Origin of the sequence: Serratia sp. CY81684 (assembly GCF_052166595.1) — a bacterium.
GTDB classification, from domain to species: Bacteria; Pseudomonadota; Gammaproteobacteria; order Enterobacterales; family Enterobacteriaceae; genus Serratia; species Serratia nematodiphila.
Genome location: NZ_JBJNOO010000003.1, coordinates 673775 through 789117, shown reverse-complemented (window position 1 = coordinate 789117; position 115343 = coordinate 673775). Strand labels below are relative to the sequence as shown.

The following is a 115343-nucleotide window of genomic DNA, read 5'->3' as shown; positions in this document are numbered from 1 at the left end:
TCACCCCGACTTTATGGATATCCATCGCGTCGGCCAAAACCTGGCCGGAAGTGGGGCTGAGCAAACCGCACATCACCTTCAGCAAGGTGGTCTTGCCCGCGCCGGAGGCGCCCACGACGGCCACGCTTTCGCCGGCCGCAATGCGCATGTTCAGGTCTTTGAAGATCGGCCGCGACAGCGCGTCATATTGATACGTAAGATTTTTTACCTCAATGGCAATCCCCGTGCCCGAGGGGAAAACCTGTCGCGGCGCGGACTCCGTCTCCGCATCGGTAAAGACGATGTCGGATATCCTCTCATTGTGCAGCGACAGCATGCGCAAGCCGATCGCCAGGTCGATCAGGCTCGAGGCCCGCTGAGAGAACTGGCCGCGATAGGCATTGAACGCCATGAACATGCCGAGCGTCATGGAATTGTCGATGACCATCATGGCGCCAAGCCACAGGATCGCCACCTGATCGAGCGTCGTGATAAAGGTATTGATCCCGCCGAACATCATATTGAATCGAGTGATTTTGATATTGGTATTGGCGGCGTCGACGTTCAGATTGAGCCAATAGCTGGAGCGCGTTTCCTTGATGCCCAGCGCCTTGACGGTCGAGATGCCGTACAGCGTCTCCATGAAATGCGAGTTGGCCTTGGCCGCCTTGACGATCTGCTCCTCCGAGAATTGACGGTAGGTTCTGTAAGTCATCATCCTGATGAGGATGTAGATCAGAGTGAAGCCCGCCACGACCCAGACCAGCCAGCCGCCGTAGACCATCATCATCGCGAACAGCCCGACCGTCATGATACCGTCGATGATCCCGCTGACGATATTATTGGTAAAGGTGGTTCTGATCGCATCCAGCGAGGAAAAGCGCGATTGAATGTCCCCCAGGTGCCGTTTCTCGAAAAAATCCAGCGGCAGCTTCATCAGGTGTTCAAACAGCGTCGTCTTCCACTGAATATCGGTCAGCGTCCCGAGCACGATGGAGATCCAGGCCCTGGCGATGCTGACCACCGCGCGGAACAAGGTGAAGAAGATCAGCCCCAAACAGATGACCGTCAGCAGGCTGTAGTCATGCGCCTGAATGACATGGTCGGTCACCAGTTGGGTTCCCACCGGCAGCAGCAGGTTGACCGACTCGATGACTATCGATAACGCAAAGATCTTGAGCAGCGTCCCCGGCAGGCCCTCGATGTTTTTCATCAAATCCAGCAGGCGCAAACGGGTCTTGAGGGTCTCTTTTTGAAAGGCCCTGTCGGGCCACAGCTCCAACGCGATGCCGGTAAAATGATTCGACATCTCCTGCAGCCCGATCACTCGGCGCCCGAAAGCCGGATCGTGAATGACAAAACCGGCGCGCTGCACCTTAACCAACACCACGAAGTGATTCATATTCCAGTGCAGTATGCAGGGCGTTTTCAGCTGATTGATTTCGTCGATGTCCAAGGACAAGGCGCGCGTTTTCAGCTGGATTTGCGACGCGATTTGAGAGATCGTCCCCAGGGTCGCACCCTGGGTGGAAATGCCGAATCGCTGCCGCAGGCTCAGCATATCCACATTAAACCCGTAATAGGAGGCGATCATGGCGAGGCACGCCAGGCCGCATTCCGATGACTCCGACTGCAAGATGCTCGGCACCCGCTTGCGCAGTGAGAAGGTTAACTTCTCGTTGATCCGTTCAAAGAGATTATTGTCCTTCATCGACTCGCCCCACAACGCTGTTTTTTATGTCATACAAAGGCGCGATCGCCCACTGATAAAGCGGTTTCTTATCCAGGAAGACGATGACCCTGGCCTGCAGCCCGCTGCTGATTTCGAGATATTTGCCTTTATCGCTGAATTGCGTGTCGCTGATGGACGCCAGCACTTTGTAGTAGGCGTTCCTTTCCCTTTTATTTCCGCTGCTGTATTCCGACATTTCCTGCGGGGAGGCGGGGACCGACGAGATGGACTCTATTTTTCCCGGAAACTGACCGAATTTATCCGACGGGAAGGCTTCATAGCGAATGTTGATGCCATCGCCGATTTTCACGTAGGGCAAACTGTTATTCGGCAGCCATAAAACCAGATAATATTTGATGTTATCAATCGGTTTGATTTGCGCCAGACTGCTGCCGCTCTCGACCACCTGCCCGGCGGTCACGCTCAGCGACTCGATTTTCCCCTTGAGCGGCGCTTTGATAATGACCTGGCCGCCGGCATTGGACTCCGCCAGCTGGCGTTGTAAATCACTGCGTTGCGATTCGCTTTGCGATATCTGATTGTCATAATCGGCGGCGCGAATCAGCAAATCGCTGCGCAACTGCGACAGCTGAATATTTTGCTGGATCTTTTGGCTGTAGAGCGCCTGATACGAGCTTTGCTGTTGTTGAAAAAGCGAACGCTGATAATTTAACTGATCTTTGGTGATCAGGCCTTTCGTCAAATAGTGTTCGTAATTTTTCAGGCTATCCCGCATTTTATCCATCCCCTCTTTGGCACTGAGGTTCAGTTTCTCGGTTTCTTTATAGGCGTTTTCATAGCTATTGATCTGTTTGCGCAAATTATCCAGCATGGCGGTTTTATTTTTATTCAGCTTGCTGATTATCGAATCCAGATTGCTAATCTGTTTGCTTATTTCGCTGGCCGCGATATGGCTGACATTGCCGGACGTGGTGCTTCTCGAGACATCAATCACATACAGCGGCTCGTCCTTTTCCACCACGTCACCGGCTTTATGAAATGCCTGGCTCACGTAGCCGTATTGGGAGGAAAACACATTGGTGGAATGCGGGATGCTGATCACCTCGCCTTCAACATCGACCCGGCGCGTGTACTCGCAAAAATAGAGTGCGCCCGCCAGGATCAGAATAAAAGTGAAACAGGTGGCGGCAATCACATGGCTCGACGCGCCGGAAATTAACAGCGCCCTGCCGGTCCATCTTTGACGTTGATAATTGACCGCCTCCTGGCGGAAAATATTCCTGCTCTTATTATCACTCATAGGAAGAACCTGCGCTTGCCTGACCGGGAGACAGCCGCAGCGAGAACGCTGCGGCTTTGGACCGCGTATGGATTTAGCTGATGGTGCCGTTAATCAGCCCATCGAGGCCTTTTTTGGAGTATTCCAGCGTGGTGTCCCAGCCAATAACGGCTGCGGCCACGCCGCTGGCTACGCCGCCCAGGATGCCGCCGGCGACCATGCCGACGCCCTGGCCAATCGAGCCGACGCCCAGCAGGCCGCCGCCGTCGCCGCCGTGCTTACCGCCGATGACGGCGCCCGCCATGCTGCCCACGGAGGCACCCAGAGCGATGGATGAAACGGCTTCCGCGGCATTGGAAACGGCGCTGCCAATCAGCCCCGACAGTCCATTGCTCATATCCCAGGAATAAGCGCCTGACACTTCGTTCATTTCGATAACAGACAGTTCTTTCATTGGTTAATCTCCATATTTAAACGGACAAACACGGCCATACATGCGTGTTGTCATTGCATTGGCATCGGCCTGCAGCGCCTGATGCCACCAATAATGTCGCGCGAACAGACGACATTATATTTTTAATGGGGGTCTCTTTAATTCTGCGTAATGGTGAATGTCATCACCGCGTCGGCCTGCCCGGGGCTAATGGCTCCCGTTTGCTTATAGCGCGCCATCAAGGGGATCCTGATCTCTTTTTCAGCCGCGGTGTGGTAATTGATCGGTCTGGAAAACGTTAATGGATTACGGTTCTCATCCAACACTTCCACGGCGACGCCCTTCGCCGCATCGGCGCCGTCGGCGATATCAATCATTCCCACGCCTGGCGAATTTCCTGCCGCCTCGAACGTGACCTGAACCGGAATATTGTCCTCCTGACATTGCAGAACCACGGAAAAATTGCGTTCGGAAGACGCCGCCGTGCTGCCGACGCCGTTAAACTCGCTGCGTTTAGGGCTGCCCAGATTCACCGTTTGATTTTTATAGTTCAAATCAACCAGGCAACTTTTCTGAATGACCTTCATGCCGGAAATACTGATATCCAAAATGGAGGTCGAATCCAGATAATATCTGGCGATAATTTTCCCGCCCATATCGCCGCCGGTTTTGATCGGGCCGGTTTTAATAAACGTCAGCCGAACATCGTTTCGATTGATCCACGGCGTCAGCAAGTTGGGCGAAATCGCCGTGTTGACGGGCACGTTCTTATTGCTCTGCCATAAGTCTGAAATCGTCACCCCCACGCCCTCAATGCCCGTTTCAAATACGCCGGGCAGCGCGCTCGGCGTCAGCGGCGACATGGAGCGATAGGCGACCGAACCGGAACAAAGAAAAGAAAACGTCGTGCCGTTAATGCTGTTCTCGGTTCGAACAGCCAACTGCTCGCCGACTTCGATGCGCGGATCCACGGCCAGCGTCAGCAACCCCATGCGGGCGGTTTTCGCGTTGGTGGTACAGGTGCCGGCATAAACCGCCGTCGTGAGCGTCGCCAGCCACACCAGGGCGCCGTAACCGAATATCCTGAGAAAAACGTTCATTTTCACTCTCACTTAAAAGTCATGATGGAAATAGAGCGAGATCTATTGGCAAACGCCGTTTAGGGTTTGGAGACCCGCTGACGGCGGCTCCGCCGGCAACTGGTAACGGATGCGGCATTGGTTCTCGCCATTCCTGCCCCACTGCGCGATGAGCAGGCCCTTTTCCGCCATGCCGCTCAGATAGACCACGCCGTCGCCGCCGACCAGGAACGGCTGAGTCGCCCCCTCGGCAAGACGCAGGCTGGCGCCCAGCGGCAGAGGTGCCCCCTGCGAGTCCGTCACCTTCATCAAAATCCGTCTGCCGACGTTGGCTTTGAAATTCGCCCGGCTCACCGCGCCGCGAGTCGGCGTGACCGACTGGTTCGTCAACTCGAGATCGACATCATCCGGCAAGCTGTCGACATCGAGGCGAATCGAATTGTTGCGATAAGGCGTGGCGTAAGGAACGATCGCGTAGCCGCGCCAGTCGGTTTTCACCCCGACCTGATTGCCGACCGCCACATCGCTCGCGCCGGCCGCCTGCACCAGGGCGACGGTTTCGCCGAACGGTTGACCGAAGGTCACACCGTCTTCATGGGCGATCACCCCGCCCTTCACCCCGTAGTTGACGCGCTGTTGACTGCGATCGTAGGCGTAGCCCGCCGTGAGTTCACCGTACGTCGCGCGCCAGTCGGCGTTGGCGTTGCCGCTGTTGCCCTGGCCCTGGCTGCCATACCCTTCCTGTACGCTCCAACTGAGGTTGCCGCCGGCCAGCGCCGTGCCGTTGAGGCCCGCCGTATGGCTGGTATTGCCTTTTTTGCTGGTGTTAAGGTTGTAAGTGGCGTAGGTGTTGCTCAGCCATTTCTCTAATGGCACGCTGATGTTGAAAGCGAAGATCTGATCGCGATCGTAAATGCGCCCGCGGTTCGAATCGCCGTAAATAGCCTGTGAATTCCGGCTGTAGCTGTAGTTAACACCGTAGCTGATGCCATTCCAGCTATTGTTGTAACCCGCGCTCAGCGACTGCATATTGCGCTCGGAGCCCCAATAGTCTTCGGAGACCGCGCTGAGTGAAAGCGACCCCGCCCCTTCCCATAAATTCTGGTTCAGCGTGATTTCGCCGCGATTTTTGCGGCGGTCTATCGGGGCGTAACGGTTGCCGCTGCGATAGGTGTCCAGCACTTCCTGCAGCCCATAGTAGCCGCTGGTCGAATAGCGGTAGCCGGCGATGGCGAAGTTCGTCCCCGTCTCGACGATATTTTTGCTGTAGCGCACGCGCCACGACTGACCATCGCTTTTCGGCTGATGCTCCTGCTTTGCCCACGCCTGGGTGACGTCGGCCGACAGGGCGCCGAACTCGCCCAGGTTCTTGCCCAGACCCAATGCCAGCGATTGATACGGCCCGGCGAATTGGCCGCCGCCATACAGGGTGAAACCGGCGGGCAAGCCATAAATCAGGCTGGCCTGCGAGAAGATCTTTTTATCCACGCTGTGATCGTAAGTGCGGTATTGCCCCGAGGTCAGCGCATATTTCAGCCGCCCTTCGCGTTGCAGCACCGGCAGGCTGGCGAAGGGAACGGTCAGGTGCTGTTCGCTGCCGTCCGCCTCCTTGATAGTCACCTCCAAATCGCCGCTGCCGCCGGTCGGGTACATGTCCGAAATTTCAAACGCGCCCGGCGCAACGTAACTCTGGTAGATGACATAGCCGTTTTGGCGAATGACCACTTGCGCATTGCTGCGCGCGATGCCGCGCACCACCGGCGCATAACCACGCAGGCTTTCCGGCAACATGTCGTCATCGGAAGCCAGCTGCGCGCCGCGAAACGACACGCTGTCAAACACATCGGACGGGCTGCTGCTTTCGCCGAGCGTCAGCAAGCTTTTCAGGCGGATGATATTGCGCTGGGCGTAGGTATAGACGGAGTCCCAACGATCCTCCGACGCTCGCCCGCCGCCGGCGCTGTTGTAGCTCCAGGTGGTGTAGTTCCGCACTCGCCAGGCGCCCAGGTTGAAGCCCGGCCGCAGGTTGAGGTAATAACTGCTTGCGCTCTGGGTGAATCGATCGCGCCCCTTGCTGTTGCTGCCGGTGAAGCCGTAGTTCAGCAGCATCGCCGGCAGGCCTTCATCCCATTGTTCCGGCGGAACGTATCCGCGCACCTTATTTTCCAACGCCGCCTGGGGGATACTCAGCATCAGGCGTTGGCGGTTAAATTGAAATTGCGCCGAGGCCTGTGGGATCGCGGCCAAATTCGCGCAGCGATCGGCACCGGCCAAACCGGGAAACAGCTCAACTTTCACCCCAAGCCGTTTCAGATCTTCCCGCGTCAGACAAGGCTGCAGATCGGCCTTCTCGTCGCTGCCGGCCCGCAGAGCGAACGACACCTCGCGCGTTTCCAGCAGCATGTCGTTCACCCAAATATCGACCCGATACGTGCCGGGAACCTGCTGGCCATTTTCAAAAATCGACAGATCGACGTGCTGCTGACCTGAGCGCCCAGTTTCCAGCAACGCCGGATTAAAATAGTCACGAGAGAAGGCGGGATTAGCCATATTGCCGCATACCGCCGTTGTTACCGTGAATAAGGCTATGCGTTTCAGCCAAGCATCCCGCTTCGCTAATATACGCTTTTGAGTTATCATTCATTAGCTCCATTATTGAAATGTTTTATCCCTTTTTCTGCCTTCCCTTACAGATTAAATACCTGACTGATGTTCTTTACCTGTGCCGCCATAATCATTAATTAATTTCCAGCTTACCGACGTTGCGCCCGCCACGGGCAATACAAACATTTCGCTGCTCATCGGCGCGATATATGCCACCTCTTTCATTTCCCGCCCCCCGATACGGACATAATGGAAGTTCATATAATAAGGCGTTGGGTTGGTGAGTTTTAATTCTGAACCGACACGCTGCCATTTCAGCTGCTGCGTCACCTCTTCGGGTACCTGGCGGAGCAGCGGCGCCGGCCGATAAATCAATTTAATGCGGGTCTTGACCGCTATTTGCAGCGTATTCGATTTACCCGTCTGGGTTGTTGAAGGAATGGATTTAATATTCATCCAATACAAGCTTTCTTTATCTTTCGGTAAGTCATCACCCACTTTCACGATGCGCAGCATATTTTCCTGGTTGCCGTCCAGCCGAAATAAAGGCGGCGTAACGATAAACGCGATTTTATCCACCCCGCTTTGTTGATTCTCCAGCCAGGACTGAATCAAATACGGTTCTTTATCCGGATTCTCCACGCTGATTGACGCTTCTTTTTTTTCGCCGTTGAATATCACCCGCGTCCCGCCAATCACCACGCCGGCGTGAACCGTAGACGCAAACAATAAAATAATGAAAGCCGCTAAGGCGCCGTAGCGATTAAAACGCATAATATTATCTCCGAGGCAATACAGCCCGCTGTGAACCAGCGGGCAAGAAAATATTATCAGTTATAATTCAGCGTAAAGGTGGCGACGCTATTGGCTTTACCGGCGGTCACATCTGCCTGCGTGGAAATATAGCGGGCGGTAAAATCGAGGTTATTTTTCACGCCGCTGCCGGAAGCCAACGGATAAGCCGTCGACGCCGTGTAAAGCGGCAGAACACTGTTAGAAATATCAGACAGTTGGATACCGACGCCGGTAGCGACATCCGTTTCCTGAGTCAGCTGTAATACGTTGCTGTCGCCGTTATCGGCCGCGCCGTCAAACTTAACGGTGGCGCTTTTTACCGTATCCGGACAATCGGTGACTTCCAGCGTGAATTTTGTCGCGCTGGACGTTGATCCCTTGCCACCCGCAAATGCCGTTCGGGCCACATCACCCAAAACAACATTTAATGGATTACTCAAGTCATTCGTGACCTTGCACGCAGCATCGACAATATTCCCGGTAAAATTAACCTGACCATCTGCTGCCAGAGCAGGTAAAGCGCTTGAACACGCTGCCGCGACAAATGCCAACATAATCACTTTTTTTTCCATCATGGGTACTTCTCCTTTTGATTAGACAGACTTCAAAATATCCCCGCCACGGAGAACCCGGACAGGAAGAATAGGAGCCCCGCTCCTTTCACAGTTAATTATGCTTAGCTTTCCCCCTTTAGCAATACATAAAATCAATGTAAAGATGAGAAAAGATAATTACCCCAAATAGAATTAGCATCATTCTTAATTTTATTTTGAAAAAACCGCCAAATCGGCATTTCCTGATTCATTCATCTGGCAGTAAGAGAATTTATTATCGCGCTATCCGAAGACGCTTTCGCCAGATCCTCCTCATTTCCCTCTCAGGCGAAAAATCAGGTGACATCGCCGTAAAATGAAAGCCGGGCGATAAAACTCGCCCTGAAATAAATGACATTTATATTACGAAAGGCATCACGACGCGGCGGCAGCGAGAGGAGCAGAAGAAGAGGAAAAGCATGGCGATAACAGTTTATCGAACAGGAGGGAGAATAAGGCATTCGCCGTTCGTGAAACCGGCGCGGTCATGTGACAACGAGAAAATGGCGTTACGCAGAAATATTCTGTCTGGCGCCGTTCAATATTTCGAAAATAAGGCAGCAATGCGCTCTGTCGCGCAGAATAACGCATTGCCGCCTTAATGTTTTTCGGCGCCGCTAATTAATCGTCATGGCGATAATCTTCACCCAACCCTCTGCCGGGTAGGGTTTCACACGCCAGGCCATCGCCCGCGGGAACGGCGGACGGATAATTATCGTCCGGCGTGATAAAGACCGGCGTGGTCGCGATAAACCCATCGTTGAACACCGCCTCGATAAAGGTGGCCTCCCAGCCTTGCACCGGGGCGGCCAGACGAAACTCGCCGCGATCGGCCTCCGCTGCGGCCAACGGCTCCGGGGTAAAGCGTACGCCGCACGAATAACGAAAATCTCGTGCCGTGCGGTTGTGCGCGCTCCAGCGCCGCACGGTGGCCGGCGGTTCGGAAAAACGCAGCGTGCGCACCGCAGCATCCGCGGCGCTGCCTTGCACCTCGATCGTCGGCAACGCGATATCGCGCTGGCGGCGCTTGATCATCGCCAGTATGGCGCGTTCGGCGGCCGGCCGACTTGCCGCGCGATCCCCGTCGGCCATCGCGCGCAGCGAAGCCTCTCCCGGTGAGGCGCTGAAATAGAATCGCGTGCTGTCCGGCGGATAACGTTCGTCGCCGCTGGCGATGATGACATATTTCGGTACCGCTGGCCGCTCTCCCGCCGGCGGCGGCGGATAAGCGGTGGGATCCGCTATTTGCATCAGTTTGTCGAACGCCGGCGTCTCTATGCGCCGATCGATGCCGAGTTGGTAATAAGGATGAAACGCCAACGGCCAACGGCCGCCATACGTACGATAGGTATGCTTCAAGACCTGCCGCGCCGCGATCCCATCCGGGAACATGGCGACGACGGCATCGATGCGCTCATCCGACAATGACGCCAGCCACGCCGCGGTTGCGCCGCTCGCCGCGCCCGCCACGATGAATTTATCTATCCCCCACCGGCTCAATTCGCGCTGCGCCAGCGTCATGGTTTGCGACAAGGCCGCCGTCATGGGGATCGCCAGCGGCATCATCAAGTATTCATCCGCATCGTCCAGGAACAATCGCCAGCCTCTGGCCTGGCTGTCCTCCCCCGCACGACGCCGCCCCTCATTTTGATATTCCAGGTACGGATAAGGCAGCCGGTTGACGACAATCACGACGGTGTGACTTTCCGCCGCCAAGGCCGCCGGCATGGCGACGGAAAACGTCGCATTTTGCTTGCCTGCCCCGCTCGCCCCTGCGGCGGCGCAAGCGCAGTCATCGCTCATCAGCACCAACGCTTTACGGGCAAGCGCCCCGTTGGGGATATAAATATCCACATCGTGCCACCATTGCGTCGGCCGGATGGCGTCTTGCGGCGACCAGGATTGCGACATCAACCGATAATGACGTATCGACACGTCATGGCCGTTATCCACGCCCTTTAACGAATATGACAGAGGCAATATCGCCAACTGATTGTTATAACAAGGAATAACGGTGTGCAAGGCGGAATGTTCGTCCGCAAAGCAGCGATCTTCCTCTGCCGCCATAGCCTGCCGGCCGCCGATTAAGGCCAGGCAAATCAGCGCGGTGTATCCGATGCGTTTTAGCATTTTTCCTCCCCCCTTTGTCCGTGGCAAATCCCTTTTACGCCGCCTGGCGGCAGGAAACCTTCCGCGCGCCTAGAGCACCTGATGAAAGCGTATCGGATAGCCAAAGCTGTCCTTTTCGAACGCCACGTCCCTGTCGTTCTCGCCCAGCAATAGGCTGTAAACGCCGTTTTCCTCATAACGGCTCATGGCGATATACAGCACGACCTCCCGATGGTCAGCGATCGTAAACTGTTTGCGCCTGGCGTTGATTTCCAACGTAAACGCCACCACCGGATTGTTGTTCAGAAATACCGAGGTCTGCTGCATGGAGACGATCCTGCCCTGCGCTTTCTCGGTCACCTGAAAGGGCGTGGCGTCATTGGGGGCGCGTATATCCACCTTCTTTTGGATATAGATAAAGTTAAACACCGCCAACGCCACCGCCACGAACAGATTGATGGCCATGATCAAGATGATTTTATTCGCCATGAACTCTCCCTTTGCCGTTCTTCCGGCTCCCGACATGTGCGAGGTAAAAGTGCCCTTGCGGGCACTTTTCATTAAGGGCCGGGCTTATGACGATTTACGGCCAAACAGCTGCGAGAAGGCGCTAATACCGGCATCGATGACGGCGCCAATGCCCTCACCGAGTTTGGCGCCGGCGCCCGCCGCATCCGCGTGGATCCCGAATAGACCGGTACCGGCATCTACGATGGCGCCAATGCCATTGCCCAGGATTTTGCCGGCATCGGAAGCGATGCCTGCGCCGGAAACCGCCATGACTTCTGCTTCAGTCAGTTCTTTCATACTGTCTCCTTTGTATTTATCGACATGTTTAGTAATGAAAAAATGAAACCCTCACTGTTTGTTCACCTCCTTGTTATCTGCCCACGAAAGACCCTGTTGCCAATGCGTTCACCCGCGCGGCGGTGACAATGTCAGAACAGGCCGAACTCACGGCAGAGATAATCGGCAACGCCATTGCGGCTGTTGGGCAACGCAATCGGGTTAAACGGCAGCGCGCGCTTCAATTCGCCCATGGCATTGCCCATCACCACCCCCGTTCCGGCCCAGCGCAGCATGTCTAAATCGTTCATCGCATCGCCGAAAGAGAGGCAATCGCGCATCGCTATCTGTTTGGCGCTCAGATAGTCGGCCACGCTTCTGGCCTTGGAAATATGCTTATCCATGATGTCTATCGTTTCCGCAGAGGACTTACAGATGGACAGCGTTTTTCCGAAAGCCTGACTGACCTCGTCGTAAAACCGCTCGATCAGCGCCGCTTCCCCCTGCAGCAGCACTTTCAGGATCGGTTGCCGTTTCATCGCCTCCGGTTCGACATAGCGGCAAGCGACGCCCGAGGTTTTGATATAGTCGGCAAAATGCGGATTCTCTTCGGCCATCATCCATCCTTCCTGGGTGAACAACGTCACGTGGAGCGGACAGGCGAAGAGGTAATCCATCAACATCATTTGGCTGTCGCGAGGCAGGAAATAGCTTTTATCCGCCACCGGCCGCCCCTCGATATTGACCATCGCGCCATTGCAGGAGACGATCGCCGGCGAGAACCCCAGGCCATCCACAATCCCGCGCGCATCCGCATCGCAACGGCCTGTCGCGATGACGATTTCCAGCCCGCGGGCATGCAGGATATTGAGCGTTTCCACCGTCAGATCAGACAGATTTCCGGCAGGATCCAGCAAGGTTCCGTCAAGATCGCTCACGATCGCCCGGTATTTTATTTTGCCGTCGATAGCAAGCCACATATCACGCCTCCTCCGCCTGGATAATCCCGTCTTCGGCGCGGATTTCGCTGTCGGGCGGAAGGTGGGCGATCGCGAGCGCAATGGCCTGAAAACGGCGTCCTACCGCAACGATGGTCTCCTGAGCTATCTCGTGAGAATCATAAAACAGTGAAATGGCGAGCCGTTCCGCTTCGGGGAACAAGCACAGCACCGTCTGGTGGTTGCTGCCGCTGACGATATCCGTCACCTGGAATGTAAACGGCAAGCGCGGATCCTTCTGCGGTTGCGGCATGTTTTCAAACACAAACAGGCTGCCGAACGGCGAAGTGGGCACCCATTGTTCGTCGTAGCGGTTCAGTTCGGAAAAGGCGTACTTCTGCCTCAGCGTCTGGGAATCCGCGATATCGGCCAGCAACGCATAAATGGGCCGGCGGCGAATCGCCTGCAGGCGCAGCACCGGGCTGGCGACACACAGGCCAAACAGCGTCTGCACCTGTTCAATGTCCGCCGGGCGCTCGCTCATGGTCGTGCCGATCGCGATATCGTCACAGGCCAGCGCTTCGGCCAGCGCCAGCATCCAGGCCAGCTGCGTCAGTTGATTGACCGTGATCCCCTGGCGCCGGCAAAACGCAGTGAGGCTTGCCACCTGTTCCGCGCTGAATTCCGCGCCATATTGCCGCATGCGTCGCCCCTGCGGCGCGGCATCCGGCGAAGCGCTCAACGGCAAACGTTGGTTGACCGGCGCCCCGCGCAAATAGTTCGCCCAGAACGCCTGCGCCTCGGGATCGTCGCCGTGCGCGCGCACATAAGCGGCGAAAGGCTCAAATCGGTTAATTTCCAGCGCCGGCGCGCCCCCTTCCAGCAAGGTGAGGTAGTCGTTGAACCAGTGTTCGAACAGAACGCCGAGGGACCAACCGTCGAACAAGATATGGTTAAAGGTCTGCACCAGATAGTGCTCATCGGCGTTCAACTTGATCAGGCGCCAGCGGATCAACGGCGGCGCATCCAGCTCAAACGAGGTTTCTCGTTCCCGGGCCAACAGCGCTTCCATCCTTTCTTCCAGCAAGGACGGCGGCGCGTCGGTCCAATCCTCGATCGCGATCGGCGCCTGCAGCGTCTCGCAGATGAAGACGTTGGGTCGCCCACGGCGGGTTTGATCGCCGAACCCGGCGCGCAGCATTTCAAATCGCTGCAGCGCCAGCGACCAGGCCTGGTTCAACATCTCCGGCTGCAGCGGGCCGGCCACCTCATAAACGGCCTGATCGATCTGATACTCGCGGTTAAGCCGGTTGAAATACATCAATTCCCGCTGCGTGACCGTAGCCTCGAAAACGGCGGCGACGCGATGACGTTGCTGCCAGCGGTCCAACTCGGCGAGGCTGACGTTGGCATGGGGGAAGTCCCCCGGGCTGGCGAGGCGAACGCCCTGGCTCGCCTCGTGGCAACAGTGTGCGACCAGCGCCGACAGGCTCTCCCGATAGTGCGAACCGATCCGGGCCAGCGTCGCCTGCGGCAATAAGCCCGACATCACGATGCTCAGCCGGTCGCCGTGCACGTAGAGCACCAGATCCAGCACATTGTCGCTCGCCGGCAGCGCGCCGTTTTCCAGATCCGCCGTTTGGTCGATCAAGGCCCACAAGGCGTCGTCAGTCTGTTCGTTAAAGACCCCGAGATAGTTGAATGAAATGGCCGGCAAGCGGTGGCGCCGCAGGCAGGCTATCGCTTCGTCGTCCGACGCTGAACCGTATTTCAGCGCCGAATAGCCGATGCCGTGATCCGGCATCTTTCTTAATGCGTCCTTGATGGCGCGCAGCGTGTGTTTTGGGCTCTGATGCGCGGTGATGCGCAAAGGCAGTAAGGCGGTGAACCAGCCGACGGTGTCGTCGAGCTGGATCTTATCGTCATTGATATCGCGGCCATGGTGTTCGAGCGTCAGGTAACTGTCCGCACGGCCATGCCAGGCCTGCAGCACCGGCGCCAGCGCCGCCAGCAACACATCGCGGATCGAGGTGCGGTAGGCCTGATGACAGCTGTCCATCAACAGCGTCGTCAACGCCGCGTCGCACTCGAAGCGGCAAAACGCTGGACTCTGCGCCCCCTCGCTGAGCGTGGCGTAATCGGGTTGCCCGGCGATCATCGCCAACCAGTAAGCGCATTGGTCATGCCGGCTCGCCGCGTAGTGCCTTAACGTCTCGCCCCACTGCCGGTAGCTGGTGCCTTTCGCCGACAGCGATTCCCCCTGATGCAACCGTCGCATGTCTCTGACGATGATGCGCCAGGACACCACGTCGATGATCAGATGATGGAATGCGCAGAACATCAGCGCGTAACCGGGCGCGCTGCTGTCGAAAATGTAGACGAAGCGGCACAGCGGCCCTTCTACCGGATCAAACCCCGATTGCCATTGATGCAGAAGTTCGGCGCGGCTTTGGCGACAAAGCGCCAGGTCATAGTATCCCCATGAAGGGCCGCCGTCGGCCACCGACAGATAGCGCTGCGCGACCAGCGCGCCGGCATCGTCGGCGCTAAACCGCGCGCGCAACATGTCATGGCGCGACGCCAGCCCGTTCACCAGATCGGCCACGCGCTCGGCGGACATCGGCGGCACCCGCACCAAAAAAGTCTGGTTGAAGAAGGCGCGATGTTGCGGCGGCTGCTCGTTGTACCAGCGCTGAATCGGCAGCAATTCGAATTCGCCCTGCAGCTCGCCCTGTTCATTGAGCGGCGCAATCGCCTCCCGTTGCAGCAAAATGCGCTTGGCCAGCGCCCGCGCATTCCGGGTTTCGAACACCGCACGCGAGTTGCTGTGATAGCCCGACTTGCTCAATTCGCTGGTGAACACGATGCTTTGGATCGAATCGCCGCCCAGACGAAAGAAGTCGTCATCCACCCCTACCCGTTCAACGCCGAGGATCTCCGCCCACAGGGCGCAAATCAACGCCTCCAGCGCGTTCTGCGGCGCGGCATATCGCTCGCTTTGCGCGAATTGCGGCGCGGGCAGCGCCGTGCGATCCAGCTTGCCGTTCACCGTCAGCGGTATCTCGTCGAGCGCGACATAGCTGGACGGCACCATGTAATCCGGCAGGATCCGCTCCAGCCGGGCGCGCAAATCGGCAGGATCCAGCGGCTCGCCCCGCGCCATCAGCACATAAGCGGCAAGGCGCTTGCTATCGCGATGGACGACATCCACCACGACGCATTTCTCGACGCCCTCCAGCGCATTGATCGTGTTCTCTATTTCGCTGAGTTCAATTCTGAAACCGCGGATTTTTACCTGGCAATCGTTTCTGCCGAGATACTCCAGATTGCCGTCGCGCAACTCTCGCACCCGATCGCCGCTTTTATACAAGCGTCGCCCGTTCAGCGTAATGAAACGCTCTTGCGTCTGCTGCGGCTGGTTGAGATAGCCGCGCGCCAGCGCGTCTCCGCCGATATACAGCTCGCCGGCCAGCCCTGGCGGCAACGGCTGCAGCCAGCGATCCAGCACATGAAGTTCGCGCCCCGGTATGGCTCGCCCAATCGGGATGCTGCTGCGGGTTTCGTCCGCCGCGATGGCGTACATCGTGGTGAACGTGGTGCATTCCGTCGGGCCATAGCCATTGATGACCTGCTGCGGGCGGTTGGCTTGCCGCACCAGGCGCTGCATCAGCGTGGCGGTCAGCGCCTCCCCGCCCACCAGCAGACAGCGCAGCCCGGCGAACAGGTCGGGGTGACTGAGGTAAAGATGATCGAACAGGCTGCGCGTCGCCCACAGAATCGATACCTGCTGCCGACGCAGCAAGGCTTCCAACTGCGGCACATCGCCGGCGATATCCTCCGTGTCGCGCACGACGACCAATTTGGCGCCGTTGAGCAATGCGCCCCACACCTCGAACGTCGCCGCATCGAACGCCGGGCTCGAGAGGAAGAGCAACACGTCATCGGGCGTGACAGCGATGCCGGACGCGGTCGCCAACCCGCACATCGCGTGTTGCTCGAGCATCACGCCTTTCGGGATCCCCGTCGATCCCGAGGTATAGATCACCGCGCCGAGCCGGTCGGCGCCGGTGACGGCCGGCAGATTCTGCCGCTCGTGCGGCAGGCGGTTCAGATCGCCCAGCGCGAGGACGGACACGGCGTGCGGCATCATCGCCGCCAGCGCCTCGGCGGCCGACTGCAGGCTTTCCCCGGCGATGAGCACCGGCGCGCGCGTTTCTTCGAGAATATGCCGAATGCGCGCCTGAGGATAATTGCAGGAGAGCGGCACATAGGCCGCACCGGTTTTCAGCACCGCCAGCAGCGCCACCACCATTTCCAGGCTTTTCTCGCTGTACAGCGCAATCAGCGTATCCGCCTGGGGGGCGCCCCCGGTCAGCGCTTGGTAGCGGAGCGTAATTTCGCGCGCCAGGCTATTCGCCATGCCGTTCAGCTCACGGTAGCTGACATACAGCCCCTCAAACTCCAGCGCAATCTTATCCGGATAACGCAGCGCGATCGCCTCAAACCGGGCGCTGAGGGTTTCTCTCGGCAACGCGGGGGCCGCGTCGTCATCTGGCGGCATGTCGGCGGCGGGATAAAAGGCGAGGTGGCGTAAAGGCGCGTCAGGCGCGCGCATCGCCGCTTGCATCAAGCGCATGAAATGTTCCGCGCAGTCGCGCATATCTTCTTCGTTAAACATGTCCTGACGAAAACGCAGCCGGAACTGCAAGGCATCGCTGTCGGCCCGATCCTCATATTCCAGGGAAAGCGACGCGCTGGCCATATCGTGGTTGGCTTCAAACAGCGGCGAAGTGGCGCAATCGGCCAGCGCCAATGCCGCATCGCGCAGGTTGGTTTGGGCAAAGGAAATCGGCATCGCGCGGATCCCCAACGCCTGCACCACCTGTTGCGTGGGCAGTTGGTTAAACCGTTGGCGCGAGTGCGGCGCCGCGGCGGTAATAAACGCCAGCGCGCGTTGATAAACGGCGGCGAAGCCTTCGCCGTCACGCAGCGAGAGGGGCATCACGCTGGTGTTTACATGCCCGCCAAGCGCAAATCTTTGCCCCTTTTTTATCGACACCGGATAGCTGATATAGACCGTTTCCTGATTGCCGCTGCGCGCCATCAAGATGCCCCACAGCACCAGCAACGCCAGAAAGTCATTCATTCGCCGTATTCCCGCGCCCTGCTTCAGCGCTTTCCATTGCGCTTTGGGCACCTGGAAACGCAGCTCGGCCGCCTCATCGTTTCGCACGGCGCCGCTTTTCTCAAAGGGCACGTCTATCGCGCCCAAATTTGCCGCTTCGGCCCGCCAGTGCGCCAGCGCTCCGTCGGCGGCCAGTTGTTCCACCTCGCGCTGCAGCTGCCGGTTGATGGCGGCAATCTCGGCCGCCTCGAGGCGTGTCGATAACCGCTGTTGACCATAGTACTGGCTCACCAATGAGAAAAACTCGTCGGAAGACGCGCCGTCGATCACCAGATGATGGCCCACCAGCGCCAGGGTATAGCGCCCCGCCCCCTCGGCGAAAAGCGCCCAACGATAAAGCGGCCCGCGGTAAATGTCGAAGGGCTGGCGAATCACTTGGGTCAGCAGCGTGCGGTCCGTGTAATGCTGCAAAGGATGGATTGCGTCATTGCGACGCCAATACAGCTCGCCATTCTGTTCATGAATATGGCTGTTCAGCAGGACATGATCTTGCACCAGCGCATTCAGCGCAGCTTGTAATCTGATGGGATCCAGCGCGCCCTCAATACGCTGCAGCACCAATACGTTGTAATTACAGCCTTCTGGATGGCGGTCATATTCATCGATAAATACTTTTGAATAGGGTGATACAGGAATCTCTTCCATGACAAACACTCCATTTAGAATACACGTGCCCTGCTTAACGGCGATCCATGCGGCATACCCAAACCTCTTTCGGCATCAGCTCGCTTATCTTTTCTGAGTAATAACCGATCAGCATGTTGATGCGCTTTTCTGCAATGACCTCCGCCGCCTGAGCGCAAATCGACTTGTAAAAACCAATAGGGATCATCACTTTGCAACGGCTATGCAGGTGCCGACAAACGCCGATGGCCCAGGAAAAACACTCCCTGGAAGGATTGGAAATATCCAAAAGTTCGGCACACTCACTGGAACAGCCAATCACAGCGTAGAGATTGCCTTTATTGATATAATGAATTTTATGATACAGAGGATGTTTTTCAATATATTCAAATGCGCGATGATCTTTTTCTCGCCCCAGATTATTGATAAAACTGGCCTGCCGCGCTTGGCCGCCCTCGGTAAAACGAAAGGCCATAAACTTATCAGGCTTTAAGGTTAATTCGACGAAGGGATAGATTTGCGTATTGGTGGTTAAATACTTTCTGAAAATCTTTTCATAAACCCTGATCTTCCTGTCATCGGAAAAGCAGATATCCGCCGCCACATCCGAACGCTTAGCCTGCAGGAAAAAGTCTTTCAAGACGGTGGAAGATTTGACCTGACGGTGGATCCCAAGATCGCCAAGCATATTGACATTAAAAGACAATTCATTGATTTTAAAAGGATAAAAACTGGATACAAACATCCCGAGATAACGTTCTTGATCCTTGTAAAATATGCCCGTTTTTTCCATTGGCGCCCCACAATGCGGATCGAGCAAATGCTTCCAGTGCAGGAAACGCTCCCCGCCCAAATCTCTGCCATAAAGCTCCTGCAATAATTTGAAATGATTATGGGAAACCGCTTCCCTCACAAAGACAGCCATGTTTTATCTCCCTATAAAACCGATTCCATGCCGGGCGGAAATCAATAAAAGATGACCGCTCAGCGCCGTTGATAATACGGCGCCGGACCGTTCGCTTCCTTTCCCTGATTAACAAGAGTCGCTGTGCATTTTTAACCAACGCAAGAATTCAATATTATTATCGATGTTCAGTTTTCTCATGGCCGAACGTTTATGAATACTCACCGTTTTCGGGCTGATGCCGAGCAACATCGCCGTTTGGTTTTGTGAATAGCCCAAATGGATCAAACGGCACACTTTCCCCTCGCTAAAGGTCAACTGGGTACGGCAACGCGGGCAATAGCTTGAAACCAAACTATTTTTCTTGCGATAGCAGAACATGACCTTGTCCACGATCGCCGCCACGCTGTCTTTGCGCGTAATACTTCCGGCCTCCAAATTGCAATGAATTTTAGGGAATGTCTTTTTATGCTCCAATATTGAAAAATAGAGCGGAATAGAAGAAAAGTTGCCCTGCAAAAGCTGGGTATGGCAAAAATTTATGGACACCCGCTTGTCCGGCGCCCTGAATATGATGTTGGCACGTTCTTCTCCCGTGATCTTGGCCTTAATGCCATTCGTGAGAAAACCTTCTTGCAAGGCAAGACTCAACCCCAGCTTGAAGAATTGATTTTTATCCACAATAGCGATATTGACGCGCTCCATTAACAAACCTCCCTTTTGACTACGCTTGCTCACTCTCCTTACTGCAATATCATTGCTGTGATTATTTTTTGTTTTAACGTGCTTTTTAATAAAAAAGCGTTATAGGCGAAGCAAAAAAGACCTTGCCTCGCAAAAGTGCATTTTATATATAGGGTTATATAAATCATCTGCCCTGGAGAGCATACAAAAGCAAGACGCGGTAAGCTGCCGCGCTTCGCAAGGGAAATTGTTATCGTAAGATATATTTATAAGGCATCATTGCCATCAGCATCACGGTGCTAAGATTTTTCTCTGATACGTTAATTTTACTCCAAGAGCGCAATATATCCAGATAAATATCGAAAAAACACATAATATAGAACATAACATTGCGCGACATTGATTGTTAAGAGAATCCGTTTATGCATTAGGAATTTACTTATGATAAAGGCAGGATAATGCTTTTTTCGCACGAGGCGGTGGGGTCATCGCAGACCCTATTAAACAGAGTATAACCATATTCATTTTATTGTAAAAAATTTGCATAAAAAAAAGCTACACTTTATGGCAGTAAGTGATTCCCGCCCTTTCATGTAGACGGCAACAAAAAAGAAGAAGGCGAACCCATCGGCCGCCCGCGCAAGAAATGCTTGGTAGGAGTAACGATTTTTCAGGAGTGATGCGCAGCGCAGAAAGATAACGCGGCATCGTTGACGAGCGGGATGATTTATATTTTTTTTATCCTCATCAATTTTTTAGCCTCCAGGCAGGAAACCAACCCGAGGTGATCTTTTTTTAGCTGCTTGTCGCTCCCAAGAGGAAGAATGACTTTGAACGTTTGCAACTTACCGTGATTATTATAGATATCAAAGACTATCACCGGCGGGCCATAACCCAGGATCATGCAGTCTAAAAACCGCAGAACGGCGCAGCCCAAGCGGCTCCTGGCCTCGCGGATAATTTTATCCGCAAGCTCATCATACCGGAAAGGTCTTTCCGGCGTCGTCAATACCTTCATAAGGTCTCCCTTCTGGTATATATCATTCCGATTTAAAATAATAACCTCATAAAACCGCCGCCGTTCAAGGCGAGTGAGATATAAAAATCCAGGCTTCGGCAATATATAATCTAACGATGCAAAATCAATCTAACAAAAAACACAATAGTATAAAAAAACAGCGCGAGTTTTATTGAAAAAATGACCTGATTTGCAATAATGAAATGGCCTGAAGTAAAGGGCTAACTGAAAAAGGAGTTTCAATCATGAAAGAACTATCCGCAGTAGAAATTGAACAAGTTAACGGTGCTGGTTTTTTTGGTGACGTAGGCACACTGATTGGCAGTGCGGTAGGTACAGGTATTGATACCATTTCCGCGATTGCCGGTGTTAACCCGGATGCCAAAACCGTTGTCGGCACCATCGGTAAAGGTATTGGTCTGGCTGTCGATGCGCTGATTTCCAGCGGATTGCAGATCATCTCTAAACTGTAATAACAATTCATAATCATCCCTTCCTATTTTTTAATTCGCTTCATTTTAAGCACCTTCGCGGGTGCTTTTTTTTTACTTCAAAGAATCAAAAAATAGATAAGGTCAGAAAAACCAATATCCAAAAAAACAAGCTGGGTATCACTATGATGAAAAAACCCATGCGTTTATTGGCGTTTTTAAGCATCCAGTCATAGATCATCGCACCACTCCTTGTGAATACCGGGAGGCATTTCCACCTCCCGGTATTTTATCCATCGAGTTGTTGATTACAGTTTCGGCACTTTGGAAAAGAAGTCCGCCATTTCGTGCGGGAACCCTTTCGCAATCGCCGGACGAAGATCGTCCATGGAAACATTAAAATCTTTCGGCTGCTCGCCCGTTTGCATTTTTTGGTGTGCGTTCACATTCGATTGCAGACCATTAAAAATGCCCTTCATATTGCCGAACATATCATCGCAAGATTTTGTCACGTTACTCATGACCGACTTGGCCGCATCCGGCCCCGACATTTGAATATTGCTGACGCCTTGCATAAACGGTTGACTCAGCGACGATTGGGAGTTGGTGCCCAAATTGCCGCCGGCCTTCATGGTTTCTAAAATTTTGGCTGGATCTAACATGTTTATCACCTCTTTACGGTTGTGTTTACATCGCCTTCGGGCACGAGAATCCTCGCAACGCCCGTGACCAAAGTGGGAAATCTTTCATCGTCGAGCGCAATTCCAGTTTGAGCACGCCCACCACCGACGACATCGACATCGTCAGCTCTCGCCTGTCGCTGGCGAGCGGCACGGGATTGCTGGCATCGAACATCCGGAACAAGGCCCAGGGCCCGTCGAAACTGGCGACCTGGATCTGGCCGGTGCCGGTGCGGAAGGTCAGTCGAACATAGCTGCCGCCTTTCGGACCCGGCCAATCGATACGGGTAGGCTGGCTGAAACCATGGCTGTAGTTAATCACCTGCCCGTCGATATCCAGGGTCGCTTCCGTAATGGTCGGCGTCAGGGACAACGGCCTGATGAACATGGAGAAAGACAGCTTGTCGCCGGCAGTGAAGAAGGTATCGCGGATCAGGCGGGCATTTTCAAACGCGCCCAGCGTGCTGGCATTGACGATCCCCTCTGAACCCGGTTTGGCATTCCATTTCTGCGCGTTGACGTCCACATAAGGGGCCAGGTTCTCATCGAAGAACTGCTGCATCGCGCCGCTTTGGCCAAACATGCGCGAGAAGTCCTCGATGCCGACCTCCGCTCTGGCGTTGCGCGAGAACGGATAACGCCCGCTGATGCTGCTCTTGCACAAGCCGGAGGCCAGCGACGAAGCGCCTTTGCTCAGGTTCTTTTGGCTCTGCTGAATCGTCTGGCTGTCCCCGACCTGCAACAAGTCCATCATCACGCTGCGCACCGGTTCCGGCTGGCGCGCCGCATCCAGCTGCAGGCGCTTCAGCGTGCCTCCGGCGGGCACCACCTGGCCGCCGCGCAGCGAGGTGGACAAGGTGGTCAACTGGCTGTACAGCGCTTCGAAACTGCGGCTCAGCGGATCGTTGCTGGCGTTGGTGGTCTGCAACAGCTGATAGCCCAGACGGCGGAGCAGCTCGAAGCGATCTTCCACCGCGCGCTCCGGCGTGAGACGAAAACGCGCGCGCTCGCCGGAAATCTCGCCCAGGATGTCGCGCCGCTGCTGCTCGATGCGGTTGCGCTGGCGATCGAACCAGCTTGCCGCATCGCCCTGGTTGGTTCCGGTCATGCTGGTTTCGCGTGCAGCGAAGCGCACCAGATTGGCCAGCGGAGAAGAAGGGTCGGACAGTTGACGCGCCAGGATCGCCGCATCCTCAAGCCCGTTGACCGGCCGGGCGCGCACGTCGCGCATGAACGCATCCCATTTGTCGGCATACTCGATGAGGTAAAGCTTCCTCGCCTCGTCGGCCAGCTTCTGCGCCGAGGCCAGCGAGTTCACCGCGTTTTTCCCTTCCCCACTGTCGCGCAGCACCCAGGACTCTTCTTCGATCATGTCCTTGGCGGCGTCATCGAGCTGCGCCAGGAAAACGTCGCGATAGCTGGCGCGGGTATAGAACCCCGGCACGGCGGTATCGGTGACCGTCGCCTGGCTCTTGCGGCGTAGCATCAAGGAGACGTTCGGTCCGGCGGCGTCGGCCAACGAAATATCGTTGATCGCCGCCGGCAGCGGTTTCTCTTCGATGCGGCGCACCACTCGCACCTGCATCGGAATGTTCATCGCTTTCACCCGCGCCAGGCGCAGCAGATCGCCGTTCATCTTCATGACCGGCGCGTCCGGCAAAGAGAACATCTCCCGCAGATGGTAAGCAAAGATGCCTTTGTTCATGTCGGTGTAACCCTGCGGCATAAAGGTTTCCCAGCGCGCCATGAACCAGTCGACCAAGGCTTCGGCGGAGCGGTGCGAAGGTTCGCCCATCATCAGGTACACTTTCAGGGTGCCGTAGACGTCCTTGTTGGACGCCGAGACGTCATTCTTGAGTTCGTCCGCGATATAGTTTTCCACCGCCGGCCAGAAGATCTGCAGCAAATGGCGTTGGTAGGTTTTTTGCGCCGCGCTGTTGATCAGCTTGTGCTCGAAATAGGGATTCGGCACCGGCGATACTTCGCCGCCCAATTGCGCGTTCATGTAGCCCAGCTGCTCATAGGCGGAAATGACATCGTCGCTGACGCGGTTAGTCACCGGTATTTCGCGCACGATGCGCTTTGTCTCATCGAAGCGCGCCGCAATGTAGGAGATGTAATCGCTCTCCCACAGGTAACGCATCGCCAGCAGGTTAAACGAGACCGCCAACAGAATGAGTACCAGCACATAGCGGCCCAGGGAGCTCATGCGGCTGCCGAGCGGCCTGGCGTGCGAAGACTGCTGCATCACCCCGCGTTCTTGCCGGGCGTAATCCAGCTCCGGGTGATAAATGCGCCCGGTCGGGCGAGCTTCATAGATATCCGCCGCTTCCGCGTTGTAGATCGCCCCCTGCGGCGGCAAGGCGATGGTGCTGCCCAGCCAGACCTGCTGCAGATGGCAGGCGTAGCCCACCGGCGTTTGCGGGAAGATCTGCTCTAACAGGGAATACAGCGGGTTGCCCAGCGACCCCAGCGACTCGGTGAAGAACAGCAGCTGCTGGCGGTTTTGGCCGTCCGGCGCATCGTGCAACAGTTCGAGCACGTGATGGCTGACGCGCGCCACCATCTCCCGGTAGAGGGTTTCATACTGCTCGAAGGGGGTTTCTCCCTGTTCGGCGCGGTTCAGGCTGAAGCCCATGCCTTTTTGCAACAGATCGTCGCCCAGCATCGACAGGAAGGTCTCGCCGCCGACCAGTTGATCGAGGTGGCTGATGGTAAGATAGACCGGCAGCTCGCTGCGGAACCACGAGGCCATCTCCAGCAGGCGCACGCGCAGCGCGTCGGCGACCGACTTTCTCTCCGTCAGCGAGGCGTGCAGCAACCAACGCGCATCCAGACACAGCATGATGCCGTCGATGCCCGGATGGCGGCGATGGCGGCGGATCAATTTGAACAGGGTATCGCGCGCCCTGGCGCCCTCTTCCCCCAGGCCGTTCAACTGCAGCCATTCGCCGGAAGTGTCGACATACACCGAATTCTCCGCCAGCCACCAGTTGCAATCCTGGGTCGGCCCGACGTCCACCGTCTGCTGCAGGCCATAGTGCTCGGCCAGCAAGAAGCGTTCGCCGCTTTCGCCGATCAGCGAGGTTTTGCCGCTGCCCGGCGGCCCGATGACCAGAAACCACGGCTTTTCGCTGACGTAACGGCGCGTCAGGCGGTATTTGAAGCGCTGCCAGGGGGTGCGCTGCTTCGCCGTGCCGACGTACTGCAAGGTGCGCAAGGCGTCGTAAAAGCGCGAGGTCACGCGATCTCGCTGGGCGGTCTTGCGTTTGGCCGGGGCCGGCGCTCGCGCGTGGCGGAACACCCAGGATAAGAACGTCGCCACGAACGGCCACAGCGCCCAGCACAGGATCAGCGCGATGATGATGCCCCTGACCCAGACCGACAGCAGCGGCCGATAGGTGCCGATGGCGATCAACGGCCCAATCCACCACACCACCGCACACAGCAGCAAGGCAATCACCAATATGAATGATCTACGTATCATATAATTTCCTTATTATCTCTACGCCGGCGGATGTCTTAGTTATCCTCGGGGACCTCGGCGGCTACCCCTGCCTGATTTAACGTTGCAGACGGTGAAGCCATCTCCCTCTCGCCGATTTTCCAAAGGATGTCCACGCGGCGGTTGCGGCGGCGCCCTTCTTCCGTCGCGTTGTCGTCCAGCGGCTCCTGATCGCCCTTGCCGACCGAGGTCACGGTGCGGTTGTATTTACTGTTGGCCAAGGATTCGCGCAGCTTGTCGGCCACCGTCTGCGCGCGCGCCTCGGACAGTTTCAGGTTGGAGTTGTTGGAGGTGTTGCGATACGGTTTGTTGTCGGTATGCCCGATGACCTCCAGATCGCCCGGCCACGGCGCCAGCGCTTCCCCCAAACGCTCGATGTTGCGTTTCTTTTTAAACTCTTCCGACAGCTTCGACTGCCCGGTGGCGAATGCGCCGTCGGAGGTGAAGATCAACAGCCAGCCGCGCGGATCGGCGCGCACCTCCAGCCACCCTTCGCTGAGGATTTGCGGCAGCGGCTGCGGCAGCGTCTCCATGATGTTGATTTTGCGCGGCTGCGGCGGCGTCCAGGCCAAAATGGCGTTGCGCAGCGCGCGGGACTGATCGTGCAGATACCAGGCGGCCGAGGCATACGCCAGCAGCGCGATGGCCAGGCCGTAGCACAGCAGCTTCAGCGGCGTGATGCGGGTCGCCTTGCGCACCACTTTGCTCGGCTCGGCATCGGCCAGCGTCTGCGTCGGGTTCTGGCTGTACAGATAGCCGTCAAGACGGTTGCGCACATCGGCCAACAGCACCGCGCCGCGTTCCATCACGTGATATTGCCCTTCGAAGCCCAGCGACAGGATCAGATCGTAAAACGCCAGGATTTCCTTGTTGCGCGGCGAGGCGGCCAGATAGGCCTGCAGGTGCTCGAAGCACTTTTCCCCGCCCCAGGCGTCGCGATAAAACTCCACCAGCAGGCTGAGATTCAGTTCGCCGGATTCGAGCGTGCTCATGCAGCACTCATCCACGTAGGAGCACAGCAGATAGGCCAGCTTGTCCACATCGCTCGGCGCGATGTGATCCGCCAGCAGCGTCTGCTGAAATTGTTGGATCTCGCGTACGATCTGCGCGCGCACCGCGCCCGGGTTCAGCTGTTTCTGATCGCGCACCCGCTCCACCTGCAGCAGAACCGGGATGGCGGCGGCAATCAACGGGTTGTCCCAATGCCCCATCATCACACCGGGCTTGCTCAGCGCGGCGCGGCCGAACAGCCCGCTCGAGGTCGGCGCCGCCTCGGCCGGGCGCTCGCCCGGCGCGGGCTCGCTGCTTTCCGGCGCAACGCTTTCCGCTTCATAAGGCTTGGGTTCGGGGGGCGTCGCCACCCCGGCGCTTCCCGGCCGCAGCTTGGCGGCCAGCGCCCGCGCGCCGAAGGACAGCGCGGCGATCTCCGCCGTCGTTTTGCCCACCGAGCCGGACGCGGGAAGGCGCGGCGTCGCGTTGTTGCGCGTTACCGCCATCGCCTCGCGTATTTTTCTCTCGAATTCGTTCATCCCACCCTCCCTTGCCTTAATCCCCAGACGTCAAAACGCAGGTCGGGGAAATCACCCACGATGCTGAGCGCCATCGCCGAGCCGGCCATCATTTCCTTATAAATCGGGTCGGCATGATCAACCTCGAAATAGATGCTGTTCGGGTAATACGGTATGTGCCGCGGCGGCGAAGCCATCGGCAACAAGCGAGCGCCCGGTAATTGCAGATCGATCAGCTGAATGATTTTCTCGACCGGCCCCAGTTTGACCTGCGCGGGGAAATACGAGCGCAGATGCTCGATGGACAAACCGCAGCTGACGGCGAACACCAGTTTTTCCAGGCGCAGCTGCGAGTCGTTCGGGCACAGATAAATGCTGTCGCCGCGATCGACAAACGGCAACGCCACCGCCGGCGCTTCGATCACCAGCGACAGCGCGCGGCGAATCGAGGCGAACAGCTGGAAGTAGCAGTTGTGCGGTTCATCGTGCAGATACACCAAATCGGCCCGATCCCAGAGGCGTTCGCCGCCGGGAATGATGCTGAGCCGCCCCAGCAGGCTCAGCAACGTGTCGAACAGGGTTTCAGGATGCACCTGCGGGCTGGCCAGCAGTTGGCTGATGCGCAAATTGAACTCGCTCAAGGTTTGCAGCAACAGCAGTTCCAGCAGCTCGGAAAGCCCGCCGATCGTCATATGCACGTCCGGGCGGAAAACCGACTCCAGACGCTGGCTGATCAGCCCAAGCAATTCGGTGGTGAACGCGGGCAGCCAGCCGATGGCGCGGAAATCCAGCATCGGCGGCAAGGCGCGCTCATCCAGCAGCACCCGACGATCGCTGGTCAGCTCGCGCACGAAACCGACCGGCAGCACGCTTTCCGCGCTGCTGACCGCGTCCTCCAGGCTTAGCCGCGTCACCAGGCTGCCCAGTTGCATCGTGCACACGCGCGGCGTTCCCTCCAGGCTGACGCCGTGGTTGCGATCCGGCACCTCGGCGTCCATGGTGCGAAAACGGCTGCTTTTTCGCGCATCCTGGATAAGATCGATCTGGGCGTTGCCGGCGATGTCCATCAGCACGGACAGGCACACCACTTTCCCCTGGCAGCCTTCTCCCAGCACCAGCGGCGGCGGCAGCGGTATATCCTCAGGCATGCTGAACGCCGTGCCGTCGGGGAAAACGCCCTTGGCTTTCTTCAGCGCAAACTTGCCCTGTTCCAATAGCCCGTTGTCGATCTCCAGCGTCAGGAACCCCCAGGTGAAGGTTTCGACGCTGCGCAAGCGCGCTTCAATCAAGTGCTCGAAAAAACGTTCCTGCTGCTGGAAATGCTGCGGTTCCATCAACATGCCTTCTACCCAGGCGACGCGTTGTTTAGGTAACATGTCATTCATCCATTTTGTCGTTAGTCACTATGCTGAGTGACGTCATCCCCACCATCACCTTCATTTGCGAATCAGCCTGCGCAGGGGACTTTTGCTCGGCGAGCGGCAACACGCCGCTGATTTGCTGAAACTCCGCCCCGACGACGACCCATCGCTCTTGCCCCGCCGGCACCTCGAAGCGATAACGCAACGTCTCCCTCGGTTGCAAAATGCTCTGGTGCCGGCTCAGCGCCCCTTCCGACGGCGCCGTCTCGCGGCAAGGAGCACCGTCGCCAATCCCCTCGGGCATCCACCCCGAGCGATTGGTTTCTATCACGCACACCTTGACCGGCTGCGCCTCCCCGGCGGCATTCGGGTTCACGTTGTCGTTGGCGGTCACTTCGACGTCGATAAACCGCAACCGGCGCCCCGCATCCGCTGCCTCATCGTGAGAAAACCAGCTGCATCCGCCGAGCATCCCCACCGCCAACAGTCCCCCTGTCGCCATCCCCCGGAGCGTTTTCACCATGCTAAACTCCTATGCATTAACGAAACATTTGGTCTGGCTGGGCGCGACCTGAGTGGCAACCATGTTGTTATTGTTCGTCGTGCTGGAATCGCCTAGCCGCGTGACCGGCATGCCGCCGGTGAAATACTTGCCCGATCCCTGCACCGGCTGCATCTGGGCCGAATGCGTCCCGGAGGCGGCGCCGATCACCCCGCCCGAATCGACGGTGGCCGCGCGAATGCTGCCGAGGTTCTGTTCATTGCCGCCGCAAAGGAAACAGTTAGGCACGTTCGGTATGCCGGTGTTGTTGGGCGCGGTGTTCGGGCCTGGCACCGGTATCATCGGGTCACAGCCGGCAAAGCTGATCCCGGCCATGTTGTTATTGGCTGCAGTCATGGTGGTTTACCCCATATGTATCTGGCCGCCGTCGATCTTCAGCACCGCCGAAGACTTCAGAGAACCAATTTCACTGTTGATGACGAGGGATTGCCGCGCATCCTGAATGATGTGCTTCGCCAGCACCTCGTCGGTTTCCTCCACCCGCCGGCTCGCGTGCTTGCTGCGCACAAACAGGCGTTGAGAGATTTGGTGCAGCGTTTCGGCCACCCAACGGCTGCTGCGCGTCAGCAGCGTGAAGTGCGGGCTGCGCAGCGTCAGCCGCTTGCCGCCCTGCAGCTCGATCTCCGGCGCCACGATGCGCAAGTTGGCGCAGCGGCTGTCCAGCGTCATGACGGCGTTCGCCTGTTGCCGCGACAAGATCTCGGTAATGACCAACTTGTCGCCGTCGGCGATGACGCAAACGCGATCGCCCGCCAGCGGCTGAACCAGGCAGCTGGTGGCGACCGCCAGACAATGGGCGCGCATGCCGTCGACATACAGACTGCCGTTGGCGTCGGCCGCCAGCGTCACCACCTTGCGCCCCCCTTGTTCGGGAAGCGGAGCGCTGCGCACCAACTGCAAAGGCGTCACCCTGGCGTTGGCATAGACCTTCTGATGCTCTCTTCTGGATTTATACATATCTGCTTACTCCTGTTGGCCGTTGATACGACGGTTGCCGCGGCCCCGGTTGTTGATGCGCATACCAGGCGTCGATCGCACTCAAGAACGGATCGGCGGTAAGCGGCACGTTTTCGGCGCGATGACGCTGCGCGCCATGCAGGCGAGCACTCTGTTGCTGAGCGGCGGTCAACGGCTGTTCGATCAGGTTCGCTTCCCGCAGTTCGGCCTGCTCAAGATTGGCTAACGCCAGATCGCACGCCCTGAATTCCGCTTGCGGCAAGATGGCGCGCCCCCAGTTGGCGCCATTCATCGCGCATTCGCTGAACCGGGCCTTCTGCCCCTGCGCCAGGGTCAGCGTCGCGCGTTCGAAATCGCAGCGCTGTACCTGCGCTTCGGCGAAGATCGCCGAGGTCAGATTGCTGTCGGCGAACGAACACCCCTCCAGCTCGCTGCGGTGAAAACTGGCGCCCTGCAGCTGTAGCTGCGCCAAAGTGCAGCCCGACAGGCGGCAGGTGAACCAGATGCGCGCCTGCCCCGCGATCGTCTGCCAGCTGCACGTCTCCAGCTGACAACTGCCCATCACCTGACGATCCAGGGTCGACGCCTGCCACAGGCACTGCGTGAGTTGGCAGGCGTACCAGTTGGCGTCCTGTATCACGTCCTGGTGAAACATCAGGTTGGTCAGGGTGCTGGACTGCACCGCCAGATGCCCCAGGCTGCTGCGTTCAATTTCCGCGCCGTTGACCTCGCACCGGATCAAACCGCAGTCATCCAGCAGACAATCGCCGACGTAACACCCCTGCAGCGCGGTGTCGTTACACGCCAAATTGCACAGCAGCCCCTGTTGCAGCGTCAGGTTGTCAAACCGGCATTCGTTGAACGACAGGCGCATCAGGCTGCCACCGACCACGTTGACCTGCTGCAGGGTGCAGCCCTCAAAGCGCACCGCCCGCAAATCACAACCTTCAAACGTGACGCGTTCGAAATGACAGTCGATGAAAAAGCAGTCGCTCAGCGTCAACCCTTTCAGTTCGCGATCGTGGAACCGGCGTTTCTTGAAGATCCGCGGCATGGGCGGCGTCTGCGCCACCGCCTGGGCGACCTCCAGTTCGATCGCCTCTCGGTCAGGCAGCGCCTGTTGGATCACGCGGCTTTCAGTTTTCATGCGCATAGTCCCCATGAATGATTCTGCGCGGCACCCAACACGCGCGCTCCAGCAGACAACCGCTGAACCGCGTGCCGGCGTCCTGCCAGGTCATCGCCAGATGCGCCGCCGCCAGATTGCACTGGTCAAATGCCGCATCGCGCAGATCGGCGTTATAAAACAGGCCTTGCTGAGCGCTGCTGTTTTGCCAACGTGAGTGCGTCAACAGGCTGTCTTTAAACCGCACGCCGGCCAGATCGCAGCCGGCGATCGCGCAGGCAGTCAGATCGGCCTCGTCAAAGTTGCATTCGGTGAAAACGCTGTATAGCAGTTGGCACCTCTCCATACGCGCCGCTTTCAATCCCACTTTGGTGAAACAGCTATCGCTGAACACGGCGTGGGAAAAGTTCGCCTGCATGCCCGCCGTCAGGCTCTCGACGCGGCAACGTTCGAACCGCACGCCGCGCCAGTTGCCGCCAAGGAACGAGTTTTTGGTGAGCGTCATCTCCAGCGCAACCGCCTCTTCGGCGAGGCAGCGGTTAAACACGCACGCGTCCAGCTCGCCTTGCAGAAACTGCGCGCGGATCAGCGTCGCGCCATTAAACATGCCGTTGCCGATCGCCGCGTGTTCAAAGCGGCTCGCGGTGAAATCGCCCCGCTCGAAAACGCAGTTATCCAGCTTCACGTGGTCGGCGCGCAGGCCTTGCCCCTGAGGCTCCGCCAGCGTCACCCGTTCGAAGACCGCCTCTTGCCACACGCTTTCCGCCAGCAACGGCTTTTGCAGCGTGCACGAGATCATGCGGATCTGGCGCAGCGCCGCCTGCGTCAGGTTGACCGCATCAAAAACGCAGTTTTCGAAGGTGCAGTTCTCAAAAGAAGCCTGCGAGAAATCGCAGCGCTCAAAGCGGCACTGCAGAAAATGCCTGCCCGACAGCGCCTCGCAGCGCAAACCGCTGAAGGTCTTCCCTTCCACGGTCGCGCTATCGGGGAAAAACGCGTCATTGCCGTCTTCGGCGGGAAGAGCCGGCAAATCGGGCAGCGTCACGGAAGCCGGCTCCGCCGCCGTTTGTTGCTGGTGCAAGGCGATCGCCTCGCGGATGCGTCGATAGAACACGGCGGAATCGCCCAGAGAGGTGGGCGACGGATCGTAACGCAAGTCGCTGGGGTGATCCGACACCGCCTGGATGACGTTCAACCCCATCTCCGCCGGCATCAGATCCGGATCGAACAGAAACTCAAAGGGCGAGGCGTCATCGTCGCTGCGCTTGCGGAATACCTGTTGGAAATAGTCGAACGAGCGCGGCGCATCGCAGCGATCCAACGCCAGCATGACGGACTCGATGGACTCGTCCAGCAGATGCGTCAACGGCGCATTGCCGGTGAAGATAAGCAAAGCGATGTCGCTGTCGGGCAGGAACCACAGCGTTTTGCGCTGCAGCTCGATTTCCTCGAGGCTGTCGCTATCGTGACGGCGGATGAACGCCCGTCCGCGCACCGCCGGCAGCTCGCCGCGAATCGCCTCGCTTTGCGCGCCGACGCCCTGCAGCTCGAAGGGCACCCGATCCGGCCACGCCGCTTCCGGCAACCACTGCGCCGGCGGCGCCATCTGGAAATAACGCCGATCGATATTGGCCGGCAGCCCGGGGAATGCCGTCTCGAGATAGGCTTTGCCGGCGATCTGGCCCGCCACCTTATCGATGTGCGTCTTGCGCAGCGCAAACTCGTGCGGCACCGGCGCCGGCGCCGCCAGCGGAGAGCGCTCCTGCGCGGTCCCCTCGGCGGACAGCGTCATCAGCAGCGGCCGCAGCCCGTCATTGCAGCCGCGGCCAAACGGGTTCTCCTTGTTGTCTTTGCCGCCCCAGGCGGAGGTGTGATCCAGCGGCACGCTGAGGAAGGGTTCCACCTCCATCGCACCGCGCCGTCCCTCGCCCTCGACCCGCCAACGGCGCTTCAGCCCGCCGATGTCGGCGCTGACATTCAGCGTTTTCACCGGCTGACCGATGCCGGCATGGCCGGCGATCAGGTATTCGGCGAACGGCTTCGGCTCGGCAACATCCAATATCGGCAGGCTGAGCGGCACGCGCTTCCACGCCTCCCAGATTTCGGCTTCGTTCACGAAGTGTTCAGGCCGGGACAGGTAGCACCCGGCCACGACGCTGATGCCGAGCCGGCTGTCTGTCCCGATCTGGTAACTTCCTTTAATCGCCACCAATTGCTGTGGCCGTATGATTCTCATTGCCGCGCCTCGTTAGTTTTTGCTTTGCATCCCGACTTTTTTCAAATCGACGCCGGTCTCGGACAGTGACGCGCCGGTATAGCTGATCGACACCCCTGTCGTGCTGGTGCTGCTGCCGGTATTGCTGACGCTGCTGCCGGTATTGCTGACGCTGCTGCCGGTGCTGCTGACGCTGCTGCCGGTGGTGCCGACGCTGCTGCCGGTGGTGCTCACGCTGCTGCCGGTGGTGCTGATGCTGCAGCCGGTGGTGCTGGTCGACGATCCGGTGGTGCTGATGCTGCAGCCGGTGGTGCTGGTCGACGATCCGGTGGTGCTGACGCTGACGCCGGTAAAGCTGGTGCTGCTGCCGGTCTGGCTGGTGCTGACCGTGGTGTAGCTGTTGCTTTCGCCGGTCATGCTGTTGCTGATACTGGTGAAGGAGTTGCTTTCGCCGGTCATCGAGTTCGACACGCCGGTGCAGCTGGTGCTCTGCCCGGTGAACGAGGTGCTCAGCCCGGTGAACGAAGTGCTCACGCCGGTAAATGACGTGCTCACGCCGGTGAACGAGGTGCTGACGCCGGTGAACGAGGTGCTCACGCCGGTGGCGGTGAGGCTGACGCCGGTCATCGACGCGCTGACGCCTTTAATCGAGGCGTCAAACCCGGTAATGCTGAAGACGTAATCCTTGTAAGAGACGTGGTTGGTGAACCAGTCCGTAAAGGTGCGGCGGATGATGTCGAACTTGTCCATTCCCACCTCGGTGGCCTGGTTGCGCTCCACCGTGGTTTGCAGATCGCGTTCGGCATGCAGCATGACGCGTTCGTTGTTGCGGTTGTCATCGAAGGTCAACTGGCTGGCATGCTGCGGCTTGCCGAAGCGCAGCGAACGCGACACCATGCCCGAGTAGTTGATGTATTCAGGCAACTGATAAGGCGGCGGGTTGTCGCCGTTATACACAATCCCGGTCACCATCGGACGATCGAGATCGCCGTCGACATAGGTCACCAGCACTTCCTGACCGACGCGCGGCATGGCGATCACGCCCCAGCCTTTCCCCGCCCAGGCCTGCACCACGCGGATCCAGCAAGAGCTGTCTTCCTCGGTGGTTTTGTAGCGATCCCAGTGGAAATGCACGCGGATGCGCGCAAATTTGTCGGTATGCACTTCGGAGTTGGGCGCGCCGACCACGGTGGCGCTCTGGATGCCCGGCATTTGAGGTTTTGGCGTTTCGCGCAGCGGGCGGAACGGCACGTCGTCGTTCAACGCATTGAAACGGCAGGTGACGTTGCGGCCGTCGCTGCTGCTGTCCGGGCCGTCTTGCACGAACACATAGTCGCAACGGGTCAGTTTGAAGCGGCGGTTGCGGTTGGCGTCCGGGTGCAAAATCAAGGAGAAATCCTTGCCGGCCATCAGCCCGACGGCGTTGCTCTCGCCAAACAGCAGATGGCCGTCGCTTTGCATTTCTTCAAGGCGCAGCCGCGCCAGGTTTTCACCGCGTTCGGTATCCACATAACCCGCCGCGTAGTCGTACCACTCCAGCGGGGTGTTCTGCAGGCCGAGGCGGCTTTCTTCCACCTTGGTTTGCAGGTTCTTGCGCGGGTTCTGGAAGTCAAAGTCGCGCAGCACGATTTCATTCGGGCGCACTTTGCGGGAGCGCTGGATGCGCTGGATCCCTTCACGGATGGCGCGGTTTTCTTCGCTGTCCGGCATGAACGGCAACACGGCGTAACCGAAATCCAGATCGTCGAAATTCTGCCGGTCGGTGATCACCAGCGTGTGCTTATCCTCGGCGTGATCGAAGTAATACCAGATGCCTTCGTCTTCCAGCAGGCGGCTGATAAACGCGAAATCCGTTTCGGAAAACTGCACGCAATATTCACGCGTCGGATAAGTGCCTTGAATATCCAGACGGTAGTCGGCAAAACCGTAGCGCGAGAAGATTTGCTCGATGATGTCGAGCACGTTCAAATCCTGGAAAATGCGGCTGTTGCGGTTCTGCATCAAAAACCACAGCCAGGTGCTCAGCTCCAGCTTATAAACGAACTTATCCTGATGCTGCCCTGAATCGGAAGCGCCGATCACGTAAGCGTAAAACGGCCGCGCGCCGAAATCCGGCCTTTCTATTTGAATGCTGATCCCTTGACCCAGCAGAGATTCATAATCAACGTCCGCCTGTTCACATTCGAATTCGAGCGTATATTGCGAGTTGCTCGACAACCCTTCTTTGGTGGTGAAGCTGAGTGGAAACGCATTTAATTCGGCTAACACCGGGTTATCAATTTCGATTAAAGGCATAACAACCTCTCTGATCCGATATCGAACCCCGCCCCGCGTTTACGGGCCGGCGGCAAATTAAAAATCAGTCGAAATAAACACTTAAACTATCGTTCTCGACCATGAGTTGGATATTCTGCAGTTCCTTTCCCGTCCGTTTGCGCTGCAGCACTTCATTGCTGATGGGCGGCAAAATCGCCTGCTGCAGCAGCGACTCGACCGCTCTGCCGCGCGAAGGATGGGCGCTGATGCGTTTGGCTATCCAGCCTGGAATGTCGCCTTCCAGCACCAGCGACACGCCCACTTCTTTGTGCAAACGCTGTTGTAAACGCGAAATCTGTTTGGTGGCGATATGGGTTATCGCTTCGGTAGAAAGCGGCACGTAGGGAATGACGTTCATGCGCGCCAACAGCGCCGCCGGGAAGAAGCGCGCCAGCACGTCGTGCAGCATCGGCCGCAGCGCTTCGGTTTTCAGATCCGGCGTTTCCGCCAGCGTCGCTTCTATTTCGCCGGCGCCGATATTGCTCGTCATTAAAATGAAACACTGGCGGAAGCTGATCATGCGGCCTTCACCGTCTTCCATCACGCCCTTGTCGAAGACTTGATAAAACGCCTCGTGGATATCGGGATGCGCCTTGTCGAATTCGTCGAGCAAGACGATGGAATAAGGTTTGCGGCGCACCGCCTCGGTCAACTTGCCGCCCTTGCCGTAGCCGACATAGCCCGGCGGCGCCCCTTTCAGGGTGGAAACGGTATGCGATTCCTGAAACTCGCTCATATTGAAGACGATCAGGTTATGCGCGCCGCCGTACATCGCCTCCGCCAGCGCAAACGCGGTCTCCGTTTTGCCAACGCCGCTCGGGCCGGACAGCATGAAAACGCCCAATGGCCGATCGTGCGCCTGAATGCCGGCGCGGGAGATGCGCACCGCCTGCGCGATTTCATCGATCGCCGTCTGCTGGCCGAATATCTGGCGGCTCAGCAGTTGATTGAGATTGAGCGCATTGTCCAGATCGCTTTGCAGCATGCGGCCGGTGGGGATGCCGGTCCAATCCGACAACACCTCCGCCACGACGCGGTCATCCACCCACGGATACACCAACGGCAGGCCGCCGTCTTGCAAGGCTCCCAGCTCGGAGGCCAACTGCGGCAAGCGCTCCGGCGACTGCCGCTCCGCGTCGAGCAAGGTGGTGACCGCCTGTTGCTCCTGCGCCTGCCGCTGACGCAGCGCAGCCAGTTCGCCTTCCATGTCGCTGAGGGTCTGCTGCAATTCAGTGATGCGGCTGAGCGCCAGATCGTCGAATTTGCTTTCCTCCTGCAGGCCGTTCATTTCGGTGCGCTTCACCGCCAACCCGGCCTCGAGCGACTCGATTTTTTCAGGCAGCGCATGCTGGCTCAGCGCCACCCGCGCGCAGGCGGTGTCCAGCAAGCTGATGGCTTTGTCCGGCAGTTGCCGCGACGGCAGATGGCGCAGCGACAAATGCACCGCCGCCTGCAGCGCCGACTCGCGGATCTTGACGCTGTGGTGCTGCGCAAAATGCGGGGCGATGGCGCGCATCATGTTCACCGCATTCTCTTCGTCGGGTTCAGAAACCAACACGTACTGGAAACGGCGCGTCAGCGCGGCGTCCGGCTCGATAAACTGTTTGTATTCCGACCAGGTGGTCGCCGCCACCATGCGCAGCGCCCCCCTGGCCAGCATCGGTTTCAACAGGTTGACGGCGTCGCCGGTGCCGGCCTGCCCGCCGGCGCCCACCAGCGTATGCGCCTCGTCGCAAAACAGGATCACCGGCACCGCCGAATGCGCGATGGCGTCGATCAGCGCTTTCAGGCGCGATTCGAATTCGCCCCTCATGCTCGCCCCGGCCTGCATGCGCCCCAGATCCAAAGACAGCAGCCGGGCGCCCTGCAGCAGCGGCGGCACCTGCCCCTGGGCTATCTTGCAGGCCAGCGCTTCCGCCACCGCCGTTTTGCCGACCCCGGCTTCGCCCACCAAAATCGGGTTGTTCTGCCGGCGACGCAGCAAGATGTCGATCACCTGGCGCAGCTCCGCTTCGCGGCCAATCACCGGGTCGATTTCACCGTCGCGCGCCTGGCGGGTCAGATCGGCGCACCATTTATCGAGAATATCGACCGTCTCGGACGCCTCCGGCGCATCGCCGTGGGCGCTGTAGACCTCTTCTTCCTCTTCCTCATGCTCGACGGACTCCGCCAGAATCGCCGGATAATCGTCGAACAGCTGCGGGATCGGCAGTTTTTTGAACTCGTCGCTCAGCCGGTACAGGCTGCGCTGCAACGTGGGATCCTGCAGAATGCCGACCAGGATATGAATGGTGCGCACCCCGCCGGACGGCGTTTCGGCGAGCTGGCTCATCAGCAGCCCTCTTTCCACCACCGTTTCCAGTTGCGTCGACAGATCCACCACCGCATTCGTGCGGTTAGGCAAGGTATGAAGAATGCGATCCAACGCATCGCTGATGCGCTGACTGTTGATGGCGTAGTGCGCCAGGATCAGCGGCAGGTCGCCGCGCTCCTTGTCCACCAGGACTTTCAGCCAGTGTTCCAGCTCCACGTATTCGTGCCTGAAGGTTCGGCACAGCTTGGTCGCTTCGACGAACGACTGATAGGCAAAGTGGCCCAATCGCGAAAAAAGACGTTCTCGTTGATACACCTTAAATTTCCTTATATTAAGTTGTTGATTGATAAACCAGCTGCCTAAACGTCCCTGTCTTAGGTTTCAGCCAGCTGTCTTTACTCAGCGACTTGCCGCCCAGCTGCGCCGCCATGCCCGGCTCCGTGGCGATCAGCAGGCTGACATCCAGCATCAGCTGATGGCTCGTAAAGTCATGACAGATGCTCACCAGCGCCTGCAGCCGCCGGCTGCCGCGCTGATACTGCTGATACTGCGGGGCCCCCAGCGGGCCGATCTGAATATGCGCGCCGTACTGGGCATCGAAAAAGCGGCTGCCGATGCGCGTGCTGCCCAACTTGCCCAGCTTTTGGCTGCCGCTTTGCTTGCCGTCGTCGATCCACTTGGCGTAGCGCGGCGTAATCGTGATGGGAACGGCGAAATAGGCCGCCAACATCTTGTTGAGCTGCCGCAGCGAGCGGCGACCGGGCAGATAAGTGCCGGGGTACGCCTCGCGCAGGCGCTGGATATGCGGGTTCACCGTCAGCGCCGTATCGACGCCCACCGTCTGGCGCAAATGGCGCAAGAACGGGTTCTTGTCATCGTCATGCTCATGGCCGATCATCGCCTTCAGCTGCGCCCAGGCCCGGTAGTGCAATACGGCGAAGCGCTGGCTGACGATGCCGACGAACTGCTGGAACGCCTGGTTGCGTCTGGCGATGACTTCGGTGCGCGCGTGCTCGGTCACATGGATCGGCAGCGGGCCGTAGGGGGCGAACATGCCGAAATGCCGCGCCTGAATCAGCACTTGCTTAGGGCGCTGCACGATAGAGGCGATTTCACGCGAAGCGAACGCCATATCCGCCGGCTGGGTAATGCAGAGCCTTTCGCGGCTGCGATCGTTGGAGACGCCGAGCCGCGGCGCATCCGGCTGCGCGCGTTCGATACGCCGCAGCAGCTCGAAAAAATCCTGTCGATTGGACAGCCCGCGGATTTCGGCCTGGCCCGCGCTTTCGCTTTGCGCCCCCTGCGTCGGCGCCTGTTCCAACGAGAGCGCCGTTTCACGCATCAACGACATATCAGCCATAGTAGAGCGCCCCCCAGTCGGCGTGGGTTTCCCCATCCAGCAACAGCTTCATGCTTAACGTTTGGTTCAGGTCGCCGTATTGGCTCAACGCGTGGTGCAATATTTTGCCGAACAGATAGGCGCCGTGGTCGGCATGATGGTTGGCGCTTAAGTTGACGGCGATCTCGGCTCCGCGGATCCAGGCCAGCGGCCCCGGCCCCTGATTGCGTTCGAAGTGGTGCTCCACCCAGGCGTTTTTGATGCTGGCGATGCGCTTGCGCTGGCTGGAGTCATCCTGATGGCAGAACAACGACAGCCAGTCGCGCAACAGCGCCGAACAATCCTGAACGTCGGGGCGCGCATGGCGCAGAGGATTGGAGGCCAGCATCTGAATCGCCTGCCACGCCTGGCTGATGTTCGGCACCGCGACCGGGTTGCTCGGGTAGCGGACGATCTCCACCTGGTGGATCGGCATCGCCGTTTCCAGCTGGAAATGCGGCTGCTGAAGGTGCGCCGGCACCAGATGCCGTTCGCAGACCAGCGCCTCGACGCTGAGCGACGTGATGTCGTCGATGTCGATGCCGCTTTTGCCCGGCGAGATGGCGATGAAGGTATCTTCGTTGGGCAGGTGCGGATTATTGTACTTGGAGGGCGACGGCTCCCGGCGACGGTGCAGCGTATAACCGGCCGGCTCCCGCTCGCAGTCGTACTGCACGTCGGCCTGCAGCGAAGAGAAAATCACCGGGTTGCCGTCGGGCAGCATGCCTTTCACCTGTTTTACGCTGTGTATCTCATACAGCGAGGTGTTCAAACGATCGACCACCAGCTGGTGCTCCGTGCGCTCATCCGTCAGCAGCACCGGCGAGCAATGGCGGCGATACAGGTTGATGACTGGGGTCGCGAAAAGATGAAAATCCCTGGCGTTGACGCGACCGATCAGAGTGAGTGGGCGTTGCTCCAGCGCGAACAAGATCTCGAACTCGTGAACGCGTTCACATTGGCGCAGAAAATCCTGCACGCCATGCAGCTCCAGGCTAAAGAAGCGGCTTGGCGCGGCGAAGTATTCGCGCATCAGCCGGTTGCCGGGCAATTCCCCCACCACGGTGGGCAACAAGGCTTCTTCATCGCTGACGCCGCCCAGGCGCAAGCTGTCCGGCGGCAAGACTTTGACGATTGGCCGGTCGTCGCTTTTCGCCCATAGCACGATGCGCAAGGTGCGATTAAGCAACGCGGCCAGCAGTTGATTGGCCCGCACCGTATCTTCCGCCAGCGTCAGGTGCAGCGGCTCGAGATCCAGCTCCGAGACGGGAAGCACGCCGTGCGTCGTCAGGCATATCCTGACGTAGGCCGAGCAATCCTGCATGTGTCGGGCGGCGCCGTCAGGCAAATGGTGCGGCGGCAAAATCTCGCATTCCGCCAGTGAAATCTCAACCGGCTGCACTTTAATATGCCGCGCCGTGGTGAATGTGGCGGGTTTGTTGTTCAGCGAGATATCGTTGAGGGTCATGCGGCTCCCGCGCGGCAGGTCAACCTGGCTGTGCCACTGGGGAAAAGAGAGATCGGGCTTAATCGCGACGGTGGCGATCGCGGGAACCGGCGTATACCACAGCGGCGCCAGGCGTGAGAGCATTTGCAGGGCAAATTCCGGCTGCTCATTGTTCAGCTTTTCCTGGATGCGGGTGCAAAGGAACGCGGAGCCCTCCAACAGACGCTCAACGAAAGGATCCAGCACGCCGTCGATATGCATGCCTAAATGCTGGGCGACCTGGGGATGAGAAGAGGCGAACTGACGACCGGCCTCGCGAAAATAACGCAGCTCATCATTATATAATTGGAGAAAGCGCTCACTGAACATAGTCACCCCTATTAATCAAATACGTGTACGGCGCCACAGGAATAATCAAGAGCGATGCGCAAATTAACCAGCATTTCGTCACCCGGTAATGAGCAGGTGCCATAAATATCGAATAAAATCGCCAGCACATACGATTGGCGTTCATTCACTACAGGCACCACACGAATCGTTTTCGGATCCAGACGCGGCTCAAACGAAGTAATGATTCTTTGTATATGTCTCGCCAGCGTTAACGGGTCGGTATTAATCGGTATGCGTTGGCTCAGCGACGGCAGGCCATAATTCAATACCGAACTTTCGCTGTGCGCATAATCATGAAGTTTCAAATCAGCGCTGCGCGATGCGTCATTCAGTAAAAATTCGATATCACGCACCAAAACACGCCGCCAATTATCGGCGCTGGCGCTTTGATGTCTCACGCTGAGCTTATCGAATAGCATGGGCAATGACGCTTTCATTTAACACCTCGCGATAAGGCTTATGTCTGCCCGCAATCGCTGCGGGCAGACAGCCTGCAATTAGTGTTGTGACATCAATGATCAGATACGGGCATTAAGCTTGAGGTCATACCCCGTCTTAATTACCGCACCCATGGAGCCATCATTGTTTTGCTCTTTGTACTCAACTTCGATACGTGCGAAATTCAGCTTGATAACGTCGGTTGGCAGCACGGTATCGATTTCAGTACCGATGGTGGAATTCAGCGGCATATTACCCACGGTCTTGAATGAGGAAACCAGGCAGTTGCTGAAGGTCACGGCAATGAAGTCTTGCTGACCCTGGCCTGATTTACGGCAAACAAGTTTTGCCTGAGGAATATGCTCGCCGGTGGCGCACATCAGGAACAGTTTCGGCGAAGCCTTGTTGCTCACCATGCGAAATTCAAAGTCTTTCATCTCGACTTTGCCTGAACCGCCGCCGCTCCCGAACCCCCAACGGCCGGCGTTTTCTTCCGCCCATTGCCAGGCTTGCAGCTGAATCCAGCCAGGGTAGGTTTGGTCGGGTGATTCACCATCAACACCCTCAATTTTCAAAAAATAGTCTACTAAAGCTTTCGTGCTCATTTTTTGTCTCCTTGACTGATAGGTCTACTTCGTTAATTGAAAAGTCTATTCAGATAAGTCGTTATATTGCCTACGCGATCATTGAAATAGCGACAATGAGAACCCATTAGCCATTAATAAATAGCAATAGCGTAAAAAACAGCGCCACTAAATTTCAATGAAATATCAATTCCCACCAACGCCATTTAATAATTAACGTCGGCAATATCCAAACCAATGACCAGCCGTAACTTATCTGCTCCCATCTTTTTTGGCTGACGGAAGTTTTGATACAAGTCGCAAGGACACGGTCATGCCTTCCAACTGGTAATGCGGGCGCAAATAGAAATGCGCGCGGTAATAACCCGGATCGTCTTCCACATCTTCAACGCGCACCTCGGCGGCGGCTAATGGACGACGCGCCTTGGTCGCCTCGGTCGATACGGAAGGATCGCCATCGACGTAGTTCATCAGCCAGTCATTCAGCCACAGCTGCATATCGTCCCTGGACCGAAAAGAACCGATTTTGTCGCGCACGATGCATTTCAAATAGTGCGCGAATCGGCACGTGGCGAAAATATAAGGCAAGCGCGAAGACAGCTTGGCGTTGGCCGTCGCGTCGGGATCCTCGTATTTCGCCGGCGCGTGCATGGTGCAAGAACCGATAAAAGCGGCGAAATCGGAATGCTTGCGATAGACCAGGGGCAAGAACCCGGCGTCGGAAAGCTCTTGCTCGCGCCGATCGGAAATGGCCACTTCCGTCGGGCACGTCAGTTCATATCCGCCCTCATCGGATGGAAACGCGTAGGCGGGCAGTTCTTCCACCGAGCCGCCGGATTCGATGCCGCGGATCTTCGAACACCAGCCGTACTCATGGAACGCGCGGTTGATGTTGACGCCCATCGCATACGCCGAGTTGGCCCAGGAAAAATCATCATCCACATCCGGCCTGACAGACTCCTCGAAAGCGAACTCTTCGATCGGGTTGGTTTTCGCCCCATAAGGCAAACGCGACAGGAAACGCGGCATCGTCAACACCAGGTAACGCGAGTCGTTGCTTTCGCGCAGGCGGCGCCAGGACGCATATTCCGGCGTGGTGAAAATCTTGCCGATATCCCGCGGGTTGCCCAGTTCGTTCCACTTGCTCATCTGCAGCAGCGACGGCGACGCGGCGGAAATGAACGGACAGTGCGACGCCGCGGAAATTTTCGCCAGCTCGGTCAGCAGCGTGACGCTCATCGGGCTGTGATCGAATTCAAAATCGCCGATGATGCAACCGAACGGCTCGCCGCCGAACTGACCATATTCCTGTTCGTAAATCTGTTTGAACACCGGGCTTTGATCCCAGGCGGAGCCCCGATAGCGGCGCAAATTGCGCGTCAGCTCATCCTGACTGATGTTCAACACCCGGATCTTGAGCGTTTCGCTGACGTTGGTGTTATCGACCAGATAACTCAGACCTTGCCAGGCGGACTCCAGCTTCTGGAACTCCTTGTGGTGCAAGATATTGTTCATCTGTTGCGAAAGCTGTTCGTCGATCTGGGCAATCAACGATTCAATGGTCAATACAACATCCTGACTGACCTTGACCTTGCCTTTATTGGCATATTCGGACAGCGTGCCGATAGCCCGACGAACCGCTTCCGAAGCCTCGTTCGTTCTGGGCCGGAATGAACGCTTGAGCAAACCGTCAAGCTCATTTTCCGTGTCCTGCGTTTCAACTTCAGCGACTGCCGTAGCCTGCTGCTTAGCCGAATAGCGTCGTTGCCTCGCTCTCATTCCTCATCTCCTTTATTGCCGGGATCCTGCACATCCTGTTCCGCATCCGCGACCGTTTTACGCGCATCCGTCACCAAACGATGCAGAAAATCGGGTTTCTCCAGCAGATTCTTCACCACTTCTTCCGCGCTGGATTTACCATCCATATAGGTGATCAGCTCCGTGAGATGCTCCCGGGCTTCAAGCAGGCGTTGCATCTGCGGAACCCGTTTGGCGATGGCGCCAGGCGTGAAGTCATCCATCGATTCAAACTCCAATTCCACGTCCAGCAACGCATCGTCTTCGCTCAGGGTGTTCTCTACGTAAAATTGCAGACGAGGCTTGATGGCGCGCATGCGATCGTTGAAGTTGTCCTGATCAAAGGTCAGGAATTTCCGCTCTTCGATCGGCAGCAAAGGCTTTTTCCGATGCCCAGAGAGATCGGACATGACCCCCGTAACAAAGGGCAACTCCACTTTCTTTTGTGAACCGTAAAGCTCTACGTCATATTCAATTTGCACGCGCGGCGCGTTATTTTTACCGATAAATTTCTGAGAGCTTGAGTCCTTAGCCATTGGAAAACTCCTTTGTGATAAAAATTACTTCCCGGACAATTGATTTAACGAGGCCAGAGATTCCGGCAAAAGCTCCTCAACAATCGTCGCGAAGTCCATACCGATCATTTTTTGTGAACGTCGAATAAGAATGGGGGCCGGATGGCTGGGCTCATAGTTTTGGAAATAGTCCAAAACCTGATCCAACAGCAAGATGACATCCTGCCGGGAACGGATATATTTGCCGGGCATGGCGACAGGCGCGTCAGCATCCGGCGAGTCAATCTCCGCGTCATCCCGTTCAGCCGGCAATTCCTGCTGTTCCAGTGAAGCCAGCTGGCGGCTGAACTGTTTCAAATAGTCGCGTACCTGCCGGCAGTCCAAACGATAATCTTCAGCCTGCAGATTGGCGTAATTCTCGACGCGCTCCAGCGCATCGATTTCCAGCGCCAATTGCTCTTTCAGCGAAGGCAGATTTCTGCCGGCAAAATAACTGTCGGCTTGCCCCAGCACCTTTACCACCTCCGAAAAATGCAGGCTTTTGCCTTCCTGCTCGTCAAGCCGCATATTCAGCAGCTCGTCGGTGGTTAACGGCGTGTCGGGAAAAATCTTGCTGTTCTTGATTTCGTGCAGACAGGACGATGTGGCGAGCCACCCTAATGCGGCCGCATGAAAGCTGTCCGATGAGGGTTCCATGTCCGCCTGAGGGAAAATGGTGGCGCCCTCCTCGGCATATTTGGCGTCAATATCCTTAATGCCCTGGTAGAAGGCCGAAAAACCGTCGATATGAAGATTGGCGCGCATAAACCACAGCACGACATGTAAATCGAAGCACTGTTCCAGCAACGCGGCAGACTGCTCGCGAATGGCGTGCCAATTGATATCACGCGCATTGTCTACGGCATTAAGCGGATCGGTTTGGCTGTCATATTCCGAAAGCGTGAATTCAATTTCACTGTATCGTGGATCAAATTCGACGCCATTCACTTCCGTTGAGATGACTTCATTCATGGCCTGATATCCTTTTCAATCAGCACTAGAAACATAAAGCCTAATAAAGCGGGCTTTTACGTTCGCCAGTCTTTCCCAGAGTCCTTTTAGCGTAAGTTAGTCGTCACCAAGCTCGCAAATTGTTTAGATGTATTAATATTAACAACAATAATAGATTGAACCTATCAATAGAATCACAGTGATCGGTTTAAACTATTTTACATTTACATATTTATTTTTTCCTTTTAAAATCAATAAATTGCAAACGATAATTATGCAAGCTAAGAATAGGAAAAAAATCAAAAACTGCCCTAAAAACAACGTTTCATCCTTGGTAGGATAATTCCAGTAATACCACTGGATACAAATAATTTAATTAGCAAATGATAACTACAGTAAATAGTGAAATTTTTTCATAAAACCATGACAACCAGTCGTTTCTTGCAAGCGGGTAGCACGCAATGATCAATAGAAGACGATGGCAGTGTGACTTTCATTTCCAGCACTCAGTACTTACACATGCGAAACCTGGTGTGAAAATAAACAATTTGGCGAGAGTTTTGATTATTAATTTTAAAGCTAAAGCACAGATTAACATTCCGCCGTGGTGCACCGAATACCTATTGGTACACAAACAGCCTGGTGGATAAAGCATCATTCTTTTATAGTTAACTCAGGGTAATGATCAGAATAATTTAAGATTCAATTCCCCTTCGTGTGTGTTCTCATACGGCTTACCGCGGCAAAAGCACCACTGCGGTAAAGAGTCTCGCAGACTAAAGTGGCATTAGAGATATCATTTACTATAACGGCAAAATAACCACGTAAGCGCTGCAACGACAGGAACCGTGTTAAGACCAGCGATCTGTTCCGTTTACAAGAAATGTTTCCCTAACTGATAAGACCACTAATTTGATACTAGCAAAGGCAAACCCAATATCAAGAAAAAATATTATTTTTTTAATAAAAAAATAACAAATCAATATACATAAAACAAACAATTCAATAACTTAAAACAGCGCTGAATCGATTACTTTTACGCCAGGAAAAATAGTTCATGGAAATTTGCCCCCCCCTCATAACCCCCTCAGTCAATCTCCCTCATTCTCTTCGGCATTGAATTGTCATCAAAAAATAAGAAAATCTATAAAAATAAAACCCGCCACTGGCCGTACGCCCCACAGGATCAACTTTCGCAAGGCAAAATAAGCAAGATAATTCCCAATAAAAAGGCCGAAAAAAAGCGTTAATGATTTAGCGGTTCAAAATAAAAATAAAGGTAACTCTATTGGGTTATTAAAGCGAAAACGCGCACCTTTTCATTGCTGCAAAAAAACCTTATGAATCTTTACGTTGCCTGTCCTTTGACAATCCTTGATGAAAACGCAAATCGGGTAGCCAACACATACAGAAAAGAGATGGGCTACGCGGCGGGCCACCTCTGCCGATAACTTTTCTCATCCCCGGTTCGGCCGGTGCGCACAGGTCATTCCACCTAAAAATCAAGCCGCACCGCCGGCCTCGCCCGGCGATTTAACGCCAAGCCCGCCGTTTTCCTGATCCAGAACAGCTTTCGCATTCATCCGACTGATATATTGATTGAAAATCATTCCTATTCAGGAGAAAAAGCCATGGTTAAGTCACTCAATGCGGCATTCACTCGCTTTTTTGACCACCCGGACGCCGGCAAATTGGCGCTCAGGCTAACCTTCGGCGGGCTGATGCTGTTTCACGGCGTGGCGAAGATTCAGCACGGCGTCGGCTGGATCGCCGGGGCGTTGCAGGAACAGGGGCTACCCACCTTCATCGCCTACGGCGTGTATGTGGGGGAGATCCTGGCGCCGATACTGATCATTTTGGGGCTGTTCACCCGCCCCGCCGCGCTGGTTTACGCCTTTACGCTGGTGGTGGCGTTTTTGATGGTGGGCACCGGCAAGGTCTTCACCGTCACCGACGTCGGCGCCTGGGGCATTGAAAACGAGCTGGTGTTCTTTATGGGCGGACTCGCCATCCTGCTGCTGGGCAGCGGGAAGTATGCCATCGCGCGCAATGAAGCCTATCGGTAAGCGGTAGCATTAATAAGGAGGTTCTTGGTTTGAACCTCCGCGGTGCGGAAGCGGCGTTTAACGATCGGCCAGCCGGTAAACCGGAACCTTGCGCGTCGTGCCGGTCAGGGTGTCGAAAATCTCCGTTTCCGCCGTCACGATCGTCATGCCGGTTTTTCTTAGCCTGCGCACTTCGGCGGCGATGCGCTGTATGCCGAACCAGAACAGTCCGTCCAACGCCGTGACGCGCAGCCCCTGCTCCAGCGCCAGCTTAAGCCGCTCACGCGGCGCCTTGAGCGCTTTGGCGATTTCCCGGTAAGGCAGCGCGTCCACGCCCGACGCCGAAGTTCGGTGAATACGGGTCGACAGGCCATATTGGAAGGCCTCAGGCACGTCGCTTAAATCCCTTTTCAGGCTGTAAACGCAGCCAAAGCGCTTGCCGTTGAACACCACATTTTTTTGACTGATCGACAGCTCATCGCGCAGGCCGGCAATCAGCTGCGGCGCCCGCACCAGCAATAAGCGAAACGGCAATTCGAAACTGGTCACATAGTCCACGTTGAGCAGCGCAATGCGCAGACGCTGTTCCGCCCCGGCCTGCGTCTGGCGACACTCGTTCAACACCTCGCTCCACTGGCGCGCGAGCCGCGGGGCTTCATCCAGCGGCGCGAAGTGGTATTTCTCGATGTGGTAGTCGATCCTTTCATTCATGTCCGTTGGCCCCTGCCTCAGTCATCATGCCCTCAGCAAATTACCTTACCCGCGGGCAACAGTACAACACCGCGATGAGGTCACTCGGGAAATACGGCGCTGGCTTTCGCCGGAACGGACTACGCGGGCTCGATGAACAGCATCATGCGTTGCAGTGCGTCATCCAGGGCACTGAGCCCGGCATCATCCAGACAGGCCATCAGCTGTGCGTCATAATCCGCCACCCATTGCCTCGCCTGGTCAAAAATGGGACGAGACGCCGGCATGACGCGCAGATATACCGCGCGCTTATCTTCCGGATCGGGGAAGCGCGCGACCCACCCCCGATTGACCAGTTGGGTGATCGTACGGCCTAGCGCGGTGCGATCGGTCTGCGAATGCGCTATCACCTCGCTCATGGCCACGTCGCCCGGAAAACTGTAGAGAATGCGCAACGCGCGCCACTCATGGAGGCTGAGTCCTTGCAAAGCGAGTAACGCAGACAGCCGTTTTTCGCGGTGACGCACCACCTCCGTCATCCTGTAAAGCGCGCCATTGGGCAATCCCATTCCCCGTCTGCCGCTCTGCGTGCCTTTTTTTTCAGAATCCATACTGTTTCCAATTAGCTTCGACTTTTGCCCTGACCGGCTCCGGATAAGAGTGCCTGAAAGAGGCGGTACCCGCACGTGTTACGCCGCTGAACTGCTCGGGGAACAGGCAGTTGATGATGGCTTTGCCGCCGCTACCGCGCGCCTTGTCTTCTTCCGTCAGGTACGGCACCATCGGGAACTCGCGTACGTCCGGGAAGATAAAATGGTCGCGCGCCGGATGTGAACGCGTGGCCAACGCCCAAACCACCTGATCGATATCGACAATATCAATGTCATTGCCGACCAGGATCAGTTTGGGGATCAGGTAGCCCGCATGCGAGCCGAAGACCACCTCCGCCACCTTGCCGGCAAAATCCGCCGCGGTGGTATTCATTCCGGCCAGTTTTTCGATATCGACGGAGACCACCGCCCAACAGGTCGCCGCCTCATAGGAACACCAGACAAAGTCAACGGGCAAGGCCGCGCTCTGCAGGGTTTCCAGCAGCTGAGCCGAGATCATGGTGCCCCAGATCGTATGATTTTCTTCCGGCGGCTTGCCGGCGACGCAAATCGGCAAAATGGGGTCATCGCGAAACGTCACCGCACGCACATGAAACACCGGCTGTTCATGGCCTTGCTGGTGTTGATAGCCGTGATACTCCCCCATCGGCCCCTCCAGCGCCGTCTCCGTCAGGCTGATTTCACCTTCCAGCACAATTTCCGCATTGGCCGGCACCCAGAGATCGTTGGTTTCCGCTTGGGTGAGCGTAACGCTTTTACCGAGCAGCGCGCCGACATAGTCAGGCTCACTGACGCCGGCCGGCAACGGCATCCCCGCGACCGCCACCGCGGCAGGCGGCGCCCCGAGCACCATCGCCCACGGCGTAGGTTTCCCTTCTCGGCGCCACATTTCACGGATCATGCCGATGTGTTGGGTGGGTATCGCCGGGCCGGTGAGACGATTGCGATCGAGCATCATGAGCCTGCCGACTCCCCAGCTATGCCACTTTCCGTCCGGGGATTGCACGACATGGAACCCGTAAGTGCCGAAATAGCGCCCGCCATCCCGTTCATGCAACAGCGGTACCGGGAAGCGTTCCAGATCAACCTCGTCGCCACGCCAAATATTCTCTTTCACCGGGCCGGTCGAACAATAATCCGGCGCAAACGGCTCCGCCTTCACCGCCCGGCGAATCGCCGCCACGATATCCCGCGGAGCGCTCTCCGGCGGCAGCCCAAAATGGAGGGCGAGGCGAGAATAGGCATGTTCCGCAGAAGCGAGCATGCCGGCGGGCGCGCCGAGGATGCGGGCTCCCGGCATCGCGCCCGCCACATGATGAAATAGCGGAGCCGAAAGCCGTTGCTCATAGACCCGGCGGCAGACAGCCGCTATCTCCAGGTCGGCGGAAACTTCCTGATGCACGTCGACCAAATCGTTTCGGCGACGCAATTCCTCAATGAAGTGACGAAAATCCAGTGCGCAATCGAGCAAACTCATGGCAAGTCCTCCAGTCTCCAGGCGGTCAGCCCCTTCTGTCGCCCTCGTTTCGGGCAGGAGACTGATCATTTATGTGCATGTGCACACATATTAGTGCGCAAAAAATCGCGTGTAAATACACACTATCCTGGAGGCGTTGGGCATGTTGTCAGTCTGGCAAACTTTTCAAGGGATAGCGGACTCAGACCGTGCACGCCCCTGCCGGCAGGCATTATCGCCGTGACGGTTTCACACGTTCAGCGTGATTGGCATGCATAGCACTGGGCTTGCCGCAAGCGCCGCACCGGATCCAAGCGCAACGTGGCTCACAAAATGAAGAACATAATCGCAAAATGCTATTCGTTGATATTGCACGAGTTATAATGCGGGAAAGGATCTCGGCCAACGCAAACCGGTTTCATATCCAACGGTTTACAAGCATTAGCGAAAGAAAAGGATTTTGATTCAATGGGGGAATAACGCGGGGTAAAGTGGCGGAGAGAGGGGGATTTGAACCCCCGGTAGAGTTGCCCCTACTCCAGTTTTCGAGACTGGTCCGTTCAGCCGCTCCGGCATCTCTCCTGACAACGCTTGCTATCATGCCCGCTTTTGCGGCATTTTTACAGCATTAGCATACCGCTGAACGTTCAAGTGATGAGTTTACGAGCAACCTGATGATTAAATGGCCGTGGAAAGCGACTCAACCCTCTCAATCCCAGGCAGACATCGAGGCCCAGTGGCAGGACGCGCTGGCGATCCCGCTGCTCTCGCCGCTGAATGAGCAGGAGCGGCAGCGGCTGGTGGCCGTCGCCGGGCAAATATTGCAGCAAAAGCGCATCGTGCCGCTGCAGGGGCTGCAGCTCACCTCGCAAATGCAGGCGCGCATCGCCCTGCTGTTCGCCTTGCCGGTGCTGGAGCTGGGCGCGGAATGCCTCGACGGCTTCAACGAAATTCTGCTCTACCCCACCCCGTTCGTGGTGGAAGACGAATGGCAGGACGAGATCGGTCTGGTGCACTCGGGGCCGGTGGTGCAGTCGGGCCAAAGCTGGGAACAGGGGCCGATCGTGCTCAACTGGCAAGACGTGCAGGACTCTTTTGACCTCTCCGGTTTCAATCTGGTGATCCACGAAGCGGTGCACAAACTGGATATGCGCAACGGCGGCGTCGCCACCGGCGTGCCGCCGATCCCGCTGCGCGAGGTGGCCGCCTGGGAACACGATCTGCACGCCGCGATGGAAAGCCTGCAGGACGAGATCGACATGGTCGGCGAAGAGGCCGCCAGCATGGATGCCTACGCCGCCACCGATGCGGCCGAGTGCTTCGCCGTGCTGTCGGAGTATTTCTTCAGCGCTCCCGAACTGCTGGCCGAACGCTTCCCGGCGCTGTATCAGCACTTTTGCCGCTTCTACCGCCAGGATCCGCTGGCGCGCCTGCTGCGAGACCAGGCGGAAAACGACGCGCAATGGGCTGATTGACGGGCACATTGCTCAGATACCGAGCAGTCGCACCGCCTGGGGCAATTTAGCGTTGACACACCCGGAGCCGCTGGATATGATGCGCCCCGTTCACACGATTCCTCTGTAGTTCAGTCGGTAGAACGGCGGACTGTTAATCCGTATGTCACTGGTTCGAGTCCAGTCAGAGGAGCCATATTTAGAGAAGCCCGCTTAAGGAAACTTAAGCGGGCTTTTTGCTGTTGGGCGTTTATAGCCCGCGTTGTTCCATCAGCAGCGCCAGATCGACCAAGCGGTTGGAGAAGCCCCACTCGTTGTCATACCAGGCGAGCACTTTCACCAGGTTGCCGCCGATCACCAGCGTGGACAGGCCGTCGATGATCGACGAACGCGCATCGCCCCGATAGTCGCTCGACACCAGCGGTTCATCGCTGTACCCCAGGATCCCTTTCAGCGGGCCGGACGCCGCCGCCGCGCGGAAAGCGGCGTTGATCTCCTCCACCGTCGCCGGGCGTTTCAGCGTCACCGTCAGATCGACGATGGAAACCACCGGCACCGGCACCCGCAGCGAATAACCGGTCAGGCGGCCGTCCAGTTCGGGGATCACCTTGCCGAGCGCCTTGGCCGCGCCGCTGGAATAAGGCACGATCGATTCCGCCGCCGCCCGCGCGCCGCGCAGATCTTTTTCCGGCTGATCGTGCAGCGCCTGGCTGTTGGTATAGGCATGCGTGGTATTCATCAAGCCGTATTCGATGCCGAACGCCTGATGCAATACCTGCGCGGCGGGCGCCAGCCCGTTGGTGGTACAGCTGCCGTTGCTGACCACCTTATGCAGCGCCGGATCGTAGAGGTGATCGTTAACCCCCATCACCAGCGTGATGTCGTCATTCTTGGCCGGCGCCGAGATAATCACCCGCTTGGCGCCGCCGTGCGTGATGTGCACTTCCGCCTTGGCTTTATCGGTAAAGAAGCCCGTCGCTTCGATCACCACGTCCACGCCCACGCTGCTCCAGGGGATTTCGGCGGGATCGCGCTGCGAAAACACCTGAATCGGCCGGCCATCCAGCAGCAGCTGGTTGTCGCCGGCTTCCACCCTGGCCGCCAGCGTGCCGGAAAGCGTGTCGTATTTCAGCAGGTGCGCCAGCGTCTTACTGTCGGTCAGATCGTTGATCGCCACCACTTCAAAATCGCTGCGCCCCAGCGCCGCGCGCAGCACGTTGCGCCCGATCCTGCCGAAGCCGTTAATGCCTACTCTCACCATGATGCACTCCTCATTTGTGGACTTTGCCTCAAATCTAGCGCCGACCAGAAGCGGCGTAAATGACGTTTACCAATCAATTTACGCCAAATTGCGCGCATGAAAGCGTTCGCGGTATTCGCTCGGGGTCAGCTGCAGTTTGCGCTCAAACACCCGCCGCAGGTTAAGGCCGTTGCCGAAGCCGGTGGCCAGGGCAATCTGCTCGATACCTTCCGCGCTCTGTTCGAGACGCTGCCTGGCGGTATGCAACCGCCCCTCTTCAACGAATTTGGCGGGAGAAATGCCCGTCTCGCGGGTGAACACCCGGGTAAAGTTGCGCGGGCTCATCGCCACGCGCTCGGCCAACCGATCGACGCTGAGATCGTCGGCAAGGTTTTCCAGGATCCAGGATTGCAGGTCACGGATCGGCCCCGGCGATTTGGCCTGGTTGAGCGGATAGCGGCTGAACTGCGCCTGCCCGCCGGGGCGACGCAGAAACATCACCAGATCCTGCGCCACTTCGCGCGCCTGCACGAAGCCGTAATCATCCTCCACCAGCGCCAGCGTCAGATCGAAGCCGGAGCTGACGCCGCCGGAGGTCCAGATCGGCCCGTCCTGCACGTAGATTGGGCCATTTTCGACCTGCACCCGCGGGAAGCGCGCCTGCAGCGTTTCCGCCAGCCGCCAGTGGGTGGTCGCCCGCCGCCCGTCCAGCAACCCGGCTTCGGCCAGCAGCAGTGCGCCACCGCAAACGGAAGCGATACGGCGCGCCTGCGGCGCCGCGCGGCGCAGCCAATCGGCGACCAGGGCGCCCTCTTCTTCGGTCGCCCCCTTGCCGGCGACGATCACGGTATCGCGCGGCAGGGCCGGATCGAGATCCGCCAGGCGATGATCGGCCAACAGGCTCAGCCCGGACAGACCGTGCACCACCCGGTGAGATTGCGTGGTGGCGACCGCGATCTGATACAGCGGCCTCTCGGCAGGGCTCAGGCGATTGGCCTGCATCAGGATATCGGCGATGCCCGCCGCTTCGAACAGCATGCCCCCTTCAGGGACGATAATCAGGAATGAGTGCATGGCAATAATATAAATAACAATCAAAACAGGCCAGGCAACCACTGTATAAGAAAAGCCCCGTCGGTTCACCCTGCGGGTATAAAAAAGCCCGCCGATAATCACCGACGGGCCAGGAAGGAACGGCCATCAGGCCTGCGGCAGGTTCACCCCGCCGGCGCGCGCCAATTGCGCCAGCAGCGCCGTTTGAAACGCCTCATCGTGCACCGCCGCGTGAGGTTCAAACCGCTGCTGGTGGTGCCAATAGCCGCCGGAAATCAGTGCCTGCGGTTCATCGCTGCTCACCAGCCACGCCTGCGTCACGTGTCCCAGCGCCAGATCGTCGGGCGCATCCGCGCCGCCCATTTTGGTCGGCACCCAGCCGGGATCGACCGCGCTGCTGATAACGCCGGGCCACAGGCGCGCCACGGCGGCGGCCAGCGCGGTGACGAACAGCTTGCTGTCCGAATAGGAGCCGGCTGCGCCGCCAAGCCAGTCCACGCCGTTCAGTTCCGCTACGCCGTCAAAGTGCATGCTGCTACTCAGGTAGACGATGCGATCGGGGCGTTCGATCAGGGCCGTCAGCAGATAGGGGGCTATCACGTTCACCGGCATCACCTGCGGCCCGGTGAACATGCCGGCGTTGTGGATCACCGCATTCGGGCGGCCAAGACGATTCACCTGCTCGGCGACCTGCCGGATCTGCTGCACCTCGGACAGGTCGCCAATCACCGCCTGCGCGCCTTGATCCAGCAGATCGCGCACCGCCTCCAGACGGCCGGGCGCGCGCGCATGCAGGATCACCTGATGCCCTTCCTCCAACAGCGTTTGCGCGGCGGCGCGCCCCAGCCCGTCGACCGAACCGGTAATGAAAATGCGTGACATGCCACTCCTCCGTTTAGCGCCAGCCGAGCGCCGGCGCGACATGGGTTAAAATCGATTCGATAACGTGGGCGTTATAATCCACGCCCAGCTGGTTAGGCACGGTCAGCAGCAGCGTATCCGCTTCGGCGATGGCCTCGTCCTGCGCCAGCTGCTCGATCAGCGCGTCCGGCTCAGCGGCATAGCTGCGGCCGAAGATCGCCCGGGTCTGCGCGTCGATATATCCCAGCTGATCGCCCTCTTTGCCGCTGCCGCCGAAGTAATTGCGATCCCGCTGATCCACCAGCGCGAAGATGCTGCGGCTCACGGAAACCCGCGGCTCGCGCGCATGGCCGGCCTCTTGCCAGGCGGCGCGATAGGCGCGGATCTGCTTGGCCTGCTGGATATGGAAGGGTTCGCCGGTCTCGTCATTCTTGAGCGTCGAGCTTTGCAGGTTCATGCCCAGCTTCGCCGCCCAGACGGCGGTGGCGTTCGAACCGGCGCCCCACCATATGCGATCGCGCAGCCCGGCGGAAAACGGCTCCGGCCGCAGCAGCCCAGGCGGATTGGGGAACATCGGCTGCGGATTGGGTTCGGCGAACCCTTCGCCGCGCAGCGCTTCCAGGAACACTTCGGTATGGCGGCGGGCCATGTCAGCGTCGGTTTCGCCCTCGGCCGGGGCGTAACCGAAATAGCGCCAGCCGTCGATCACCTGCTCCGGCGAGCCGCGGCTGATGCCGAGCTGCAGCCGCCCGCCGGCAATCAGATCCGCCGCGCCGGCGTCCTCCACCATGTACAGCGGATTTTCATAGCGCATGTCGATCACGCCAGTGCCGATCTCGATACGTTGGGTTTTGGCGCCGATGGCGGCCAGCAGCGGGAACGGCGATCCCAGCTGACGCGCGAAGTGGTGCACGCGAAAATAGGCGCCGTCCGCCCCCAAATCTTCGGCGGCAACCGCCAGATCGATGGACTGCAGCAGCGCATCCGCTGCGGAACGGGTGCCGGACTGGGCGGAAGGCGTCCAGTGGCCAAACGAGAGAAAACCAATCTTTTTCATCGGGCATCGTCCTCAAAGGCAAAATCATCGGCCTACAGTGACAAAAACCGCGCGCCTTGCGCCAGCAAAATCGCCCCCGATCGCACTAAACGAACCGATTGCCGCCGCGCCGCCCGGCGATTGTAATCAAAAAACAAATGTCGTATAACAGGCAGCTCCGAGGGGTGTCCTGTTACGGGCTGAGATGGCGCAAGCCGAACCCTTTGAACCTGATCTGGGTCATGCCAGCGAAGGGACGGTTAGGCAACAACGCTATCACCCGTTGCCTGTTCATACCTCAGCGTGCCCGGATCTCCACTGACTCAAGGAGGTCCCATGTCCATCACCACCCTGTTCGAAAGCGGCCTTTACGGCCGGTTGCGCCACCATGCCGGCAGCCACTGGCAGGACTACGTCGATCACCCGTTTCTGCAGCAGCTGGCCGCCGGCACCTTGCCTGAACGAGCTTTTCGCCGCTACCTGACCCAGGACTATTTGTTCCTGCTGCACTTCGCCCGCGCCTACGCGCTGCTGGTCAGCAAGCTGCGCACCCTGCCGGAGATGCGCGCCGCCACCGCCTCGCTCAACGGCATCGTCGCCGAGCTGCCGCTGCACGTGGCCTACTGCGCCGAATGGGGGCTAAGCGAAGCGCAGATCGCCGCCCAGCCGGAAGCGGCGGAAACCATGAACTACACCCGCTACGTGCTGGATATCGGCCATGCCGGCGACGCCCTCGATCTGTTGGCCGGTCTGCTGCCCTGCGTGGCCGGCTATGCCGAAATCGGCCTGCGGCTGCTGCACGATCCCGCCACCCAGATGGAGGGCAATCCTTACGCCTCCTGGATCCGCAACTACGGCGACGAGGGCTATCTGGCCGGCGTACGCGCCGCCATCGAACTGCTGGAAACCGTTGGTCAGCAGCGCGGCGCACAGGATCGCTTCACCGAGCTGGCGCAGATTTTCACCACCGCCACCCAGCTGGAATCGGCATTTTGGCAGATGGGGCTGAACGCCTCATGACCTCCCCGCTTCTCCCGCCCGGTATCCAGGTGCGGGATCTCAGCCTGCGTTTCGGTCAGCACATCGTCTTCGACCGGCTGAGCTTCGACATCGCCGGCGGCAGCTTCGTCGCCCTGCTCGGCGCCAGCGGTGCCGGCAAAACCAGCCTGCTGAAGATCATCGCCGGCCTGGCGCAGGCCAGCTCTGGCTCGGTGATCGGCAGCGACGGCCTGCCGATCGCCGGGCGCATCGCCTACATGGGGCAAAAAGATCTGCTTTACCCGTGGCTGACCATCGAAGAGAACGTCGCCCTCGGTTCGCGGCTGCGCGGCGAAACGCCGGATCGGGCTTGGGCGGCGCACCTGCTGGAGCGCGTGGGCCTGGCCGCGCATGGCCACAGCCTGCCCGCCTCGCTGTCCGGCGGCATGCGCCAGCGCGCCGCCATCGCCCGCACGCTCTACGAACGCCAGCCGATCGTGCTGATGGACGAACCCTTTTCCGCGCTGGACGCCATTACCCGCGCCGAGATCCAGAGCCTGGCCGCCGAGCTGCTGGCGCAAAATACCGTGCTGTTGATCACTCACGATCCGATGGAAGCCTGCCGCCTGAGCCACCGGCTGCTGGTGCTGTCGCCCTGGCCGCTGGGCCTCGACGATACTCACCGCATCAGCGGGCTACCGCCGCGCGCGCCGGATGACGCCGACCTGCTGAAAAGCCAGGCCGAGCTGCTGCAGCAGCTGGTGAGGGCCGCGCAATGAATAGTGCCCAAGAGCGTGGACTCACCCGCCTGCGGCGCGGGCTGACGGTATTCGTCGGCCTGCTGCTGCTGTGGTGGCTGGCGGCGCAAAGCGGCATTCCGGCCTTTCTGCTGCCCACGCCGGGCGCAGTAGCGCAGGCGCTGTGGGACGGGCGCGGCTATCTCGCCTGGCACACGCTGGTCACCGCTTCGGAGATCGTCAGCGGGCTGGTGCTCGGCGTGTTGCTCGGCGCGGCGCTGGCGCTGTGCATGATTTTCTCGCCGCGCCTGCAGCGCTGGCTGATGCCGCTGGTGCTCACCAGCCAGGCGATACCGGTGTTCGCCCTGGCCCCGCTGCTGGTGCTGTGGTTCGGCTTCGGCATGAGCGCCAAGGTAGCGATGGCGGTGCTAGTGATCTTCTTCCCGGTGGTGTCGGCCTTTTTTGACGGGCTGCGCCGGGTCAATACCGACTATCTCGATCTGGCGCGCACGATGCGCGCTTCGCGCTGGGCGCAGCTGCGGCACGTGCGGCTAATGGCGGCGCTGCCGGCCTTCGGCTCCGGCCTGCGCATGGCCGCCGCCGTCGCGCCCATCGGCGCCATCATCGGCGAATGGGTCGGCTCGGCCGAAGGGCTGGGCTATGTGATGCTGAACGCCAATGCCCGCATGCAGACCGACGTCTGCTTCGCCGCACTGTTTATTTTGGTGCTGATGACCGTGCTGCTGTGGGCCGCGGTGGATGCGCTGCTGCGGCGCCTGATCGCCTGGGCGCCGGAAAACGACTGATGATTGCAACCATAACCAGGGATAAAGGAACGACCATGATCAAACAAACCGTTTGCGGGCTGCTGCTCGGCGCCGCCCTCACCGGCCAGGCCGGCGCGGCCGACAAGCTGACGCTAGTGCTCGACTGGTACATCAACCCCGATCACGCGCCGATTATGGTGGCCGAGCAGATCGGCGCCTTCAAGGCCGCAGGGCTGGACGTCAAGATCGTGCCGCCGTCCGATCCGGCGCTGCCGCCGCGGCTGGTGGCCGCCAAACAGGCCGACCTCGCCATCACCTATCAACCGCAGCTGCACTTCTTCGCCGATCAGGGCCTGCCATTGATGCGCGTCGGCACGCTGATCAACACGCCGCTGAATACGGTGATCGCGCTGGATAAAAACATCACCTCGCCGGCGGATCTCAAGGGCAAAACGGTGGGTTACTCGGTCAGCGGCATCGAACAGGCGACGCTGGCCACCATGGTCGAACACGAGCACCTCAAGCCGCAGGACATCAAGCTCATCAACGTCAACTTCCAGCTGACCAGCGCCCTGCTGGCGGGCCAGGTCGATGCGGTGATCGGCGGCTACCGCAACATCGAAGCGCTGGAGCTGAAGCTGCAGGGCAAGACGCCGGTGGTGTTCAACGTCGAAGATTACGGCGTGCCGGCCTACGACGAGCTGATCATCGTCGCCCACCGCAATGCGGTGAACGAGCCGAAAATTCGCAAATTCCTCGCCGCGCTGAAGCAAGGCAGCGACTACCTGCACGCGCACCCGCAGGACACCTGGCTGGCGTTCGCCAAGGCGCACCCGGAGCTGAATACCGAGCTGAACAAACAGGCGTGGCAAGCCAGCCTGCCGCTGTTCGCGCGCGATCCGGCCAAGCTGGATCGGGCCCGCTATGAGGCTTACGAACAGTTCCTGTTCGACAACAAGCTGATCAAGAAAATCACCCCGGTAGACCAGTACGCGGTGGAGCTGAACTGATCACGCCGAGGCGGCCGGCGGCGCCACCGTCACTTCGCCCTGGCCGCTGCGCTGCAGGGCCGCCTTCACCAGCCCATTGGCCTTGCAGCGTTCGATAAACGCGTTCACATAGGCGGCGCCCTGCGTGTTTTGCCGCGGCACCGCCATCGCCTGGCGGATGGCGGTAAAATGTCCGTCCAGCACTCGGTAGCCGGGATGGGCGGCCGCGGCGGCCAACAGCGGTTGACGCACGCCGGCCGCCGCCTCCAGCCCCCGTTCGAAAAACAGCGCGATCGCCTCGGCGGAGGTTGCCGCCCGCACCAATTGCGCCTGCTGCAGCGTGCGCGATAAAAACAGATCGTACGCCGCCCCCTGCCCGACCGCGATGCGCACCTCCGGCCGGTCGAGCTGCGCCACTTCAGAGTAAGGCGCGTCGTTCGCCACCAGATAAGTCCCCTCAATGATCACGTAGGGTTCGCTGAAGGCGATCTGCGCTGCGCGCACCGGCTCGATGGCCATAAACGCCAGGTTCCAGGCGCCGCTGTCCAGATCGGCGAACACCTTGCCGGCCGCGTCATAGGTCACCAGCTCCAGCGCCACGCCCAGTTCGCGAGCCAGCGCGGCGGCCAGCTCCACCGAAGCGCCTTGCGGTTTGCCATCAGCCCCGGCCTGCGCCAGCACCGGATTGCCGTAGTTGATCGCCGCGCGCAACACGCCTTGCGGGGCCAGATCGTCGAGTACCGCTGCGGGGATTGTCTGCATACTTCCTCCTGAATGGCTGATGGATGCACCGTCGTGGCGCTCATTAAGCGTAGAGCGAAACCTCCGACCAGCAAGCTTTCGCCGCCGCGGCCACCGTCGGCGTGATTAACGTCACACTATTGTCATAAAAATGTACAATAGCCGCCGCTCGTCGGCCGTAGCGGGAGATCGCACGTTGTTCCGCCGCCGGCAATAGGCTATACCCTTCACTTTTCGCACCGCGGCACGCTCGGCGGCGCAAACCAGGGCAGCAACGGTTTTATTTCAATCAGACAAGGTTTGGCGGATGGTTTTAGCAGTCGTTTCGTTTGTTCTCTTTTTGGCGTCGATTTTGATTTATCGCACCCGGGCCGCCGCCAACCGCTGGTGGTTCGCCATTCTGCTGACGCTGCTCGGCAGCTATCTGGTGCTGAACGTCATCCTGATCGCCAGCAACTACTTCACCGGCGACGGCATCACCGATGCGGTGATCTACACCGTCACCAGCAGCCTCAAAGGCGCGGGCATCAGCAAATATGTGCTGCCGTTTATCGGCCTGCTGGCGGCGTTGGGGCTTATCTTCGCGGTGCTGGCCCGCAGCCTGCTGCGCCGCAAGGCCAAAGGCAGCAGCGTGGCCTACAGCGTCGTCGCCGTGCTGCTGGCGCTGTTTTCGGTCGGCACCACCCCGGCGTTTCAGGACATCTCGCTGCTGGTCAAGAGCCAGATCGTCGGCGATACCGCCGATTTCACCACCTACTACAAGGCGCCGAAAAAGACCGTACAGGGCAAGCGGCCGAACCTGGTGTACATCTATGCCGAGAGCCTGGAGCGCACCTACTTCGATACCGAGCTGTTTCCCGGCCTGGCCGACGAGCTGAACGCCCTGCGCACGGACAGCATCGATTTCAGCAATACCCAGCAATTGCCGGGCACCGGCTACACCATCGCCGGCATGGTCGCCTCACAGTGCGGCATTCCGCTGTTCGCGCCCTTCGACGGCAACGCCTCCAGCGCGGTCTCCACCTTCTACCCGGAGAACGTCTGCCTGGGCGACGTGCTGAAGGCCGCCGGCTACAGCAACTATTTCTATCAGGGCGCCGAGCTGGCGTTCGCCGGTAAAGACACCTTCCTGAAATCCCACGGCTTCGACCACGTTTACGGCTTCAAAGAGCTGCGCGATCGGGTCGCCGATCCGAGCTACAAAAACGACTGGGGCTGGTACGACGACAGCGTGCTGGACGTGGTGTACGGCAAGTTCGTCGAGCTGTCCAAACAGCGCCAACCGTTCTCGCTGTTCACCCTGACCGTCGATACCCATCACCCGGACGGCTTTATCTCTGCCGGCTGCAGCAAGAAAAGCTACGCCTGGCAGAACAAGGAAAACCGCTCGCTGAGCGCGGTAGCCTGCAGCCAGCAACACATCGCCGCGCTGATCGACAAGATCAAACGCTCGCCCTATTTCAGCAATACCGTGATCGTGGTGTCCTCCGATCATCTGGCGATGAACAACACCGCCTACGACATCCTGACCAAACAGAAGCGCCGCAACCTGTTCTTCATCATCGACGGCACCCGGCCGCTGGCGGAACAGCGCAACGAGAAGCGCAGCACGCTGGACAACGGCGCCACGGTGCTGGACGTGATGGGCGGCGACAACTACATCGGCCTTGGCCGTAGCAGCCTGTCGGCGCCGTCGCTGTCCACGGTGTTCCTGAACATCGAAGAGAAGATCAACGGCTGGAAACCGGCGGTGATCAATCAGTGGGGCCTGCCGAACCGCATCAGCGACTACAGCGTGGATACGCGCCAACGCAGCTTCAGCTTCTCCGGCGTCACCTACAAGGTGCCGTTCATCCTGCGGGTGGGCGACAACCGCATCGAACCGATGTTCAACGTCTACCTCTCCACCCCGCTGCGCAAGCAGCTGGCCGGGCTGGGGGCGGGGGAGAAATTCGTCTGGGTCGATAAATGCTACGAGATCGGCCGGGTCTGGGCGCCGCAGCTGGCGCTGAGCACCGACATCTGCGTGGCCTCGGGCACCCTGGCCTCGCCGCCGCAGATCGCGCAGGCCAGCGGCGAACGCTTCAACGGCAAGGTGAACTTCTCCGGCCCGGCGGCGGACAGCGTCGCCGATTATCAAAACGCCGTCGCCCGCCTGCAGGTGGACGACGCGGCGGTGAAATACCGGGCGGACGCCATCGAGTTCATGCTTCCCGGCATGCCGGAGCAGGTGAAAGCCATCACCGGCGTCTCCGCCGTCGAGGAATGGGGCCGCTGGTCCGACGCCAATCTGGCGCCGGCGGTCGACATCGATTACGTCGATCCGCTGCCGAAGCGCTTCGATCTGGTGCTGCGCGCCCGCGCCTACGGCAACAACGTCGGCGAACCGATTTCGGTGCGCGTCGGCGACGAAGAGCGCTTCGTGTCGCTCGGTGAACAGGACAGCACCGTCACCCTGCGCTTCGACAACTCGCGCGGCGCGCAGAAGATCAGCATTACTCCGCCGGCGCCGACCGAGCCAAAAGAGAGCGCCAGCGGCGGCTTCACGCCGAAGAAGCTGGGCATCGGCCTGGTGTCGCTGAAGGTCGAAGCGGCCGCTCCCGCCTCCTGATCCCCCGCCTTCACGGGCGCGGTATTTTCTTTGCCGCGCCCGTCATTTCGACCAAGCTTTTACGCCCTTCTTCGGCTAACCTGTGACGGTAAAACGCCGCAACCCCGCCACAGAGCCGGGACATCCAAGGAGAAAGTATGAGTTATGCCCCACCTCGCAGCGGCCTCAGCGCCGATCAGGCACTCGATCAACTGGAAGCCCTGTATGACGCCGCGGTAGACGCGCTGCGGCAGGCGGTCAGTGACTTTATCAGCCACGGCACGCTGCCGGACCCGCAGGCGCGCGCCGCCGGGCTGTTCGTGTATCCCGAACTGCGCGTCAGCTGGGACGGGCAGCAATCCGGCCCGAGCAAAACCCGCGCCTTCGGCCGCTTTACCCATCCCGGCAGCTACAGCACCACCGTGACCCGGCCGCAGCTGTTCCGCCACTATCTGGCCGAACAGCTGGCGATGCTGGAACACGATTACGCCGCCCATATCGAAGTGGCGCCGTCGCAGCAGGAAATCCCGTTCCCTTATGTCATCGACGGTTCCAGCCTGGCGCTCGATCGCTCAATGAGCGCCGGCATCGCGCAGCATTTCCCCACCACCGAGCTGGCGCAGATCGGTGACGAGACCGCCGACGGCCTGTACCACGCCACCGACAATCATTTCCCGCTGTCGCATTTCGATGCGCTGCGCGCGGATTTCTCGCTGGCGCGTCTGCGGCACTACACCGGCACGCCGGTGGAACATTTTCAACCGTTTGTGCTGTTCACCAACTACACCCGCTATGTGGACGAGTTCGTGCGCTGGGCCTGCGCGCAGATCGCCGATCCGGCCAGCCCGTACATCGCGCTCTCCAGCGCCGGCGGCACCTACATCACGCCGGAAACCAGCGCCCCGGAGCAGGCGGTGTCCGATCTGGCGTGGAAAAACCACCAGATGCCGGCCTATCACCTGATCTCGCGCACCGGCCAGGGCATCACGCTGATCAACATCGGCGTCGGCCCGTCCAACGCCAAAACCATCTGCGATCACCTGGCGGTGCTGCGCCCGAGCGCCTGGCTGATGATCGGCCACTGCGGCGGCCTGCGCGAAAGCCAGAAGATCGGCGATTACGTGCTGGCCCACGCCTATCTGCGCGACGATCACGTGCTGGATGCGGTGCTGCCGCCGGATATCCCGATCCCGAGCATCGCCGAGGTGCAGCGCGCCCTGTATGACGCCACCAAGATGGTCAGCGGCATGCCCGGTGAAGAGGTCAAACAGCGTTTGCGCACCGGCACCGTCGTCACCACCGACGATCGCAACTGGGAGCTGCGCTATTCCGCTTCGGCGCGCCGCTTCAACCTCAGCCGCGCGGTAGCGGTCGACATGGAGAGCGCCACCATCGCCGCTCAGGGTTATCGCTTCCGGGTGCCGTACGGCACGCTGCTGTGCGTCTCCGACAAACCGCTGCATGGCGAGATCAAACTGCCGGGCCAGGCCAATCGCTTCTACGAAGGGGCGATCTCCGAGCACCTGCAGATCGGCATCTGCGCCATCGATTTGTTGCGCGCCGAGGGCGATCGCCTGCACTCGCGCAAGCTGCGCACCTTCAACGAACCGCCGTTCCGCTAACGGTGCTCAGGCCCGCTGCGGCGGGCCGTTTTTTCCTCAACGCACCAGCGCCAACGCGCGCTTCTCCTGGCTGCGGCCGCCGGCGATCGACAGCAACAGGTCTTTCACCAGCAGCGCCGGGGCGGACAGCCCCTGTTGGCTGGACATGCATAATGACAGCGGCACCGACATCGTCGGCGCATTGATGCGCGCCATCCAGGCCTTGGCCGGGCCGATCATCGCGCGCGCCACCGATTCCGGCAGCACGGTCGCCCCCAGCCCGCTGGCGATCGCGGCGCTCAGCGCGCCCGAGGATTCGATCTCCCCCACCACGTTGGCAGCCAGCTTGCGTAGCGCCATCGCCTCCTCCAGCTGGTTGCGCACCGCATCGCCCTCGCGCGGCAGGAACAGGTTCAGCCGCGCCACGTCCAGCAGCTCGACGCTGTTGCCGGGATGCGGCACCGCGCGCGTCGCCACCAGATAAAGATCTTCCCGCATCAATGCAATGGCGTGCAGCCCGGCGGGCATTTTGGCGCCGTAGACCATCGCCATGTCCAGCGTCTGGTTAGCCACCTGCCCGGCCAACGCCGCGCCGCCGTTTTCATGCAGGCTGAGCAGGATGCCCGGCTGCTGATCGCGCAGGGTCTGCAACAGCGGCAGCGCCAGCTGCGCCGCGGTGCTGCCCGACGCCAGCCCGAGAGACACCTGGCCGCTCATCGCCTGCCCGGCGCTGTTGACCGCGCTCTGCGCCTGTTCGCACTGGCGCAGAATGGTCTGCGCGTGGGCATACAGAATGTTGCCGGCCTCGGTCGGCTGCACCCCGCGCTTGGTGCGGATCAGCAGTTGCTGCTTCAGTTCCCCTTCCAGCGTCGCCAACTGCTGGCTGAGCGCCGGTTGGGCGATGTGCAACACCTCCGCCGCCTGGGTCAGGCTGCCGATATCGACGATTTTCACGAAGTACTTCAGACGTCTGAAATTCATAGTGCCTCCAGCGAGCCGCTAAATTGAGAATGCCGAAATCCGGTCATGCAATCACAGCAAGATCCAGGCCAGAGTCGGTAAACGGCCGTGGAAGCGGGGTACAAGGCGGTAAATGGCCGTTCGCCGGGCGGCGCGCGCCACCGCGCAGGGCAACCGTTGCACCATCGGCAGGCAACGGCGCCGATCAACGGGCAATTCGGCGACGCTGCGCGCGGGATAAGCGACAAAAGCGAGAAAAAGCAGCAGGTTGGGCAATCTTGCAGCAAACGAACGCATCGGGCGTTTTCACGCTTTACAAGCCGCAACCACCCCGCTATTATTCGCCCCGTTACAACGATTCCTCTGTAGTTCAGTCGGTAGAACGGCGGACTGTTAATCCGTATGTCACTGGTTCGAGTCCAGTCAGAGGAGCCATATTTAGAGAAACCCGCTCAGGGAAACCCGAGCGGGTTTTTTGCATCTGTACCGCTGCCCTCCCGTCTCAGCGTCACCCCATCCACAAAAAACGCGAAACCCTCACCTGCGGGTAGAATGGTTTTATCCGTCAATATCCTGAGCCGACAGCGCTAAATATCCGGCCCGAACAATAATTTCTCGCCATAACCGTATTTTTCCCCGTTCCCTGCTTGCATCACGGGTTGAGCGTTGCAGCCAGATACCGGGCTTAGGTATAATTATTGACCGATAATGCACTATTACATGGAGTGTTCGCTGTGAAAAAATTATTGTGTTTATGCCTGCCAATTATTTATTCGTGTAATGTCTATGCAAATGAAAAGGTCTGCCCTGAACATCTCACTTCCATTAATGCTTTCAATAACATGATATTGACGCAAGACTCTTCAGCCAGGAAAATCCCTAAAAAAGTCAGCATGCATATAGAAAGCAAAGATGATTATATAAAGGCTGATACGCAGATGGAGTTCGATGAATGCGGCGCATTGTTAAGCTCACGCAGTAATAAAACCATCAGGTCCCGGATTAATAACAATGTCTTGCTAACCCAGCTCAATGGTGCCATAGATAAAAATCATAAGAACTGGGATTACAACATGACCTTCAAGATGTCGATGATTGAACATGGCAATGCCCAATCGGAACTGATCACACAAAAAATGAGCGGTTCATTCCTGACAGACAGCAATGGAAAAATAATCCGTTCTGAAGACACATCCGATATTTCTGCCGGAAAAAATCAACAATCCGGCAAAGCGATAACCACATTCTCAACAGATGAGGCAGGCAGGCTCTCCGGTTCAAGCCGGGTGAGCACACTGGGAAATGACAGTGGCAACACCGTTTATAGTTATGACGCTAAAAACCGTTTAATAAGGACACTATCAGGCCCAACAACCGGAGATTTTACTTATGATAACGACGATAGAGAGTTAACCAGCAAAGAAGTGATGAAGTCCTTCACCACAGAAACGACCATAACCACCTGTAAAAGTTGGGATAAGTTTGGACGATGCATTAATGCTCAGCAAAACATTTCAATTTTAATTAAAGACGAGAAAAAAAACAGAGATAATGTCTACGACCACGTTGCAGAAATAAAGTATGACTATGTTTACTAGATTGTTATCGGGGGAGTAATCTCCCCCGACAATAGGCAACGTCACTCAAGGCCGGCAGCAAACGGCCAGCAAACGGCGCGCTCAAAAGCTGCGTTTCGCCACCAGATAGGCGCCCGCCACCAGCAATAAGGCGCCGACCAGCGCCGGCAGATTCTCGCGCAGCGCCGCCGGGCCGGCGCGGTAGACGTCCGCCAACAGCCCCATGCACAGCTGGCTGGCGACCAGGATCGAAATGGTGGCCGCCGCCCCCAGCTTCTGGTAACCCAGAATGCCGGCGAACACGAACAGCGATCCCAACAGCCCCGGCAACAGCATCCACCACCTGGCGGCGCCGGTCACTTCCGCCACCGCGCCGAGGCCGTTTTTGGCCAGCAGCAACCCCACCAGCAACAACAAACCGACGCTGGAGTTGATCACCAGCGTAATGAGGATGGTCGAGACGCTTTCGGTAATGCGCACCATCAGCAGATTCTGCACCACCAGCCCCATTCCCGCCGCGATCAGCAGTAACAGCATATTCATCGCCCTGTCTCCCGGGATCAGCGCGCGGGCGGCGTCGCCCGCTCGTCGAGCCTCAGCTGCAGGAACGTCAGATCCAGCCATTGGCCGAATTTGGCGCCCACTTGTTCCATACGCCCCACGTCGCGAAACCCCAGCGCCAGATGCAGCTTAATCGAGGCCTGATTGCCGGATTCGATGCCGGCCACCATCACGTGCTTGCCGATTTCCCGCGCCCGTGCGATCAGCGCCAGCAGCAACGCTTTGCCAATCCCTGCGCCACGATGCGCCTGATGGACATACACCGAATGTTCCACGGTATGGCGATAACCATCCCAGGCGCGCCAGTCGCCGAACGACGCGTAGCCGATCGCCTCGTCCGCGGCGTTTACCGCCACCAGCACCGGGTAGCCCGCCGCCTGCCGCTCGCCGATCCACGCCGCGCGGTTGGCCGCATCCACGGTTTGTTCATTCCAGATGGCGGTGCTGTTCAACACCGCGTCGTTATAGATAGCGGCAATCGCCGCGCTATCGTTGAGCGTCGCATTTCGTATAATCATGGTTTACCCCGGCCAATTGTCCACTATAATACTACGATATGAATATTAAATTAGACAATCTAAATCAGCTGATCGGCGCGCGCATTCGCATTGAACGCGAGGCGCGCCACTGGTCGCTGTCCGATTTGGCCGAACGGGCGGGCGTATCGCGGGCGATGGTGCATAAGATCGAACGCGGCGAGAGCAGTCCGACGGCGATGCTGTTGGGCAGACTGGCGGGGGCGTTCGGCCTCAGCATGTCCAAGCTGATCGCCCGCGCGGAAACGCAGGAAGGCCGGCTGCTGCGCCGGGAAGATCAACCGGTCTGGATCGATCCTGAGAGCGGCTACGTGCGGCGCCACGTGTCGCCGCGCACCGATCTGCCGCTCGATCTGGTGCGCATCGAACTGCCGGCCGGCGCGGCGATCCCGATGCCGGCTTCGGTGTATGCCTTCAAGCGTCAGCTGATCTGGGTTTTATCCGGCGAACTGGTCTTTCTTGAGGGCGACGCGCGCCATGAAATGGCCGAAGGAGACTGCCTGGAGCTCGGCCCACCGGCGGACTGCCGCTTTGAAAACCAAAGCGATGAGGCATGCGTGTATATGGTGGCGGTGCTGAGCGCCGCCTGACGGCTCACCGGCGCTACCCCTGCATCGGCTGGTTATAGCCGGCGTGGAAAAACTTCTCCGCCAACCGGCTGTCGCCGCCGGAGAAGAACTCGCTCATCGGCTCGCGGCCGAGGCCATAGGCGCGGCTGAGCTGCCCGGCCTCGAACGCCGCCCGGTTCTCGTCGCCGCAGCGCTGCGCCAAATGGTGCGCATAGCCGAGCACGAAACCGCGCTTGTAGTCGGAGCAAAAGCGCGACAGCTCCGCCTCCGGCTTCAGGTTCTCCACCTTTAACCCCGCCAACAACCCTTTGCCAAAATGATCTCCCACGGGTTCCTCCTCACCGCACAATCGCTATATAACAAAATATACAACGAATGAGCGAACGCGAACATACTCCCAAAGTTTTACTCGCCGCATAAAAAAGGCCCGCCAAGCGGGCCTGCGAGAAAGCGGGCAATCACAGCGTGAAATTCAGCCCTTCGCTGACGGTCTTGCCGAGCGGCAGACGGCCCGACGGCGCTTCTTTCTCCTGCAGGAAATCCGGCAGGCGGGCTTTGTCGCCCGGCTTGCCGATCGCCACCATAGCGTGCACCGCATAGTCGTCCGGCAGCTGCAACGCCGCTTTGATCTTATCGTGGTGAATGCCGCTCATGCAGTGGGTCAGCCAGCCTTTCAGGTGCGCCTGATGCGCCAGGTTGGCCCAGGCCGCGCCGGTGTCGAACGCATGGGTCGGGTTGTCCACCAGTCGCTCGCCGTTCAGGCTGGTGGTTTTGGAGACGATCACCACCAGCGCCGAGGCGTGTTGCGCCCAGCCGCGGTTGAAGTCGATCAGGAACTCCAGGTAGTTCTCCCAGCTGTCGGAGCCGTGCTTGCTGTAGGCAAAGCGCCACGGCTGAATGTTGTAGGCCGAAGGCGACCAGCGCGCCGCTTCAAAGAAGCTCAGCAGCGTTTGATCGTCGATGGCGTCGTTGGTCATCGCGCGCGGCGACCAGCGCTCGATAAATTGCGCGTCAATCGGGTAATCGGAGATTCTTGGCTGGCTCATGATAGGTTCTCGCAGTGAAGTAAAAACAAAAGTTCGCTGATATTCCCACAGCTTAGGACGGTAAAACTTTTATTTCGTGCCATTGTCCTGCGGCAATTCCTGCTGCAGCCAGGCCAGAAACGCCCTGACCGGCGGATGCCGCTCGCGCCCCGGGGCGCACAGCACGCTGTATGCGGCGCCCGGTACGCGCACCTCCGGCCGGTACGCCACCAACAGACCGTTGTCCACCATCTCGGACACCATCACCGAGCTGGCGAGCACCCATCCCTGCCCGGCCACCGCCGCCTGCAGGGCGTAATGCTCCTCGTGATAGCTGCGCATCGCCGCATGGCGCTGCCACCAGTCCACGCCGGCGGCCCGGCACCAGTCATGCCAGCCGCTGTCGTACAGCGCCGAATCCCCCCACTTGACGGTGATCAGCACCGGGTTTTCCGGCGGAGCGGCGGCCAGCCCCGGCGCGGCGTAGACGCCAAAGCTTTCCTCCAGCCGCGCCGCCTGATGCAGCGCGGGATAATGCGCGCGGCTGTAGCGCACCACCACATCCACGCTGGCGTCCTGCTGCAGGTCGATCACCTCGGCGCAGGCCTCCAGGCGCACCAGATAGTGCGGATGCGCCTGGTAGAAACGCCCCAGGCGCGGCACCAGCCACAGCGCCGCGAACGAGTGCGTGACCGAGACGCATAGCGAGCCGCTGCTGGGCTGCGGCCGCAGGCCCTCAAGCGTGGCGGCGACGTCCAGCAGCGCGCCGTGCACTCCGGCAAACAGCGTTTCGCCCTTCGCCGTCAGCCGCACGCCGCGCGGCACCCGCTCGAACAGCGCAAAACCCAGCTGCTGTTCCAGCGCCTTGATCTGGTGCGAAATCGCCGTCGGCGTCACCGCCAGCTCGGCCGCCGCCAGTTTGAAGCTGCGCAGGCGAGCGGCGGATTCAAAGGTGCGTAACGCGTTGACGGGCAGCGTAGCGAACATGGCGAAGCCTCTTGGGATGAGTTGAGTTCATCCTGGCAGAAAAACCGTCATTTGTCGCCTGCAGACGTTCGCTTCTAGATTAAGGCTGAGTTCACTTCACACCAAGGAGCATGACATGAATACAGCTCATCAATCCAAGCGCCTGGTGGTGCTGGTCGGCAGCCCGCGCCGCGACGGCAACAGCGCCACGCTGGCGCAGGCGATCATGGCGGGCGCCGCCGAAGCCGGCACTTCCGCCAGCCTGCATTTTCTCGACGATTACCTGAGCGGTTTTCTCAGCGATGAACGCCATACGCCGCCGCCGGCCGATCGCTACGCCGAGCTGTTCCTGGAGCACTTCCTGCCGGCCGACGGCGCGGTATTTTGCACGCCGATTTACTGGTATGGCATGTCGGCGCAAACCAAGGCCTTTTTCGATCGCTCGTTCAGCTTCTATTCCAACGCCTACCCTCAGGCGGAACAGGTGCACCAACGCATGAGCGGCAAACGCATCGGGCTGGCGGTGGCGTCGGAAGAAACTTATCCCGGCGCGGCGCTGGGCATCGTGCATCAGATCCAGGAGTTCAGCCGCTACACCCATTCCGCCTTCGTCGGGCTGGTGCACGGCGCCGGCAACCAGCGCGGCGAGATCGCCCGCGATCCGCGCAACCCGCTGCGGGCCGCCCGCGAGTTGGGGCGCGAGTTCTTCACCCGCCCCTACTCGGATTATCAGATGGACAGCCCGCGCAGCACGCAGGTTTGGACGGAATAGCCACGGCCTCAACCGCCACTGCCGATTTGCCAGATAAAGGTCGGCGTATGGCGGTTAATCTCCCAGTCACCGATATTGCGCGCCTTGTAGATCACCGGATTATGTGAAGAGAGCGTGCGCGCATTGCGCCAGTGGCGATCCAACGCCTTGCCGGTACGGGTATCTGAAGCGCCGAGCGCATTGAACAATTCACCGGCGGCGCGCTGCACCCACTCCCCGGCGATGACCTGCGCCCTGGCCGCGTCCAGCTCCGCCGTCACGTTAAGCGCCTGCAGCAGCGCTTCATCGCCGGATCGATGCGCCTCGTAAGCCTGCTGCAGCGAGGAAGTCGCTTTTAGCACCGTCGCCTCGACCGCATAGGCCCAGGCGCTGATTTGCCCCACCACCTGCTGGATCTGCACGTCGTCCTTCACCCAACCGGCGTTGCCGTGGCTATAGATCCTTTTACGTTGCCTCACGCCCTCGCCGACGTCTCGCAGCACCGCGCGGCCGATCCCCGCCAGCGTCGCCAGCAACACATGCTGATAGAACGCAGTTTGGTAGCGGAAGCGCTCGGCAAAGTCATAGACGTGCGCCTGCTCGACCTGCGCATCAATAAAACGCGTGGTGCCGCTGCCGGTAGTTCGCTGGCCAAATCCGTCCCAGTCGTCGTCGCGCTCTACGCCCGGCTGGGCGACGTTCACCAAAGCGATCACCGGGCCGCCGCTGTCGCTGCGCTCGGCATACACGTCGATCCAATCGGCAAACAGACTGCCGGTGCTGTAAAATTTCTCGCCGTTGAGCGACCAGCCGTCGGCCTGCGGCGTTACCCGGGTATTGACCTGCCCCAGCTTCACGCCGCCGATCTCGGTCCAACCGCTGCCGACCAGCTCGCCGTCGAGAAAGCGTTCGAACCAGCGATCGCGCTCCGGGCCGTCCGGCGCGTTCAGCCGATCTTCCACGAAGGCGAAATGCGCCCGCAGCGCCTGCGGCAGGTTAGAGTCCGCCTCCGCCAGTTCGGCCAGCAGTTCGAACAGCTGCGGCAACGAAGCGCCGTCGCCGCCCTTTTCACGCGGGATGCGCACCCTGCCGAACCCCGCCTCTTTCAGCCAACGGATCGGTTCATGCGGCAGCGTGCGCGACAGCTCGCGCTCCACCGCCCCGGCGGCGATTTTGGCGAAGATCGGCCGAAAACGCGCGGCCAGCTGTACGTAGTCTGCTCCGGTGGATAACAGGTGTTGCGTCATGTCAGTGTCCTCTGTGGTTAAGCGCGATCGGCCAGATCGTCGATATCGTGCGCCGTCGGTTCAAAGCGAATGATCAGCAGGAAGACGATGGGGATCGCCGCCGCCAGTGAAACAATCCAAAACATGTCGGTGCCGAAGCGCGCCTGCAAAATCGGCAGAATAAACAGCGCCAGCGCGCTGCCGATACCGGACAGCGAACGGCCGAAACCGACGCCGGTGGCGCGGATCGCCGTCGGGTAAGAGAGCGCGGGGTAAATCATCATCTGCGCGCCGGGGCCGAAACCTTCGGCGAACAGCCATAGGCCCAACATCAGGATCGCCAGCCCAACGCCGAACGCCGCCTGCGGATGCCCGATCAACGCCAGAGCAATCAGCGCGATAAACTGCAGCGCAAATCCGGCGATCGCCACGTGGCGCGACGGATACTTCCATGCCAGACGCATGCCGAGCAGGCCACCGGTAAAGGCGAACAGCACGTTCAGCCCGAGCGAGGCGGAGAGGGTTTCAAACACCCCGGCGCCGAGAAACTGCGCCAGAATCGACGGCAGAAAGAAGGCGATGGCGGTGTATTCAAAGGAAATGCAAACGTTCATCACGCAGGAGACCAGAGTGCGTTCGCGGTACGGCTTGCGGAACAGTACGCGGAAGCTGACCTTCGCCGCCGCCGCCGGTTGGGCGGCGTCAGGTTCCGCCTCATGGGCGGCGATGCCGTATGACTCGCGCAGGATGCGCGCCGCCTCTTTCAAATCGCCCTGGTTAGCGGCCCACAGCGGCGACTCGTTCATAAACTTGCTGCGCACCATGATGATCAGCAGCGCCGGCACCGCGCCGAAAATCAACGAGGCGCGCCACAGCCAGTTCGCATGTTCGGCCGGCAACAGAAAATAGAGCGCAAAGATGATCAGAAAACACATCGACGAAGCGGCGTACCACATCGGGCACCAGGCCGCCAGGCGCGACGCCTTGTTGGCCTTGCCGGAGAATTTGGAGAATTCGGCCAGATAGGCCATCGCCACCGGCAAATCGATGCCGACGCCGATACCCATCAAAAAGCGCGCGCCGATCAGCACCCAGACGTTGGGCGCCAGCCCGGCGGCGATGGCGGAAACCACAAAAAACAGCATATCGGCCATAAACACCTGATAGCGGCCGTACTTGTCGGTCAACCAGCCGCCGACCAGGTTGCCGAGAATGGTCCCGACCATGATCGAAGAAGTTACCACCCCGGTCAGCAGCGGGCTGAGGCTGAATTCACGCACCACGTCATCGATGCCGTAAGACAATGTGGTCAGGTCATAGGCATCGAGAAAAACACCGCCCAGCGCCAACAGCACGATCATGCGCGCATGGGTATTTTTCTCGCTGCGTTGGTTAATCAAACGCGCCACATCGCTGGCCGAGCCGATGGGCGCAGATAACGGCGGCGCGGTATCGATATTTAAGGTACTCATAGTTTCCTCGTTGTAATTGGCAGGTGACACCTCGTTTATAGGGTGAAAAAATTACGCCGACAAACAACAAATATTTCTATAAATATCATTAATATCAATAAATTAATAACAGTTACAGCGTAACAAAAACGCCGGATTAACACGCGTTAATCCGGTCTTTATCACGGCCATTTCGGGCGGGATTATTCTGCCGATACCGGCACCAGCACGCCTTTCACCAGCGGGTCGTCGGTGTTTTTCAGCCACGCCTGCAACCTGGGATCGGCAAACGCCCGCTGCAGCTTGCGAATATTTTCGTCCTGCAGATAGGGTGTGCCAATCACCAGCTGCGAAGCGAAGGTCTTCGGCGCCGGTGGGAACAAGATGCCCTTCTCACGCGGCACCTTGCCGGCGTCGAACTGCGACACATAGCCAATGGCCGCATCTACCGAATTCAGCGCGCGCGGCATGGTCAGCAAATCCAGCTCCTTGAAGTTAAAATGGCGTTTGTTCTCGTGAATGTCTTTCAGCCTGGCGGTGCGCGCCTCGATCGCCGGATCCAGCCCGATCAGTCCAATGCGCTGCAGCAACCACAACGCCTGCCCCTGATTGGCGCCGTCGTTGGGCACCACGATCTCCGCGCCGTCCGGCAACTCGGCGATCGACGTATAGCGGTCGGAATAGATGCCGAACGCCCACTGAAACACCGGCAGCGTCGGGGTCAGCTTAAAACCGTTGGCCTCCACCACCTGCTTTAGCCACCACTGGTGCTGGTAGATCGTGGCGGCGTACTGCCCCTGCGCCACCGCACGATCGGCCTGCACCGGATCCTGCAGGCCAACCGCCTCCAGCCTGAGGCCGTAATCCGGCGCGATATGCTCGCCGACGTACTCGATCACCCGCTGCTCTCCGGCCATCGCCGGCTCAAAGTGCACTTTCAGCGTGCTGCCGAACTGCACCGTCTGCTGCTGGCGGGCGCTGAAGTGCCAAACCGCGGCGGCGATAATCGCCACCGCCGCGATACCCACCGGCCACGGCCAGCGTTTCTTCTTCACTATCTCAAAATCGTGATTAGGCATGATTAAAGGGTTTCCTGATGATGACGCAACGCGGCGACCAGGCGGTCACCAATAAACTGAATCAGTTGGATCGTGGCGATCAGCACCACAATGGTGGCGATCATGATGTGATTGTCGAAACGCTGGTAGCCGTACACCACCGCCAGATAGCCGATGCCGCCCGCGCCAATGGTGCCGGCGATGGCCGAATACTCGATCATCGAGATGACGTTCAGCGTGATGGCGGCGACGATCGCCGGCAGCGCCTCGCTGAGCTGCGCGCGGGTGACTATCTGCCAGATCGAACCGCCGGACACCAGCCCCACCGCCGTCACCTCCGGCGGCAGTTCGCGCAGCGCGTTCTCCACCAGCCGGCCGAAGAATGGAATACCGGCGACGATCATCGGGATCACCGCTGCCGGAATGCCGATGGTGGTGCCGGTCAACCAGAAGGTGAACGGAATAATCGCCGCCATCAGCACCAGAAACGGCAGCGAACGGCCCATGTTCACCAACCAACTCAGCGCGCGATTCAGCGCCGGGCGCGGAAACAAGCCGCGCGATGAGGTGTTGAACAACACCACGCCGACGGCGCCGCCAATCGCCACCACAAACAGCATCACGATGCCGACCATCAGCCAGGTTTCGCCGTAGGCCGGCAGCATCAACCGATGGATCTCGCGCCAGGGTGTGTCCTGGCTCATCACGCTGTCAGACAGATTTTTCATACCGCCTCCTTCAACGCCACCGGCTGTTCCAGCACCTCGGCGAGAATGCCCAACCGCCGCAGCTCGTCCTGCAGTACAGCCACTGAACGCGAACCGCCGCCAAAACGCACCGCAATCTCCAACCGCCCGGCCAGGCTGCCGCCCACCACTTCAACGTGGCCGCCCAACAGATCGATCTGCAGGTCGAGTTGGCGGCTGATGCGGCTGATCCAGTCGGTGGCCGCCGGCTGACGGGCGCAGTAGGTTACCTGCAGCCGCAACGCGGCGTCGGACGCCAGCGTCTTCAGCGGGAACAGCCGGCGGCCCAGCGAGGAATCGGGCGCTGCCAACAGCTCGCGCACCGGCCCTTGCTGCACAATCACGCCGTCGCGGATCTCGGCCACCGCGTCGGCGGCGTCGCGCACCGCATCCATCTCGTGGGTGATCAGGATGATCGACAGGCCATACCGATCGCGCAGCTGTTTAAGCAGGCTGAGAATGGCCCCGGTGGCGTCCGGATCCAGTCCGGAGGTGGCCTCATCCGCCAGCAGCACCGACGGATTCAGCGCCAGCGCGCGGGCGATGCCGACCCTTTGGCGCTGGCCGCCGGACAGCTGCGCCGGGTAAAACGCCGCCTTGTCCGCCAGCCCCACCGCCGCCAGCAGGCTCTTTACCCGCTTGTCGATATCGCGCGGCACCACGCCCAGATAGGTCAACGGCAGCGCTACATTCTGCCAGGCGGTTTTGCGCTGCAGCAGCGCGGAAGACTGGAACACCGTGCCTATCGCCCGCCGCTCCCTGCGCAGCGCCTCGCCCGCAAGCCGCGACAAGTCCTGGCCGTTCACCCGGATACTGCCGCTGCTCGGCCGCTCCAGCAGGCTGATGCATTTCGCCAGCGTCGATTTGCCCGCCCCGCTGGGGCCGACCACGGCGGTAATCGATCCGGCCGGCACCCGCAGCGAAACGCCCTTCAGCACCTCAATCCGGCGCCCGTCCGGCGCGCGGTAAGCCTTGTGCAACTCCTCAATCTCTATCATCGCATCCTCACTTGACGCTCAGTGCATCGGCCAAGGACGCGCCGGCCGGCCAGCGGTAGCCCACCGCCGGGTGCGGCTCCGCCAGGCGCGGCCCCTGATTGAACAATTTTTCTCGCAGAGTGCCCGCCGTGTAGTCGCGCTTGTACGCTCCGCGTTTTTGCAGCTCGGGGATCAGCAGTTCCACCACGTCGGTGAAGGTTTCATGGGTAACGGCGTAGGCCAGATTGAAACCGTCAACATCCGTTTCCTCCACCCACGCCTGCAGCTCGTCGGCCACGGTTTGCGGGCCGCCCACCAACAGCGGGCCGAAACCGCCGATGCCGACCCATTCGGCGATGCCCTGTACTGTCCATTCACGGCTGGGATCGGCGCTGGAGAAAGTTTCCACCGCCGACTGAATGGCATTGGTGTGCAGATGCTTCAGCACCTGATCCGGCTGATACTGGCCGAAATCGATGCCGGTCCAGCCGGACACCAGCGCCAGCGCGCCTTCGTAGCTGGTATAGGATTTGTATTCCCGCCATTTTTCCTGCGCCTGTCGGTCCGTTTCACCGACGATCACCGTCTGCAGGTTGAAGATCAGGATGCTGCGCGGATCGCGCCCGGCCTCGGCGGCGCGGCGGCGGATATCGGCCACGGTTTTTTTCAGCAATGTTTTCGAAGGAGAAGCGACAAACACGCATTCGGCGTGCTCCGCGGCAAACTGCTTGCCGCGGCTGGAAGCGCCGGCCTGATACAGCACCGGCGTGCGCTGCGGCGAAGGCTCGCTCAGATGAATGCCCGGCACCTGGAAGAACTCGCCTTTGTGGTTGATCGGATGAATTTTCGCCGGATCGCTGAAGATGCGCCGCTGACGATCGCGCAAAATCGCGCCGTCTTCCCAACTGCCCTCCAGCAGCTTGTAAACCACCTGCAGGTATTCATCGGCGTAGTCGTAGCGCGCATCGTGATCGGTCTGCGCCCGGTGGCCAATATTGCGCGCGCCGCTCTCCAGGTAAGAGGTGACGATATTCCAACCGATGCGCCCCTTGGTCAGGTGATCAAGCGTCGACAATCTGCGGGCGAAAGGATAAGGGTGCTCGAATGACAGCGAGGCGGTCAGCCCGAAGCCGAGATGTTCGGTAACCAGCGCCATCGGCGTCACCAGCGCCAGCGGATCGTTAACCGGCACCTGCGTCGCCTGACGGATCGCCGCGTCGCCGCTGCCGTTAAGCACGTCGTAAATCCCCAGCACGTCGGCGATAAACAATCCATCGAACTTGCCGCGTTCCAGCAGGCGCGCCAGATCGGTCCAATATTCGAGATCCTTATACTGCCAGGAACGGTCGCGCGGGTGCGCCCACAGCCCCGGCGACTGATGGCCGACGCAGTTCATATCAAAAGCGTTAAGACGAATTTCACGTTGCGATGACATAGCGAGCTCCACAATTATCTGCCGGCCACGGGCGGAGCCGGGCCGGATGGGGGGTCTTAGGGTGTTAAAAACGGGAATGGACGATCAGTTTGCAGCCGGACATCGCGCCAGCAGGTATTGCGCGACGCTTTGGGCGTGTTCCGCCACCTGCGGCAGCCCCATCAGTTCGCCGAAGCGGCCGCGCGCCGCCGGGCCGGCCACCAGCAGGCGCGGGTTGGCAAGGCCGTCGCCGCCGATCGCCTGGCTGTCGGCATTGACCCACAGCCCCAATCCCAGCGGATCGGCGCGCAGCGCCCCCTGCTCCGCCAGCGAACTGAGCAACGGGCTGGCGGCGATCAGGCCGGCATGAGCCGGCCCCGTAGCGATCAGCAGCCGCTGCGCCTGCAGCGCCCGCTCTGCGCCCTGGCGCGGCAGAATCGTCAAGCGCACGCCCTGCGGCGTGGGTTCCGCCCGCCGCAGACGAGCGGCCAATACCTGCAGCGTGCCCGCCGCCTGTTGCTCCGTCAGCAGCGTGCTCACCTGCGGCGCAAGGCGATAGCGGTGCACGTCCCAATAGGCGCGCAGATGCCGCAGAAAGCGCTGCTGTTCGGTCAGCGTCAATGCTTGCCACAGTCGCTGGCCCTGGGCGCGCACCGCGTCCAACACCGCCTGCCACGGCACCCGTTGCCGAGCGGCGCGCGCCACCTCAAGGCGCACCTGCCGCACCCCGTCACGCAGTCCGGATGGCGGGATAAACGACCACGTCGGGTACTCCCCTTCGGCATTGGCACGCGGCAGCAAGCCGTGACGAGAGAACGCGGTAATCGGCCCGCGATGCCCGCGGCGGTGCAACGCCGCCACCGCATCGGCCATCGTCAGCCCGCTGCCGACGATCGCCAACGATTCACCGGGTTCAATCTCATCCAGCGCCCCCTCCGCCCAGGGATTGGCGATCAAACGCGCGTCGCGCGCCAGTTCCGGGGCGATCTGCCGCGGCAGCGCGGGCGGCGGATGGCTGGTCGCCAACACCACATAATCGCCCCACAGCCGTTCGCCGCCGGCGGTGATGACGGACGCGCCCTGCGCCTGCGGCTGCAGGTGCTGCGCCCGATCGCGCAGATGCCGCAAGCGGGCCTGGCCCGACTGCGCCGCCTGATGAAAACGTTCCTCGACATAGCGGCCGAAGGCGCCGCGCTGCGGATAGGCTTTACCGTCGCGCCACAACGCCTGCGGATCGGCCGCCAGCCCGCCGCCCTCGCGGAACCAGCGGTCAAAATCCCCCGCCGGTTCATCCGCCAGCTGCATCCTATCGGCCGGGACGTTGATGCGGTGAGTCGGCTCGGTGGTCGAATACGCCACGCCATAGCCCGGCGCGGCGCGCGGTTCGATCACCGTGACATCCACCGCTCCGCGCGCCAGCTGGATCGCCAGCGCCGCGCCGGTGAAACCGCCGCCGATAACGATAATATGGGCACGCTTCGCCATCAGCCCTCCCGCTGCGCCGGGCCGGGACGACGATCGCCGCCGATGGTTTCGCCAAACGGGCCGGTATTGATCGTGCGAGCCGTCTGATGAATCGACTGCGCCAGCGGCAGCAGCGGCATCACCAGCTCGGCGAAGCGGTGAGCCTCTTCCAGATGCGGATAGCCGGAAAGGATGAAATTGTCGATGCCCAGCGCCTGATACTCGCGTATGCGCGCCGCCACCTGCTGCGGATTGCCCACCAATGCGGTGCCGGCGCCGCCGCGCACCAGGCCGACGCCGGCCCACAGGTTGGGGCCGATGCGCAGACTCTCGCGCGAGCCGCCGTGCAGTTCGCTCATGCGGCGCTGGCCGGTAGAGTCCATACGCGCAAAGATCTGCTGCGCCGCCGCGATGGTGTCGTCATCCAGATGCGCGATCAGTCGCTCGGCCGCCGCCCAGGCTTCGTCTTCAGTTTCGCGCACAATAACGTGCAGGCGAATGCCATAGCTGAGTTTACGCCCCTGCCGCTCGGCGCGCTGGCGCACCGCCGCCAGCTTTTCCGCCACCTGAGCCAGCGGCTCGCCCCAGGTCAGGTAGGTGTCGATCTGCCCGGCGGCGATGTCGATCGCTTCCGACGATGAGCCGCCGAAATAGAGCGGCGGGCCGTTTTCCTGCACCGGCGGGAACAGCAATTCGGCGCCTTCGACGCGAATATGCTTACCGCTGAAATCCACCTTCTCCCCTTGCAACAGCCGTTGATACACCGTGAGAAATTCCTGTGTCACCTCATAGCGTTCGGCATGGCTGAGGAAGATGCCATCCCCTTTGTTTTCCACCGGATCGCCGCCGGTCACCACGTTGATCAGCAGGCGCCCGTCCGACAGCCGGTCCAGCGTCGCCGCCATGCGCGCCGCCAGACTCGGCGGCTGCAGGCCGGGGCGCACCGCCACCAGATAGCGCAACCGGCGGGTGATCGGCGCCAGCGCCGCCGCCACCAGCCAGGAATCCTCGCAGCTTTTACCGGTTGGGATCAGCACGCCGTAATAGCCGAGGTTGTCGGCGGCCAGCGCCACCTGCTGCAAATAAGGCAGGTCCACCGGGCGCCCGCCCTGCGCCGTGCCCAGATAGCGACCGTCGCCGTGGGTCGGCAGAAACCAGAAAACGTTGATGCGATCTTTCACTGACTCAGTCATTTATGCCTTTCCTATATAACTATTTTCATTATTTATCGATAGAAAAACTTTGCTTGGTTATAAAAAGAAAAGCAGGATGCGTGCCACATTGCAGATTTAAAAAAACCAATGCATATCAATATATTGATGAGATATCGACGTCAAAACGCTGCTGCATTGGCAGCAGGCGGCGGCGGAAAGCTGTTGCCAATGCAGCACCGTGCGCCTTTTATCCTCTCGCGGCAGCTCATTGGCTGGGATAAGATTTTTTTCCCCATCGCCGTCAGACAGGAGACGCCCATGTACGATCCCCAACCGTTCGCCGCCGACAAACCGGTGCTGATCGATCCGGCGTCGCTCGCTCTGCAAAGCGTGCTCGATCGGCTGGCTCCCACCGACGCCACCGTGCTGATCGTCGGTGAAACCGGCACCGGCAAAGAAGTGGTGGCGCGCTATCTGCACCACCACAGCGCGCGCCGCCATCAACCTTTCCTGGCGGTCAACTGCGGCGCGCTGACGGAAAGCCTGGCGGAAGCCGAACTGTTCGGCCATGAGAAAGGCGCCTTCACCGGCGCCGTCGGCACTCATCAGGGCTGGTTCGAAGCGGCGGAAGGCGGCACCCTGCTGCTGGACGAGATCGGCGAGCTGAACCTGTCGCTGCAGGTCAAGCTGCTGCGCGTGCTGCAGGAGCGGGAGATCACCCGCGTCGGTTCGCGCAAACCGCTGAAGATCGATGTGCGGGTCATCGCCGCCACCCACGTCGATCTGGCCGGCGCGATTCGCCAACGGCGGTTCCGTGAAGATCTCTATTACCGCCTGAACGTGGCGGCGGTGACTTTACCGCCCTTGCGCCAGCGGCCGGACGATATTCCGGTGCTGGCCAGACATTTTCTTGCGCTGTACGCCCGCCGTCTGGAACGGCCACTGCCGCGGTTGACGGCGGAAGCGCAGCAGACGCTGCTGGACTACCCTTGGCCCGGCAACGTGCGCGAGCTGGAGAACACACTGCATAATGCGGTTTTGCTGAGCCAGGAGGGGGCGATCGCCCCGCAGCAACTGCAGCTCACCCATCGCCTGACGGATAACGACAGCGGCGGCGATGACGCCATCGATCGCTTTGTGCAGCAGCAGTTGCAAGGCGACAGCGCGCAGCTTTACCAACGGGTGCTGGATGCGCTGGTGCGCAACGCCTTCGAACGCAGCGGCGGCAACCAGCTGCAAGCGGCGTCGTTGCTCGGCGTCAGCCGCAATACCCTGCGCACCCATTTGGCGCATCTTGGTCTGATCAAACCGCGCCGCCGCAGCGCCGGCGCCCCCTCACATTCACCGGCCATCAGCGCAGCGCCGCTGCCCGAACGCGAACTGCGCATCGGCTATCAAAAGTTCGGCAACCTCGGGGTGCTCAAGGCGCGGCAAAGCCTGGAACAGCTCTTCGCCACACAGCGCATCAGCGTGCTGTGGAGCGAGTTTCCCGCCGGGCCGCAGCTGCTGCACGCGCTCGACGGCGATGAGATAGACTTCGGCACCACCGGCGAAGTGCCGCCGATCTTCGCCCAGGCACAGGGCAATGCGCTGGTGTACGTCGGTTTTGAGCCGCCGGCGCCGCAGAGCGTGGCGATGGTGGTGCCGCAAGACAGCCCGATACGCAGCGCCGCCGATCTGCGCGGCAAACGCATCGCGCTCAACAAAGGCTCTAACGTGCACTATTTATTGCTGCAGATGCTGGACGAACAGGGATTGACGTTGAACGACGTGCGTATCGTCTACGCGCCGCCGAAGTATCCGCTGTCGGCGACCGATCTGCAGGCGGTGGATGCCTGGATGATGTGGGATCCGCTGCTCAGCGACGCGCAACGCAACGGGGAACTGCGCGTGATCGCCGACGGCACCCAGCGGGTGCTCAATCAGCAATTCTACCTGGCGCGCCGCGACTTCGCCGAGCGCTCGGGCGATCTGTTGCAGCCGCTGATGCAAGCATTGCAGCACACCGGCCGCTACATCACTGCGCAGCCGAGAGAAGCCGCTCGTCACCTTTCCAACGAACTGGGGCTGGCGAGCGCCTCGCTGGAACTCGCGCTGTCGCGCCGCAGCCACGAGATCCGCGCCATGGATTTGCAGGTGATCCGCCAGCAGCAAAGCATCGCCGACCGCTTCTACGCCCTCGGGCTGCTGCCCAGAGCGATCGCCGTGCGCGAGGCGGTCTGGCCGCTGTGATCCCCTGCCGAAAGCGCCGACGCCAGATGTCCGGCGGATCCCGGGCGGCAGCCGACAATGCCGCCGCCTGAAAGAGGGCAGAGATCAGAGATAAGGTTCGCCCAGCGTCAACATCAACCGGTTGGCCCAGGCGAAAAACGCCGTCGCCTGCACCAAATCCAACAGCGCCAGCTCATCCAGGCCCTGAGCGCGCAACGCCGCCAGTTGCCCGGCGTCAGCCTGCGGCGGCGTGGCGGATAGCGCGGCGGCAAAGGTTATCTGCGCTTGCCAGGCGTCATCCTGCCCCTGGCTCAACGCGCCGCCCGGCGCCACCGCCAGCAACCGATCTATCTCGGCTTCGCGCTTCGACAGCTGCGCCGCCTTGCGCGCATGCACTGAGGCGCAGTAGATGCAGCCGTTCACCTTGCTGGCGACCGTCGCCGCCAACTCGCGATCCTGCCGCGACAGCCCGCCGGGGGTATAAAAAATCGCCCGGTCCGCCAGCGTGCGTTGTTCCAGCACCGGATGGTTGCGCGCCAACAGGCGGAAGTAATCGGAATCAGCGTGGCCAAACCGCTCTAGCAACGCCCGGCCGGCGTCATCGAATTCCGCCAACGGCTTGGCGGCGATCCACGGCTCCCACCCCAGTTCTTGCCGGGTAAACGCCGGCGGCGCGTGACGGCCGCCTCGCGTCGCGCTCTCCGTTCGCCAGCGGCCGGCCGTTACCGGCTGATGCGCCGCAGCGTCGTCCGTCTTGCCGCCCAACAACCGGTAGCCCCGCAGCAAGCGGCTTTGGAAACTGACAAAGGCGATTAACTGCGACAATGTGACGATGGCGTCCAGCGACCAGCCGGCCTGCCGCAGCGCCTGCAAGTGCTGGGCGTTGGCGTTGGCCGGTTGAAACGCCAAACGTTCTGCATGCGCCAACGCCGCCGGCAGCCGCTCGTCTTCCGGCGCTTCGTCCTGACGTTCCAGCAGAGCAGCGTAATGCGCGGCCAAGCGCGGCTCGCCATGCCATTCACTGATGCGCTGAGCCAACCGCAGCCGCTGCGCCAGCGGGAAATCGCCGGCGTCCGCAGGCGCAAACAGCGCCAGATAGCTGGACTGAACGGCATCGGTCGCCGCCTGCCGGGTGGCTCTGGCCTGCGCCAGCGTGGAATCCGGCGCAATCTCGGCCAGTTCGGCCAGCAGATCGACCTGGTGCGGTAATGTCGTCATAGCTTTTCCTCAACGTGATATTCATAAGCAACGGCGGGCGTGCCGCGCCGCCAGCCCAGTTCAGGGGCCACGTGGCGGGCGATAAGATCGATAGAACGCAGAATATGGGCGTGCGGCGGGTCGATGGAGTGCACCTGAAACGCCAGATCGGTGACGCGCGCCAGCGCGCTGTCCCGTTGCAGCGAGGCTATCACCTGATCTGGCGTGCCCAAGTGCACGTCGAAAGCGCGGATCAGGCCGTCGAGCGACGTATCGGCCAACCGGTGGCCGCTGGCGCGCATCCGCTCCAGCCCACGGCTCAACCCGGCCGTGGCGAAGTCGCGTGCCTGCTGGCCGTTCTCGCTGACAAACGCAGTGCGCGACCCCATGATGCGCGGCGCCACCCCTGGCGGCAGCGCCGCCAGATAAGCGTCAATGATCGGATTCTGCAGTTCGTCCAGCGGCAGGTCAGGCGCGTCCGCCGGGCGCGGCTGCGTGCGCGACAGCATCAGGCCGTCACCGGCGCGGCCGGCCCGTTCGCCCCCTTCCACCGAGAACGTGGCCTGCCAGACGCGCTGCGCCAGCTGCGGCGCCGCCGGGTACAGCCGGTTGTCTTCGCCGCCCAACGCCTCTCCGCGCCAGGCGCTCAGCAACGTGCGCAAATTCTCGGCGAATGCCGTGTTGCGCTGCCCGGCGTCGAGACCGAAAGCGGCGAAAGAAGACGGCGTGCCGCCGCCGGCCACGCCCACCTCCAGTCTGCCGTCGGACAACAGATCCAGTACCGCAGTGTCTTCCGCCACCCGCAGCGCCGACTCCATCGGCAACGTGATCACCCCGGTGCCCAGCCGGATACGGCGGGTGCGTGCCGCCGCCTGCGCCAAAAACACCAGCGGTGATGGCAGACCGCCCTCATCGGCATGAAAGTGGTGCTGCGCCACCCAGGCGGTGTCGAACCCGGCTCGTTCGGCGTGCACGATCTGTTCGGTCGCCAGCCGGTAGCGCTCCTGCGCGCTGCCCTGATCCAGCAATCGGGTGAAGAAACCGAGTCTTTTTCCGCTCATATCGCCTCCTCGAATTTTGGCTGTCCGGCATGCGATGCGCGGCCGGGAATGGCGGCGATCAATTGGCGGGTGTAATCGCTCCCCGGCATGGCGAACAACTCGGCGGTGGCGCCGCCGTCTACCCGTTCACCGCGGTGCAATACCGAAACGCTGTGCGAAATCCGCCGCACCGTCGCCAGATCGTGAGAAATAAACAGGTAGGTCAGGTCCCGCTCCTGCTGCAACTCTTGCAACAAATGCAGGATCTGCGACTGCACCGTGACGTCGAGCGCCGACGTGGCCTCATCCAATACCAATATTTGCGGTTGCAGCACCAGCGCGCGGGCAATCGCCACCCGCTGACGCTGGCCGCCGGACAGTTCGTGCGGCCTGCGGTTCAGCAAATCGGGCGGCAGCGCGACCCGTTCGAACAGCTCACGCACCCGCCGATCTCGCTCCGGTTTGCCGATCGGCGCGAAATTCAGCAGCGGTTCTTCAATCACCCGATAAAGAGTCTGTTTGGGATCGAGCGAGCCGAACGGATTCTGATAAACCAGCTGAATGCGCTGCCGAAACTGACGCAACGCTTCGCCCCTGAGACCGATAACATTGACGCCGTCGATCAGGACCTGCCCGGCATCCGGCCGCTCGAAGCCCAGCAGGCAACGCGCCAGCGTGCTTTTGCCCGACCCGGACTCTCCCACCAACGCATGGGTGGTACCGCGCGGCACGCTGAATGACACGCGATCCAGCGCGCGGAACCCCTGGCCGCCGGACAGCCGAAAATCCTTAACCAGCGCCTGAACCACGATCGCCGGCGGCTGCCCGCTGCGTTTCGGCGGCGGCGCAACGGCGCCGCTCAATGAAGGCGCATCGGCTAACAGTTTACGGGTGTATGCGCTGGCAGGCGCGCGCAGTACCTCGGCGGTAGCCCCCTGTTCCTGCACCCGGCCGTGGCGGAACACCAGCAGCCGATCGGCGCGTTCCGCCGCCACGCCCAAATCGTGCGTCACCAGCAGCACTGCAGTGCCGAATTCGCGCCGCAGCTCGTCGATCAGATCGAGAATGCGTTTTTGCACCGTCACGTCCAGCGCGCTGCTCGGTTCGTCGGCAATGATCAACGCCGGCTGCAGCGCAATGGCGATGGCGATCAATACCCGCTGCTTCATGCCGCCGGAAAGTTGATGCGGAAACTGGCGCGCCCGCAGTTCCGGGTGCGTCAGCCCGACGCGGGTCAGCAGTTCCGTCACCCGCTGTTGTACCTGCCCGCGCGGCAACCGGCGGTGAATATTGACGATCTCCGCCACCTGCTCGCCGATGGTTTTTACCGGGTTGAGCGAGCTGGCGGGATCTTGCGGGATCAGGCTGATTTGCGCCCCTCTCACCGCATCCAGACGCCGCGATGACCAGCCGGCGATATCGGTGCCGTGCAGCCGGATGGCGCCCTGTTCAAGGTGGCCGTTGTCGGCCAGCAAGCCGATGATCGCCTGCGCCGTGGTGGTTTTGCCGGAACCGGATTCGCCAACCAGCGCCACCACTTCCCCCGGCTCAATCGTGAACGACACCTCATGCACCACCCTTCGCCTGCCTTCGTTGCCCTGATAGGCGATGGAAACCTTGTCCAGCGCCAGTACCGGCGGCCGCGCCGCCCGTTGCCATGCCGCTTGCATGCTCATCGCGCTTTTCCTCCCAGCGAACGGCTGATGCGGTTAGCCGCCAACACCACCGCCACCACCACCATGCCCGGGAAGGTGGTCAGCCACCAGGCGGTGGAAATGTAGTTGCGCCCTTCGGCGATCAGCAGCCCCCATTCCGGGGTTGGCGGCGGAGTGCCGTAACCGAGGAAGCTCAGGGTGGCGATCGCCAGGATCGCACTGCCGAACTGCAGCGCCGAGAAGGCGATCACCGAAGTCAGCGAGTTCGGCAGGATATGCCGCCACAGCACCGCCCAAAAGCTGCCGCCGCTGCCGTAAGCCGCTTCAACGTAATCGCTGTGCCGCACTCGCACCACTTCCGCCCGTGCCAGACGGGCAAAGTTGGCAACCGAAGTGACGCCCACGGCGATGGCGGCGTTGACCGTACCGAAACCAAGCAGGATGATAATGCTCAGCGACAGCAGCAGGCCGGGGATCGACAGCAGCACATCGACGACGCGCATCACCGCGTCGTCCGCCACGCCGCCCAACGCGCCGGCGATCAGGCCGAGCGCGGTGCCGAACACCAACCCCAGCGCCACCGCCACTACCGCGCCGGCCAGGGTTTGCGACGCGCCGTACACCATGCGCGCATACAGGTCGCGTCCCAGTTGATCGGTGCCAAGCCAATGAGCACCGCCGGGCGCCAGTCGCTGCGCGCCGGCAATGCCTTCGGTGCCGCTGTAGGCGGTAAACAGCTGCGGCGCCAACGCCCACAGCACCACCAGCGCAATGACCGCCCAGGCCAGCAAAAGCGTCAGGGGGACACGGCGGCGGCTCGAACGACTGGCGGGCAGCGCGCCTTCACTTTCAGCGCCGGACAGATCGCGCTCCGGAACCGTGGCTTTTTCAAAGGAGATACTGCTCATAGGGATGCTCCTGCCTGGGTTTTCAGCCGCGGATCCAGCAGCGGGAACAGCAGATCCACCAGCAAGTTGATGATGACGAAAGCGGCGGCCGAGATCAGCACTATCGCCTGCAGCACCGCCACGTCCTGATTGACCACCGCTTGCTGGGTCAATTGCCCCAGGCCGCTGCGGCCAAACACGGTTTCGGTGATCAGCGCCCCGGCGATCAGTTCGCCGAACAGCATGCCGGCGATGGTCAGCGCCGGCAGCATGGCGTTGCGCGCCACATGCCGCCACAGCACCCCGCTGCGGCTGGCGCCCTTGGCCCGCGCCACCGCGACGAACGGCTGGGTTTGCACCGCATCGATGCTGCGGATCAGAATTTGCGCCAGCGGCGCGGAGATCGGCAGCGCCAGCGTCGCGATCGGCAAAATCACCCCCTGCCACTCGCCGGGGTTAATGATCGGGATCAGCTTCAGGCGGAACGAAAAGAGCTGAATCAGCACAATGCCCAGCCAGAAGGTGGGTACTGAAACGAACAGCGACGGCAGCATCTGCAGCGCCGAACGCAGCCAGCCGAAGCCGGTCAGGTTGGAAACAAAAGCGATAATCAGCGCCAGCAGCAACGCCACCGCAAAGCCCAGCACCGCCAACTGCAGCGTGGCGGGCAGATTAGCCGCCAGCAGCGCGGTAACCGGCACCCCGGCCTGCATTGAGAAGCCCAGATCGCCATGCAGCACGCTGCCCAGGGTATGCAGATACTGCCGCCACAGGGGGACATCCGCGCCATAGGCCGCGCGCATGTCGGCGATCTGCGCCGGACTCAGCCCCATGTCCGGGTTCTGGAATTTGATCAGGATCGCATCGCCCGGCAGCACCTGCAGCAGGATGAACGACAGGGTAAAGGCCGCCCACAGCACCAATGCCGCCTGCCCGATGCGCCCCGCCAGATATCGCTTCATGGCGCCCCCTTAATGTTTCTCTAACCAGGCGCCGTAGAAGCTCGGGCGACCGACCGCTTCGAAGCTCACCCCCTTCAAATAAGGCGCGCCGGCGAACACCTGCGGCTCCTCAAAAAACGGGATCACGTAGGCTTGGTCAATCAGGTAGTTTTGCGCCTCGCCGGCGATCTGCAGGCGTTGTTGCGCATCAACCTCGGAGGCAATGCCGAGCAGCAGGGCATTCAGCTTGTCATCGCTAAAGTTGCTGTTGCTGCTGGTACCGCCCTTCTGCAGCAGCCCATCGCGGTTGGTTGGGTAAAACTGGCTTTTAATCACGTCCGGATCGGCGCGCCCCACCTCCACCACCGTCGCCGGGGTTTTCTGTGGGTCGAGATTATCCGCCACCCGGCTGCCGGCGTCGCCCGCCAGAATGTTCAGCCGCGCGCCGACTTTCCCCCACTGCTGAGAAACCAGCTGCAACACCGCCTTGTTCTGCGGCTGCGGCAACGATTCATACACCGTCAGCACCAGCTTCTTGCCCTCCTTTTCCCGCAGCCCGTCGCCGCCCTTTTTCCAACCCGCCTCATCCAACAGCCGGTTGGCCTGCTGCGGGTCAAATTTCAGCTTGTCGGACAGATCGACAAAGCCGGCGGCCGAGGAGGCGATCACCGATTTGGCCTGCGGGTAGTTGGTGGAGAACAGCGTATCGACGATCTGCTTGCTGTCGGTGGCATGCAGCAGCGCTTGACGCACGCGCAGATCGGCCACCAGCGGGTTATCCGGCCGGAAAGCGATGCTGTCGTTGACGCCGCGCGTCGGTGCGGCATAAATGATAAAGCCCTGATCCTGCGTTTGCTTCTCGTCATAGGCCTGGATCTGGCGGATAAAATCCGCCTGCCCGGCCTGCAGCGCACCGATGCGCACGCTGTCCTCGCCGGTGACGATCACCTTGATGCCGTCCAGATTGGCTCGCCCTTGTTGGGGCGATTTGACCGGCCCCCAGTCATAATCCTTACGGGCGCTAAGCTCGACCTCACGCCCCAGCGTTTCGCCGCTGACCACAAACGGACCGGAACCGATGATATGGCGCGCATCGCCCAGTTCGTCGTAGCTGCGGTTCAGCGTGCTGAGCGATACCAACCCGGAGCCGATAGTGGCGGTGCCCTGCAGGAAACCCGGCGACGATCGCGTGAAATGGAATTTAACCGTCAGCGGATCCACCACTTCACTGCGCTGGTAGTTATTGATCACCTCGGAAACCGGCAGGCGTTTCTCCTTGTTGCCCAGCCCGTAGGTGTCGAAGTTCTTCGCCACTGCGTTGGCGTCCAGTGGCGTGCCGTCGGAGAAAGTCACGCCGGGGCGCAGCTTGAAGGTGTATTCGGTTTTGTCGGCGTTGCTGCTCCAGGACTCGGCGATCCAGGGTTCAATCTCCAGCGTCTTGGGGTTCTGGTAAGTCAGCTTGTCGGTGATCTGATTGAGAATACCGCCGTTGGGGTAAAACCCGCCGGAAGGCGGATAAAGATTGGTGTGCGCCTGTTGTTCGAGGTAGATCAGCGTGCCGCCCTGCACCGCCGCCAACGCCGGGCTCATCGCCGCCGCCCCTCCTAACGCCACCGCTATTCCACCGGTTAATACCTTGAAAGAAAACTTAAACATTAGTGCCGCACCCATATTATTTCTGAAAGTTATGGGTTAGATAACAAACCAAATCGGCGGGGAATTGAACGAACTAATTTCGCTAACCAATGGTGTAAATCGCACAAGACGCGTCGCTTGGCGGCGAATGCAATCTGTTATAAAGTATCAAAATCTCAGCCAAAGGAAGACGACGATGAAAATCCAGCTGTCGCTGTTGTTTCTCAGCCTGCTGGCCGGCAAGGCCGCAGCGTTTCAGTCGAAAGTGCCCGAACCGCGCCCGGAGCAGGCGCGGGTGGCGGAACAAAACATCGAAAATCTGTTTTACGGCTTTCACGCCATGGACGCCCAGCCGGTGAGCATCGGCAGCTGCGCGGCGGTGCCGGTGGCGGGGTGCCAATGCGCATTCTGTACCCAGCTGCGACAGGCCGGGCGCTGAGCCGCCCCCTTATTCAACCCAGCTCATATTGCACGTTCAATTGCCCTTTCTTCATCTTTAGGCCGGTAATCGCGATCGCGCCCACCTCGCCCAGCGCGGCGACATGGGTGCCGCCACAGCCGTAGGCGGGCAGCTCGCCGAAGCCGACCTGGCGCAGGCCGTCCACCGCCTGCTGGCGGCGCGGCAGATCGGCGGCGATCAAACGCATCAGCTCCGCCTGCAAAAAGTCCACTTCAATCGTCTGCGCATCCGGTCCCGGCGCGAAAGTGATGCGCCCTTCCCCCGGCCAATGATGCGCCTTGACCGGCCGCCAGCCCCGGGTTTCGCCCAACCAGCCGATCAGATGCCCAGCGGAGTGCCAGCGGGCGTGCAGCCGACGCTGCGCTTCATCGATTTGCATCGTAACCGGCCCGTTCGGCAGCGACGCGGCGGTAAAGTGCACCACGGTATCCCCCTGCTGCTGCACCCGCAGCACGGTAACGCCGCCTAACGACCCCACATCGGAAGGCTGGCCGCCGCCCTGCGGGTGGAACAGCGTGGCGTCCAGTTCCACGGCGTAAGCGCCCGCCTCGGCCGGCGCACAGCTCAACACCCGCGCCTGGCCCTGTAAATCGTCGCTGTAGTAATAACGTCGCTCGGTCATCATTTTTCTCCTCGGTTCGGAGAGCCATTATATTCATGCCATAATCGGAGGATAATCCGCCGCCATCACAATGGACCTTTGCGTCATGAGCACAAATCTTTCTTACGCGCTGTTGGCCGAAATGGCCGTTTTCGTTCAGGTGGTAGAGAGCGGCAGCTTTTCCGCCGCCGCCCGCAAGCTGGGCGCTTCGCCTTCCGCCGTCAGCCGCAGCGTGGCGAAGCTCGAACAGGCGCTGGCGCTGCAGCTGCTGCACCGCACCACCCGCAAACTGCGGCTGAGCGAAAGCGGCGAAGAGGTGTTTGCGCACTGCCGCACCCTGCTGGCGGCGGCCGACGCGGTCATGGCGATCGGCGGGCGCGGCGCCGCGGAGCCCGAAGGACTGGTCAGCGTCAGCGTACCCAAAGCGGTGGGCCGCTTCGTGCTGCATCCGCACATGCCGGAGTTCCTGCGCCGCTACCCGAAGGTGGACGTGAGGCTGCGGCTGGAAGATCGCTACATGGATTTGATAGACGATCGGGTCGATCTGGCACTGCGCATTACCGATCGCCCCTCGCCCGGGTTGATCGGCCGCCAGTTGATGAGAATAGACCATCTGCTGTGCGCCACGCCGCACTACCTGGCGCAGCACGGCACACCGCAGCATCCGCACGATCTGGCGGCGCACAGCTGCATCTATCTGGGGGAAACGCCGAGCGACGCGCAATGGAAATTCCGCCGCAGCGGCAAAACGGTGACGGTCAACGTGCGCGGCCGCTACGCCGCCAACCACACCGGCGTGCGGCTGGACGCGGTGAAACGCCATATCGGCATCGGCAGCCTGCCGTACTTTACCGCCCGCCAGGCGCTCGACGACGGCGAGATCGTACAGGTGTTGCCGGAATGGGATTTCCTCAGCAGCTATCACGGCGGCCTGTGGTTGCTCTACGCGCCCAACCAGTATCTGCCGCCCAAACTGCGGGTGTTTATCGACTATCTCGTCGCCTGCCTGGCGCAGGAGCCGCAGCTAAAGCGCCTTGCGTAGCGTGATGTTGATGCGGTGCGGCCCCACCAGCGAGTGGTAGCCTTCCTTGACCGGCAGGATGCCGTGAAAACAGAGCCGAGATGGGCCGCCCCACACCACCACATCGCCGTGCGCCAGCGGAATGCGCCGCGCCCGGTCGCTGCGTTGCAGGCCACCGAACTGAAACACCGCCGGCAGCCCGAGCGACACCGAGACGATCGGCGCGCCGAAGTCGTGTTCGTCTTTATCCTGATGCAGCGACAGCTTGCTGCCCGGATCGTAACGGTTCATCAGGCAGGAATCCGGCACGAAGGGGCCGAAACCCGCCTGCTGCGCAGCTTCGTCCGCCAGCGCCATCAGGATCGGCGGAATGGCCGGCCAGCGTTTGCCGCTGCGCGCGTCGCGTTCCGAATAGCGATAGCCGCGGCTGTCGCTGGTCCAGCCGTTGCCGCACCAGCTCATCGCCACCGACATCACGTGCCCGCCGGGGGTGGTCAAATGCCGCCACGGCACCTGGGCCACCACGCCCTGCACCGCCGCCAGCAGTGCCGGCCCGTGATCGCGCACGAAGCCGTGCATCACCACCGCGCCGGGGGCGATCTCTTCGCGCCACGGCGGCGGCAGCGCGTCTTCAAAAAGATCGATTGTCATCGCCAAAACCTGTATGAATACACAGTACCCATTGTAACCCGCCGCCGCCGATTGTCCAGCGCCCGGCGGCGCCATTGTCGTTGGCGGCAAATTTCTCTACAGTAGCCGCCATAAAATCAATCACTCACCAGGAATGCGTGTGATTAAGGGCATCACTCTTTCAGTCGTCGCCTCCATCTTGTTCGGCGCGATGTATTACTTCACCTCTACCCTCACCCCGCTGAACGGCGAGCAGGTCTACGGCTGGCGCACGCTGCTGACGCTGCCGTTCCTGACGCTGTTCATGGCGCTGTCCGGCGATTGGCGCAAGGTGGGCGACACGCTGGCCTGGATCGGCCAACGGCCGCTGCGTCTGCTGGGCCTGCTGCTCACCTCGGCGCTGCTGGGGGTGCAGCTGTGGCTGTTCCTGTGGGCGCCGCTGCACGGCAAGGCGCTCGACGTATCGCTCGGCTATTTTCTGCTGCCGCTGACGATGGTGCTGGTGGGCCGTTTGATTTACCGCGATCGGCTGTCGCTGCTGCAAAAACTGGCGGTGGCATGCGCCATGGTGGGGGTGGGCAATGAGCTGTATCAGGCGGGTGGCGTGTCGTGGCCGACGCTGGTGGTGGCGCTGGGTTATCCGCTCTACTTTATTTTGCGGCGGCGTTTCGGCACCGACAATCTCGGCGGGCTGTGGTGCGAGCTGGCGCTGATGCTGCCGGCTGCGCTCTGGTTCGCCTTCGGCGACGGTGGCGCCGCGGCGTTGCAGATCAATGCCGAGCTGTATTGGCGCATTCCGCTGCTCGGCGTCATCAGCGCCGTGGCGCTGGTGTGTTACATCCTCGCCAGCCGCCTGCTGCCGTTCAGCCTGTTCGGCCTGCTGAGCTATGTGGAGCCGGTGCTGCTGGTGATCGTCGCGCTGCTGCTCGGCGAGAGCATCAGCCAAAGCGAATGGCCAACCTATCTGGCGATCTGGCTGGCGGTGCTGCTGCTGGCGGCGGAAGGCGCACAGCACCTGCTGCGCCGCCAGCGGGTCTGACTCAGGCGGCCAGCGTCGCGCCGCCGTCGATCACGATGTCCTGCATGGTGATGTGGCTGGCCAGGTCGGAGGCCAGGAACAACACCGCGTTGGCGATCTCGTCCGGGCGGGCGATTTTGCCCAGCGGGATCCCCAGTTTGAACAGCTCGGGGAAGCCGGCGATGGTGCGCTGCTGTGCATCGTCGGTCTGCCACATGCCGCGCTGCATCGGCGTGTCGGTCGAGCCCGGCGACACCAGATTGCAGCGCACGCCGAACGGCGCCATCTCCAGCCCCACGCAGTGGTTCAGGCTGGTCAGCGCCGCCTTGGAGGCGCAGTAGGCCGCCATCTGCGCGCGCGGCACGTGCGCGGCGTTGGAGCCGATGCTGACGATCGCCCCGCTGCGCTGCGCCTTGAAGTGCGGCAGCACGGCGCGGAACAGGTAAAACGCCCCCGAGGCGTTGACGTTGATGCACTGGTGCCAGTCATCCACGCTCAGATCTTCAGTATTGCCCATGCGCAGAATGCCGGCGGCATTGACCAACACGTCCAGTCGCGGGTTTTCCGCCAGCTGTTGGCGGCACACCGCCTCCACCTGCTCCGGCCGGCTGATGTCCAGCGTCACGCAAGGGTAAGGCAGATCCGGGTTGGCGAACTCGCGGTCAAACCCCACCACCTCGGCGCCCTGCGTCAAAAAATGCCGGGCGATCTGCTCGCCGATGCCGCGCGCCGCGCCGGTCACCCACACGCGTTTGCCGGTGAAATCCATCTGAATGCTCATGCGCGCACCGCCATCCGGGCGCACAGCCGGGTCATGTTGTTGTTCATCGTTGTCTCCTGCGAAAAGCATATGATGCGGCGCGCTGCGCCGCAAAGTGGCCCTACAGCGCGCCGCTGTTCAGGCCGAAAGCGTTGAGCATGGTGCCCAGTTTGGCGGCGGTTTCCATCCACTCGGACTGCGGCGTCGAGGCGGCGACGATCCCCGCGCCGGCGAACAGCCGCACCCGGTTGCCGCGCAGCAGGCCGCTGCGGATGACGATCGCCCACTCGCCGTCGCCGTTGGCGTCGCACCAGCCGACGATGCCGCTGAACAGGCCGCGATCGTGCGGCTCCAGATCGGCGATCAGCTGGCGGGCGCTCTCGGTCGGGAAGCCGCACAGCGCCGGCGTCGGATGCAGCAGGCAGGCCAGCTGCATCACGTTGAGCGCCGGATTCAGCAACTCGCCGCGAATGCGGGTGGACAGGTGCCACATGGTGCCGGTGCTGAGCAGCGACGGGCCGCTCGGCACGCTCAGGCTGGCGCACAGCGGTGCCAGGCGCCGACGAATGTCGTCGATCACCAGTTTGTGTTCGTATTTGTCTTTGGTCGAGCGCATCAGGCGCTCGCTGCCGTGGCGATCCTGCCGCGCATCGTCCTGACGGCGCGCCGACCCCGCCAGCGGATTGGTGTGGATTTCGCCGCCCTGCTTGCGGATCAGCAGCTCCGGGCTGGCGCCGAGCAGCACGCCGCCATCGGCCAGCGGCAGGGAGAAGTGGTATCCGGTCGGGTTCTGCACCATCAGGTTATTGAGGATGTGGTGGCCCGCCACCGGCTGCTCCAGCTCGATGTCGAGGATGCGCGACAGCACCGCCTTGTCCAGCTTGCCTTGTTTGAAGCGGCTGACCGCTTCCGCCACCGCGTGCTTGAAGCGCGGCTCGTCCGGAATGCTGGTGCAGGCGACCAGGCGATGCGGCTGTTGCAGCATCGGGCGCGCGGCGCGGGTAAAGCTGTCGTTGGCGACAAACTGGCAGTTTTCAGGCACGTACAGGCTGGAAGGCCGGCGCGTATCGAACGGAATGGCGCCCACCACCACCGGTGCCGCCTGGCCGGCGGTTTTGGCGCGCGCCAACGCCTGGCGGATATGCTGCGCCAGCGCGCTGTCTTCCTGCTCGCCGCCGAACGCCGGCGTCTCAATGCGCTCGAACACGCCGCTGGCGGAGAGGGAACGGAATTCGGACCGGTACAAAAAGGTCGATTGTTCGGCGTACGCAAACCCGGGGAAGGTTTGGTTTTCTGTCGTCAGTGTCGCCACAAGACCACTCCTTTGTTGCGCCTCACCAATGATAATGTTTATGCGAATAGTTATCATTAGCTGTAAAGGGATGGTAAATTACACCGGTTCCCCACCGTGGGTCAATCTCCGATGAATGAATCTTTCCGCCCGCTGCGTCAAATCCGCGTTACGGCACGGAAAGCAATAACACATTGTTATTATTGTATTTTAGCAAAAAATAAAGGTCGTGACGTCGTCACCTTCACGCCAAAAATGCCCGCTAAACCGGCGCCCGGCGGGGCAATGCGGCGTCAATGTCTTAAGCAGCTCTAATACGAACGTCTGCCGCTGCACATCCACGGCCGTCATGCGCGCATCAAGAAAATCGAAGTAACAACGCACCTGCGGATACAGCGCCTTAAACAGGCTCTCTTTGGCGGAAAACGTCAGCGTCAGCAGCGCGTTGAACGGCAGCGTTTCGCCCAGCAACGCCTCGCGCTCCGCCGGTGAAACGATCGCGCTCCACAGCTCCTCAGCTCGCTCCACGGACAGCAACGTCTCCACGTCCAGCCCAACGCCGCCCAGCCCGCTCTCGCGGTGCACGGCGCACAGCGCGGTATGCGAATTATGGCTCAACGCCCCGGCAATGCCCGGCGGCCACTGCGGCGCGCGATCTTCGCCGCGCGCCAGGGTGAAATCGGCGAAACCGAGCGGCGCCAGCAGCTGGCGCGCCAGAACACGCCCGGCCAAATACTCCGCGCGGCGTTTCGGCACCGCGCGCGCCAGATGGTCCGGCAACGTAAAACCTGCCTCGGGATAACTCTCGTCGCGGTAATCCGCCAGCGCAAACTGGCAGCGCGCCACCTGGCCCGGATAACCGTCCGGCGTGAAAAATTCGATATTGCGGATAAAAGTGGGCAACGGCGGTATCCATGATAAGCAGGCAGGCCGATGATGTTAGCCCCCGAAACGGCCTGCAACAATGACCCTGGGCAAAATAAATGGCGTTAAGTCCCGCGCGGCGCCGCGTTAGACGAAGTGGGAAAAGGCCTCTCCCCCGCATTCGGGAGAGAGGCCGGGCATTACAGGATGCCTTTCATGGTCTTCTCGAAATCGCTCCAGGCGCAGAAACCGTCTTTATCGATCGGGCAGCCTTTCAGCGCCAGCGTCACGCGCTGCGGCGGGGTTTGCAGCGTCAGCGGCGTCGCCTTGCGCAGCTGTTCGGTGGACTGATAGACGTACTCGATCTTCAGCAATTCACGGTCGTTCTGCGCGTCGCGCCAGCGCTGGAACACCAGCTTGCCGCCGATCGGCGTTTTCTCGTATTGCTGCGGCAGCTGATACGGCTGGAACTGCATGGCCGACAGCAACGAGGCGATATTGGAATCGTGGCCGACCAGCACCGTCAGCTTCGGCGCGTCCGGTTTGCGCTCGCCGAGCAGCGCGTTGTTGATGTAGGTCAGCAGCGGCTTGGCGACGTTTTGCGCCACCACCGGCGAGGTGAACAGCGAATCCTGATAACCGTCTTTCAACTGAGCCAGCTGCTTCCACTGCTGCGGGGTGACGATTTTGCCCCAGGCCACCTCTTTCATCGGGAAACCTTCGTAGTACTGCAGCATAAAGGCGTCCACCAGCGAGTTGCCCACCCGCAGCGGGCCGGAGACGCCCGGCTCTTTGCCCGGCACCGCGCTCATCACGCTGGCTTCTTTGGTCAGGTCGCAGTGTTTGTCGGTCTTGCAGGCGGCGGAATCCTTGTAATCGATGATCTTCGCCAGCTGTTGATAAGAGGCGTCCAGCTTCAGCGATCCCAGCGCGGCGTTCATCGCCGCCAGCGCCTGCTGGTTGAAGGCTTCGCCGGTGTCGGTGATGATCGGGTTGAAGGTCGGATCCATCTCTCCCATCTTGTCCTGATGGTGCACGCTGACGTCGCAGCCCGGGAACGCGCCGTTGCTGAAGAACTGCGCGGTGGCCACCGTGCGCTGCAGGCTGTTGGCGTAGACGTACACGCTGCCGGCGGTCGGGCAGCCCTCTTGCGGCAACAGGCCGGTCTGCTTCAGCCAGGCGTTGAAATAGTGCCCCATATACACTTCCAGCACCCCGCCCTTGGTGGTCAGCTGGCCGCCCGGCGTTTCCCAGGCCGGCCAGGCCTTCGGCGTGGACTGCGCCAGCACGCTGCCGTTGTTGGCCAGCGGCGCGCGCAGGTTATGGCGGCTCATCACCAGCACCTGTTCCAGTTGATAACCGCCGGCGTCCGCCAGCGCGTTCCCGGTGAATAACAAGGGCAGGCACAGCAATAACGTTTTTTTTCTCATCCGCAGAGGCTCCCGGAAAATGATTATTTTTAAGGTGTTAGCGTTTGCCTGAGTATGATGGCGGGGTTAGTGTGACAAGTGTGTGACAGGGTTCACGGGAAAAGATCGTACCAGCGGCCGCCGGGCGGCGGCCGCTGTGCGTCAACTCAGTACCACAGGCTCATGATCGGCCAGCCGATCAGCAGCAGCGCGGCGATGTACACCACGCCGAGAATACCGCCCAGGCGCCAGTAGTCTTTCGATTTCACGTAGCCGCAGCCGTAGATGATCACCCCCGGCCCGGTGGCGTACGGCGTCAGCACGCCCATGATGCCGATCGACAGCACCAGCAGCATCGACAGCTGCTCCATCGGCACGCCCGGCAACCCTTTGCCGACCGCCAGGATCACCGGCAGCATGGTGGCGGTGTGCGCCGACAGGCTGGCGAACAGGTAGTGGGCGAAGTAGAACACCAGCACCAGCGCCACCACCGTCATGTTCGGCGAGAAGCCGTCCAGATGGGTGCTCATGGTCTGGGCGAACCAGTCGATAAAGCCGGAGCGCGTCAGACCGTTGGCCATCACCACCAGTGTCGCCAGGTTAACCAGCGTATTCCAGGCGCTGGAATATTTGGTGATTTCTTTCCACGACACCACGTGCAGCGCCAGCATCAGCGACACCGCCAGCAGACACACTGCGGTGGCGTCCAGCATTTTGCCGCCGAACACCCACAGGCACAGGCTGAGCAGCACCAGGCCGATCAGGGTGTATTCCTTGCGCGTCAGCTTGCCCATTTCCCCCAGCGCGGTATCCGCCCAGGCGGCCACTTCGCTGCTGTGGGTCACGCCCGGTTTGTACAGGTAATAGGAAATCAGCGGCGCGATGATCAGCAACAGCAGACCGACCGGCAGGAACGCCAGGAACCACTGCATCCAGCTGATGTGCACCCCGGCGATCTTGCCGACGAACTCGATGCCCAGCACGTTCGGCGCAGCGCCGGTGACGAACATCGAGGAGCTGATGCTGGTACCGACCACCATCATCCACATCAGGTAACCACCGATGCGGCGCGAGGAGGGATCGTTAGGGAAAGAGTCGAACAGCGGCGGCAGGTTTTTCACCACCGGGAACACGGTGCCGCCGGTGCGCGCAGTGTTGGACGGCGTGAACGGCGCCAGCAGGATATCGATGATCACCACCGCATAGCCCAGCGTCAGCGTGCGCTTGCCCATGAACTTCACTAGGAACAGCGCGATGCGCCGCCCCAGCCCGGTGGCCTCGTAGCCCAGCGCGAAGATAAAGGCGCCGAACACCAGCCAGACGGTGGTGCTGGAGAAGCCCGCCAGCCCCCATTTCAGCGCCTCTTTACCGGCCTTGAAGCCCGGCTCCGCCAGTTCCTGCGCGCCGAACAGCACCCAGTTGGCGCTGAGCACGCTGACGGTCACGGCGATAAAGCTGATGGCGGTGGCCGGGATCGGCTCCAGAATCATGCCGACGATCATCGCCACGAAGATGGCGAAGTAGTGCCACGCCTGCGGCGGCATGCCGTCGGGCACCGGTATCAATAACAGGATCGCGAGCACCGCCAGCGGCGCTATCGCTTTCCAGATCTTTTCCTGGGTTTGGGACATGGGGACTCTCCTGAAGGCTTGGTTATTATTCTTGGGCACCCAGCTGCGCCAGCAGCCAGGTCACTATCAACAAGTCGGCGCTGCCGCCGGGACTGAGGTTGCGGGCAATGCAGTCGGCATCGAAGCGCCGCAGGCGCGCCAGGCCAACCTCCCCGGCCGAGCCGCCCTGCGCCAGCAGCAACGCCGCCCGGCGCCGTAGCCAGCGCAGTCCGTGCATGCCGCCGCGCGAGGCGACGTTGGTGTCACCGTTGTGGGCCATCAGCCACAGCAGACTGTCCAGCAGCGCCCGCTGTTCGTCGCCGTCGGCGGCCAACCGTTGCCGATACAGCGGCAGCGCGCCGTCCAGCACCAGCCGAAAACCGGCTTCCGCCTCGCCGCGCGCGCCGCTGAGGCCGTAGGCAGCGAACAGCCGCTGACCGGCGGTCTGCCCGGCGTTGTTGCGCCGCAGCTCGCGGTCCACCAATCCTCGGCACATCGCCGCCGTTTCGGCGCACAGCGCCGCTGCGCCGATGGCGCGCCCCTGCTGCTGCAGGCGGCCAAAGGCGGCGCACAGCAACCCGAGCGAGAACACGCTGCCCTTGTGGGTGTTAATGCCGCCGGTGGCGCGAAACATCTGGTTTTCGCAGGCCAGGCCGAGCGGCCGCAGCCGCGCCAGCTGCTGTTCTGCCGGCAAAGCCGCGTCTTCCCGTCCGCGTTGGATAAAGCACGGCAGCCACACGCCGATGGCGCGGGCGCTACGGTAAAAATGCCCGAGATCCATATCGCGGTGGGCGCCGGTGTTATGGCGATCCACCAGCCCCGGCTTGGGCGTGAGGTTGACTTCCACCAGCAGCGCGCGAAAGGCGGCGCGGGCGAAGTCGCAGGCCGGTTCGGCACGGCGGGCAGGCAGATTAATCGGCAGAGAGCGCATCGTTGAACATCCTTTCCATTTCATGCAGCAGCTGCTCGCTGCTATGCCGCCGCTGGCGGGCGCAGATCTTGGCCGGTTGGCCACACAGCAGGCAGCGCCGTTCCGGCAGGCCGATGTCGCGGCGCGACAAAATGCGCCCCTGCGTATCCAGCACGTCGATGTCCCACAGCCGGCCGATCGGGCGGCTCACCTCCAGCTGCATGGCGCAATCTTTCACCCGCTGGGCGTCGGCGCGCAGCGCCACAAACCCTTCGCAGCCGGTGGAAAGCGCCAGCGCCTCGGCCTGCGGGCTGGGCCAGCCCTGTTCGGCGCACAGCCGCAGCAGCGCCGCCCAGCCGAGGTTGAAGATGCCGCGCGTCAGCGCGCTGTCCTTCACCGGGCCGGGGACGACCAGCGTCAGCACCAGCAGCGTGCACTGGTGCTGCGCCAGCCACGCCTGCTGGCGCGCCTGGCGGCATTCGCGGCTGGTGAGCAGCTCCGGCAGGCTGACCGCGCGTTCGGCGGCCAGTTGGGGATCGACGGCGGCCATCGGTTACTCCGCCACCTGATGCACCACGTCGATCACCGAGCCGTCGCGGTAACGCACCACCGCCACCACCTTGTCGGTAAAGGCGATCGGCTGCGGTTCACCGGTCAGCTGCAGCGCGCGGGCGCGCAGCCAGTCGATACTCACCACCTCGAGCCCGGCCTCCCGCAGGCGCTGCGCCAGCTCCGGCCGCGCCGGGTTGACGGCGATGCCGTGGTCAGTCACCAGAATGTCGATGCTGGAGCCCGGCGTGACGCAGGTGGTCACCTGCTCCACCAGCGTCGGAATGCGCCCGCGCACCAGCGGCGCGACGATGATCGCCAGCCGCGCGGCGGCGGCGGTGTCGCAGTGGCCGCCGGACGCGCCGCGCAGCACGCCGTCGGAGCCGGTCAGCACGTTAACGTTGAAGCCGGTGTCGATCTCGAGCGCGCTCAGCACCACCACGTCGAGCCGATCGACCGAGGCGCCCTTGGAGCTGAAGTTGGCGTACTGGTTGGCGCTGATCTCGATATGGCGCGGGTTGCGCGCCAGCGAGGTCGCCGCCGCCCGATCGAAGCTCTGCACGTCCAGCAGCTTGCCGATCAACCCTTTCTCGTGCAGATCCACCATGGTCGAGGTGATGCCGCCGAGGGCGAACGCGGCGCGAATGCCGTGGGCGCGCATCTTGTCCTCCAGGAACCGGGTCACCGCCAGCGAGGCGCCGCCGGTGCCGGTTTGCAGCGAAAACCCTTCGGTGAAGTAGCCGGAACCGGCGATCACCTCGGCGGCGCGGCGGGCGATCAGCAGCTCGCGCGGGTTCGAGGTCATGCGCGTGGCGTCGGCGCCGATCTTGTCGGCGTCGCCCACCCGCTCCAGCTGCACGATCAGATCCACCCGATCCTGCGCCAGGCTGGCGGGATGATGCGGATACGGCACCAGCTGCTCGGTCAGCAGCACCACGGTGCCCGCCGCCTCGGCGTCCACCCGCGCATAGCCGAGCGAGCCGCAGCAGGCTTCACCGCTGTAGCCGTTGGCGTTGCCGAACTCATCGCAGGCCGGCACGCCGAGGAAGGCCACGTCTATCTTCAGCTCGCCGGATTCGATCAGGTTGACCCGGCCGCCGTGCGAATGAATTTGCACCGGCTCCGCCAGCAGCCCGCGCGAAACGGCGTCCGCCAGCGGGCCGCGCAGCCCGGAAGTGTAAATGCGGCTCACCACGCCGTGGCGGATATGCTCAACCAACGGCGCGTGGCAATCGGTCAGCGAACTGGAGGCCAGCGTCAGGTTGCGGAACCCCATCGCCGCCAGCGTCTCCATCACCTGATTGAGCGTCAAATCACCACCGCGAAACGCATGGTGGAAGGAAATGGTCATGCCGTCCTGCAGCCCGCTGCGGCGCACCGCTTCCTGCAAGGAGTCGCACAGCTTGAGATCGCGCGGTTTGCGCGCCTGCAGGTTGGCTTTGGAAACGTCCTGATAGCCCGGCAGATCCGCCGGGTTGGCGAAGGTCATCAATCGTTGTTGGCGGTTCATCATGCTTCCTCCCCGTGCTGCGCCGGTTCTTCCCGTAAGCCGGACAGCGCGGCGCGCTCCAGCACCAGCCGGGCGCGTTCAATCACCGGGCTGTCGACCATTTTTCCGTTCAGCGACACCACGCCGCGCCCCTCCCGCTCCGCCGCTTCGGCGGCGTCCACCACCCGCTGCGCGTGCGCCACCTCTTTGGCGGTCGGCGCGTACAGGTTGTGCAGCAGCTCAATCTGGCGCGGGTTGATCAGCGATTTGCCGTCGAAGCCGAGCTGTTTGATCAGCGCCGCCTCCTGCAGGAAACCGGCCTCGTTGTTGGCGTCGGAATACACGGTGTCGAACGCCTGAATGCCGGCGGCGCGCGCCGCCTGCAGCAGCGAGCAGCGGGCGAACAGCAGCTCGATGCCTTCCGGCGAGCGTTCGGTGCGCAGGTTGCGTACATAGTCCTCCGCTCCCAGCGCGATGCCGATAAGACGCGGCGAAGCGTGCGCGATCGCCACCGCGTTGGTGATGCCCTGCGCCGATTCGATCGCCGCCAGCAGCCCGGTGCTGCCGACCGGCCGGCCGCAGGCCGCTTCGATGGCGGCAATCTCGCGCTCCATGTCGATAACGTCCTGCGCGCTGTCGGTCTTCGGCAGGCGCACGATATCCGCGCCGCCGCGCACCACCGCCTGCAAATCCGCCAGGCCGTAGGCGGAGTCGAGCGCATTGACGCGTACGATGGTTTCCACCTCCTGGTACAGCGGGTGCTGCAGCGCGTGGTACACCAGCCGGCGCGCCGCGTCTTTTTCACGCAGGATCACCGAGTCTTCCAGATCGAACATCAGCGCATCGGCCTGATAGATAAAGGCGTTGCTGACCATCGCCGCGTTGGCGCCGGGGACGAACAGCATGCTGCGGCGCAGCCGGGTTTTATTCAGCGTTTTCATCTTTCGCCTCCCACGGCAGTTGGCCACCCTCGCAGGCGCGCATCAGCGCGGTTTCCAGCCGGGCGCGCAGCACGCAGTCCAGCGCCCCTTTGTCGTCGACGATCACCTGCACCGGTTCCACCTCATAGCGCTGCAGCACCTCCAGCAGGGTGCGGCGGATCGCCGCGCCGAACTGTTTTTCCACGCTGCTGGCGATCAGCAGATCGTGCTGCGGCCCTTCGGCGGGCGCGATGCGCACCATGACATCGCTGGACTCCAGCGTGCCGGCCATTGCTTCTCGGATAATTTTCATCATTCACCTGATTGTGCGGACTCAAAAGGATGCGGGGCCGCCTTGGCCCGGCGCTGCGTTTGCAGATCCTGCAGGTAGTACAGGGTGTCCGGCGGCACCAGCGGCGCGGCGGCGTGGAAGTCCCCCGCCGCCAGCAGCTTGCGCACCCAGGAGGCGGAGATCGCCGTGCCCTGATATTGCAAACGCTCGATTTCCACCAGCGCGATCGGCGGGCTGGGCAGCGCCGGCGTTTCCAGCCAGTAGCGCATGTCGCGGTTGTATTTCGCGGTCACCGCGCAGAACGGCTCGTTGCCGACGAAGCGGCGCGTAATGCCCAGCGCGGGCGCCAGATACTGGCGGAAGATCTTCAGATCGATTTCGGTGTAACAGTCGTCGGCCACGCCCTGGTCCTTGATGAAGTAACAGGGGAAGGTGGCGCGCGAGATCACGTACTGCGAGCCTTCGTGTACCGTGAGGTTGGGGATGTCGGCGGTGCCGGCCAGCACCAGCCGGCGGCGGTCTTCATAGCTGAAGCGCGAGGTATTTTCCTTCACCAGAAACAGGTGCAGCCAGTCGCAGCGTTTGGCCGCCTGACGCACCAGATACTGATGCCCGCGAGTGAAGGGGTTGGCGTTCATCACGATGCTGCCGATGGTGTCGCCCGGCCGGCGCTGGCTCGCCAGCTGGGCGGCGTAGCGCTTCAGGCGGCACGGGCTGTTTTCCATCAGCACCACGATGCCCGGCACGGTGGCGATCGGGTAGAAACCGCACTGGCGGAACAGCGGCTCGTTCTGCACCTTGGTGTAGATAAACAGCTGGGTGTGGTGGCGCTCGTAGGCCAGGTTCACCAGCTCGGTCGCCAGCGCCAGCGCCAACCCTTCGCCGCGCATCAGCGGGCTGATGGCGACGCATTTGATAATATTGTCGGCGATGCCGCCGCAGGCGACCAATTTGTCGTGCTGGGTAACGGTAATAAATATTTCAACCGTGGTGTCGATATTCAGATCGTTACTGCGCAAAAAGGCGCTTATTTCTGAAATCGCTTTATGATCCGATCGCTTTACCCGATTAAATACGGCATCGCCTAACATAACACGCTCTCTGGGTTAACTGGCAAACAACAAATGAAATACAAAAAGGCATTTTAATTAACATCAGAAATGGCAATTAAAACCTTAAAAACCATGAAGATAAAATCATCCTCTCGTTCGATAAACCCATGGTAAGCAGAAAAAAAACGCCGATTATTGACCTATTTCACAAACCGATCCCGGTTAATAAGTTATTTAATGTTCTTTATTTGCTTAATTAATCTTATGGTGTTTATTATTGAGATAATCTTTATTTGGCGCCGCAATTCACTTACATTCACTTAGCATTTTTATTGCAATTACGGGTCGCACTATGGAATGGCTGAACATCCTGATCGTTGAAGACGAAACGCCGCTGGCGGAGATGCACGCGGAGTTTATCCGCCAGAACGGCGGCTGCCGCCAGATTTGGCTGGCCGGCACGCTGGCGCAGGCGCGCGCCATGACCGAACGCTTCAAGCCGGATCTGATCCTGCTGGACAACTTTCTGCCCGACGGCCAGGGCATCACCCTGCTGCGCGAACTGACGCTGAGCGGCTATCGCGGCGGCATCGTGTTCATCACCGCCGCCAGCGACATGGCCACCGTGGCCGAGGCGTTGCGCTACGGCGTGTTCGACTACCTGATCAAACCGCTGGCCTATGACCGGCTGAGCCAGACGCTGCAGCGCTTCAGCCAGCGCCGCGAAGCGCTAAAAGACAAAGCGCGCCTTAACCAGCGCCGCATCGACGAGATGTTCAACACCTACGCCCGCGGCGAACAGCAGGCGGCGCTGCCCGCCGGCATCGACGAGCTGACGCTCGGCAAGATCCGCGCGCTGTTCGCCGAGCCCGCCGCGCGCCACACCGCTGAAAGCGTTGCGCAAAAAATGGGGCTCAGCCGCACCACCGCGCGCCGTTATCTGGAGTTTTGCACCGCCGCGCAGCAGCTGCGCGCCGAGATCATTTACGGCAAAGTGGGCCGCCCACAGCGGATCTATCGTGCCGGCGAGCCGCATTAACGGTTATTTGATCGCCCTTGCAAGGTTGCGTGTAACCGCTTTACTTTTTATGCGCCGGTCAGCATCTTGGTGAGCATCACCTAGCCGACTGGACGATCGCCGATGCCCGCTGAACCCCTAGCTTCCCTGTCCGAGATCCTCGCCCGCCGTGACTGGCAAAACCCCGCCTGCACCCACTACCGCCGGCTGGACGCCCACCCGCCGTTCGCCAGCTGGCGCACGGTGGAAGACGCGCGCGACGATGCCCCCAGCGCCAGCCGCCGGTCACTGAACGGCGAGTGGCGCTTCAGCTATTTCCCGCGCCCGCAGGCGGCGCCGGAAGGCTGGCTGCAGCAGGATCTGCCGGACGCCGCCCCGCTGGCGGTGCCGGGCAACTGGCAGCTCGCCGGCTACGACGCGCCGATCTACACCAACGTGCGCTACCCGTTCCCGGTCGATCCGCCGCGCGTGCCGGAAGACAACCCCACCGGCTGCTACTCGCGCGCCTTCAGCGTCGATCCGGCCTGGCTGGCCGCCGGCCAGACGCGCGTCATCTTCGACGGCGTCAACTCGGCGTTCTATTTATGGTGCAACGGCCACTGGATCGGCTACTCGCAGGACAGCCGCCTGCCGGCGGAGTTCGATCTCAGCCCGTGGCTGCAGCCGGGTGAAAACCGGCTGGCGGTAATGGTGCTGCGCTGGTGCGACGGCAGCTATCTCGAAGATCAGGACATGTGGCGCATGAGCGGCATCTTCCGCGACGTCAGCCTGTTGCACAAACCCGCCGCGCACCTGAGCGATGTACGCATCAGCACCCCGCTGCATGACGGCTTTACCCGCGGCGAACTGGTGGTGACGGCGCGCGCCAGCCGGCCCGGCCCGCTGCTGGTGCAGGTGCAGCTGTGGCGCGATGGTGCACGGGTGGCCGAGCGCACCCAGCCGCTCGGCAGCGAGATCGTGGACGAGCGCGGCGCCTATGACGATCGCGTCACGCTGCGGCTGCCGGTGGAACGCCCGGCGCTGTGGAGCGCCGAAACGCCCGCGCTGTATCGCGCCACCGTCGCCCTGCTCTCGCCCACAGAAGAAATTATAGAGGTGGAGGCCTATGACGTCGGCTTCCGCCAGGTGGAAATCAGCGGCGGGCTGTTGAAGCTCAACGGGCAGCCGCTGCTGATCCGCGGCGTTAACCGCCACGAGCATCACCCGCGCCACGGCCAGGTGATGGACGAGGCGACGATGCGCCACGACATCCTGCTGATGAAACAGCACAACTTCAACGCGGTGCGCTGCTCGCATTACCCCAACCACCCGCTGTGGTATCGGCTGTGCGATCGCTACGGGCTGTACGTGGTGGATGAAGCCAATATCGAGACCCACGGCATGCAGCCGATGAACCGCCTGGCTGACGATCCGCTGTGGCTGCCGGCGATGAGCGAGCGCGTCACCCGCATGGTGCAACGCGATCGCAACCACCCTTGCATCATTATCTGGTCGCTGGGCAACGAGTCCGGCCACGGCGCGAACCACGACGCGCTGTACCGCTGGGTGAAAAGCCAGGATCCGACCCGCCCGGTGCAATATGAAGGCGGCGGCGCCGACACCGCCGCCACCGACATCATCTGCCCGATGTATGCGCGAGTGGATCAGGATCAGCCGTTCCCGGCGGTGCCCAAATGGGCGATCGGCAAGTGGATCGGCCTGCCGGAGGAGCCGCGCCCGCTGATCCTATGCGAATACGCCCATGCGATGGGCAACAGCTTCGGCGGCTTTGAGCGCTACTGGCGCGCGTTCCACGCACATCCGCGCCTGCAGGGCGGCTTTGTCTGGGACTGGGTCGATCAGGCGCTGATCAAGCGCGACGGGCGCGGCGAAGAGTTCTGGGCCTACGGCGGCGACTTCGGCGATACCCCCAACGATCGCCAGTTCTGCCTGAACGGACTGGTGTTCGCGGATCGCACCCCGCACCCGGCGCTGTTCGAAGCTCAGCGGGCGCAGCAGCTGTTCCGCTTCGCCTTCGACGCCGCCTCGCTGACGCTGACCGTCACCAGCGATTACCTGTTCCGCCACACCGACAACGAACAGCTCAACTGGCGGCTGGAGCTGGACGGCGTGGAGCGCGCCAGCGGCAGCTTCGATCTGGCTCTGCCGCCGCAGGGCAGCGCTAGCTTCACCCTGCTCGATCGGCTGCCGATGCTGCATCAGCCCGGCGAGCTGTGGCTGAACGTGGAGGTGGTGCAACCGCAGGCCACCGACTGGTCCGAAGCGCACCACCGCTGCGCCTGGGATCAGTGGCGGGTGCCGCGCGCGCTGCATCCCGCGCCGCCGCCGGCGCAGGGCGTGCCGCCCACGCTGATTGAAGACGATCAGGGGCTAACGCTCACCCACGGCGACCAGCGCTGGCGCTTCGAGCGCGGCAGCGGCCACCTGACGCAGTGGTGGCAAAACGAACAGCCGCAGCTGCTGACGCCGCTGCGCGACGGCTTTGCGCGTGCGCCGATCGATAACGACATCGGCGTCAGCGAGGCGGACCATATCGATCCCAACGCCTGGGTCGAACGCTGGAAGCTGGCGGGCCTGTACCGGCTGGAGGAGCGCTGCACGCGGCTGCAGGCCGATGCGCTGCAAAACGGCGTGCGGGTGGTGAGCGAACACCAGTTCGGCGTGGACGGGCAGATTTTACTGCTCAGCCGCAAGCAGTGGCTGTTCGACGCGCTGGGCGCGGTGAGCGTGAACGTGGAGGTCGAGGTGGCCGACGCCCTGCCGCCGCCGGCGCGCATCGGCCTGCACTGCCAACTGGCGACGGTGCAGCCGCAGGCGGAATGGCTGGGTCTGGGCCCGCACGAGAACTACCCGGATCGCCGCCTGGCCGCGCAGCATGGGCGCTGGCGCCTGCCGCTGGCGGATCTGCACACGCCGTATATTTTCCCCGGCGAGAACGGCCTGCGCTGCGACACCCGCAGCCTGCGCTACGGCGGCTGGCGCATCGACGGCCGCTTCCACTTCTCGCTCAGCCGCTTCGGCCTGCAACAGCTGATGGCCTGCAGCCACCAGCATCTGCTGCAGCCGGAAGCGGGCACCTGGCTGCACCTGGACGGTTTCCATATGGGGGTGGGCGGCGACGACTCCTGGAGCCCGAGCGTGCACCGGGATTACCTGCTCACCGCCGGCGTTTACCGCTATCAGCTGCGCCTGCAGCGGGCGCCAGAGGGCTAAATCTGCCAAAAAACTCAACGGGTTGCGCATTCTGTAAGCAAACAGTCACAGAATGTGTAATCCTCCTTTGACATGCCGACGGCGCCTCGCTATTATTCGCCCCGTTCCAACGATTCCTCTGTAGTTCAGTCGGTAGAACGGCGGACTGTTAATCCGTATGTCACTGGTTCGAGTCCAGTCAGAGGAGCCATATTTAGAGAAGCCCGCTCAGGGAAACCTGAGCGGGCTTTTTGCTGTTGGGCGGCTATGCTCGAGTATCCCCGACACTCTCTACCCGAAACCGGTCAGCCATCCGTTGAACGGGTAAGTTTCTCCCATTGTTCAATTTCCTGACCTAACGCCTCGAGCTTTTGCCGCACCAAACTTAATGCGTCACTGCCTAACAACAGATGCGTGGGTGGGTTCCGGCTCTCAATCACTGCCAGCATGGCGTGAGCCGCCTTAATCGGATCGCCGAGTTGCTTACCGCTTTTTTCCTGACGCGCCTGACGAACAGGTTCAAATAACGCGTCATAGTCCGGGAGACGGCGAGGGCTGCGCACCATTGAACGCCCGGCCCAGTCCGTTCGAAACGAGCCGGGCGCTACTGCGGTCACGTAGATGTTGAACGGGTCAAGCTCTTTACTTAACGTTTCTGATATCCCTTCCAGTGCAAATTTGCTGCCACAGTAATAGCTGATACCGGGCAAGGTAATGAAGCTGCCCATTGAGGTAATATTGATAATGTGGCCGCGACGGCGCTGGCGCATGCCCGGTAGCACGGCTTTGATCATCGCCACCGCGCCAAACACATTGACGTCAAACTGGCGGCGCAGCTCTGCAAGCGGGGACTCTTCCAGAATGCCTTCGTGGCCGTAACCGGCATTGTTCACCAGCACATCTATCGGACCGACGGCGGACTCAATCTCTCCAACCACCTCATCAATACGCTCAACGTCCGTGACATCAAGCAGATAGCCAAAAGCCCGCTGCGTATCGAGCGCGCCGAAAGCCTGCAGTGCTTCGCTGTTGCGCACCGTCCCTACAACCCGATGCCCTACGGCGAGGGCTTCCCGCGCCAGCGCCTGGCCAAAGCCACTGCTGACGCCGGTGATTAAAATCGTTTTTGCAGATGCCATAAAAAGAACTCCCATGAACCATGAAGGTTGCATGGTATTCTCTGCTCTGCCGCATTTTTAGGCCGTATCTTCTCTTTTTCTTGCCTGATTTTATGAGGTGGTGGGATGTCCGACATGATTGCCCTGATGAATAGACTTGCGGTGCAAGAGGGATACAACCTCACTGCCCTACCTGATGTGCGAATTTTGCGTTCCGATCGCCCGCTTGCCAGAACGCCGGTGCTTTACGATCCGGGGATCGTGATTGTCTGCCAGGGCAGCAAACGCGGTTATTTCGGTCAACAGACCTATTTATATGATGAGCAGCACTACCTGGCGGTTTCGGTGCCGGTGCCGTTTGTGATGGAAACCGACGCGTCGGCAGCACATCCGCTGCTGGCGATTTATATGCATCTGGATTTTCAGCTTGCCGCTGAACTGATGTTGCAGATTGAACAGCATGGCGCCCCGCATCCTCCCGTCGCACCGCAAAGCATGATGTCGAGCCCGATGGACGACAGGGTAAAAATGGCCGTTCTTCGCTTACTTGACGTCCTGACCAACCCGCTTGAGGCGGCGATCCTCGGCCCGGCGCGGGTGCGTGAGCTTTATTTTCGCGTGCTGACAGGCGCACAGGGCAACGCAATGCGTGCCGCTCTGGCCTTGCAGGGCCAGTTTGGCAAAATCGGTAAAGCGTTGCAGCACATCCATGCCGCTTACGCGGAGCCGTTAACGCTGACGCAGCTGGCGATGAGGGCCGGCATGAGCGTGCCGACCTTTCATAGCCATTTCAAAGCGATAACGCAGATGCCGCCGATGCAGTATGTGAAATCGGTACGCCTGCACCAGGCACGGATGCTGATGGTGCGCCAACAAATCACCGCCGCCGCCGCGAGTTACGCCGTTGGCTATGAAAGCCCATCGCAATTTAATCGAGAATTCAAACGTCTGTTTGGCCTACCACCGGCAGAGGAGATAAAACGCATGCAGCGTCACTTCGCCATTCCGCCCGCGCAGCCTGCCTCGGTATTTGTTTCATCGCACTGAGGCTTATGTGGTCAGGCGAACGATAGTCCGCTTCTGGCGCCAGGCGGATCGGCACTTGGGGAGAAAGTCCGCTATGAGCGAGAGCGGACATCAAAGTATTAAAGCAAAGAACAACATCTTCAGGTGATAAATAAATTTGACTGAAATAACGTACTTACCGACCCGAAGGCCGGTCATTGTTAACACGGATAACGGTTACCATGCGTAGGCTTCAGGGGCTTCCCCACCCGGTCCCGGCCAGATGGTATCCAGTCTTTTGAGCGTATCGCCTGAAAGGGACAACGTCAGGGCATTGAGATTCTGACGGAGCTGTTCAGCTGTGCGCGGACCACTGAGCACAGCGGTAACCACGGGGTTCTGCAACAGCCAGGCCAACGCCACGTCTGAGGGCGCCTCCCCCAGCTCATCACACAGCGTTTCCCAGGCCTCCAGTTGCGGCCGCAAGCGATTGATTTGTGCCTGCAGCTGCGGTGTTGCCCGGCGGCCATCGGCAATTTTTTTCAGCACGCCACCCAGCATCCCCATCCCGACCGGGCTCCAGGGGATCAGGCCAATGCCGTAATGGCGCAGTGCCGGAATGACTTCAAGCTCAACCGTGCGCTGGGTCAGGTTGTAAAGGCTCTGTTCCGATGCCAGCCCCAGCAGGTTGCGCGCATCAGCCGTGCACTGTGCGGTGGCAATATCCCAGCCGGCAAAGTTACTGCTGCCCACGTAGCTGATTTTACCCTCACGGATCAGCTGTTCCATGGCCTGCCAGATTTCCTCCCAGGGGGTGTTCCGGTCGATATGGTGCATCTGGTAGAGATCGATATGGTCCGTTTTCAGTCTTTTCAGACTGGCCTCACAGGCCCGGCGAATATGGTAAGCGGACAGATATTTGTCATTCGGGCCCGTATCCATCGGCTGGTAAACTTTCGTGGCCAGCACGATTCGGTCACGCAGGCCACTGCGCGCCAACCAGTTACCGATGATTTCTTCGGATGTCCCGTACCCCTTTGCCATATCCGGTGACTGCGGTCCGCCATAGACGTCAGCGGTATCGAAAAAGTTGATACCCGCATCCACGGCTTCATCCATGATCCTGAAGCTGGCCGGCTCATCCGTCAGCTCACCGAAATTCATGGTACCGAGACCGATGCGGCTCACCCGCAGGCCGGTACGACCCAGATGTTTATAGTTCATGTCAGATGCTCCTTAACTGAACGTGTTATTGCAGGTTCTTACGGAAAAAGTCTGTCAGTTTGTCAAAAGGGATCACGTCGGTACGATCATAGAGATCGACATGCCCTGCGCCCGGTACGACATAAAGCTCTTTAGGCTGACCGGCGCGTTTGAATGCATCCTCGCTGAACTCTTTTGAGTGAGCCCGATCGCCGGTGATAAACAGCATCGGACGCGGTGAAATGGTTTCAATATCGTTGAACGGATAGAAGTTCATAAACTTGCCGATACTGCTCAACATCGGTTTCGTCGTCAGTGCTTCTTTCTCACCCTTCGGGGTGTAACCACCGCGTTCGGTGCGGTAGAAATCGAAAAACTCACGCTGAATATCCGGCGTTGAAGCGTCCAGTGTATTCACGGTACCGGGAATGTAGGCCGTCTCGCCTCCCTGAAACTCTGCTAAACGCTGCTCTGTGGCTGACCGGATAAAGGCCTTTCGTTGTTCCGGCGTCTGGGAATGGTTGAGGCCGTTGCGAAATGCAGCCCCCATGTCATACATGCTGACGGTGGCAATGGCTTTCATACGCGGGTCAATCTTGGCAGCACTGATAACAAAACTTCCGCTGCCGCAGATACCTAATACACCGATGCTATCCGGATCAACAAACGGCTGCGTGCTTAGATAATCAACCGCCGCGCTGAAATCATCTGTGTAGATTTCCGGTGAAATCAGGTGCCCCGGTTTGCCCTCGCTTTCTCCCCAGAAAGAGAGATCGATAGCCAGCGTGACAAACCCCTGCTCCGCCAGCTTCTGCGCATAAAGATTCGAACTCTGTTCCTTAACGGCTCCCATCGGGTGACCAACGACGATCGCCGGGTGTCGGGTATTCTGGTTCATCTTTTTCGGGATAAACAGGTTGCCGACCACGGCCATCTGATACTGGTTTTTAAAGGTGACTTTTTGCTGCGTCACCTTATCGCTTTTATAAAAATTATCGGCCCCACGGGACATATCCGCCGCAGAGGAAGCAAATGCACTGATCAACAGCCCCAGCGCTAACGTAAATTTTTTCATGATGGTCTCCTTATCATTAAGCCAGGGTGGCGTTATCCGAATGGCAGACGCCGCAGAACGCGAAATCAATCTGCACATCACGGGCGCCGGAGGCGCGACGGGTGATATCCATCGGCTCCAGCGGCAGTGTGCCCGCATGGGCACCGTAAGCTTTACCTGTCATGACATAACTCCAGGGTTTATGAATGGTCTCTGGCAGAGGTGTCTGCGCGTGAGGTCAGGAAAATCAGCCCGGCCGCGATAAGCAGCATCGTGACGCTGGCCAAGAAAGTGCTCTGGTAGCCGTGGTGATCGAAAAGCAGCCCCCCTACCGTTGAACCTAGCGCAATGGATAACTGGACCATTGCCACCATCAGCCCGCCGCCGGCTTCGGCATTCTGCGGAAAGATACGCGGTACCCAGGCCCACCACCCCACCGGCGCACCGGTAGAAATCAGCCCCCACAACCCGAGCAGCACCATCACGATGGCCACCTGACTGCCAAAAGCGATCAGTGCCAGCGCGGTGATGGCCATCAGCACCGGAATGGCTATCAGGGTCGAGTAGAAGCCGCGTTTCAGCACTCTGCCAATCAGCGTGGTGCCGATGAAACCCGCGACACCGATAACCAGCAGGATTAGGGTGACCACTGAAGCATCCACCTTCGTCACCGTTTCAAGGAAAGGCCTGATGTAGGTAAAGAGCGTGAACTGCCCCATAAAGAAGATGCCGACGCCCAGCATGCCTAACGTGACCACTCGACGGCGAAACAGCGTGAAGACATTGCTGGCACCGTTACTCTGCCGGGTGACCTGCATGGAGGGCAGGCTGAACAACTGCCAGATAAACGCGGCGATCGCGACCGGCACCAGACAAAAGAAGGCCCCGCGCCAGCCGATCACCGAACCGAGCCAACTGCCCAAAGGGGCCGCGATGACCGTGGCCAGTGCATTGCCGCTGTTAAAAATGGCCAACGCCAGCGGAACTCGGTGCACCGGAACCAAACGCATCGCCGTGGCTGCCGACATCGACCAGAACCCGCCGACTACGATGCCAATCAGAGCCCTGCCCGCCATATAGGTCAGGTAATTGGGTGCCATCGCAATAACAGCACCGGAAATTGCCATCATGCAGGTCAGGCCGAGCAGCAGCGTTTTCCGGTTAAGCGTGCCTGCCAGCACGGAAATAAACAGGCTGGTTACCACTGCAAATGCCCCGGAAATGGCGATGCCCTGTCCGGCCATGCCTTCGGTGACACGAAGGGTCTGCGCCATCGGTGTCAGCAGGCTGACCGGCATGAATTCGGAGGCGATCAGGGCGAAGACGCACAGCGTCATGGCAAAGACACCACTCCAGTGCGCAGGCTGTTTCCCGCTTCCGGTGTTTTTTTTTCTGTTTTCGTCTGTCTTATTACTCATTCAGGGATTTCTTTTCAGTAGATAACATGAAGTCTGTGCCCCGGAGCCTTCAGCGCTGCAGGAAGAGCTGAAACGGCATACGGAGACGGGATAAGGGGGATAATCGCGGTACGGAAGGTGCTGCGGGTCAGTTGGCGACCCTGATCTGCACCGCAAGAGGTCCGTGGCGCTGCAGGACCGGCAGTCCGGAATCCACTTTCCCTAACGGGATCAGTGAACGGGCGTAAGCCCTGCCCTGGGCAAAAATCGCCAGGTTGCCCCAGGGCGCGTAGTAAGTGATATCTCCGGCTTCCGGCGTCATGCCGTCCGGTGCCTGCACCGTGGAAAGCCTGCGCGGCAGGTCGCTTATACGCTCAATATCGTCATAGTCTTCCAGCGTCAGGCTGAGGGGA

The 115343-nt window shown here is 60.4% G+C and carries 99 protein-coding genes, 4 tRNA genes, 1 pseudogene and 1 riboswitch (2 of these 105 running past the window's edge); of the genes and pseudogenes, 22 read left to right on the top strand and 82 right to left on the bottom strand.

All coding sequences use genetic code 11. The annotated features are described in order from the left end of the window. The 15 genes from ACJ8QF_RS11545 to ACJ8QF_RS11475 form a co-directional block, all read right to left on the bottom strand. Window positions 1-1690, bottom strand: partial view of a peptidase domain-containing ABC transporter gene (locus tag ACJ8QF_RS11545; RefSeq protein WP_004935271.1) — the 5' portion only. The gene continues 446 nt to the left of window position 1, outside the view; 1690 of the gene's 2136 nt are visible here — the first part of the coding sequence; it begins with the start codon at window positions 1688-1690; its stop codon lies off the left edge, out of view. After that, entirely contained in the window at window positions 1677-2972 is a 1296-nt protein-coding gene (locus tag ACJ8QF_RS11540; protein WP_004935276.1) for an HlyD family secretion protein, read from the bottom strand. The genes ACJ8QF_RS11545 and ACJ8QF_RS11540 overlap by 14 nt, the downstream gene beginning before the upstream one ends. A gap of 73 nt (window positions 2973-3045) precedes the next feature. After that, window positions 3046-3405 (bottom strand): hypothetical protein, encoded by a 360-nt coding sequence (locus ACJ8QF_RS11535; protein WP_004935280.1) that lies wholly within the window; start codon window positions 3403-3405, stop codon window positions 3046-3048. 137 nt (window positions 3406-3542) lie between these two features. Beyond that, window positions 3543-4484, bottom strand: a complete 942-nt coding sequence (locus tag ACJ8QF_RS11530) for a fimbrial protein (protein WP_033643645.1) — start codon at window positions 4482-4484, stop codon at window positions 3543-3545. A 42-nt stretch (window positions 4485-4526) separates the two neighbouring features. Beyond that, window positions 4527-7103 carry a fimbria/pilus outer membrane usher protein gene (locus ACJ8QF_RS11525; protein ID WP_261125684.1) on the bottom strand — a complete coding sequence of 859 codons (2577 nt, stop codon included), beginning with the start codon at window positions 7101-7103 and terminating at the stop codon, window positions 4527-4529. 54 nt (window positions 7104-7157) lie between these two features. Continuing rightward, the gene (locus tag ACJ8QF_RS11520) at window positions 7158-7841 is read right to left on the bottom strand and encodes a fimbrial biogenesis chaperone (protein WP_160125593.1); all 684 of its coding nucleotides are present in this window, start codon (window positions 7839-7841) and stop codon (window positions 7158-7160) included. Between the two features lie 56 nt (window positions 7842-7897). Further along, window positions 7898-8437: a fimbrial protein gene (locus ACJ8QF_RS11515; RefSeq protein ID WP_004935293.1), complete on the bottom strand. Its 540-nt coding sequence runs from the start codon at window positions 8435-8437 to the stop codon at window positions 7898-7900. A 639-nt stretch (window positions 8438-9076) separates the two neighbouring features. Then, window positions 9077-10585 (bottom strand): PhoPQ-activated protein PqaA family protein, encoded by a 1509-nt coding sequence (locus ACJ8QF_RS11510; protein ID WP_442537525.1) that lies wholly within the window; start codon window positions 10583-10585, stop codon window positions 9077-9079. A gap of 69 nt (window positions 10586-10654) precedes the next feature. Then, complete coding sequence (locus tag ACJ8QF_RS11505; protein WP_004935300.1) at window positions 10655-11053, bottom strand: hypothetical protein; 399 nt, start codon at window positions 11051-11053, stop codon at window positions 10655-10657. Window positions 11054-11137: 84 nt separating this feature from the next. Next, entirely contained in the window at window positions 11138-11371 is a 234-nt protein-coding gene (locus tag ACJ8QF_RS11500) for a hypothetical protein (RefSeq protein ID WP_004935304.1), read from the bottom strand. Between the two features lie 131 nt (window positions 11372-11502). Further along, window positions 11503-12330: a Cof-type HAD-IIB family hydrolase gene (locus ACJ8QF_RS11495; protein WP_004935307.1), complete on the bottom strand. Its 828-nt coding sequence runs from the start codon at window positions 12328-12330 to the stop codon at window positions 11503-11505. A gap of 1 nt (window position 12331) precedes the next feature. After that, a complete protein-coding gene (locus ACJ8QF_RS11490; protein ID WP_275094941.1) occupies window positions 12332-18118 on the bottom strand; it encodes a non-ribosomal peptide synthetase in 5787 nt (1928 codons plus the stop codon). A gap of 34 nt (window positions 18119-18152) precedes the next feature. Beyond that, on the bottom strand, window positions 18153-19022 hold the full coding sequence (locus ACJ8QF_RS11485; RefSeq protein WP_004935313.1) for a hypothetical protein: 870 nt from the start codon (window positions 19020-19022) through the stop codon (window positions 18153-18155). Window positions 19023-19130: 108 nt separating this feature from the next. Beyond that, window positions 19131-19706 carry a helix-turn-helix transcriptional regulator gene (locus ACJ8QF_RS11480; RefSeq protein WP_004935315.1) on the bottom strand — a complete coding sequence of 192 codons (576 nt, stop codon included), beginning with the start codon at window positions 19704-19706 and terminating at the stop codon, window positions 19131-19133. A 706-nt stretch (window positions 19707-20412) separates the two neighbouring features. Beyond that, complete coding sequence (locus tag ACJ8QF_RS11475; RefSeq protein ID WP_004935318.1) at window positions 20413-20703, bottom strand: hypothetical protein; 291 nt, start codon at window positions 20701-20703, stop codon at window positions 20413-20415. A 245-nt stretch (window positions 20704-20948) separates the two neighbouring features. Between ACJ8QF_RS11475 and ACJ8QF_RS11470 the strand changes: the two genes are divergently transcribed. Then, window positions 20949-21176: a hypothetical protein gene (locus ACJ8QF_RS11470; RefSeq protein WP_004935320.1), complete on the top strand. Its 228-nt coding sequence runs from the start codon at window positions 20949-20951 to the stop codon at window positions 21174-21176. 266 nt (window positions 21177-21442) lie between these two features. On the opposite strand, the gene ACJ8QF_RS11465 is transcribed toward ACJ8QF_RS11470, so the two are convergent. The 18 genes from ACJ8QF_RS11465 to ACJ8QF_RS11380 form a co-directional block, all read right to left on the bottom strand. Next, window positions 21443-21796 (bottom strand): DUF6277 family protein, encoded by a 354-nt coding sequence (locus ACJ8QF_RS11465; RefSeq protein ID WP_004935323.1) that lies wholly within the window; start codon window positions 21794-21796, stop codon window positions 21443-21445. 25 nt (window positions 21797-21821) lie between these two features. Then, window positions 21822-25301, bottom strand: a complete 3480-nt coding sequence (gene tssM, locus ACJ8QF_RS11460) for a type VI secretion system membrane subunit TssM (protein WP_004935326.1) — start codon at window positions 25299-25301, stop codon at window positions 21822-21824. Window positions 25302-25336: 35 nt separating this feature from the next. Beyond that, window positions 25337-26848, bottom strand: a complete 1512-nt coding sequence (gene icmH, locus ACJ8QF_RS11455) for a type IVB secretion system protein IcmH/DotU (RefSeq protein WP_004935328.1) — start codon at window positions 26846-26848, stop codon at window positions 25337-25339. Further along, on the bottom strand, window positions 26845-28203 hold the full coding sequence (gene tssK / locus ACJ8QF_RS11450; RefSeq protein WP_004935332.1) for a type VI secretion system baseplate subunit TssK: 1359 nt from the start codon (window positions 28201-28203) through the stop codon (window positions 26845-26847). The genes icmH and tssK overlap by 4 nt, the downstream gene beginning before the upstream one ends. Before the next feature lies 1 nt (window position 28204). Then, window positions 28205-28711, bottom strand: a complete 507-nt coding sequence (locus ACJ8QF_RS11445; RefSeq protein ID WP_015378386.1) for a type VI secretion lipoprotein TssJ — start codon at window positions 28709-28711, stop codon at window positions 28205-28207. A 9-nt stretch (window positions 28712-28720) separates the two neighbouring features. After that, window positions 28721-29086, bottom strand: coding sequence for a PAAR-like domain-containing protein (locus tag ACJ8QF_RS11440; RefSeq protein ID WP_004935338.1), 366 nt, complete (start codon window positions 29084-29086; stop codon window positions 28721-28723). A gap of 6 nt (window positions 29087-29092) precedes the next feature. Continuing rightward, on the bottom strand, window positions 29093-29707 hold the full coding sequence (locus tag ACJ8QF_RS11435; RefSeq protein WP_004935341.1) for a DUF3540 domain-containing protein: 615 nt from the start codon (window positions 29705-29707) through the stop codon (window positions 29093-29095). Then, window positions 29700-30854: a pentapeptide repeat-containing protein gene (locus ACJ8QF_RS11430; RefSeq protein ID WP_442537524.1), complete on the bottom strand. Its 1155-nt coding sequence runs from the start codon at window positions 30852-30854 to the stop codon at window positions 29700-29702. Before ACJ8QF_RS11430 ends, ACJ8QF_RS11435 begins: the two co-directional genes overlap by 8 nt. Beyond that, a complete protein-coding gene (locus tag ACJ8QF_RS11425; protein WP_442537523.1) occupies window positions 30844-33069 on the bottom strand; it encodes a DUF2169 domain-containing protein in 2226 nt (741 codons plus the stop codon). The genes ACJ8QF_RS11430 and ACJ8QF_RS11425 overlap by 11 nt, the downstream gene beginning before the upstream one ends. Window positions 33070-33081: 12 nt before the next feature. Then, window positions 33082-35343, bottom strand: a complete 2262-nt coding sequence (gene vgrG / locus ACJ8QF_RS11420; protein WP_004935351.1) for a type VI secretion system tip protein VgrG — start codon at window positions 35341-35343, stop codon at window positions 33082-33084. 64 nt (window positions 35344-35407) lie between these two features. Continuing rightward, entirely contained in the window at window positions 35408-37993 is a 2586-nt protein-coding gene (gene tssH / locus ACJ8QF_RS11415; protein WP_004935356.1) for a type VI secretion system ATPase TssH, read from the bottom strand. A 16-nt stretch (window positions 37994-38009) separates the two neighbouring features. Next, a complete protein-coding gene (gene tssG / locus ACJ8QF_RS11410) occupies window positions 38010-39038 on the bottom strand; it encodes a type VI secretion system baseplate subunit TssG (protein WP_193160337.1) in 1029 nt (342 codons plus the stop codon). Beyond that, window positions 39031-40872, bottom strand: a complete 1842-nt coding sequence (tssF, locus tag ACJ8QF_RS11405; protein WP_004935363.1) for a type VI secretion system baseplate subunit TssF — start codon at window positions 40870-40872, stop codon at window positions 39031-39033. The genes tssG and tssF overlap by 8 nt, the downstream gene beginning before the upstream one ends. Window positions 40873-40883: 11 nt before the next feature. Beyond that, window positions 40884-41330 (bottom strand): type VI secretion system baseplate subunit TssE, encoded by a 447-nt coding sequence (locus tag ACJ8QF_RS11400; protein WP_015378391.1) that lies wholly within the window; start codon window positions 41328-41330, stop codon window positions 40884-40886. 81 nt (window positions 41331-41411) lie between these two features. After that, window positions 41412-41936 (bottom strand): Hcp family type VI secretion system effector, encoded by a 525-nt coding sequence (locus ACJ8QF_RS11395; protein ID WP_004935369.1) that lies wholly within the window; start codon window positions 41934-41936, stop codon window positions 41412-41414. A 231-nt stretch (window positions 41937-42167) separates the two neighbouring features. Further along, a complete protein-coding gene (gene tssC, locus ACJ8QF_RS11390) occupies window positions 42168-43694 on the bottom strand; it encodes a type VI secretion system contractile sheath large subunit (RefSeq protein WP_004935371.1) in 1527 nt (508 codons plus the stop codon). Beyond that, a complete protein-coding gene (gene tssB, locus ACJ8QF_RS11385; RefSeq protein WP_004935376.1) occupies window positions 43691-44248 on the bottom strand; it encodes a type VI secretion system contractile sheath small subunit in 558 nt (185 codons plus the stop codon). The genes tssC and tssB overlap by 4 nt, the downstream gene beginning before the upstream one ends. Before the next feature lie 24 nt (window positions 44249-44272). Beyond that, window positions 44273-45238: an ImpA family type VI secretion system protein gene (locus ACJ8QF_RS11380; RefSeq protein ID WP_004935378.1), complete on the bottom strand. Its 966-nt coding sequence runs from the start codon at window positions 45236-45238 to the stop codon at window positions 44273-44275. A 1610-nt stretch (window positions 45239-46848) separates the two neighbouring features. On the opposite strand from ACJ8QF_RS11380, the gene ACJ8QF_RS11375 reads away from it, so the two are divergent. After that, window positions 46849-47283: a DoxX family protein gene (locus ACJ8QF_RS11375; RefSeq protein ID WP_154871102.1), complete on the top strand. Its 435-nt coding sequence runs from the start codon at window positions 46849-46851 to the stop codon at window positions 47281-47283. 57 nt (window positions 47284-47340) lie between these two features. On the opposite strand, the gene ACJ8QF_RS11370 is transcribed toward ACJ8QF_RS11375, so the two are convergent. From ACJ8QF_RS11370 to ACJ8QF_RS11355, 4 genes are all read right to left on the bottom strand, one after another. Continuing rightward, the gene (locus ACJ8QF_RS11370) at window positions 47341-47973 is read right to left on the bottom strand and encodes a helix-turn-helix domain-containing protein (RefSeq protein ID WP_440484335.1); all 633 of its coding nucleotides are present in this window, start codon (window positions 47971-47973) and stop codon (window positions 47341-47343) included. 119 nt (window positions 47974-48092) lie between these two features. Next, the gene (locus ACJ8QF_RS11365) at window positions 48093-48563 is read right to left on the bottom strand and encodes a MarR family winged helix-turn-helix transcriptional regulator (protein WP_015378395.1); all 471 of its coding nucleotides are present in this window, start codon (window positions 48561-48563) and stop codon (window positions 48093-48095) included. Next, on the bottom strand, window positions 48553-50040 hold the full coding sequence (locus ACJ8QF_RS11360) for a UbiD family decarboxylase (protein WP_275094946.1): 1488 nt from the start codon (window positions 50038-50040) through the stop codon (window positions 48553-48555). The genes ACJ8QF_RS11365 and ACJ8QF_RS11360 overlap by 11 nt, the downstream gene beginning before the upstream one ends. A gap of 471 nt (window positions 50041-50511) precedes the next feature. Then, window positions 50512-50601, bottom strand: a tRNA-Ser gene (locus ACJ8QF_RS11355). 92 nt (window positions 50602-50693) lie between these two features. Between ACJ8QF_RS11355 and mtfA the strand changes: the two genes are divergently transcribed. Both mtfA and ACJ8QF_RS11345 read left to right on the top strand, forming a co-directional pair. Beyond that, window positions 50694-51494 carry a DgsA anti-repressor MtfA gene (gene mtfA / locus ACJ8QF_RS11350; protein ID WP_004935401.1) on the top strand — a complete coding sequence of 267 codons (801 nt, stop codon included), beginning with the start codon at window positions 50694-50696 and terminating at the stop codon, window positions 51492-51494. A 99-nt stretch (window positions 51495-51593) separates the two neighbouring features. After that, window positions 51594-51669: transfer RNA gene (locus ACJ8QF_RS11345), tRNA-Asn, on the top strand. Window positions 51670-51723: 54 nt separating this feature from the next. On the opposite strand, the gene gap is transcribed toward ACJ8QF_RS11345, so the two are convergent. From gap to ACJ8QF_RS11325, 4 genes are all read right to left on the bottom strand, one after another. Further along, window positions 51724-52734, bottom strand: a complete 1011-nt coding sequence (gap, locus tag ACJ8QF_RS11340) for a type I glyceraldehyde-3-phosphate dehydrogenase (protein ID WP_033632647.1) — start codon at window positions 52732-52734, stop codon at window positions 51724-51726. A 78-nt stretch (window positions 52735-52812) separates the two neighbouring features. After that, window positions 52813-53787: a GlxA family transcriptional regulator gene (locus ACJ8QF_RS11335; protein ID WP_131164900.1), complete on the bottom strand. Its 975-nt coding sequence runs from the start codon at window positions 53785-53787 to the stop codon at window positions 52813-52815. A gap of 126 nt (window positions 53788-53913) precedes the next feature. Continuing rightward, complete coding sequence (locus tag ACJ8QF_RS11330) at window positions 53914-54648, bottom strand: SDR family NAD(P)-dependent oxidoreductase (RefSeq protein WP_442537522.1); 735 nt, start codon at window positions 54646-54648, stop codon at window positions 53914-53916. 13 nt (window positions 54649-54661) lie between these two features. Next, window positions 54662-55684 carry an LLM class flavin-dependent oxidoreductase gene (locus ACJ8QF_RS11325; protein ID WP_015378399.1) on the bottom strand — a complete coding sequence of 341 codons (1023 nt, stop codon included), beginning with the start codon at window positions 55682-55684 and terminating at the stop codon, window positions 54662-54664. 150 nt (window positions 55685-55834) lie between these two features. Beyond that, window positions 55835-55937, top strand: a riboswitch (TPP riboswitch). 62 nt (window positions 55938-55999) lie between these two features. On the opposite strand from ACJ8QF_RS11325, the gene tenA reads away from it, so the two are divergent. Genes tenA through ACJ8QF_RS11305 form a run of 4 tightly spaced genes read left to right on the top strand, consistent with a single transcriptional unit; the run spans window position 56000 to window position 59155 of the window. Further along, entirely contained in the window at window positions 56000-56683 is a 684-nt protein-coding gene (gene tenA, locus ACJ8QF_RS11320) for a thiaminase II (RefSeq protein WP_015378400.1), read from the top strand. Next, complete coding sequence (locus ACJ8QF_RS11315) at window positions 56680-57420, top strand: ABC transporter ATP-binding protein (protein WP_325961692.1); 741 nt, start codon at window positions 56680-56682, stop codon at window positions 57418-57420. Before tenA ends, ACJ8QF_RS11315 begins: the two co-directional genes overlap by 4 nt. Further along, the gene (locus ACJ8QF_RS11310; protein ID WP_004935455.1) at window positions 57417-58184 is read left to right on the top strand and encodes an ABC transporter permease; all 768 of its coding nucleotides are present in this window, start codon (window positions 57417-57419) and stop codon (window positions 58182-58184) included. Before ACJ8QF_RS11315 ends, ACJ8QF_RS11310 begins: the two co-directional genes overlap by 4 nt. 35 nt (window positions 58185-58219) lie before the next feature. Then, window positions 58220-59155, top strand: coding sequence for an ABC transporter substrate-binding protein (locus ACJ8QF_RS11305; RefSeq protein WP_265261239.1), 936 nt, complete (start codon window positions 58220-58222; stop codon window positions 59153-59155). Here the strand turns inward: ACJ8QF_RS11305 and ACJ8QF_RS11300 are convergent, their stop codons facing one another. After that, window positions 59156-59896, bottom strand: coding sequence for a transporter substrate-binding domain-containing protein (locus ACJ8QF_RS11300; protein WP_004935461.1), 741 nt, complete (start codon window positions 59894-59896; stop codon window positions 59156-59158). A gap of 286 nt (window positions 59897-60182) precedes the next feature. On the opposite strand from ACJ8QF_RS11300, the gene opgB reads away from it, so the two are divergent. After that, window positions 60183-62486 (top strand): phosphatidylglycerol--membrane-oligosaccharide glycerophosphotransferase, encoded by a 2304-nt coding sequence (gene opgB, locus ACJ8QF_RS11295; RefSeq protein WP_442537521.1) that lies wholly within the window; start codon window positions 60183-60185, stop codon window positions 62484-62486. Between the two features lie 137 nt (window positions 62487-62623). Then, window positions 62624-64087, top strand: a complete 1464-nt coding sequence (locus ACJ8QF_RS11290; RefSeq protein ID WP_049188250.1) for an AMP nucleosidase — start codon at window positions 62624-62626, stop codon at window positions 64085-64087. Between the two features lie 36 nt (window positions 64088-64123). Here ACJ8QF_RS11290 and nac read toward each other — a convergent pair whose 3' ends face one another. Both nac and ACJ8QF_RS11280 read right to left on the bottom strand, forming a co-directional pair. Next, entirely contained in the window at window positions 64124-65047 is a 924-nt protein-coding gene (nac, locus tag ACJ8QF_RS11285) for a nitrogen assimilation transcriptional regulator NAC (RefSeq protein ID WP_015378407.1), read from the bottom strand. A gap of 51 nt (window positions 65048-65098) precedes the next feature. Then, complete coding sequence (locus ACJ8QF_RS11280; protein ID WP_126186879.1) at window positions 65099-65323, bottom strand: hypothetical protein; 225 nt, start codon at window positions 65321-65323, stop codon at window positions 65099-65101. A 62-nt stretch (window positions 65324-65385) separates the two neighbouring features. Between ACJ8QF_RS11280 and ACJ8QF_RS11275 the strand changes: the two genes are divergently transcribed. Together ACJ8QF_RS11275 and ACJ8QF_RS11270 are read left to right on the top strand one after the other, a co-directional pair. Next, window positions 65386-65461 (top strand) — tRNA-Asn (locus ACJ8QF_RS11275). A 299-nt stretch (window positions 65462-65760) separates the two neighbouring features. Next, window positions 65761-66624 carry a hypothetical protein gene (locus ACJ8QF_RS11270; RefSeq protein WP_241766752.1) on the top strand — a complete coding sequence of 288 codons (864 nt, stop codon included), beginning with the start codon at window positions 65761-65763 and terminating at the stop codon, window positions 66622-66624. Between the two features lie 81 nt (window positions 66625-66705). Here the strand turns inward: ACJ8QF_RS11270 and ACJ8QF_RS11265 are convergent, their stop codons facing one another. Together ACJ8QF_RS11265 and ACJ8QF_RS11260 are read right to left on the bottom strand one after the other, a co-directional pair. Next, complete coding sequence (locus tag ACJ8QF_RS11265) at window positions 66706-67146, bottom strand: DMT family transporter (RefSeq protein ID WP_016927118.1); 441 nt, start codon at window positions 67144-67146, stop codon at window positions 66706-66708. A gap of 17 nt (window positions 67147-67163) precedes the next feature. Next, window positions 67164-67682 (bottom strand): GNAT family N-acetyltransferase, encoded by a 519-nt coding sequence (locus tag ACJ8QF_RS11260; protein WP_033632640.1) that lies wholly within the window; start codon window positions 67680-67682, stop codon window positions 67164-67166. Window positions 67683-67720: 38 nt separating this feature from the next. Here ACJ8QF_RS11260 and ACJ8QF_RS11255 point away from each other — a divergent pair, with 38 nt between their 5' ends. Further along, window positions 67721-68290 carry a helix-turn-helix domain-containing protein gene (locus ACJ8QF_RS11255; RefSeq protein WP_004940864.1) on the top strand — a complete coding sequence of 190 codons (570 nt, stop codon included), beginning with the start codon at window positions 67721-67723 and terminating at the stop codon, window positions 68288-68290. A gap of 13 nt (window positions 68291-68303) precedes the next feature. Here the strand turns inward: ACJ8QF_RS11255 and ACJ8QF_RS11250 are convergent, their stop codons facing one another. From ACJ8QF_RS11250 to ACJ8QF_RS11240, 3 genes are all read right to left on the bottom strand, one after another. Further along, the gene (locus ACJ8QF_RS11250; RefSeq protein ID WP_004940862.1) at window positions 68304-68597 is read right to left on the bottom strand and encodes a DUF2623 family protein; all 294 of its coding nucleotides are present in this window, start codon (window positions 68595-68597) and stop codon (window positions 68304-68306) included. A 130-nt stretch (window positions 68598-68727) separates the two neighbouring features. Beyond that, window positions 68728-69315, bottom strand: coding sequence for a nitroreductase family protein (locus ACJ8QF_RS11245; protein WP_015378412.1), 588 nt, complete (start codon window positions 69313-69315; stop codon window positions 68728-68730). 69 nt (window positions 69316-69384) lie between these two features. Further along, window positions 69385-70281: a LysR substrate-binding domain-containing protein gene (locus ACJ8QF_RS11240; protein ID WP_442537520.1), complete on the bottom strand. Its 897-nt coding sequence runs from the start codon at window positions 70279-70281 to the stop codon at window positions 69385-69387. A 115-nt stretch (window positions 70282-70396) separates the two neighbouring features. On the opposite strand from ACJ8QF_RS11240, the gene ACJ8QF_RS11235 reads away from it, so the two are divergent. Continuing rightward, entirely contained in the window at window positions 70397-71032 is a 636-nt protein-coding gene (locus ACJ8QF_RS11235) for a flavodoxin family protein (protein WP_033632636.1), read from the top strand. A gap of 8 nt (window positions 71033-71040) precedes the next feature. On the opposite strand, the gene ACJ8QF_RS11230 is transcribed toward ACJ8QF_RS11235, so the two are convergent. From ACJ8QF_RS11230 to ssuD, 8 genes are all read right to left on the bottom strand, one after another. Further along, window positions 71041-72258: an acyl-CoA dehydrogenase family protein gene (locus ACJ8QF_RS11230; protein ID WP_442537519.1), complete on the bottom strand. Its 1218-nt coding sequence runs from the start codon at window positions 72256-72258 to the stop codon at window positions 71041-71043. Window positions 72259-72275: 17 nt separating this feature from the next. Continuing rightward, window positions 72276-73709, bottom strand: coding sequence for an MFS transporter (locus ACJ8QF_RS11225; protein ID WP_004940853.1), 1434 nt, complete (start codon window positions 73707-73709; stop codon window positions 72276-72278). Between the two features lie 182 nt (window positions 73710-73891). Further along, on the bottom strand, window positions 73892-74767 hold the full coding sequence (locus ACJ8QF_RS11220) for a MetQ/NlpA family ABC transporter substrate-binding protein (protein WP_004940852.1): 876 nt from the start codon (window positions 74765-74767) through the stop codon (window positions 73892-73894). 2 nt (window positions 74768-74769) lie between these two features. Beyond that, on the bottom strand, window positions 74770-75474 hold the full coding sequence (locus ACJ8QF_RS11215) for a methionine ABC transporter permease (protein ID WP_004940850.1): 705 nt from the start codon (window positions 75472-75474) through the stop codon (window positions 74770-74772). Next, the gene (locus ACJ8QF_RS11210; protein ID WP_004940849.1) at window positions 75471-76490 is read right to left on the bottom strand and encodes a methionine ABC transporter ATP-binding protein; all 1020 of its coding nucleotides are present in this window, start codon (window positions 76488-76490) and stop codon (window positions 75471-75473) included. Before ACJ8QF_RS11210 ends, ACJ8QF_RS11215 begins: the two co-directional genes overlap by 4 nt. Before the next feature lie 7 nt (window positions 76491-76497). Then, a complete protein-coding gene (locus ACJ8QF_RS11205; RefSeq protein WP_004940847.1) occupies window positions 76498-77904 on the bottom strand; it encodes an LLM class flavin-dependent oxidoreductase in 1407 nt (468 codons plus the stop codon). A gap of 84 nt (window positions 77905-77988) precedes the next feature. Continuing rightward, complete coding sequence (locus ACJ8QF_RS11200; protein WP_442537518.1) at window positions 77989-79368, bottom strand: FAD/NAD(P)-binding protein; 1380 nt, start codon at window positions 79366-79368, stop codon at window positions 77989-77991. Continuing rightward, window positions 79368-80540, bottom strand: a complete 1173-nt coding sequence (gene ssuD, locus ACJ8QF_RS11195; RefSeq protein ID WP_442537517.1) for an FMNH2-dependent alkanesulfonate monooxygenase — start codon at window positions 80538-80540, stop codon at window positions 79368-79370. Before ssuD ends, ACJ8QF_RS11200 begins: the two co-directional genes overlap by 1 nt. A 279-nt stretch (window positions 80541-80819) precedes the next feature. Here ssuD and ACJ8QF_RS11190 point away from each other — a divergent pair, with 279 nt between their 5' ends. Continuing rightward, complete coding sequence (locus ACJ8QF_RS11190) at window positions 80820-82733, top strand: aliphatic sulfonate ABC transporter substrate-binding protein (protein WP_442537516.1); 1914 nt, start codon at window positions 80820-80822, stop codon at window positions 82731-82733. A gap of 84 nt (window positions 82734-82817) precedes the next feature. Here the strand turns inward: ACJ8QF_RS11190 and ACJ8QF_RS11185 are convergent, their stop codons facing one another. Genes ACJ8QF_RS11185 through ACJ8QF_RS11160 form a run of 6 tightly spaced genes read right to left on the bottom strand, consistent with a single transcriptional unit; the run spans window position 82818 to window position 90022 of the window. Further along, the gene (locus ACJ8QF_RS11185) at window positions 82818-83930 is read right to left on the bottom strand and encodes an alkylhydroperoxidase domain protein (protein ID WP_442537515.1); all 1113 of its coding nucleotides are present in this window, start codon (window positions 83928-83930) and stop codon (window positions 82818-82820) included. Further along, window positions 83927-84970 (bottom strand): putative FMN-dependent luciferase-like monooxygenase, encoded by a 1044-nt coding sequence (locus ACJ8QF_RS11180; protein WP_015378423.1) that lies wholly within the window; start codon window positions 84968-84970, stop codon window positions 83927-83929. The genes ACJ8QF_RS11185 and ACJ8QF_RS11180 overlap by 4 nt, the downstream gene beginning before the upstream one ends. Next, window positions 84967-86625, bottom strand: coding sequence for a dipeptide ABC transporter ATP-binding protein (locus ACJ8QF_RS11175; protein WP_049242392.1), 1659 nt, complete (start codon window positions 86623-86625; stop codon window positions 84967-84969). The genes ACJ8QF_RS11180 and ACJ8QF_RS11175 overlap by 4 nt, the downstream gene beginning before the upstream one ends. Further along, window positions 86622-87512: an ABC transporter permease gene (locus ACJ8QF_RS11170; protein ID WP_015378425.1), complete on the bottom strand. Its 891-nt coding sequence runs from the start codon at window positions 87510-87512 to the stop codon at window positions 86622-86624. The genes ACJ8QF_RS11175 and ACJ8QF_RS11170 overlap by 4 nt, the downstream gene beginning before the upstream one ends. Beyond that, entirely contained in the window at window positions 87509-88453 is a 945-nt protein-coding gene (locus ACJ8QF_RS11165; RefSeq protein ID WP_004940833.1) for an ABC transporter permease, read from the bottom strand. The genes ACJ8QF_RS11170 and ACJ8QF_RS11165 overlap by 4 nt, the downstream gene beginning before the upstream one ends. 9 nt (window positions 88454-88462) lie before the next feature. After that, window positions 88463-90022: a TIGR04028 family ABC transporter substrate-binding protein gene (locus ACJ8QF_RS11160; protein ID WP_442537654.1), complete on the bottom strand. Its 1560-nt coding sequence runs from the start codon at window positions 90020-90022 to the stop codon at window positions 88463-88465. A gap of 241 nt (window positions 90023-90263) precedes the next feature. On the opposite strand from ACJ8QF_RS11160, the gene ACJ8QF_RS11155 reads away from it, so the two are divergent. Then, window positions 90264-90506, top strand: a complete 243-nt coding sequence (locus ACJ8QF_RS11155; RefSeq protein ID WP_004940831.1) for a hypothetical protein — start codon at window positions 90264-90266, stop codon at window positions 90504-90506. Between the two features lie 13 nt (window positions 90507-90519). Here ACJ8QF_RS11155 and ACJ8QF_RS11150 read toward each other — a convergent pair whose 3' ends face one another. Next, window positions 90520-91149, bottom strand: a complete 630-nt coding sequence (locus ACJ8QF_RS11150) for an alanyl-tRNA editing protein (protein WP_442537653.1) — start codon at window positions 91147-91149, stop codon at window positions 90520-90522. An 85-nt stretch (window positions 91150-91234) separates the two neighbouring features. On the opposite strand from ACJ8QF_RS11150, the gene ACJ8QF_RS11145 reads away from it, so the two are divergent. After that, window positions 91235-92170, top strand: a complete 936-nt coding sequence (locus ACJ8QF_RS11145; protein ID WP_250602222.1) for a LysR family transcriptional regulator — start codon at window positions 91235-91237, stop codon at window positions 92168-92170. Here ACJ8QF_RS11145 and alkB read toward each other — a convergent pair. Continuing rightward, window positions 92153-92800, bottom strand: coding sequence for a DNA oxidative demethylase AlkB (gene alkB, locus ACJ8QF_RS11140; RefSeq protein ID WP_016927095.1), 648 nt, complete (start codon window positions 92798-92800; stop codon window positions 92153-92155). The genes ACJ8QF_RS11145 and alkB overlap by 18 nt on opposite strands. Before the next feature lie 139 nt (window positions 92801-92939). Between alkB and rarD the strand changes: the two genes are divergently transcribed. Beyond that, the gene (gene rarD / locus ACJ8QF_RS11135; protein WP_442537514.1) at window positions 92940-93818 is read left to right on the top strand and encodes an EamA family transporter RarD; all 879 of its coding nucleotides are present in this window, start codon (window positions 92940-92942) and stop codon (window positions 93816-93818) included. A 1-nt stretch (window position 93819) separates the two neighbouring features. On the opposite strand, the gene dhbA is transcribed toward rarD, so the two are convergent. From dhbA to citC, 11 genes are all read right to left on the bottom strand, one after another. After that, complete coding sequence (dhbA, locus tag ACJ8QF_RS11130; protein WP_031300685.1) at window positions 93820-94578, bottom strand: 2,3-dihydro-2,3-dihydroxybenzoate dehydrogenase; 759 nt, start codon at window positions 94576-94578, stop codon at window positions 93820-93822. A gap of 100 nt (window positions 94579-94678) precedes the next feature. After that, complete coding sequence (locus ACJ8QF_RS11125) at window positions 94679-95869, bottom strand: isochorismate synthase (protein ID WP_261281013.1); 1191 nt, start codon at window positions 95867-95869, stop codon at window positions 94679-94681. Window positions 95870-96058: 189 nt separating this feature from the next. Further along, window positions 96059-96751: a 4'-phosphopantetheinyl transferase family protein gene (locus tag ACJ8QF_RS11120; RefSeq protein ID WP_280631427.1), complete on the bottom strand. Its 693-nt coding sequence runs from the start codon at window positions 96749-96751 to the stop codon at window positions 96059-96061. A gap of 161 nt (window positions 96752-96912) precedes the next feature. Beyond that, entirely contained in the window at window positions 96913-98142 is a 1230-nt protein-coding gene (gene agp, locus ACJ8QF_RS11115) for a bifunctional glucose-1-phosphatase/inositol phosphatase (RefSeq protein ID WP_280631426.1), read from the bottom strand. Window positions 98143-98288: 146 nt separating this feature from the next. Then, window positions 98289-99752 carry an anion permease gene (locus ACJ8QF_RS11110; RefSeq protein ID WP_004940821.1) on the bottom strand — a complete coding sequence of 488 codons (1464 nt, stop codon included), beginning with the start codon at window positions 99750-99752 and terminating at the stop codon, window positions 98289-98291. 25 nt (window positions 99753-99777) lie between these two features. Further along, complete coding sequence (gene citG, locus ACJ8QF_RS11105; RefSeq protein WP_442537513.1) at window positions 99778-100662, bottom strand: triphosphoribosyl-dephospho-CoA synthase CitG; 885 nt, start codon at window positions 100660-100662, stop codon at window positions 99778-99780. Beyond that, complete coding sequence (gene citX, locus ACJ8QF_RS11100) at window positions 100643-101191, bottom strand: citrate lyase holo-[acyl-carrier protein] synthase (protein ID WP_004940818.1); 549 nt, start codon at window positions 101189-101191, stop codon at window positions 100643-100645. Before citX ends, citG begins: the two co-directional genes overlap by 20 nt. Window positions 101192-101194: 3 nt before the next feature. Then, window positions 101195-102700 carry a citrate lyase subunit alpha gene (gene citF, locus ACJ8QF_RS11095; protein ID WP_280631642.1) on the bottom strand — a complete coding sequence of 502 codons (1506 nt, stop codon included), beginning with the start codon at window positions 102698-102700 and terminating at the stop codon, window positions 101195-101197. Continuing rightward, window positions 102700-103620: a citrate (pro-3S)-lyase subunit beta gene (citE, locus tag ACJ8QF_RS11090; RefSeq protein WP_044030873.1), complete on the bottom strand. Its 921-nt coding sequence runs from the start codon at window positions 103618-103620 to the stop codon at window positions 102700-102702. Before citE ends, citF begins: the two co-directional genes overlap by 1 nt. After that, window positions 103604-103912: a citrate lyase acyl carrier protein gene (gene citD / locus ACJ8QF_RS11085; protein ID WP_004940811.1), complete on the bottom strand. Its 309-nt coding sequence runs from the start codon at window positions 103910-103912 to the stop codon at window positions 103604-103606. Before citD ends, citE begins: the two co-directional genes overlap by 17 nt. Next, window positions 103912-104982, bottom strand: a complete 1071-nt coding sequence (citC, locus tag ACJ8QF_RS11080; RefSeq protein WP_280631425.1) for a [citrate (pro-3S)-lyase] ligase — start codon at window positions 104980-104982, stop codon at window positions 103912-103914. The genes citD and citC overlap by 1 nt, the downstream gene beginning before the upstream one ends. A gap of 313 nt (window positions 104983-105295) precedes the next feature. Between citC and dpiA the strand changes: the two genes are divergently transcribed. The 3 genes from dpiA (at window position 105296) to ACJ8QF_RS11065 (ending at window position 109364) form a co-directional block, all read left to right on the top strand. Further along, window positions 105296-105982 (top strand): two-component response regulator DpiA, encoded by a 687-nt coding sequence (gene dpiA, locus ACJ8QF_RS11075; RefSeq protein WP_004940807.1) that lies wholly within the window; start codon window positions 105296-105298, stop codon window positions 105980-105982. A 102-nt stretch (window positions 105983-106084) separates the two neighbouring features. Continuing rightward, complete coding sequence (locus ACJ8QF_RS11070) at window positions 106085-109174, top strand: beta-galactosidase (RefSeq protein WP_280631424.1); 3090 nt, start codon at window positions 106085-106087, stop codon at window positions 109172-109174. A 114-nt stretch (window positions 109175-109288) separates the two neighbouring features. Next, window positions 109289-109364: transfer RNA gene (locus ACJ8QF_RS11065), tRNA-Asn, on the top strand. A 94-nt stretch (window positions 109365-109458) separates the two neighbouring features. On the opposite strand, the gene ACJ8QF_RS11060 is transcribed toward ACJ8QF_RS11065, so the two are convergent. Further along, window positions 109459-110292, bottom strand: a complete 834-nt coding sequence (locus ACJ8QF_RS11060; RefSeq protein ID WP_004928681.1) for an oxidoreductase — start codon at window positions 110290-110292, stop codon at window positions 109459-109461. Window positions 110293-110397: 105 nt separating this feature from the next. Between ACJ8QF_RS11060 and ACJ8QF_RS11055 the strand changes: the two genes are divergently transcribed. Continuing rightward, window positions 110398-111318 carry an AraC family transcriptional regulator gene (locus ACJ8QF_RS11055; RefSeq protein ID WP_033645505.1) on the top strand — a complete coding sequence of 307 codons (921 nt, stop codon included), beginning with the start codon at window positions 110398-110400 and terminating at the stop codon, window positions 111316-111318. A gap of 195 nt (window positions 111319-111513) precedes the next feature. Here the strand turns inward: ACJ8QF_RS11055 and ACJ8QF_RS11050 are convergent, their stop codons facing one another. From ACJ8QF_RS11050 to ACJ8QF_RS11030, 5 genes and pseudogenes are all read right to left on the bottom strand, one after another. After that, entirely contained in the window at window positions 111514-112500 is a 987-nt protein-coding gene (locus ACJ8QF_RS11050; RefSeq protein ID WP_015378445.1) for an aldo/keto reductase, read from the bottom strand. 25 nt (window positions 112501-112525) lie between these two features. Then, entirely contained in the window at window positions 112526-113554 is a 1029-nt protein-coding gene (locus tag ACJ8QF_RS11045; RefSeq protein ID WP_004928673.1) for an alpha/beta hydrolase, read from the bottom strand. A gap of 34 nt (window positions 113555-113588) precedes the next feature. Further along, a pseudogene (locus tag ACJ8QF_RS11040) lies at window positions 113589-113717 on the bottom strand (alcohol dehydrogenase); the annotation flags it as partial. A 16-nt stretch (window positions 113718-113733) separates the two neighbouring features. After that, window positions 113734-114951, bottom strand: a complete 1218-nt coding sequence (locus ACJ8QF_RS11035) for an MFS transporter (protein WP_071591411.1) — start codon at window positions 114949-114951, stop codon at window positions 113734-113736. A gap of 127 nt (window positions 114952-115078) precedes the next feature. Beyond that, a protein-coding gene (locus ACJ8QF_RS11030) for a cyclophilin-like fold protein (RefSeq protein WP_015378446.1) crosses the window boundary here: on the bottom strand, window positions 115079-115343 show its 3' portion. It continues 86 nt past the right edge of the window; 265 of the gene's 351 nt are visible here — the last part of the coding sequence; its start codon lies off the right edge, out of view; the stop codon is at window positions 115079-115081.

Bases quoted from the DNA above. Each gene is read 5' to 3' on its own strand.
- ACJ8QF_RS11540 (WP_004935276.1), bottom strand. From the start codon at position 2,972: ATGAGTGATAATAAGAGCAGGAATATTTTCCGCCAGGAGGCGGTCAAT.
- ACJ8QF_RS11535 (WP_004935280.1), bottom strand. From the start codon at position 3,405: ATGAAAGAACTGTCTGTTATCGAAATGAACGAAGTGTCAGGCGCTTAT.
- ACJ8QF_RS11530 (WP_033643645.1), bottom strand. From the start codon at position 4,484: ATGAACGTTTTTCTCAGGATATTCGGTTACGGCGCCCTGGTGTGGCTG.
- ACJ8QF_RS11525 (WP_261125684.1), bottom strand. From the start codon at position 7,103: ATGATAACTCAAAAGCGTATATTAGCGAAGCGGGATGCTTGGCTGAAA.
- ACJ8QF_RS11520 (WP_160125593.1), bottom strand. From the start codon at position 7,841: ATGCGTTTTAATCGCTACGGCGCCTTAGCGGCTTTCATTATTTTATTG.
- ACJ8QF_RS11515 (WP_004935293.1), bottom strand. From the start codon at position 8,437: ATGATGGAAAAAAAAGTGATTATGTTGGCATTTGTCGCGGCAGCGTGT.
- ACJ8QF_RS11510 (WP_442537525.1), bottom strand. From the start codon at position 10,585: ATGCTAAAACGCATCGGATACACCGCGCTGATTTGCCTGGCCTTAATC.
- ACJ8QF_RS11505 (WP_004935300.1), bottom strand. From the start codon at position 11,053: ATGGCGAATAAAATCATCTTGATCATGGCCATCAATCTGTTCGTGGCG.
- ACJ8QF_RS11500 (WP_004935304.1), bottom strand. From the start codon at position 11,371: ATGAAAGAACTGACTGAAGCAGAAGTCATGGCGGTTTCCGGCGCAGGC.
- ACJ8QF_RS11495 (WP_004935307.1), bottom strand. From the start codon at position 12,330: ATGTGGCTTGCTATCGACGGCAAAATAAAATACCGGGCGATCGTGAGC.
- ACJ8QF_RS11490 (WP_275094941.1), bottom strand. From the start codon at position 18,118: ATGGAAGAGATTCCTGTATCACCCTATTCAAAAGTATTTATCGATGAA.
- ACJ8QF_RS11485 (WP_004935313.1), bottom strand. From the start codon at position 19,022: ATGGCTGTCTTTGTGAGGGAAGCGGTTTCCCATAATCATTTCAAATTA.
- ACJ8QF_RS11480 (WP_004935315.1), bottom strand. From the start codon at position 19,706: ATGGAGCGCGTCAATATCGCTATTGTGGATAAAAATCAATTCTTCAAG.
- ACJ8QF_RS11475 (WP_004935318.1), bottom strand. From the start codon at position 20,703: ATGAAGGTATTGACGACGCCGGAAAGACCTTTCCGGTATGATGAGCTT.
- ACJ8QF_RS11470 (WP_004935320.1), top strand. From the start codon at position 20,949: ATGAAAGAACTATCCGCAGTAGAAATTGAACAAGTTAACGGTGCTGGT.
- ACJ8QF_RS11465 (WP_004935323.1), bottom strand. From the start codon at position 21,796: ATGTTAGATCCAGCCAAAATTTTAGAAACCATGAAGGCCGGCGGCAAT.
- tssM (WP_004935326.1), bottom strand. From the start codon at position 25,301: ATGATACGTAGATCATTCATATTGGTGATTGCCTTGCTGCTGTGTGCG.
- icmH (WP_004935328.1), bottom strand. From the start codon at position 26,848: ATGAACGAATTCGAGAGAAAAATACGCGAGGCGATGGCGGTAACGCGC.
- tssK (WP_004935332.1), bottom strand. From the start codon at position 28,203: ATGTTACCTAAACAACGCGTCGCCTGGGTAGAAGGCATGTTGATGGAA.
- ACJ8QF_RS11445 (WP_015378386.1), bottom strand. From the start codon at position 28,711: ATGGTGAAAACGCTCCGGGGGATGGCGACAGGGGGACTGTTGGCGGTG.
- ACJ8QF_RS11440 (WP_004935338.1), bottom strand. From the start codon at position 29,086: ATGACTGCAGCCAATAACAACATGGCCGGGATCAGCTTTGCCGGCTGT.
- ACJ8QF_RS11435 (WP_004935341.1), bottom strand. From the start codon at position 29,707: ATGTATAAATCCAGAAGAGAGCATCAGAAGGTCTATGCCAACGCCAGG.
- ACJ8QF_RS11430 (WP_442537524.1), bottom strand. From the start codon at position 30,854: ATGAAAACTGAAAGCCGCGTGATCCAACAGGCGCTGCCTGACCGAGAG.
- ACJ8QF_RS11425 (WP_442537523.1), bottom strand. From the start codon at position 33,069: ATGAGAATCATACGGCCACAGCAATTGGTGGCGATTAAAGGAAGTTAC.
- vgrG (WP_004935351.1), bottom strand. From the start codon at position 35,343: ATGCCTTTAATCGAAATTGATAACCCGGTGTTAGCCGAATTAAATGCG.
- tssG (WP_193160337.1), bottom strand. From the start codon at position 39,038: ATGGCTGATATGTCGTTGATGCGTGAAACGGCGCTCTCGTTGGAACAG.
- tssF (WP_004935363.1), bottom strand. From the start codon at position 40,872: ATGTTCAGTGAGCGCTTTCTCCAATTATATAATGATGAGCTGCGTTAT.
- ACJ8QF_RS11400 (WP_015378391.1), bottom strand. From the start codon at position 41,330: ATGAAAGCGTCATTGCCCATGCTATTCGATAAGCTCAGCGTGAGACAT.
- ACJ8QF_RS11395 (WP_004935369.1), bottom strand. From the start codon at position 41,936: ATGAGCACGAAAGCTTTAGTAGACTATTTTTTGAAAATTGAGGGTGTT.
- tssC (WP_004935371.1), bottom strand. From the start codon at position 43,694: ATGAGAGCGAGGCAACGACGCTATTCGGCTAAGCAGCAGGCTACGGCA.
- tssB (WP_004935376.1), bottom strand. From the start codon at position 44,248: ATGGCTAAGGACTCAAGCTCTCAGAAATTTATCGGTAAAAATAACGCG.
- ACJ8QF_RS11380 (WP_004935378.1), bottom strand. From the start codon at position 45,238: ATGAATGAAGTCATCTCAACGGAAGTGAATGGCGTCGAATTTGATCCA.
- ACJ8QF_RS11375 (WP_154871102.1), top strand. From the start codon at position 46,849: ATGGTTAAGTCACTCAATGCGGCATTCACTCGCTTTTTTGACCACCCG.
- ACJ8QF_RS11370 (WP_440484335.1), bottom strand. From the start codon at position 47,973: ATGAATGAAAGGATCGACTACCACATCGAGAAATACCACTTCGCGCCG.
- ACJ8QF_RS11365 (WP_015378395.1), bottom strand. From the start codon at position 48,563: ATGGATTCTGAAAAAAAAGGCACGCAGAGCGGCAGACGGGGAATGGGA.
- ACJ8QF_RS11360 (WP_275094946.1), bottom strand. From the start codon at position 50,040: ATGAGTTTGCTCGATTGCGCACTGGATTTTCGTCACTTCATTGAGGAA.
- mtfA (WP_004935401.1), top strand. From the start codon at position 50,694: ATGATTAAATGGCCGTGGAAAGCGACTCAACCCTCTCAATCCCAGGCA.
- gap (WP_033632647.1), bottom strand. From the start codon at position 52,734: ATGGTGAGAGTAGGCATTAACGGCTTCGGCAGGATCGGGCGCAACGTG.
- ACJ8QF_RS11335 (WP_131164900.1), bottom strand. From the start codon at position 53,787: ATGCACTCATTCCTGATTATCGTCCCTGAAGGGGGCATGCTGTTCGAA.
- ACJ8QF_RS11330 (WP_442537522.1), bottom strand. From the start codon at position 54,648: ATGTCACGCATTTTCATTACCGGTTCGGTCGACGGGCTGGGGCGCGCC.
- ACJ8QF_RS11325 (WP_015378399.1), bottom strand. From the start codon at position 55,684: ATGAAAAAGATTGGTTTTCTCTCGTTTGGCCACTGGACGCCTTCCGCC.
- tenA (WP_015378400.1), top strand. From the start codon at position 56,000: ATGTCCATCACCACCCTGTTCGAAAGCGGCCTTTACGGCCGGTTGCGC.
- ACJ8QF_RS11315 (WP_325961692.1), top strand. From the start codon at position 56,680: ATGACCTCCCCGCTTCTCCCGCCCGGTATCCAGGTGCGGGATCTCAGC.
- ACJ8QF_RS11310 (WP_004935455.1), top strand. From the start codon at position 57,417: ATGAATAGTGCCCAAGAGCGTGGACTCACCCGCCTGCGGCGCGGGCTG.
- ACJ8QF_RS11305 (WP_265261239.1), top strand. From the start codon at position 58,220: ATGATCAAACAAACCGTTTGCGGGCTGCTGCTCGGCGCCGCCCTCACC.
- ACJ8QF_RS11300 (WP_004935461.1), bottom strand. From the start codon at position 59,896: ATGCAGACAATCCCCGCAGCGGTACTCGACGATCTGGCCCCGCAAGGC.
- opgB (WP_442537521.1), top strand. From the start codon at position 60,183: ATGGTTTTAGCAGTCGTTTCGTTTGTTCTCTTTTTGGCGTCGATTTTG.
- ACJ8QF_RS11290 (WP_049188250.1), top strand. From the start codon at position 62,624: ATGAGTTATGCCCCACCTCGCAGCGGCCTCAGCGCCGATCAGGCACTC.
- nac (WP_015378407.1), bottom strand. From the start codon at position 65,047: ATGAATTTCAGACGTCTGAAGTACTTCGTGAAAATCGTCGATATCGGC.
- ACJ8QF_RS11280 (WP_126186879.1), bottom strand. From the start codon at position 65,323: ATGCGTTCGTTTGCTGCAAGATTGCCCAACCTGCTGCTTTTTCTCGCT.
- ACJ8QF_RS11265 (WP_016927118.1), bottom strand. From the start codon at position 67,146: ATGAATATGCTGTTACTGCTGATCGCGGCGGGAATGGGGCTGGTGGTG.
- ACJ8QF_RS11260 (WP_033632640.1), bottom strand. From the start codon at position 67,682: ATGATTATACGAAATGCGACGCTCAACGATAGCGCGGCGATTGCCGCT.
- ACJ8QF_RS11255 (WP_004940864.1), top strand. From the start codon at position 67,721: ATGAATATTAAATTAGACAATCTAAATCAGCTGATCGGCGCGCGCATT.
- ACJ8QF_RS11245 (WP_015378412.1), bottom strand. From the start codon at position 69,315: ATGAGCCAGCCAAGAATCTCCGATTACCCGATTGACGCGCAATTTATC.
- ACJ8QF_RS11240 (WP_442537520.1), bottom strand. From the start codon at position 70,281: ATGTTCGCTACGCTGCCCGTCAACGCGTTACGCACCTTTGAATCCGCC.
- ACJ8QF_RS11235 (WP_033632636.1), top strand. From the start codon at position 70,397: ATGAATACAGCTCATCAATCCAAGCGCCTGGTGGTGCTGGTCGGCAGC.
- ACJ8QF_RS11230 (WP_442537519.1), bottom strand. From the start codon at position 72,258: ATGACGCAACACCTGTTATCCACCGGAGCAGACTACGTACAGCTGGCC.
- ACJ8QF_RS11225 (WP_004940853.1), bottom strand. From the start codon at position 73,709: ATGAGTACCTTAAATATCGATACCGCGCCGCCGTTATCTGCGCCCATC.
- ACJ8QF_RS11220 (WP_004940852.1), bottom strand. From the start codon at position 74,767: ATGCCTAATCACGATTTTGAGATAGTGAAGAAGAAACGCTGGCCGTGG.
- ACJ8QF_RS11215 (WP_004940850.1), bottom strand. From the start codon at position 75,474: ATGAAAAATCTGTCTGACAGCGTGATGAGCCAGGACACACCCTGGCGC.
- ACJ8QF_RS11210 (WP_004940849.1), bottom strand. From the start codon at position 76,490: ATGATAGAGATTGAGGAGTTGCACAAGGCTTACCGCGCGCCGGACGGG.
- ACJ8QF_RS11205 (WP_004940847.1), bottom strand. From the start codon at position 77,904: ATGTCATCGCAACGTGAAATTCGTCTTAACGCTTTTGATATGAACTGC.
- ACJ8QF_RS11200 (WP_442537518.1), bottom strand. From the start codon at position 79,368: ATGGCGAAGCGTGCCCATATTATCGTTATCGGCGGCGGTTTCACCGGC.
- ssuD (WP_442537517.1), bottom strand. From the start codon at position 80,540: ATGACTGAGTCAGTGAAAGATCGCATCAACGTTTTCTGGTTTCTGCCG.
- ACJ8QF_RS11190 (WP_442537516.1), top strand. From the start codon at position 80,820: ATGTACGATCCCCAACCGTTCGCCGCCGACAAACCGGTGCTGATCGAT.
- ACJ8QF_RS11185 (WP_442537515.1), bottom strand. From the start codon at position 83,930: ATGACGACATTACCGCACCAGGTCGATCTGCTGGCCGAACTGGCCGAG.
- ACJ8QF_RS11180 (WP_015378423.1), bottom strand. From the start codon at position 84,970: ATGAGCGGAAAAAGACTCGGTTTCTTCACCCGATTGCTGGATCAGGGC.
- ACJ8QF_RS11175 (WP_049242392.1), bottom strand. From the start codon at position 86,625: ATGAGCATGCAAGCGGCATGGCAACGGGCGGCGCGGCCGCCGGTACTG.
- ACJ8QF_RS11170 (WP_015378425.1), bottom strand. From the start codon at position 87,512: ATGAGCAGTATCTCCTTTGAAAAAGCCACGGTTCCGGAGCGCGATCTG.
- ACJ8QF_RS11165 (WP_004940833.1), bottom strand. From the start codon at position 88,453: ATGAAGCGATATCTGGCGGGGCGCATCGGGCAGGCGGCATTGGTGCTG.
- ACJ8QF_RS11160 (WP_442537654.1), bottom strand. From the start codon at position 90,022: ATGAGCCCGGCGTTGGCGGCGGTGCAGGGCGGCACGCTGATCTACCTC.
- ACJ8QF_RS11155 (WP_004940831.1), top strand. From the start codon at position 90,264: ATGAAAATCCAGCTGTCGCTGTTGTTTCTCAGCCTGCTGGCCGGCAAG.
- ACJ8QF_RS11150 (WP_442537653.1), bottom strand. From the start codon at position 91,149: ATGACCGAGCGACGTTATTACTACAGCGACGATTTACAGGGCCAGGCG.
- ACJ8QF_RS11145 (WP_250602222.1), top strand. From the start codon at position 91,235: ATGAGCACAAATCTTTCTTACGCGCTGTTGGCCGAAATGGCCGTTTTC.
- alkB (WP_016927095.1), bottom strand. From the start codon at position 92,800: ATGACAATCGATCTTTTTGAAGACGCGCTGCCGCCGCCGTGGCGCGAA.
- dhbA (WP_031300685.1), bottom strand. From the start codon at position 94,578: ATGAGCATTCAGATGGATTTCACCGGCAAACGCGTGTGGGTGACCGGC.
- agp (WP_280631426.1), bottom strand. From the start codon at position 98,142: ATGAGAAAAAAAACGTTATTGCTGTGCCTGCCCTTGTTATTCACCGGG.
- ACJ8QF_RS11110 (WP_004940821.1), bottom strand. From the start codon at position 99,752: ATGTCCCAAACCCAGGAAAAGATCTGGAAAGCGATAGCGCCGCTGGCG.
- citG (WP_442537513.1), bottom strand. From the start codon at position 100,662: ATGCGCTCTCTGCCGATTAATCTGCCTGCCCGCCGTGCCGAACCGGCC.
- citX (WP_004940818.1), bottom strand. From the start codon at position 101,191: ATGGCCGCCGTCGATCCCCAACTGGCCGCCGAACGCGCGGTCAGCCTG.
- citF (WP_280631642.1), bottom strand. From the start codon at position 102,700: ATGAACCGCCAACAACGATTGATGACCTTCGCCAACCCGGCGGATCTG.
- citE (WP_044030873.1), bottom strand. From the start codon at position 103,620: ATGAAAACGCTGAATAAAACCCGGCTGCGCCGCAGCATGCTGTTCGTC.
- citD (WP_004940811.1), bottom strand. From the start codon at position 103,912: ATGAAAATTATCCGAGAAGCAATGGCCGGCACGCTGGAGTCCAGCGAT.
- citC (WP_280631425.1), bottom strand. From the start codon at position 104,982: ATGTTAGGCGATGCCGTATTTAATCGGGTAAAGCGATCGGATCATAAA.
- dpiA (WP_004940807.1), top strand. From the start codon at position 105,296: ATGGAATGGCTGAACATCCTGATCGTTGAAGACGAAACGCCGCTGGCG.
- ACJ8QF_RS11070 (WP_280631424.1), top strand. From the start codon at position 106,085: ATGCCCGCTGAACCCCTAGCTTCCCTGTCCGAGATCCTCGCCCGCCGT.
- ACJ8QF_RS11060 (WP_004928681.1), bottom strand. From the start codon at position 110,292: ATGGCATCTGCAAAAACGATTTTAATCACCGGCGTCAGCAGTGGCTTT.
- ACJ8QF_RS11055 (WP_033645505.1), top strand. From the start codon at position 110,398: ATGTCCGACATGATTGCCCTGATGAATAGACTTGCGGTGCAAGAGGGA.
- ACJ8QF_RS11050 (WP_015378445.1), bottom strand. From the start codon at position 112,500: ATGAACTATAAACATCTGGGTCGTACCGGCCTGCGGGTGAGCCGCATC.
- ACJ8QF_RS11045 (WP_004928673.1), bottom strand. From the start codon at position 113,554: ATGAAAAAATTTACGTTAGCGCTGGGGCTGTTGATCAGTGCATTTGCT.
- ACJ8QF_RS11035 (WP_071591411.1), bottom strand. From the start codon at position 114,951: ATGAGTAATAAGACAGACGAAAACAGAAAAAAAAACACCGGAAGCGGG.